This is a genomic window from Paucibacter sp. Y2R2-4 (assembly GCF_025717535.1).
Classification (GTDB): domain Bacteria; phylum Pseudomonadota; class Gammaproteobacteria; order Burkholderiales; family Burkholderiaceae_C; genus Paucibacter_A.
On the sequence record NZ_JAJIRO010000004.1, the window covers coordinates 169,487 to 284,829 of the forward strand.

Below are 115,343 nucleotides of genomic sequence, written 5' to 3' on the forward strand. Positions count from 1 at the left end.
ACACATCACCCACTGACCGGGCAAGACCCGACCCCCAAGTGCGGGGGTGGCAGTTTGATGACAACAAGTCGTCATATGGCGCAGGCATTGTGACGGGCAAGCCCAAACGAGGAGTTCCCAAGATGCAAACCAAGATCACTTTGCTGGCCGCCTTGCTGGCCGCCGGACTGAGCGCCGGCGGCAGCGCTGCCGCGGCGTCAAACAGCTACGACACGACCATCCTGGTCGCCAATGACGCCAAGTACAAGCCCACCGTCATGGTCGACCCCGACCTGATCAACCCCTGGGGCATTGCCCTGCGCCCGCCCGGCATCGGCGGCCACATCTGGACCAGCAATGCCGGCAGCGGCACCACCACCACATATATCGGCGACGTCGGCGGCAAGCCTCTGTATCAAGACGGCCTGAAGGTCATCCCCATCAGCCAGGCCAAGGGCGTGGAAGCCTATACCCCGCAAGTGACCGGCCAGGTCTATAACGCCGCCAGCGACATCGCCGGCCAGCCCACCGAGTTCTACGTCTCGGGCGCTGCCACCAACTGGAACACCGGCGCATCGGCCGGCACCATCTCAGGCTCGGCCAAGTTCGTCTTCGTCACTTTGGACGGCACCATCAACGCCTGGCGCGCTGGCACCAACCCCGGCATGAACGAAGCTGTGGTGGTGAAGGACTTCTCGGGCAACTGGGCCGGTGCCAATGGTTACCAATACACGCCCAACTTCACCGGCGTGGCCATGACGACGGCGGGCTTCAAGCTCGACGCCGGCGGCAACAAGGTGGCGGACAACCGGCTCTACGCCACCGACTTCGCCAACAACCGCATCATGACTTTCGACAACCAGTGGAACGACATCAGCGCCAGCGTCCACTTCGAGCGGCCGAATGATCTGCAAAACGACTTCATGCCCTTCAACATCCAAGACATCGGAGGTCGCCTGTACGTGGCTTACGCCGCCAGCGAGTACGACCCGCTGATGCCCAGCGAGCCGGTGCGTGCGCCCGCCCATGGCCGCGTGATCGCCTATGACCGTGATGGTCACATCGTGCAGGACTTCAAGGACCAACTCGATATGAACGCGCCTTGGGGCCTGGCCATGGCACCCACCAGCTTCGGCGCCTATGGCGGCAAACTCTTGGTCGCCAATTTTGGTGACGGCAGCATCGCCGCGCTGGACCCGGAAACCGGTGCCACCCTGGGCAAGCTGAAGGACGCCGAAGGCAAGACCATCTTCATCGATGGCATCTGGGGTCTCACTTTCGGCAACGGCGTGAGCCTCGGCGATGCCAACTCGCTCTACTTCACCGCCGGCCCAAATCTGGAAGAAGACGGCATTCTGGGCAAGCTGACCGTCAGCGCCGTGCCAGAGCCCAGCAGCTACGCCTTGCTGCTCGGCGGCCTGGGCCTGTTGGGCGCCGTGGCCCGTCGCCGCCAAGCAAACTGAGTTGATACTTATGCGATGGCTTGGCTTACACGCCTTGCCACTACAACAAAGAGCCTGCCCTGCAGGCTCTTTTTTCTGGGTGCGCGTGTGATTGGTCACGCACTGCATTGCAAAAGCTGATGCATTTGTAAGCGTTTGCACTCAAGCTGAAGGCCTGCATTGCGATCGTTACGGTTGAGCCCTGAATCAACCGGCGGTCAAGGAGTCAGGCCATGAGCGAAGACCTTGCATCGGCTGTTGCCCCGGCACCCGTCGCCACCGTTCTCTTCGTGGACGACGAGCCCTCCATCCTGAGCGCCTTGCGGCGTTTGTTTCGCCCCCAAGGCTACAAAGTTCTGATGGCCGAGGGCGGCGCAGCGGGTTTGGCTTTGCTGGAACTCGAAGCCGTCGATCTGGTGATCTCCGATATGCGCATGCCGGAGATGGATGGCGTTCAATTCCTAGAACAAGTGCGGCAGCGCTGGCCTCATATCGTGCGGGTGATGCTGACGGGCTATGCCGACATCACCTCCACCATTGGCGCGATCAATCGCGGCGAAATCCACCGCTACATTGCCAAGCCCTGGGATGACCAAGACATCCTGCTGTCCGTCAGCGACGGCTTGAAACGCCAAAGACTGGAGCGCGAGAACCGCGAGCTGGTCGCGCTGACCCAGACGCAAAACGAGCAACTACAGGATGTGAACGGGCAGTTGCAGAACGTCAACGCCCAATTGCAATTCGCCAACGATCAGCTGCAAAACAGCAATGAAGACTTGGAGGAGCGCGTCAAAGAGCGGACTCAAGCCCTGGAAGCTGCCAATGCGCAATTGGGTGAGGCCAACAACCGCCTGGCCGACGCCAACGCTCAGATGGAGAAGGCCAACCAGCAATTGAACGCCGCCAATCTGCAGCTGGAAGAGAACTTCGCGTTGTCCATCAGTGTGTTTTCCGGCCTGCTGGAGTTGCGTGATGGCAGCGTGTCCGGCCATGGCCATCGGGTGGCCAATCTGGCGCGTCGACTCGCCGAGCAAATGGACCTGAGCCCCATCGAGGTGACCGACATCTACAACGCCGGTCTGCTGCATGAGGTGGGCAAGATCGGCCTGCCCGATGCCTTATTGCAAAAAACGGTGTCGCTGATGACCGGCGATGAATTTGAAATCTACAAACGCCATCCGCAACACGCACAAGCGGCCCTGATGCCATTGGGCCGACTGCGCCAGACGGCCATCATCATCCGCGCTCAACACGAGCGCCTGGACGGCAAAGGCTTCCCCGATGGTTTGTCGGGTTATGAAGTGCCATTGGGCGCGCAAATCATCAATGTCGCCTCAACCTTCGAAGCCTTGATCGCCGGTCACTTGGCAGAGAAGTGCTTCTCCACCGAGGATGCGGCCAAAGCGGTGTTGGAAGGCCGCGGCAACCGCTATGACGAAGAGGTCGTGGTCGCTTTTGAAGCGGTGTTGAAAGCGCTGGCCGCCGAAGCGGGGGCCGACGTTGAACTCAGCTCCGCCGAGTTGCGCCCCGGCATGATCTTGACTCGCCCGGTGCTGAGCCCGCATGGCAGCGTGCTTTTGCCCAAGGACTTCAAGTTCACCTCGGCCGTGGTCAAGCAGGTCTTGGAGTTTGAGCAGCGCCTGGGCCAGCCCTTCAGCTTTTTCATCAAGCAAGTGGTGGACCCCAAGGCGGCCAAAGCGGCTGCGCCAGCCGCTCCCGCAAGCCAAGGAATAGCGGCACCGCCCCCCGCCAGCGCCAACAAGCCTCAGGCAGCGCCGGTACGCGCTTAAAGCCAAGCAAGGCAGCATCACCATGCAAACCTATGCATCCACCGAAACGCTGCCGCCCGCCCGGCAGCCTGGCCTGCCTGGACTGAGCCCAATGTCTGGCAACAACATCAAAGACGAAGCGCTGGACCCCTTGCAGGTGCAGACCCTGGAGGCCGTGAGTGCGCCGCTCCTGGTGCATGCCGGCCGCCAAATCATTTATGCCAACCCCGCCATGCAGCGACTGCTGGGCTATGACCTGGAGCAGATGCAGAGCTTGCCGCACTACGCTTGGGCCAATGATCCACATGTGGAGGCGTTGAAGGCCTACGGCGAACGCTGTTTGCAAGAAGACGAGCAATTGCCCGCCTTGGAATGTGAAGCGATGACGGCCACCGGCGCGGTGCGCTACCTGGAGCTAAGTGCGCGAGGCCTGCAGTCGCCCCAAGGCAAGCGGGTCATCATCAGCTGCCAAGACCTGAGCGATATGCGCCATGTGCAGATGAGCTTGCTCGAAGTGGGCCGGGTCATGCACCAGATTCTCGAGAACAACCCGGTGCCCACCTTTGTGATCGACAAAGACCACCGCATCACGCACTGGAACGCCGCCTGCGGCCAGCTAACCGGTGTGGATTCGATGGACGTAGTCGGCAGCACCGAGGCATGGCGACCCTTCTATGACGAGGCGCGCCCGCTGCTGGTGGATTTGATCGTCGACGGCACGGTTTCGGAGCTGCGTCAGCGCCTGTATGGCGACAATCTGCGCCCCTCCAGCTTGGTGGTGCGGGCCTACGAAACCGAGGATTACTTCCCACAGTTTGGCGAGCAGGGCCGGTGGATTTTCTGCACCGCCGCGCCGCTGTATGACATCCAGGGCAAGGTGGTGGGCGCCATCGCCACCCTGCTGGATGTGACCGAACGCCGGCAGGCCGAAGACCAATTGCGCCGCCATCAAGCCGAGTTGGAACACACCGTCGAGGAGCGCACCGCCGAGTTGTCGCGCAGCCATCAGGAGCTGGCCGCTTTCATGGAGAACGCTTCGGTCGGCATCATTTACAGCTGCGGCCACCACATCGTGCGCAGCAACAGAAAGTTCGCCGAGGTCTTCGAACTCGAAGCCGCGGACGACGCCGAGCTGAAGGCCGCCCGCTTCTTCAGCAGCCCGACTGCCTACCAGGAGTTGGTCAACACTGCCACGCCGGTCCTGAGCCAAGGCCGCCCATTGATGCACGAAATGGAGATGCTGACCGCGCGCGGCCACCGTATTTGGGTGCAGATGATTGCCTACCCCGCCAATCCGGCGGATCCACGTTCTGGCGTTTGGTGGCTGCTGCAAGACCGCAGCGAGGTGATGCGTGCGCAGCGCGAATTGGTCAACAACTACCGCGATATCAAGCAGGCCAACGAACGCTTAGAAGAAGCTCAGAGTCAGTTGCTGCAGTCGGAAAAAATGGCCTCGATCGGCCAGCTGGCGGCCGGGGTTGCCCATGAGATCAACAACCCGGTGGGCTTTGTCAGTTCCAATCTGGGCAGCTTGCGGCGCTATGTCGAGCCCTTGCTGGCCTTGGTCAGCTTGTATGGGCGACTCGACCTCTCCGGCCAGTCGCCCGAGTTTGCCAAGCAGATCCACCAGCTGCAGGAGCAGGCTGATTTGGAGTTCATTCACGAAGACTTGCCACAGCTGCTCAAGGAGAGTGACGAAGGCCTGGGGCGAGTCAAGAAGATCGTGCAGGACCTGAAGGACTTCTCGCGGGTCGATCAATCGGACTGGCAAGAAGCCGACCTCAATTTGGGCCTGGAATCAACGCTCAATGTGGTGCGGCATGAAATCAAATACAAGGCTGATGTCAGCAAAGACTTTGCCGAGTTGCCCTTGGTTCGCTGCCTGGCAGGGCAACTCAACCAGGTCTTCATGAATCTGATCGTCAACGCGGCCCATGCCATCAACCAACGCGGCGAGATCCGCCTGCGCACCATTCATGAAGGCGACTTCGTCTGCGTTGAAGTCGGCGACAACGGCTGCGGCATGAGCCCCGAGGTGCAACGGCGTATCTTTGACCCCTTCTTCACCACCAAGCCGGTTGGCCAAGGCACCGGGCTGGGCCTGTCGCTGAGCTTTTCCATCATCAAAAAACACGGCGGCCGCATCGAACTGGAATCCGCACCGGGCCAGGGCAGTTGCTTCAAAGTCTGGCTGCCGGTGAATGGTCCTGAAAGCAACTGAGCGGCCCCAAGTCGAGTGGAGGAAGGGATGAACTTGGCACTTTGCGGGCCTTTGCGGCTTGGCGGGTGCCAAGCGCCGCCGGGGGCGTGTTTCCGCTCCTGTCTGGGCCAGCGGCCCAGCCCTTCGCTAGGCTCAAGCCGTCCTCAGGACGCCTTGAGTCCGAGCTCAGTCCCCCGCCGTCACCTTTCAGGCGCCGGCTCCTCCTTTACCTCGCGGAATCACGCCCCCGACGCCACTCGGCAATTCCATCGATGTGCGTCCGCATCGAAGTCGCACAAATATGCTGGATCAGGACGCTTGGGGGCTTTGCGACGCGAGGTAAAGGAGGAGACCCGGGCGAAGTCCGGGGCGGGGGACAGGAGTGGCGTAAAGCCCCCAAGAGGCCTGATCACCGCCAAAACTAGAAGTATGCAAAGTGCCAATGCCCGCCGATGCCCCGAATCGCTTGGCTGATCGATTTCAGGTTTGAGCAGCGCGCTGAGCAATCGTTAAAGATTTCACACCCGCTGCCGACAAGCCCTATGGGCCCTGTTGTTGGAATGAGGCTCCCCCAAAACGGAAGGACGGAAGATGAGAAAACTCCACGCTGTCAGCCTCCAGGCCATGGCTGCCGCAACATCGCTGTTGGCACTCAGCATGCCAGCGCAGGCGATTGACTTCAGCTATTCGGGCTTTGCCAATATCACGGCGGGCCGAGTCTTTAGCGCCAGCGGCGTCGACATCGGCTACCCGAACTCAAGCACCTGGACCCAATGCCCGGCCTGCTATGTGGTCGATTTCTCGCATGGCTCCGTCTATGAGAACAAATGGAGCCTGGCGCCCGAGTCTCGCGCGGGTCTGCAGGGTACGGTGAACTTCACCTCCGACTTGTCCTTCACCGGTCAGGTCATGGCTCGCACCGCGGCCAAAGAGTCCAAGCTCGATCTGGAATGGGCCTTCCTGAGCTACAACCTCAGCCCAAAGTTCACGCTGCAAGCCGGCCGCAAGCGCTTGCCGCTGTTCTTCTACTCCGACTTCCAAGACGTCAGCTTCGCCTACAACTGGGTGCGCGTGCCGCCCGATGTGTACGGCTGGGCCGTGGTCAACTACAACGGTGCCAACATCACCTACCGCGACGATATTGGCGGCTGGGCCGTCAAGTCCAGCGCCTATGTGGGCCAGGAGCATTCCAAAGACAATCCCATCGGCAAGCTGGAGCGCCCGGAGCGCCAAGACATCAGCTGGGACAATATGATGGGCATTGACTTGGAGCTGAACCGCGACTGGTTCACCGCACGCTTCTCGTACAACAAATCCAAGCAGCGCTCGGTGGCTCATCTGCCCGAAGGCGAGGTGCAAACCTCCCCCGACCCCGCGGTCTACGGCAAGTCATCGCCGCAATCCTTCAGCTCGGCCTCCTTCAATATCGACCTGGACAACTGGATTGGCCGCAGCGAGTTCTCGCGCGTCACCCGCACCCCGGCGCGCGGCAGCTACCAAGGCTTTCTGATCGGCGGCGGCTACCGGCTCGGCAAGTTCTTGCCCATGGTGACCTACACCCAGCTGAAGGCTTACAGCTCGGGCGATGACTCCACGCATGTGGAAACCGACAGCAATATCAGCTTGACCCTGCGCTACCAACTCAATGACAGCAGCAGCTTGAAGCTGCAAGTGGATCGCAGCAACTGGGACTATCTGAACGGCACAAGCACCATGCGCAAGCTGGTCACGGTGTCTTACGACCTCATCTTCTGAAACGAGGTCACATCATGACAAGCATGCAGCTTTCAATCACCAAGCAACTCGTGGTCTTGGCCTTGGCAGGCGCCGGCATGGGTCTGGCTCGGGCCGACGCCGTCGTCATTGTTCACCCCAGCAATGCGGTCAGCATGGACGACGAGCAGGTCAGCAAGATCTTCCTCGGCCAAACCAAAACCTTCCCTGGCGGCGCCGAGGCCACGCCGGTGGACAACAAGGAAGGCCCCTTGCGCGAGGACTTTGGCAACAAAGTGCTGAAGAAAAGCCCGGCCCAGCTCAAAGCGCTGTGGGCGCGACAGATCTTCACCGGGGGCGCCAAGCCACCGCGCGAACTGGCCAGCGAAGACGAAGTGCTGAAGTTCGTGGCCAGCACGCCCGGCGCGATTGGCTATATCGACAGCAGCAAAGCCAATAGCAGCGTGAAAGTCTTGAAACGCTAAACCTAGGCGCTCCGATGAGCGATGGCCTGCCGAGCCCTGGGCTCGGCACTCGCCATTAGACTCACGCCCCATGCGAGCCATCATCCTCGCGGCCGGGCGCGGTGAGCGCATGCGGCCGCTCACCGACCTCACCCCCAAGCCGCTCTTGTGCGTTCGCGGCAAGCCCTTGATCGAATTTCACATCGAGGCCTTGGCTGCCGCTGGCGTGCGCGACATCGTCATCAACACCGCCTGGCTCAGCGAGCAGTTCCCTGTCGTCCTGGGCGAGGGCAGTCGCTTTGGCGTGAGGCTGCATTACAGCGACGAATCGGCCGAGCCCGTCGGCGCGCTTGAAACGGCTGGGGGCATTGCGCGCGCCCTGCCCTTGCTCTGCCCACAAGCCACCGACGAGACCTTCTGGGTGGTGGCCGGTGATGTTTTCTTGCCCGACTTCGGCTTTGCGCCGGCCGAGGCCGAGCGCTTTTCGCAAAGCGATTTGGACGCCCATCTCTGGCTGACCCACAACAGTCCCCACCACCCGCGCGGCGACTTCGGCATTTCGGCCGAGGGCCTGGCCTTGAGCGAGGTTGCCCCGGACGTGCCGCGCTACACCTGGGCCAGCGTCGGCCTGTTCCGGCGCCGTATGTTTGAAGCGATCCCGGCGGGCAGCAAAGCGGCCCTGCGGCCCTACCTGGAGGCCGCCATCCAAGAGCGCAAACTGGGCGCCAGCTTGTTGCCCGGGCGCTGGGTTGACGTCGGCACCCCGGAACGGCTGGCCAGTCTGCAAGACTAAGCCCCCCCACGATCAAAGCCAGCGCTGCGGATTAGCCCGCATAGCGGCACTGCCGGCCTGAGCCAGAATGCTTGGATCAACTGCATGGATCGGCGATGGCGGCGACCCCTTGGCAAGGCAAAACAATCGTGGCGGTAAATGTCTGGCTGGCGGCGGCCGTGGCGGCCCTTTTGATGACCGCCGCACTGACGCTTTGGGAATTGCTGCAAACCACGCCCCCCTGGGCCCAGGCCCTGCAATTATTGGGTTTGCTGTTGAGCCTGTGCGCCTTGCTGGGCCTGACCCGGCAGCAAGCACGCCAGTTGGAGTTGGCCAAGTCTGAGAAGCTGCTCCTGCATCAGCGGGTGTTGGAAGCCGTCAACGCCATGCCAGCCGGCTTTGATCTCTGGGACAGCGAAGACCGTTTGGTGCTGCACAACCAGGTGCTGGAGCAACAGTTCGCTGCCCTGGGGCCGCTGCTGCAAGACGGAGCTCGCTTTGAAGACCTGGTGCGCGAATCACTGAAGTTGGGCCTGGTGAAAGAAGCCATGGGGCGCGAGCAAGCCTGGCTGGACGAGCGACTGCGCGGCCGCAAAGCAGCCGGCGCCTCCGCCAATCAGCCCATCTTGCATCGCTATGGCGAGCGCTGGACCCATGTTTACCAAACCCGCGTGCCGAGCGGCGATTTGGTCAGCGTGCGCATGGATGTCACGGATCTGATCGAAACCCAGCAAGAACTCGCTCGGGTGCAGGCCGTGGCCCTGCAAAACCAGCGCCTGCTGGAGCAGGCCATTGACGCCATGCCCGCCGGCATTGAGATCTTTGACGCGCAAGATCGGCTGGTCAAAGCCAATCGCCGCATGCAGGCTTGGCAGCCGCACCAAGACTACGCCCAAGCCCAGGGGCAGAGCTTTGAAGCCCTGTTGCGCGCCAGCCTCGCTCACGGCGCTTTACCGGCCGAGGCCATCGGCCGTGAAGATGAATGGGTGGCCCAGCGTCTGGCCAGCCGAGGCCAAACGCATGAACCGCTGCTGAACCAGCTGCCCAACGGCTTGTGGCTGCAGACCTATGAAACACGCACGCCCGAGGGCTACCTGCTGGCGGTGCATCAAGATGTCAGCGACCTGGTGGCCAAAGAGCAGCAACTGAAGGCCAGCCAAACCGAGTTGGAGGCCATCATCCGCACGGCAGCGGTGGCCATCTTCACCATTGACGCGCAAGGCCAGATCTTGAGCTGCAACCCGGCGTCCGAGCGTTTATTCGGTTATGCGCCCAGCGAGCTGGTCGGCCAAAACATCAATTTGTTAATGGACGAGCCCGAGCGGAGCCACCACGACCACTACCTGCGCCGCTATGCCGAGCGCGGTATGGGCACGCTTCGCGGCCGCCCGACCGAGTTCCACGCCCTGCATAAGAGCGGCCGTAGCCTGACCGTGCAAGTGGCGGTTTCGGAAGTACGCAAACCGGATGGTCCGCTCTTCGTCGGCGTGATCTCAGACCTGACCGAACGCAAACAGTTCGAAACCGAGTTGCAACATGCCAATGAGCGCCTGCTGCGACTGTCCACCACCGATGCGCTGACCGAGCTGGCGAATCGCCGCCTCTTGATGCAAAAGCTGGAGGAGGAATGGCGCCGGGGTTTGCGCACGGGCACGCCGCTGAGCCTGCTCCTGGTGGACGTCGATCACTTCAAACTCTTCAACGACCACTACGGCCATCAAGCCGGCGACGAGGCCTTGATCAAAGTGGCGCAAGCGCTCAGCACCAGCGCCAATCGCCCCGCCGATCTGGTCGCCCGTTATGGCGGCGAAGAGTTTGTCTTGCTGCTGGCCCAGACCGATGTGGAAGGCGCCATGGCCGTGGCCGAGCGCTGCCGCGAAGAGCTGCGCTCGGCGGCCATCGAGCATGTCTTGTCCAGCCACAGCGAGTACCTGACCCTCAGCATCGGCATGAGCAGCGCGGTGCCGGTGCGCGGCGGCTCGGCATCGCAGTGGCTGGCTCAAGCGGACTTGGCCCTTTACCAAGCCAAGGCTCAGGGGCGCGACCGGGTGGTACTTGCACAACTCTTTGGCCCGGTTTAAGGGCCAGCCGCTGAGCCTCGGCCAGGGAGGGCCGACTTAGGCGGCGTGGGCCGAGGTGACCGCGTCGATACGGGCCAAAACCTCGGGCGTCAGCTTGGGCGTCAAGGCCAGAGCGCCAAGATTGTCCTGCAGCTGCGCCAACTTGCTGGCGCCCAAAATCACGGTCGAAACACGCGGATTTCGGTTCGCCCAAGCGATCGCGAGTTGCGCCACATTGCCGCCCAGTTCAGCGGCGATACCGGCCAACTCGGCCACCGCAGCATTTTTGGCCGGGTCGGTCAGCCCCTCGCGCATCCAGCTCATGTTTTCCAGCGCTCCACGGCTGTCGGCCGGCACACCGTTTTTGTATTTGCCGGTCAGCAGGCCCGAGGCCAGCGGGCTCCAGGTGGTCAAGCCTAGGCCCATATCTTCATACAGACGGGCGTACTCTTGCTCCACCTTGTTGCGGTGGAACAGGTTGTATTGCGGCTGCTCCATCACCGGCTTGTGCAGGTGGTGGCGCTCGGCGATTTCCCAGGCGGCGCGAATGTCGCTGGCCGACCATTCGCTGGTGCCCCAGTAAAGCGCCTTGCCTTGAGTGATCATGTCGCTCATGGCACGCACCGTCTCTTCGATCGGGGTGTGCGGGTCGGGGCGGTGGCAATAGACCAGATCGACAAAGTCCAGCTGCAAACGCTTGAGCGAGCCGTCGATGGCTTGCATCAGATACTTGCGGTTCAGCGTGTCTTTGCGGTTGACGGTATTGCCCTCACGTTCCAAGCCCCAGAAGAACTTGGTCGAGACGACGTAGTTCAGACGCGGCCATTTCAAAGCCTTGAAGGCCTCGCCCATCACCACTTCGCTCTGCCCCAGGGCATAGACCTCGGCGTTGTCGAAGAAATTAACACCGGCGTCATAAGCCGCAGCCAGCATCTCGGTGGCGGCACGGGTGTCGACCTGCTTGTGATAGGTCACCCAGGACCCCAGGGACAGCTCAGAAACCTGCAGGCCACTTCGGCCCAGACGGCGATATTGCATAGCACCAACTCCAGCTGCCACGGCAGCGCAAGAAAAACAAGAAAAGGGGTGAGAGGTCCGCAGCGTACCCGAGTCGCCAGATTCCCGCTGCCCGCCCCCAAGTCAGCGCCGCGCTTCACCCATCAGAGCGAGTCCGAATGCCTGCCAGCTCATGGAGAATGCCGCCCAAACCCAGCAGGCAGCCACGCGATGAATGAATTGCCCCCTCAATCCGACGCGCTCACAGAGCCAGACACCCAGGCCGGTCGGCGCGACTTCGTGCGCCAATCCTTGGCCCTGGTCGCCAGCACCAGCGCGGTGCTGGGTACGCTCAGCCTGAGCGCTTGTGGCGGCAGCCCTGCGCCCACGCCGCCACCACCGCCCCCAGCTCCACCGCCTCCCTCCAGCATCAGCTTCAGTCACGGCGTCGCCAGCGGCGACCCCCTGAAAGACCGCCTGATGCTCTGGACCCGCGTCATTGACACGCAAGACAGCGCGGCCAGCCTGAGCGTCCGCTGGGAAGTGGCCCTCGATGCCGACTTCAAGTCCTTGGTCAGCAGCGGCGAAGCACTGGCCAGCGCTGACAAGGATCACACCGTCAAGGTGGACGCCGGCAGCCTACAGCCCGGCCAGAAGTACTTCTATCGATTCACATGCAAAGGCCAGACTTCGCCCACGGGGCGCAGCAAAACCTTGCCCAAGCAGACCGAGCGGGTCAAGCTGGCGGTGTTCTCTTGTGCCAACTACCCCTCCGGCTTTTTCAACGCCTACGCTGAGGCTGCCAAGCGAGACGACCTGGACGCTGCCGTTCATCTGGGCGATTACCTCTACGAATATGGCCGCGGCGACTATGGCGACGCGGGTGCCAAGGCCCTGGGTCGCGAGGTCGAGCCCGCGAACGAAGCGCTCAGCCTGAATGACTATCGACGCCGCTACGCCCAGTACCGCAGCGACCCGGATCTACGAGCGCTGCACGCCGCTCTGCCCATGATCGCCGTCTGGGACGATCACGAGGTTTGCGATGACGCCTGGTCGGGCGGCGGCCTCAATCACCAGCCCGCCAGCGAAGGCGCTTTTGCCACCCGCAAGGCAGCGGCCATTCAGGCCTATCACGAGTGGCTGCCCATACGCACCGGCACCAAGCCCGACGAGATCTACCGCAGCTTTGCCTTTGGCGACTTGCTGGCCCTGCATATGTTGGACACCCGGCTGATCGGTCGCGAGCAACAACTGAGCTACAACAGCTTCCGCACGGGCAGCGCTTTCGACAGCGCCGGCTTTGAGGCCCAGCTGAAGCGTGCCGACCGGCAGCTGCTGGGCGAAACCCAGCACAACTGGTTGCGCCAGCAAATGGCCAACTCCAACGCCACCTGGCAGGTCTTAGGCCAACAAGTGCTGATGACGCGCATGAAGATCCCTGCCGCCTTGCGCTTCGAGTTTGATGCCCCAGGCAGCGGACTCAGCCCCAAAGCCTATGCCGAGCTCTTGCTGAAGGCGCAGTTGTCGCCGGCTACATTGACAGAACAAGAACGCACTTGGTTGGCCCTGCCCGCGCTACCGCTCAATCTCGACGCATGGGACGGCTATGACACGGCTCGCGAGGCCCTGCTAGCCAGCGCCCAAAATTTGAACAAGAACTTGGTGGTGTTGGCCGGCGACAGCCACAACGCCTGGGCCAGCAATCTGGCAGATCGCGCCGGTACCGCCGTCGGCGTGGAGTTCGCCACCGCTTCGGTCAGCTCGCCCGGCATCGAGAGCTATCTGGGCCCAGACGCCGCTGCATTGCTGAGCTCTCTGCTGAGCCAGTTGAATGGCTCAATCGCCTTCGCCAACGTCTCTCAACGTGGCTTCATGGTGATCACCGCGACAGCACAGGAATGCCTGGCCGAATGGGTGTTTGTCAGCAATATTGCGAGCCGCAGCTATAGCGCCGACGTCGGCCACCGCCTGAAGGTCTTGCCCGGAGCAGGCCAACGCAGCTTGAAATCCGTTTGAACAGCAAAGCGCCGAGAACCCCGTATTCAGGGGCCTGAACCTTGCCCCAAGCTCGGGCGAACCCTGAGGAGAGGCGCGCAAATCACTCCCTAGAATGCGCCCCTTTTTAAGAATAAGAGGGGCAGAGATGAGCGAGACAAGAAGTGGCCCGCGCTGGGCCGCGCTGTGTGCCAGCGGCATGGCCGCTTGGGCCTTGATCGCCTGCGGCGGAGGTGGAGGGGGCGGCACAGATTCAAACACCTCCCCTCCAACAAACACCAAGCCCGCCGAGCCAGGCCCACAGCTCAGTGGCCGGGTGATTGACGGTTATGTGCGCGGCGCTACGGTTTGGCTGGACCTGAACGGTAACCAAAAGCTGGATGCCGATGAACCCTCGACCATCTCCACTACCGATGGCCAGTACACCCTGCCGCTCACGCCAGCTCAGCAGGACTGCCTGCCGTACACCGTGACCTATGTGGACGTGCCCGTCGGCGCCATCGACCAGGAAACCGGCGAGGTCAAGCAGGCCTACCAAATGGCCATCCCGCCTCAGTTGCAAACACTGGCAAAAGATCAAAGCCTGCATGCCTCGCCGCTGACCACGGTGCTGTGGGAAGAGTTGCGCAATGGTCTGAGCAAAGATCCCGCACTCAACAGCTGCCAGGCCTTGAAGCAGGACAAAGTCTTGCGCGACCGCCTCAAGAATGAGCTCGACGACACCGTCAAGCGTTTGGTGACGCGGCACAACCTTTCCGCTGCGCGCATCTATGCCGACTTTGTGCAGAGCCAGGACAGCGCCGCTCACCAGCTCGCCGTGGACATCGTTCGCGGCTTGAAGGCGGGCTTTGCCCTGCGCCGCCAGCTTCAGCAGCAATACGCCGATGCCAGCTACGTTCGCGCCGAGGTCTACCGCGGACGCGGCACTTCGCCGCACGACCGCCAAGGCGTTTGGTACCGCAGCCACAGCGTCAAAGTGGGCGGGCTGATGCGCACCGAAAAGCATGAGCTCGCCGATGACCTGAGCACGATGGTGCGAGCCGACTACCTGCGCACCGTCGAGACCCGCCCCCTCAACAACGGCAGCGGTAACTACACGATCTACCGCATCGGCTACCGTTCCAGCGTCAACACGCCGAGCTTTCGCTGCAATCTGTATGAAGGCCTAGACACCAGCGACAAGGCCGGCGTGGGCTATGAATTGCTGACCCGCTACACCCGCCCTCAAAGCCTGGACGCGGCGGCTCCATGCCTAAGCGCCAGCAGCGGTGAGATGGACCAAGTGCAGGGCTGGGACTACTACGTGCGCTACAGCCAAGATCAGGTGGACTACACCACCATGATCAGCATTTCGCCGGGCAGCAGCGGCAGCTCGGAGTTGCAGCCCTGGCAGCGCCTGGCTGACAAATTGAACACCCTGGACCTCGCCTGGCTGGCGCCCAAACTTAGCAGCGCCGGCTACCGCTTCGACGAAGCCGTCACCCTGCCTTTTGATGACTGGGCCAAACGCGCCGAGGACTACCGCGGTCTGCAAATCATCAGTGAAAAATTCGCGCGCGACCCTTGGACCCGCACGAGCACCCAGGCCGACGGCACCAGCCGCAAGGAGTGCAGCGGCGACCAGGGCAAAACCTGGGGCAGCTGCGGCGGCTGAGCGCTCCACTCACAAGCCTTGTGCGGCCGGTATGCGGCCGGTCTGCGGCCGGCATGCGGCTCTCCAGAGCCCCGCCCCAGGCGGGGCTTTTTTCATGCTCGCTATAGTCCTGGCACTCAGCGCTCAATCCTTGCACCAAACCGTTCATGACCCTGCTCGCTTCGGCCAAGTCCTCTCCCTCGTCCACTCAACTGAGCTTGGCCATCGTCGGCGCCGGCCCGGTGGGCCTGAGCTTGGCCTTGTTGGCGGCGCGTTTGCTACCGCAGGCGCAGATCACGCTGTTCGATGCGCGTCCGCAAGACCGCGATGTTTCGGCCGACCCGCGCACCTTGGCCTTGGCTCTGGGCAGCGTGCAATTGCTACAGCGCTTGCAAGCCTGGGACGACTCGGCCGCGCAAGCGATTCTGAGCGTCTCGGTCAGCCAGGCGCCGCCGAGCTTGCAGCACCCGCTGTTCTCGGTCTTCAACCCCGGCGCCCATGAGCCCGAGGTCTGCCTGAGCGCGGCCGAGCAAGGCGTGGCTCAGCTGGGTGCGGTCATCAGCTACGGCCATCTGGTCGCGCCGCTGCAAGCCGCCTGGCTAGCCCGCGCGGCGCAGGAACCGGCTCGCTTGAGCAGCCGTTTCGGCAGCCCAGTGACCGGCCTGAAGGCGCTGGAAGGCAGCGGTGTGGAAGTGGACGCCGGCATTGCCGAGCGCTTTGATTTGGCCGTGGTGGCCGAAGGCGGCGTGTTCGCCGAGCAAGCGCGCAAAGCGCTGCAGCATGACTATCAACAAAACGCCTGGGTCGGCACCGTCACGCTGGCGGACGACAGCCCGGTTGGCGCCGCCTATGAGCGCTTCACCCGCCACGGCCCGCTGGCCTTGCTGCCACTGAAGCCAGTGCAAGGTCAGCGCCGTGCCTCGCTGGTCTGGTGCGTGCCGCAGGCCGAGGACGAGATCGCCAGCCTGAGCGCCACGCAGCGCTTGGCAGTGCTGAACAGCCTGCTGCCGGCCCAGCTCGGCGCCTTACAAGCCATCAGCCCGCTGAAGTGTTTTGCGCTGGGCCTGAATGCCGAGCGCACGCTGGTCGAGCAGAACTGCATCGTGCGCATCGGCAATGCCGCCCAGACCTTGCACCCGGTGGCCGGCCAGGGTCTGAACCTGGGCCTGCGCGATGCCTATGCCTTGGTCGATGCCCTGCGCGGTGGCCAGAGTCTGGCCCAAGCGCTGCGGCGTGTGGAATGGCAGCGCGCGCCAGACCGCTGGAGCATGATGGCCATCACCGACTTCTTGGCACGCAGCTTCGCCTGGCGCTGGCCAGGCCTGCCCTTTGCCCGCGGCCTCGGACTGGCTGCGCTGCAGGCCGCCACGCCGCTGAAGAAAGCGTTGGCGCGGCAGATGATGTTTGGGCGGCGCTGAGGCTGCTGGCGCAGGCCTTGGGGCGAACTGACTTCAATGGCAGCAGTGTGCCCGGAGCCGAAACTCGAGTTTGGCTTTGCCGCGCAAAGTTGACTCGGCCCGCCGCCGTGCTCATGGTGCACGGGTCGGCTCTTCCGAGCCGACTCCCCTCGCTGCTCACTACGCAGGTCAGCGGCAGCAAACTCACTTCGTTCGCTGTGCTCACTGCGTTCAAACAAGTGCTGCCAAGCTAGAAGTTGAAGCGCGCTGCGCGCGCCTGACCCGCTCCGCTGCGCCCTCGGCCGTGCACAAATCGCCCGTCGGCGGGCCGAGCCAACTTCGGGAGGGGCGGTTGGCAGGAGGAGATGGGGCACGCCGTTCGCGATGCAAGCGCACTGCGGCCCGAGTCGTTGCCGGGCGATTTGTGAGGGGCAGAGCAGCGCAGCAACTTGGGGTGCGCGCGCAGCGCGCTTCAACATCTGACTTGGCGCCGCATGTCTGAACGAAACGAGCGCAGCGAGTGCAGTGAGTTCGGCGCCGGCCCCAAGTTGCGAGCAGCGCAAGGCAGTCGACCCGTCAGGGGCGACCCCCGAGCCATGAGCCCGGCGACGGCTCGGGTTGCAGTGCCTCCCGCAACAGAACCAAGTTCCGCTCCGGGCGAACTGTTGCCATTCATGCTTGGCAATCGGCTGGTCGCCCACGCCTGCTCTCAGCCAGTCAACCCAAAGCCAGCGCGATCAAGTCGCGCATCATCAAATTGATATTGCTGCGCACCGCGCCTTCATTGGCGAGTCGCATGCGTTCATTCGGGTCCACCATGGCCGAACCGAACTCAGCCACATACTGGCTGCGCAAGCGCCGCTGGTAAAGCACGGTGCCGCTGCGCTTCTCGATGGCGACGTAGGCAATCGTCACCACCACTTTGATGTCCACACCAATCCAAGGTTGCTCCAACTCGACCAACTGCGCTTCGAGTTGATAGTTGCCAGCCCCCGGACTCAGCGCCAGCATGCCGGTGGAACGCAAAGAGCTGTCCAAGGCTTCTTGCAGCGCTGCATTGCTGATCTTGGAGCCCCAGAACATGCCGGTCGGTTGGCCGCCAGTGACCGGCGACAAGACCACCTGCGACTTCAAACGCTCGGGCACCCAGCCGCGCATTTGCAGACTTTCAGCGGCGGTCAGGGCCAAGCTGGGCGGATCGGTGGGCGTGCCGCAAGCGGCCAACACCATGAGCAGCCCCACGCTGGCCAACAGTCGGAAGGTACGGGTCGGCAAACCTCGCACGCTGACACTGTTTTTCATCACGACACCTCTCCCCGCTGCGCCCGGCTCATGCTTAAAGCTTGCGGTGCTGCAGCGCCGGCAATTGACGACGCACATCCAGCAAACGCTGGGCATCGACCTCGGCCAATACCAGGCCCTCGCCCTCGGGCAAACAAGCCAGCACCTCACCCCAGGGATCCACGATCATGGAATGGCCCCAGGTTCGTCTGCCATTTTGATGCCGTCCGCCTTGGGCCGGTGCGATGACATAGGCCTGATTTTCGACCGCTCGTGCGCGCAGCAGCAGTTCCCAGTGCTTTTCGCCGGTGGTGTAGGTGAAGGCCGCCGGCACGCAAAACAGCTCGCAGGCCGCCTGCCCCGGCTGAAAGCTCATGGCCCGGTACAACTCCGGAAAGCGCAGGTCATAGCAAATGCTCAGGCCCACTTTCAGCGCCCCGGCCTGCACAGTGACCGGCTCACTGCCGGCCTCCAGCACCCGGCCCTCGTCGTACTGCTCGCGGCCATTGTCAAAGCGGAACAAATGGATCTTGTCGTAGCGAGCCGCCAGTTGCCCATCAGGTGCGTAGACGCAGCAGGCATTGCGCACATGGCTGGCATCAGCCCCTCGCAGCGGCAAAGTGCCGCCCACCACCCACAGGCCCAGCTCGGCCGCGCTTTGAGAAAGCGCCGCCTGGATGGGCGCGCTGAGCGGTGAGGGCTTAGCCTCCAAGGGCTCCGCTACGGCCAGCTTGTCGGTATCCGCCGAGCCCATCAAGCAAAAGTACTCGGGCAGGGCCACCAGCTCGGCGCCTTGCGCTGCAGCCTCGTTCATCCAGTGCCGTGCGCGTGCCAGGTTATGGGCGACATCGGGGCCGGAAACCATTTGGATGGCGGCAACTTTCATGCGGTCTCCTTTCAGTTTCAAGGCGCGCTGGCCGCTTTACCGGGCTCGTCGACGCGGTGTTCAACCTGCTCCACCCGCGGGTCCACCCAGCTGCCGGTGATGTGGAATTCACGCGTGTTGGCGGCAGCCAGCGGCCGGCTCAAAATCCATTGCGCCAAAAAAGTGCCCAGGCCGATGGCCGGGTTGATGGCCGCATAGGCCAGCGAAGCGCCACCGGTATTGATCTCAGGCACCACCAGCACACGCAGGTTTTGTGTCTCGGCCGCCAGGTCGGCGCTGCCGTCCAAGAGCACTGCGGCCTGCACGCCGCGGGTGCGCAAATTGCTGCTGCTGGCCACGCCGCGCGCAATCTTCACATCGCCGCTGATGCCATCGAAAGTGAAACCCTCGGAAAACACATCTCGGAAGTCAAACAAGAAGCGGCGCGGCAAGGACTGCAAGCTCAACACCCCCAGCAAACGCCCAACGCCCGGCTCCACATTGAGGAATTGACCCGACTCCAGCGCCACGCTGAGTTGACCGTTCATGCTGGGGAAGTCAGGCGAGAGCGGCTCACCGATCCAAGCCAGCTCACCTTTGAGCTGGCCGCGACCACCGCGCAGGACCCGCCCTTGGCCCAGGCGCTCCAAGGTGTCGCCCGCGTCCAGCAGATCGAGCTTCCAATCCAAGACGGTGCGGCGCTGGGCACGGCCCGGCTCATTGAGCCATTGGCCGGTGGCGTTCAAAACCGCATCGTTTGATTTCAGCTGCAGCTTGCTGAGGCGCCAGTCGCGAGCCACGCCGCTGGCCTGTGCCTCGACCTCCAAGCGCCCCATGCGTTTGCCGCGCAATTCAAAGTCGTCGACGATGATGTCCAGATCAGGCACCTGGCCGGCTTGATGGTCGAGTACGCGCCTGACCGCCTCGGCCTCTTGCTTGGGCAAGGACAGTCGGCTGAGCCGCGCATAGATGCGGCTGCCTTGGCCCGCTTTGGCCGAGCGCACTTCAAAAAAACCGCCCATTTGCTCGGCATCAATCGTGCAACGCCAGGCATTGCCCACATGGCTGATGCCGGCCACCACACGCGTCAGCGGCCGCCCCATCACCTGCAAGCCATTGGCACGCAGCGCGATCTGGCTGGGCACATAGCCGGCTTCGGCGCTCTGGGCACCGGGCTCCTGGGCCGCAATGTCCAGCGAGCTCGAACCCAGCAAGCGCTGCAAACTCGATTGCCAGGCATCCAAATTGACCTGATCCAGATTGGCCTGCAATTGCACGCCGCTGTCCGGCAAGCCGGGCAGATTGTCTTGAATGCTCAATGCCCCTTTGATCACCCGCGCCGGCTCCGCCGAAATGTCGCGCAGGTAATGGGCTTGCAGGGTATTGCCCAGCTCAACGCGCAACTCGTCGCGCCCGCCCTGCGGCAGGATCTGAACACGCAAAGGCAGGGCTACGGCGGCGTCTTTCTTCAAAGGAGCCGGCAAGTCAAGCCCGAGTCCGACCAGATTGCTGGTCAGCGAGGTTTCGGCCTGCCCGTTGAGCAAGCCCAGTTGCAAACGGTAGGCGGTCTGCCCCGTGGCCGCCTGCGCCAGTTTGGATGCCAAGCCCAGCTCCGGCATGCGCCGCAAAGCCTCGGCGCTGGCCACGCCTTGCGCGACAAAACGCAAGCTGCCGTCGGCCAAGCTCCCGCCCTCGATACTGGCCTCGCCCCCCAAAGCACGCACCTGCAAGCCCTGCAGCTTGACGCCGCGCCGATCGAACTCAATCACGCCGCGCGCATTGCTCATCAAAGGCAGATCGGGCCGCAGGCGCAAATCGCCGCCCTGCATTTGCACCGAGCCCTTGACCACCGACTTGCTCAACTCATTCAAGGGCAGATTCAGGCTGAGCTTCAAATTGGCCGCAGCGCTGGCCGTCGCGGCAGCCAAGATATGGCCGCTGGCCTCATTCACCGGGCTTTGGCGTACAAACTTCAAAAGATCAGCCGCGGGACCGCTGCCCACGCCTTCGATCTCCAGCTGATGGGCCAGCAACAAGTCTTTGATGCCGCCCTTGATGCCGCTGAGCTCATAGCCGAACACCTTGGCGCGGGCATTGCGAATCTGCATGCCGCCGCGCTCGAAAATCAGCTCGCCATTGATGCGCTCCAACAGCGGCCAATTCAGTGGCTGGCCCTCGGCGGCTGGAACATAGGCCATGTCCACATCACGCACTTGGGTGACCACGCGGAACTGCCCGTCGCGCTGTCCCTGGAAGGGGAACTTCGCCAACTCACCGCGCAGTTTGAGCGTCACGGCACGAGCCTCGCCGGCACGCAGTGCATCGCGCAAATAGTCCAAGGTATGGTCGCCCACGGCCAAGGGCAGGTAATGCTGAACCTTGACGGCATCGATGCGCTCAAACTTGCCGTTCAACTCCAGCCATCCAGGCGTCTCGAAAATACGCGTTTGTCCGGCCGCAGCAGCGCTGCGCCAAACACCGTCAAACTCGCCCCGAACATCCTGGTTCTGAACACGCAGATCGTTGATGCGGACCTCGACCTTGGGCAGTTGCTGGGCTTTACTCTCGATGCGCCAATTCAGCTTGGCGCTCAAGCTCTGCATCGGAGGCAAGGGCCGGCGGAACACGCCGGGCAACGACAACAAGCCGTCCTTCATCTTCAGGCTGGCCTGGCCGCCGCGCTCATTGGCATCGACTTGCAGGTCCAGGCCGCGCAATGCAGGGCGGGCGGGCTTGGCGTCGGCCAGGAGAACGACACCGGCCTCCTCCGGCTCCGCCGTCTCACCCAGTTGCAGCCCCTGCAAATCACCCTTGACCTTGTAGCTGCGCGGCTCGTCCAGCGGCCCATCCCAGCGCGCATTCAGCTGACTCAAGACGCCGCGAGGCGCCATCTCGGACAACCAGGCACGCGCGCGTTCCCCCAGCGGCAAGCGTTGCGCCAACTGAGCCATCAAGGCCAAGTCGAGCCGCTCGGCGCTCACCTCGCCCCCCAAGGGCAGCAAGGTCTTGGTTTGATCCACGGCGCTGGCGCCGCCGTCCGCTGGCAGGGCCGAGGCTTTGGGCAGTTTGAGCGCAATTTGCCAGTCCGAGCGTGGCCAGACCACGCCGTCGCCGCTGACAAAACCCAGCTGCCGGGCGCGCAAGCTCCATTGCTGCGCCTCCATCAGCATCTGCAAGCGGCCTTCGATGCGCGCCAGCGCCAAAGGCTCGGCATTCGGCGCCAGGCGCATCTTGACGGTGCCTAAGCCCATGTCCACCGTGACCATTTGCAGCCCGCCGTTCTTGACGTCGATCCAGGCACGCAGGGCGCCATCGCCCTCGCTCAGCTCAAAGGGCAGATCGATGTGACGACGCAACTCGCGCAAATCGGTGCGCGGCAGGTCGGCGTAGAGCAGGCCGCTCCAGGTGTGCAATTCACTCGGCCGACTGAGCAAGGTTTGGGTGAATCGACCGCGCAGGCCGAAGCGCTGACCCCATTCGGGTGGCGGCGAAGCATCCAGGCGCAGCTCATGGCGACGCAGGCCATTTCGCAGCACCAAGTTCAATTCAGACAGATCCAGCGGCGCGCTGCCGCGGCGCTCATCAATCCAGCGCACCCGGCCGTTCAGGATCACAAACTCATGTTGCTGGAGCAGCCAGTCGGCCCATTCTTCGGCCAGGTCGGCGGTTTCGGCATGCGGGCTGTCGTCCACGCTGAAGCCCGCCACATAGAACTTGCCGCGCAGATCGCGGCGGATTTCCATCTGCGGCGCATCGATCAGCAATTGCTCGAAGCGCAAATGCATGGACAGCAGCGAGCGCGCCGACAGCGCCGCCGCCACCCGCGGCAGGCGCAGGGCTTCGCGGCCTTGGGGGTCGAGCAAGCGCACATCGCGCATCTCCAGCGCCGGAATCCAGCCGCCCGAGGTCACCGTGATCTTGCCGATGCGCAGCTCAATGCCCAGGGTTTGCGAAGCCTTTCGCTCTAGCGAACCACGCCATTCATCGATGTGCGGCAGAATCGCCCAGTGCAAAACCAGCCAGGCAAGCAGGACCAAGCTCCAGGCCAGCAAGAGCAGTGCGAGCGCCCAGCGCGCCACACGCCAGCAGATGCGGGCGGGGCGTTTGAGCCAGATCAGGCCCGCAGTGCTAACGGAGGCAAGCACAGACATTTAGAAGAAAGAAGCACTTGCCATGAAGCCAATGAGCAAAAAACCAGGAATGCCCCGGCGGCCAAATGACCGTCGCCCTGAGCTTTGGCAATCTAGCACAGCGACCACTCACTTTTGCCGATGAGTTCTCCCGAGATGACGACGCCTTCGCAAGTTTCTGGCCCCGCTGCCTTGGCCGAACACAGCCGCTTTGTTCAGCGCGTGCGGCGCCGCTATGCCGAGGCCTTGCATTTGCTGCCGCCCGGCCTGCCAGATCGGGCGCAAATCGAAGCCTTGGTGGGCCAGCTTCAGGCCCTGAGTCGCCCCTTGGCCAGCGCCCTGCGGGTGGCACGGCATTTGGTGCTGGAACGCTTGGCGGTGCTCGACATCGAGGCCGGCGCGGCCATGCACGACATCACCGCCGCCATGACCCATCTGGCCGAGGTCAGCCTGTGTCTGGCGCTGAAAGAAGCCCGCGCCGAGCAAGACGCGCTGTCCGGCCAGGCCCGCAATGCGGCCGGCGGGGTGATCGAGTTCTGGGTGCTGGGCATGGGCAAGCTGGGTGCCCGCGAACTGAATGTGTCCTCCGACATCGACTTGATCTATGTCTATGACGATGAGGGCATGACCGACGGCCCGGTGCCCATCTCTGCACATGAGTACTTCGCGCGCGTCGCCAAACGCTTGTATGCGCTGATCGGCGAGGTCACCGATGACGGCCAAGTGTTCCGGGTCGACCTGGCTTTGCGGCCGAATGGCAATTCCGGCCCAGCTGCCGTCAGCTTGGCCATGTTGGAAGAGTATTTCCTGGTGCAGGGCCGCGAATGGGAGCGTTTCGCCTGGCTGAAGAGCCGGGTCGTAGCGCCGATTGAAAGCGTTCAAAACGGCACGGCCTTGGGCCTGCGCTCGCTGGTCACGCCTTTTGTATACCGCAAATACCTGGACTACGGGGTGTTTGAGGGCCTGCGCCAACTGCACCGCAAGATTCGCGACGAAGCGCGGGCGCGCGCCATCGGCCGGCCCGAGCGGGCCAATGACGTCAAGCTCTCGCGCGGCGGCATTCGAGAAATCGAGTTCACCGTGCAGCTGCTGCAAGTGGTGCGCGGCGGCCAATTCCCCGAGATCCGCACCCGCTCCACCGTCAAGGCGCTGGCACGCCTGGCCGAGCGCGGCTTGATGAAGCCCGAAACCGCCGAGAAGCTGGCCGCTGGTTATGAATTCCTGCGCCGGGTGGAGCACCGCATTCAATTCCTTGACGATCAGCAAACCCATTGCCTGCCTAGCAATGATGAAGACCTGCGCTGGATTGCCCGCAGCATGGGCCTGGTCTGCCAGAAAGAAACCTGCGAATTGCTGGACCGGCTGTGCGAGGTGCGCGAGATCGTCGCCAATGAGTTCGACGCCTTGCTGCACGACGGCCAGGCCCCGGCCAAGGGCGGCAACAGCTGCCGCGGCTGCAATGGCCCAGCCCTACCGGTGGACGCCGAAGAATTCCTGGCCAAGTTGCAGCCCGAGTTGGCGATGGCGGTACGGCGCTGGGCCGAGCAGCCCCGGGTGCAAAACCTGCGCGAAGAATCGCGACTTCGCCTGGCCAAACTGGTGGGCCGCGCAGCGCTGGCGGTGCGCGACGAAGGTTGCAGCATCGAAGCCGCCGTACGCTTTGTCGACTGGATCGAACCGCTGCTGCGGCGCGAGAGTTATCTGGCCCTGTTGGTGGAGCGCCCGGCGGTGCAGGCGCGTTTGCTGCGTTTGCTGGGTCTGGCGCGCTGGCCCATGCGCTACCTGATGCTGCACCCGGGCGTGATCGACGAGCTCGCCGACAACCGCCTGCAGCACGAACGTTTCGATGGCGCCAGCTTCATCGCCGACCTGCAAGCCCGTCATGAGGCCTGGGAGCGCTCCGGCGAGGCCCATGAAGAAGCCCTGCTCGACACCTTGCGGCGCGCTCACCATGCCGAGGTCTTCCGCACCCTGGTGCGCGATATCGAGGGTCAAATCACGGTGGAGCAAGCGGCCGATGAGTTGTCGGCCCTGGCCGATGCCATCCTGCAGTGCACGATTGACTGGACCTGGGCGCGGCTCAAGCAAGCGCATCGGCCCAGCCCGCGCTTTGCCGTCATCGCCTACGGCAAGCTCGGCGGCAAGGAACTGGGCTATGGCGGCGACCTGGATGTGGTCTTTCTCTTCGACGACTCGGACGAAGCCGACAAAGACCTAGCGCCTGAAATCTACGGTGCTTTTGTGCGCAAGCTGATCACCTGGCTGACGGTGCGCACCGCCGCCGGCGAGCTGTTTGACATCGACACCGCGCTGCGCCCGAACGGCAATTCCGGCATGTTGGTGACCTCGCTGGCCTCGTTTGAAAACTACCAAACCGGCCGCGGCAGCAATACCGCCTGGACCTGGGAGCACCAGGCCATCACCCGAGCGCGCTTTTGTGCCGGTGACGCCAGCTTGGCCGAGCGTTTTGAGGCGGTGCGCCGCCATGTGCTGACCGCGCCACGCGACCAAGCGGCCTTGCGCCAGGAGGTGCGGGCCATGCGCGACAAAGTACGGGCCGCCCATCCCATCCGGGCCGGGCGCTTTGACGTCAAGCACAGCCCGGGCGGCATGATGGATGTGGAGTTCGCGCTGCAATGGCTGATCTTGGCGCATGCCGGCCAACATCCTGAACTGATCCCGAATACCGGCGCCATCGCCCTGCTGCAGCGCGCAGAAGAGGCCGGCCTGCTGCCCGAGCAAGTCGGCGTGAAGGCCGCCAATGCCTATCGCGAACTGCGCCGCGCCCAACACCGCGCCCGCTTGGACGAACAACCCACCGCCGTTGACGAAGCCGACTTGGAGACCCTGGGCCTGGCCGCGCACCGTGCAGCCGTGCTGGCGCTGTGGCAGGCCGTATTCAGCTGAGCATGCGGCCGAGCAAGCGCGGGCCGCAAGCGCGGGTCTGGTCGGCGCTCGGCGCGCTGATGTTTCTGGCTGCAGTCTTGGTCTGGGCGCTGCATCTGCCCACCCAGACCTGGGACTGGCAGCCGCAGCTGGTGACCAGCGAACCCTGGCGCGCTTGGACCGGCGCCCTGGTGCATTGGAGCCAGCAACACCTGCTGGCCAATCTGGCCGCATGCGCGGTGGTCACCTTGTTTGGCTGGGGCGCTCGGGTGCCGCCACGTTGCGCCCTGGCATGGCTGCTGGCTTGGCCCTTGACCCAGCTGGCCTTGCTGAGTCAGCACGACTTGCCGCACTTCGGCGGTCTTTCGGGCATCTTGCATGCAGGTGTGACGGTCGTGCTGGTGGAGTTGCTGTGGCGCGGCGGCCGCGACCGCCTGATCGGCGCCTGCGTGACCTTGGGGCTCTTGATCAAGCTCTGGCAAGAGCAGCCCTTGGGCACGGCTCTGCGCCACCTGGCCGAGTGGGACATACCTGTCGTGCCTTTCTCGCACCTGAGCGGCGCGGTGGCGGGTGCGATCTGCGCCCTCATCCTGCTAGGGATCGCGCGTAGCCTAGAGGGGCACAAGGCCTTGTATAAAGCGAAGGGAGTTTGAACCATTGCTGGCCCAGGCTCTCCCCTTCTGCCTTACCTGCGGTTTCCCATCTCGTGTCTCGTTCCGCCTCTTTCAGTCCCGACTCTCCACCAGGCACCGCGCTCGCCTCCTCGCGGCGCGAGTGGCTGCGTGAATGGCTGATCGCCCCTTCACTGGCCACAGCAGCACGGGCGACCTCCTTGGCGGCTTGGGGTGGCCTGCTGGGCGCAGGTGCCGAGGTCCAAGCGGCGGCCAACCCAGGGCCAGGGAAATCAGTCGCGGCGCCCCGCGTGCTGGCCGCTGGCCCGGCCGATGTGATGGCGGACTACCAACGTTTTTTAGGTCGGCGAGACCCGCTGCAAATCCAAGATTTTGGTGGCTCACATGCCCGCCGCGATGTGGCCGAAGTGGTCTTGCTGCATCAGGCCTTGAACCTGGGAGGCTGGCAACAAGCGCTCGATTTCCGCGACATGCCCTCGGGCGAACGCCTGCTGCGCGAGATTGGCAGCGGCAGTGTGATCTGCAGCGCCACCAGCTACTGGAAGGACGATATCGCCGGCGCCGAGGACCGGGTCAGCCTGAGCCTGCCCTTGGTCGCCAATGGCGAATTCGAGGCAGGGCTCTACACCGTGGCGAGCAATCAGCGCGCCCTGGCGGCCAAGACCTTGGCCGATGTGCAGCAGCTGAGCGTGCTGTCCAACCGCAACTGGGTGGTGGACTGGCGCACGCTGGACCGCCTGGGCGTCGCCGATCGCCAGCATGTCACCAACTGGGAGTTGATGCCCAAGATGGTGGCCGCCGGGCGGGCTGACTTCTTGTTGGCGCCCTTTCAAGCCACGGCTGATTTGTCCTTGGAAGTAGCCGGCGTGCGCTTGATTCCGATTCCTGGACTGAAGATCGGCATGCAAGGCACCCGACATTTTTTGATCTCTGCCAAGCATTCGCAGGGGCCAGAGTTGAAGTCGCGGCTGGACGCCGGCTTGCAGGCATTGAGCCAGCACGGCCAAATCCGCCGGGCCTATGTGCAGTCGGGTTTTTTCAACGTCAAAGTGCAGCAATGGCGACGGCTCTGATGGCTTCGCGCAAAAGAGGGCCAGGCCGGCTGTTTGGAGCCCTGTTCGGATTATTTCTGTTCGCCAATGCCGCGTGCGCCGCGACCATCACCTTCCCTCAACCGGCAGATGGCGATCGCAGGCGCTATGCCTTTGAGTTTGATCTGCTGCGCGCCACCTTGGCCGCCAGCCAAGACAGCAGGGCGACGCCCGAGGACTTGCGCTGGTCGGCGCAAACCATGACCCAGGGGAGCGCCCGCCTGGAGCTCGCGGCCGGCAAGCTCTCGGTGGTGCACAGCGTGGCCTCATCAGAGCTGGACCGTCAATTGACCCCGATCCCCTTCTCACTCGACACCGAGGATCGCCTAGCCGAAAGGCGCAGCTGAGTTCAAAGTTGAGCGCAAATAGTTCCAAACTCAGCGCAAACCGACGGTAAGCGCTTTTACCGCTTCATCCCCCGATTTCTGCAGACTGTCGGCCGGAGATTGGGAGACCCCGGTCGCTTTGTTATGGTGTGCTACATCAGCAACACACAGGCCACAGGCCCAGGTTGATATGCACAACTGGAACGACACCGCACCGATCTATCAGCAACTGGCCGACCGCCTGGCCGTGCAGTTGCTCGATGGATCCCCACCCGAAGGCGAAGCGCTGCCCTCGGTTCGCAATCTGGCCAGCCAGTACCTGATCAACCCTTTGACGGTGACGCGTGCACTGCAAAGCCTGGTGGACATGGGCCTGGTGGAAAGCCGCCGCGGCCTGGGCATGTATGTGCTGCAGGGCGCCAAGACTCGCTTGCGCACCAGCGAACGCGAGGCCTTTTTGCAAAAAGAATGGCCGCTGCTGCGGGAAAAGCTGCGACGCCTCGGACTGAGCGCCAATGACTTGAACTGGGAGACGACATGAGCCATTTGATCGAAGCACGCGATTTCAGCCTGCACTACGGCCTCACCAAGGCCGGCCGCAAAACCGCCGTGGACAACATCAGCTTCAACATCCCCAAGGGGCGGGTGATCGGCTTGCTGGGTCACAACGGCGCGGGCAAGACCTCGCTGATGAAGGCCATGGTCGGCTTGATCGGCGGCACCGGTGAGTTGAAGGTGCTGGGCCTGGATCCACGCCAGCAGCGCAATGAGTTGCTGCAGTCGCTCAGCTACATCCCTGACGTCGCAGTGCTGCCACGCTGGGCAAGGGTCGATGAGTTGATCACGCTGATGAGCGGCCTGCAGCCGCGCTTCTCAGCCGATCGCGCCCGCACCCTGCTGCAACGCACCAGCGTCGGCCCGCGCGACAAGGTCAAAAGCCTGTCCAAAGGCATGGTGACGCAGCTGCATTTGGCGCTGATCGCCGCCATCGACACCAAGCTGATGATCCTGGACGAGCCCACCCTGGGCTTGGACGTAATGTCGCGCAAGAGCTTTTACGAGATGCTGATCGACGAATGGTGCGATGGCGAGCGCACGGTGGTGATCTCGACTCACCAGGTCGAAGAAATCGAAACCCTGCTCAGCGACGTGATGATGCTGGACGAAGGCCGCCTGGTGCTGAACATCAGCTTGGAGGAGATGGACTCGCGCTTCATGGCCCTTTCGCATGACGCTGCAGCCGCCGATGCGGTCGCCGACGCCCATCCGCTCTTGCGCTACCGCCAGCAGGGCCGGCCGGCCGCGCTCTTTGACGGAGCGCCCCCCGAGCATGTGCAAGAACTGGGGCAGCGTTTCCGCCCCAGCCTGGTGGACCTGTTCATGGCCCTGACCCGCAAGCCCGAGCTGCAAAGCCGTCAAGCCTGAAGCCAAGGAGATACGAAATGACTTCGACAAGATTCATGACTTTGCTGCAGCGCGAGTGGATGCAGCACCACAAGGGCTGGCTGATCGTGATGCTGGCAGCCCCCGTCCTGCTCTTGCTGGCCATGCCCTTCGGCAAGGTCGATCTGGACGGCGTCCAGTTGCCTTCCACCCTGCTGGCCGCAGCCGTGGTCGGCATGACCACCATCGGTGTTTGGGCCATCACTTGGCTGGTGACCTCGTTCCAGCTACCCGGCCTGGCGCGGAGAGACAACCAAGACCGATCGATTGAGTTTTGGCTCTCGCTGCCTGGCTCCCACACCGAGAGCATTGCCGCCACCTTGCTGATGCACACGGTTTTTGTCTCGGTGCTCGCCTTGGCCTTGGGCGCTGTGATGGGTGTGCTGATGGCCATGGCTGTCGTCGTCAAGCTTTCCGGCTTTGGGGCCTTGGCCGACGTGTCCTGGTGGCAGCTGGGCGTGGCCACCTTCTCCGGCCTGCTGCGCGTCAGCCTGGGTGCGGTGTTGTTCTCGCTTTGGTTGGCACCGGTCTACCTGATCATGATGGCTGCCGCAGCTTGGCTGAAGCGCGCGGGTGTTCCCGTTGTCATCGCGGTGGTGGTGATTGCCGGCAATGTGCTGCAGAAGATCTACGAAAACCCGGTTGTGTGGACGCTGCTCGAGCGCCAGTTCGACGGCGCCTCTCGCGCCCTCTTCGACGCCAACCACACGCTGCGTGAGGGCGAGCCGGTCAAGGCTGAAGTGATGGAAATGTTCAACGGTTTCGCCGGCTGGGCTGCCCAAGACGCCTGGTCTGCGTTGATGACCCTGGCTTCGCCCCATTTCATCGGGGGTTTGGTGGTGGCAGCCGCCTGCTTCGGCCTGCTGATTCTGCACCGCCGCAGCGCTCACTGAGACTCGCGACATAGCTCAACATCAAGCCCGCCGCTGGCGGGCTTGTTTCATGAGAAGAATCAAAACCGGGTCAATATCGACTCAGCGCTTCTTCGCTTGAGCCCGCCAGCGCGCCACGGCAGCCGGCAAGTCGCGGAGGTCGCTCATACAGAACAGGCCCGGCTGCGGCCCGGGCCGGCGCTGTAACAAAGCACTACCGCCAGCCCACAGCTCGATGGCAGGAGGCAGCAGCGCACGTAACTCTGCGAGCCCACGGCGCACTGCTGTAGCCGACATCAAGCCACTGAAACTCAAGACCAGCACATCGCTGGCATGCGCCGCTGCGGCGCGCGGCAAAGACTCCAGGGGCGTCTGCACCCCCAGCGACAAGCACTGGCAGCCCTCCACCGCCAGCATCGCCTCCACCATCAACAAGCCCAGACCATGCGGTTCGCCGGGCAAAGTGCTGAGCAAGACGCGGGGGCGCTCATCGCCATCTTGAGCCGATTGCTGAAGCAGGCTCTGCACCGCCTGACGCAGGCATTGCTGAATGATCTCGGTGTAAATGTGTTCCTCGAACACCTCCAAGTCCCCGCGCATCCAAGCTTCACCGACGCGAGTGGTCAAAGGAGCCACCACTTGCAAGACGAAGCGACCCAGGCCTTGTCGCAGCAAGGCTTGGGCCAGCAAACGGCGCAGCTCATCCAGCTGATGCTCGCTCAACATCTGCAGGCAGGAGTCGACGGTCTCGGTCAGTGGCGAATCAGCGTCAGCCTCCACGCTGACTGAGGCACTGCGAGCCGGCTCTTGCAGCAACTGGCGCAAATCCTCTGCACTGGCAGGCACCACCCGACCGGGCCGATAGCCGGCATCGATCAGGCGCTTCAACAATCGCAAGCGCTGCACTTGCTCGGCTGGATACACCCGGTCACCCACGGCATCGCGCTGCGGCGTGGGGAAGCCATAACGGCGCTCCCAGACGCGCAAGGTGTCCTTGCTCAAGCCAGTGTCGCGCTCGACGGCCGCAATGCCAGCCAAACCGCCAGCGGGCTCCGACTCGGGAGGCGGTTCAAGGGGTTTCGCGGCAGACATGCGGGCATTCCATCAGGAGTTTGTCCTAGACAAATTTGAGACAAATCTCAAAAACTGGACTAATATAGTTGCATGTCGACAATTTGACCAGGACAAACAGTGGACAAGAGCCAATATTTTGCCGCCCCGCTTCGCCGCCATCTGGCCACCGCACTGTTGCTGGCCAGCGCCGCAACAGCCGCCCAGGCAGCGCCTGCAGCCTGCCCGGCTGTGTTGCAACGCGAGATGCCGCGGCTGCAAGATGAAAAACCGCAGTCCTTGTGCCAATACGCGGGCAAGGTGGTGTTGGTGGTCAACACGGCCAGCTTCTGCGGCTTCACCTCGCAGTACAAGGCGCTGGAGACCTTGTCGTCCCGCTATGCCGAGCGTGGCCTGGTGGTGCTGGGCTTCCCGTCCAATGACTTTGGCAGCCAAGAGCCCGGCAGCAACAAAGAAATCGCCGAGTTCTGCGAGAACACCTTCAATGTGAAGTTCCCAATGTTCTCGAAATCGGTGGTCAAGCCCGGCAAACCGGACACCAACCCGCTGTTTGCCGACTTGGCCAAAAGCACCGGCTCCAGCCCCAAGTGGAACTTCCACAAATACCTGATTTCGCGCGACGGCAAACAGGTGGAGAGCTTTGGTTCGATGACCGACCCGCTCAGCCGCAGCATCACCGACGAGGTGGAGCGACTGCTGGCCAAGCCCTGAACACTGCGCCCCTAGCTCTGCGCCAATACGACCATGACTGCAGCAAACTTCACCGCACCGGCTGAGCTGTCGGGCTACCTGACGGCTGATACCGACGGCATCCCCAAATTAGGGGATCAAACGAATTTGTCATTGACAAACTCCGTGCGTAAAGTTTGTAAACTTTTGCAAACGCAAGCTGATCGCTTTGAAATTTTCGAAAAGTCGATAGCATTGGTTCACTTACAGCCGCAAAGTCTCCCCAGTGTTGGGGCTGAAATCCAGAAGCCGTTTTCCTCCTCCTCCCTCCCTCCCTCGTTGGCTTCGGGGCACTTTGCGGCTACTTTTATTCCCAAGGCCTCCGCCGCTGGCGGGGGCCTTTTCAATTCCACCGCCAAACAATTTGGCGCCGCCCCCCAGACAAAAACAGCTTTGCTGCGCGAAGCGCGCCAAGATACGGCGGCCGGCCATGCCGAAGCGCTCTTGCCCTTGCTTCAACAACTGGCGCAAGCCCGCCAGCCTGTGACGGGGGCGAAACGGCGGGTCGCCGTGGTGGGCTCGGGCATTGCGGGCTTGTCCGCCGCTTGGGCGCTGAGTTCGCAAGCCCATGTCACCTTGTTCGAGGCCGGCGACTACTTCGGCGGACACACCCACACGGTGGACGTCGAATTGGAAGGTCGCCGCCACGGCGTGGACACCGGCTTTCTGGTCTTCAACGAACGCACCTACCCGCTGCTGATCCAGTTGTTCAAACAGCTCGATGTGCAGGTTGCGGCCAGCGATATGTCCTTCTCGGTGCAATTGCCCGATCAAGGCCTGGAATGGAGCGGCAGCAATCTGAACAGCGTGTTCGCCCAACGCAGCAATCTGCTGAGGCCGGCGTTCTGGGGCATGTTGAGCGATTTGCAGCGTTTCAACGCCTTGTGCACCGGCTTGGCTGAACGCGGAGCCGAGGCTGCTTTGGCCCAGCCCATTGGTGAGTTTCTCGACCAGCATCGCTTTGGCAAAGCCTTCCGCGATTGGTATTTGCTGCCGATGGTGGCGTGCATCTGGTCTTGCCCGACCCGACAGATGTTGGCCTTCCCGATCAGCACCTTGATCCGCTTTTGCCACAACCATGGTCTCTTGCAAGTGACGCAGAGACCGCAGTGGTTCACCGTGAGCGGCGGCGCCCGGCACTATGTGGACAAGCTCATCGCCGGCATCAGCGAAGTGCGCTTGAATACCCCGGTGCTGCGCGTCAGCCGTAGCAGCGAAGACTCGGTGCTGGTTTACTCAGAGCGCGGCGCTGAACGCTTTGATGAGGTCGTGATGGCCTGCCACAGCGACCAAAGCTTGGCCTTGCTGGACCAGCCTAGCCTCAACGAACGACAGATCCTGGGCGCGATTCCCTACCACCGCAATCGCGCGGTGCTGCACACCGACACCGCGCTGCTGCCGCGCCGCCAGCGCGCCTGGGCCGCCTGGAACTACGAGCATGGCGGCCAGCAAAGCGGCAGCGAACAAAAGGCCGTCTGCCTGCACTATTTGCTGAACCGTTTGCAGCCGCTGCCCTGGCAGCAGCAGGTGATTGTTTCCCTGAACCCGGTACGCGCGCCGGCGGACAGCCAGACACTGGCCGAGTTCGACTACGCCCACCCGGTGTTTGACAGCGGCGCGGTCGCCGCACAGGCGAGATTACCGCTGATTCAAGGCCAAAGCCATGTCTGGTACTGCGGCGCATGGACCCGATATGGTTTCCATGAAGACGGCTTGCTGTCTGGGCTGAACGTGGCCAAGCGCTTGCTGGAGCAATGGACCGATGCTGACGCCCAAACCCCTAAGCCGAGCGGAGCCGCGGGCGCAGCATGAGTACGGTAAAGACTTGGCCCGCCCAAGCGCTGATCGGTCGCGGTCAGGTGCGCCATCGCCGCTTGGCGCCAACGGCCCATGCCTTCGCCTACCGCAGCTACTTCTTGATGCTGCCCCTGCGCGCCTTGCGGCAAACGCCTTACGCCGCTCTGCATCGGCAAGGCTCAGGTCAGCAGAGCAAGGGCTGGCACTGGCTCAGCTTTCATGATGCCGACCATGGCGACGGTGGCCCTGATTGCCTGGCTTGGTTGGACGCCTTGCTGCTGCGCGAGGGCGTGGATGACGCGAAGGGCGAAGTTTGGCTGCATTGCTACCCCCGCGTCTTAGGCCACGCCTTCAAGCCGGTGAGCTTTTGGCACTGCGAGCGCGAAGACGGCTCGCTGGCAGCCATCGTGGTCGAGGTCAACAACACCTTTGGTGAGCGCCATTGCTATTTGCTGCAAGGCCCGGACTTAGCTTACGGCCGTGAATTGCAAGCTCGCAAGGTCTTTCATGTCTCGCCCTTTTGCCGGGTGGCGGGCCGCTACCGCTTTCGCTTCATGAACAGCAGCGGCCTGCATGGACAGCATGGCCCGCGCTGTGTGGCGCGGGTCGATCATGAGGACGAGCAGGGGCAGATGCTGCTGCAAACCAGCATCAGCGGCGATTTGCAGCCGCTCACCGAGGCCTCGGCCCGGCAAGCTTTTATGGCCATCCCCGCGCAAAGCCTGATGGTGGTGGCGCGCATCCACTGGCAGGCTTTACAGCTGTTCCTTAAACGCATTCCCTTCTTTGGCAAACCTGCCGCCCCCGAAACTCTTGTGACCCGCTGAGGGCCTTGCACGCTATGAACACCCGCACGCTCACATCGCGCATCAATCTGCCCGACAACGCGCCATCCGCCGCCCGCACCGTCTTCAAGTTGCTCAGCCATTTGCGCCACGGCGGCCTGGATGTGCAACTGCCCGACGGCAGTTCCATGCAGTTCGGCGCCGAAACCGGCCAAGCCCCGTCGCAGCGAGCAGCCTTTCGAATCCGTGACTGGGCGGTCTGTGCTGCCACTTTGCGATCCGGCGACATCGGCTTTGCCGAGAGCTATATGGCCGGGCATTGGAGCAGCCCCGATTTGCGCGCCTTGCTGGAGCTGTTCATCCGCAACCGCGAGACGCTGGACGAGGCGATTTTTGGCTCCTGGTGGGGCTCGGCCTTGCATCGTTTGCGCCATCTGTTCAACCGCAACAGCCGCTCCGGCAGCCGCAAGAACATCCACGCGCATTACGACATCGGCAACGACTTCTACAAGCTCTGGCTGGACCCGAGCATGAACTACTCCAGCGCCTGGTTCGACGGCCAAAGCGGCACCCCCTTGACCGAAGCGCAAAACGCCAAAATGCACCGCGCGCTGCGGGAATGCGGCGTGAGCTCGGGCAGCCGCGTGCTGGAGCTGGGCTGTGGCTGGGGCGCGGTGGCCGAGAGCGCCACCCGCGATTTCGGCGCGCACCTCACCGGCGTCACCCTCTCGCAAGAGCAACTGAGCTGGGCGCAAGATCGGCTGCAAAGCGCCGGCTTGGCCGAGTGCGCCGACCTGCGCCTGCAGGACTACCGCGACATCCAGGACCCGGCCTTCGACGCCATCGTCTCGATCGAGATGTTCGAAGCGGTGGGCCGCGAGTACTGGGACGGCTACTTCAAGACGGTGCACGACAAGCTCAAGCCCGGAGGCCGAGCCTGCATCCAAACCATCACCATCCGCGACGATTTGTTCGATCGTTACAGCCGCTCCAGCGACTTCATTCAGCAATACATCTTCCCCGGCGGCATGCTGCCCAGCCCGAGCCAGTTCCGCGCCTATGCGAGCAAAGCCGGCCTGCGCATCTGCAATGAGCTGGCCTTTGGCCAAGACTATGCGCAGACGCTGCACCTCTGGCGCGAGGCCTTTTTGCGCCACGAGGCGCAGGTGCGCGAGCAGGGCTTTGACACCCGCTTTGTGCGGCTCTGGGAGTTCTATCTCGCCTATTGCGAGGCCGCTTTCGCGACCGGCAATACCGATGTGATGCAGTTCACCCTGCAAAGAGACTGAGCACCATGGCCAGCCGCCGCCAGGCGCTGCAATGGACTTGCGGCCTGCTGCCTGCCCTCCCTTGGCTCGCCCAGGCCGCGCCTGAGCTGGCTGAGTTGCGCCAGCAGTCCAAGGCGCAGATGCGTTTCTTTGGCCTGCTGATCTATGACATCCGGCTGTGGTCGCGCGAAGCGATCGATGCGCAGAACTGGGCTCGCAAAGAGTTGGCGCTTGAGTTGGAATATGCGCGCAGCTTGAGCGGCCGTGAAATCGCCAAACGTTCGCTGGTCGAGATGAAACGGCAAGGCGAGATCGCCCCGGAACAGGCGCAGCGCTGGCTGACGGAGATGGAAGCCGCCTTCCCCGATGTGCAGGCCGGTGACCGCATCAGCGGCCTGCATGAGCCCGGCGAAGGCATACGCTTCTTCGTCAACGGACGCCTGCAAAGACGCATCAGCGACCCGCTGTTCGCGCGGCTGTTTCTCGGCATCTGGCTGGCCCCGCAGAGCTCAGAACCCGGTTTGCGCAAGCAGTTGTTGGGCTCGCAATGAAGGGCCCTGAATCCTGGGCCATGCCGGGCAATGCAGCCTCGGCTCGCTACGGCGCCCTGGGTTTTGCACTCGCCTTTGTGGCCCTGCCGCTCTACATCAGCCTGCCCGCCCATTACGCCCAAGAGTTCGGCATGCCGCTGGCGCAGCTCGGCGCCCTGCTCTTGGGTGCGCGGCTCTTTGACGCCTTGCTCGACCCCTGGATTGGCCGGCTCTGCGACCGCTGGCTGAACCAGCACCCTGCGCGGGTCTTGCCGCTGATGCGTGCGGCCGCGCTGCTGCTGGCGGGCGGCTTCGCTGCCGTGTTCTTTCCGCCTTGGCGCACGCCCAACAGCCTGCTGCTCTGGTGTGTGGCGGCTTTGCTGCTGACTTACTTTGGCTACAGCCTGCTCAGCGTCATGCACCAGACTTGGGGCGCACGCTTTGGCGGCAGCGCCGTGCAGCAAAGCCGCGTGGTGGCCTGGCGCGAAGGCTTCGCCTTGGTGGGGGTGATCACCGCCAGCCTGTTGCCCGGCTGGATTGGTTTGGCAGGGACCGCACTCACACTCGCCTTGGCCCTTGGCTTGGGTTTGCTCTTGCTGGGCCTTGCCCCTCGCGCGCCAGCTGTGGCCATGCCTATTGCAAGCAAGGCACCGGCTGTTTCGGTCTGGCGGCGTCAAGATTTTCGGCGCCTGATGGCGGTCTTTTTGTGCAATGGCATTGCCACGGCGATCCCCGCCAGTCTCTTGCTGTTTTTTGTGCGGGATCGCCTGCAGACCCCGCAATGGGAAGGCGCTTATTTAGCGTCTTACTTCTGCGCAGCCGCCCTGTCTTTGCCCCTGTGGCTGCGCATGGTGAAGCGCTGGGGCCATGCGCGCAGCTGGCTGGCGGCCATGGTACTGGCGGTAGCTAGCTTTGTCTGGGCCGCCATGTTGGGCGAGGGGGACAGCCTGGCCTTCACCGCCGTCTGTATCGCCAGCGGCCTGGCCATGGGCGCCGACCTGGCCATACCCAGCGCCTTGCTGGCTCGCTTGGTGCATGGCGCCGGGCTGGGCGGTCAGGCCGAAGGCGCCTTCTTCGGTTGGTGGAATGCCGCCAACAAACTCAATTTGGCCCTGGCCGCGGGGCTCAGCCTGCCCATGCTGCAAGCCTTGGGGTATGCGCCTGGGCTGCGCGACGTCAATGCCCTGCAGGCCCTGACCGTGGCCTACTGTTTATTGCCCTGCCTGCTCAAACTGCTGGCCGCAGGCCTGCTCTACCAATTCTGGATACGCACCGCACTCAACAAGGAGTTGCCATGAGATTGCCTTCCCTCACCCGCCCTGGGTTCCTCCGCCCTTGGCTGAGCCTCAGCTTGGCAGCACTCTTGCTGAGCGGCTGTGCCATGGCCCCAACGCCGGCGCAGTACGCACAAGAGAGCCCCAAGCTCGAGCTGCGCCAGTACCTGAACGGGCCCTTGCTGGCGCATGGCATCTTCACCGATCGCAACGGCCATGTGAAACGCCGCTTTGTGGTCAAGCTGATGGGGCGCTGGACGGGCGACACCGGCATCCTCGAAGAAGACTTCGAGTACAGCGACGGCAGCCGCGAGCGCCGCGTCTGGACCATCCAGGAACTCGGCGGTGGGCGCTACAGCGGTCGCGCCGATGATGTGGTCGGGCTGGCCCGCGGCGAAGCGGCCGGCAATGCGCTGCGCTGGAGTTATACCCTGAAGCTGCCGGTGGACGGCAAGGTCTATGAGGTGGATTTTGATGACTGGATGTACCTGATCGACGACAAGGTGATGCTGAACAAAGCGGTGATGAGCAAGTTCGGTTTCGAGTTGGGCCAGGTCACTTTGTCCTTCCAAAAACTCTGACCCTCATGGCTTTGAACCCCAAACTTCGGGACTGGCAGGGACGCACCGTCTGGTTGGTAGGCGCGTCCAGCGGCATTGGTCAGGCTCTGGCCCATCAACTGCACTGGGCGGGCGCGCGCGTCATCGTGTCGGCCCGGCAGGCGGATCTGCTGCAAACCTTTGTTGATGAACATGCGGGCAGCACGGCCAAGCCCCTCGATGTGATGGACGCCATCGCCTTGCAGCAGGCCTGCAAAGCGATTGTGCGCAGCCATGGGTCCATTTCTCTGGTGCTTTATTGCGTGGGCTATTACAAGGCCATGAGCGCGCAGCAGTTCTCGCTCGCCGAAGCGCGCCGGCATATGGACGTCAACTATGTGGGCGCCCTGAACCTCTTGGACGCGGTGCTGCCGCAACTGCTGCTGCAAGCGCACCAAGGCTTGGAGACGCACCTCAGCTTGGTGTCCAGCGTGGCCGGCTATCGCGGCTTGCCCAAGTCTTTGGGCTATGGCCCCTCCAAAGCGGCGCTGAGCCATTTGGCCGAGGCCTTGTACCTGGATCTGTCGGACGCCGGCATTGGCGTGTCGCTGATTCACCCCGGCTTTGTGGCCACGCCCTTGACTGCCCAAAACGATTTCAAGATGCCCGCCTTGATCAGCCCCGAACAGGCCGCGCAAGCCATTCTCAAAGGTTGGCGAGCGGGCGACTTTGAAATTCACTTTCCGAAGCGATTCACGCTGATCATGAAGGCCTTGCGCCTGCTCAGCGATCGCGCCTATTTCAGTTTGATCAAACGAGTCACCCGCGCATCATGAGTAACTCGACCGACCCGCGTGTCATGGCGGTGATTGCCTTCTTTGAGCAGCTCAAGCCCGCAGACTTGAGCCGCATGGAGGCGCATTACACCGAACAGGCTTTTTTCAAAGATCCCTTCAACGAGGTCAAAGGCGTGGCCGGGGTGAAGGCCATCTTTGCCCATATGTTCGAGTCGCTGGATAGTCCTCGCTTCACCGTGCTGGATGCCCTGGTTCAACAGAACCAGTGTTTCTTGAGCTGGGACTTCCATTTCAAGCTGAAGGGCCAAAGCCTGCCGCGCCGCATCCATGGCAGCAGCCATCTGCGCTTTGCACCAGATGGCCGAGTCGCCTACCACCGCGACTACTGGGACGCCGCCGAGGAGTTCTACGAGAAGCTGCCTCTGCTCGGGCCCTTGCTTCGCTTGATCAAGCGGCGCTTGAAGGTCTGAGTCCTAGCGCCTCAGCTCAGCTTACTCAGCGCAACCAGCCCTTGCGGCGGAAGTAGATGAAAGGCGCCGCCACCGAGGCCAGCATCAGACCGAGCGCAAAGGGATAGCCCCAGGCGTATTCCAGCTCGGGCATGTACTTGAAGTTCATGCCGTAGATGCTGGCAATCAGCGTCGGTGGCAGCAAGGCCACGCTGGCCACCGAGAAGATCTTGATGATTTTGTTCTGATTGATGTTGATGAAACCGACCGTGGCATCCATCAAGAAGTTGATCTTGTCGAACAAGAAGGCGGTGTGCGAGTCGAGCGAATCGATGTCGCGCAGAATCTGCCGCGACTCCTCGAATTGCTCGGCGTTGAGCATGCGGCTGCGCATCATGAAACTGAGCGCACGGCGGGTGTCCATCACATTGCGGCGAATGCGGCCGTTCAAGTCTTCCTCGCGCGCGATGGCCGACAGCACCTCGCCGGCCTCGGCGTCATTGACGTCCTTCTTCAAGACTCGGGCACTGACCTTCTCGAGCTTGTCGTAAATGCCTTCCAGGATGTCGGCCGAATACTCGGCATCGGCGTCGTACAGCTTGAGCAGCACATCTTTGGCGTCTTCAATCAGGGCCGGAATTCGGCGGGCGCGCAGGCGCAGCAGGCGAAACACCGGCAAATCGCCGTTGTGGATGGAGAACAGCACATTGTTGTAAAGGATGAAGGCCACTCGCACATTGCGGGTGATCTCATTGCCGTCGATCAAGAAGTCCGAACGGATGTGCAGTTCGCCGTTGTCCTCTTCGTAGAAGCGCGCCGACTCTTCCAAGTCTTCGTCCACGATGTCTTCGGGAATGGTCAGGCCAAAGCGGTCCTGAATCCAGCCTTTTTCTTCGGCGCTGGGCTGGTCCAGATCCACCCAAATCGGACGTGATTGCGCCAAGTCTTCGGCGGTTTCAATTTCTTCCTGAAACAGGCCGCCCTTCAAGCGCCCGTTGTCCAAGGTAAACACATTCAGCATGCAGATCTCCAGCGCCGCAGCGCCGACTAGAGTCTGGACGGTACTTTGCCGTCCGGAAGGTGGGTGTGTTGGGGACCCGTCTCACTCCGGACAATCGGCAAGGCAGCGGCTCAAAGCTGGCTGCAAAGACCATTGGCATGGGAATGGACGGTCACCGCGGGTGATCGCTGTCCAAGAAGGACTCCAGAGCTGGGAAGCTTTCATTATCACCTCGCTGCAAGCCACTTCCGAGAATGCAGTTCGCGCGCCTTGCGCACAGACAAATCGACAAACGGACTATTGCCACACTTGAAGCTGTAAAGCACTTGTCACAAACAAACTTCGGGGGCAAACTGGAACGACCGATTCACTACTCAAGCCCCATTCCGAGACCCAGAAATCAGCCTACTTCGTTCTTTGACCCAGAGTTTTCCGTTTTCTCGATTCCTCTTGTGAAAGGAGGCTTTATGAACCTGACAATCAGTGGCCACCATTTGGAAGTAACGCCGTCTCTGCGTGAGTATGTGCTCACAAAGCTGGACCGGGTGACCCGCCATTTTGATCAAGTCGTTGACATCAACGTCTTGCTTACCGTGGAAAAGCAAAAGGAAAAGGAACGTCGCCAGAAAGCCGAAGTCACGCTGCACGTGAAGGGACGCGACATCTTCGTTGAACAGTCGAGCGAAGATCTCTACGCCGCCATTGATCAGTTGATGGACAAATTGGACCGCCAAGTCTGCCGCCACAAAGATCGTCTGCAAGATCATCACCACACCGCTGCCAAGCGCCTGGAGATCCCTGCACCCTGAGGCCCAGACCGAGCGATGGTATTGAATCGACCATCGCAAAACCAAGCAAGGCGACCTCAGGTCGCCTTTTTGTTGCCCATGCTTTCGAGCAGGCTGCCTCGCCCAGGCCTCAGCAGAGCAAATCTTCCGGGCGAATTGCAACAAAATGTGTTGCTGCATCGCAGCAAACCCGGCACTTGTACACTGGCCGCTCAAGGCCCAGACACGCACAATGGCCGCAAGTTTCTATAATTCTTCACCCCGACATCGAGCAAGCGTTCCGCCGAGGGCTACAGCCCAACACTGCGCTTCGACACCATGAACCGTCTCGCCGCCATCCTTCCTGCCAGCAATGTGCTGGTCCATGTGGACGCATCCAGCAAAAAGCGTGTTTTCGAACAGGCGGGTTTGCTGTTCGAGAACAATCATGCGATTGCTCGCGCCTTGGTTGCCGACAATCTGTTTGCTCGAGAACGTCTGGGCTCGACCGGCTTGGGGCATGGGGTGGCGATTCCGCATGGCCGCATCAAGGGCTTGAAGAACCCCTTGGCCGCGGTGCTGCGGGTTCAGCAGTCGATCGGTTTCGACGCGCCCGACGACGAGCCCGTCAGCCTCTTGATCTTCTTGCTGGTGCCCGAAGCGGCCACCCAGCGGCATCTGGAGATCCTCTCCGAAATCGCCGAAATGCTGTCGGACCGCGAATTGCGCGAGCGCCTGAAGACCGAGACCGAAGCCAGCGCCGTGCACCGCCTGATCTCCGACTGGGAACCGCTCAAGTCGGTCGCCTGAACCTTCCCCTGAATCGAACGCCCACACAGTGAAGCCCACCTCCATCAGCGCCGACCGACTCTTTGAAGAGCACAGGGAGGCGCTGCGATGGGAGTGGATCGCCGGCCATGCGCACCCCGAGCGCCGCTTTGATGAAGCGGCGGTGCGCGACGCCCAGTCTGCCGCCGACTTGGTAGGCTACCTGAACTACATCCACCCCTACCGGGTTCAAATCGTCGGCCGCCGCGAAGTGGCCTATTTAAGCCAGGCCTCGGGCGAGGTGCTGGATCGGCGCATTGCGCGCATCGTCACGCTGGAGCCGCCGGTCATCATCGTGGCCGACAACCAGCCGCCACCCGACCGCTTGGTGGCCATGTGCGACCGTGCCGAGATTCCGCTGTTCGAAACCGCCGACTCCGCCGGCCATGTGATCGACGTGGTGCGCGCCTATCTGGCCCACCTTTTCGCCAACCGCACCACCCGCCACGGTGTCTTCATGGACATCCTGGGGCTGGGCGTGCTGCTGACAGGCGAATCCGGTCTAGGAAAAAGCGAACTCGGGCTGGAGCTGATTTCTCGCGGTCACGGCTTGGTAGCCGACGATGCGGTCGACCTGTTCCGCATCTCGCAGACTGCCATCGAGGGCCGCTGCCCCGAACTCTTGCTGAATCTGCTGGAAGTGCGCGGCATCGGCTTGCTCGACATCAAGGCCATCTTTGGCGAGACGGCCGTACGCCGCAAGATGCGCTTGAAGCTGATCGTTCACCTGGTGCGCAAAGAAACGCTGGAGCGCGATTTCGAACGCCTGCCCTACGAGCCTTTGTATGAAGACGTGCTGGGCATGCCGGTGCGCAAAGTCATCATCGCGGTGGATGCCGGTCGCAACTTGGCCGTCTTGGTTGAGGCCGCCGTGCGTAACACGGTGCTGCAACTGCGCGGCATCGACACCTACCGCGAGTTCGTGGAACGCCATCAACGCGCCATCGAAATGGGCCAGCACGATCAGGACTGAGCTTGCCCCAGTCTTCTTAGGCTTAGGCGCTCAGCTGCCCCGATGCGGGCAGTCTTTCTTGATGCAGGCGGCGTACAGGGCCAAAGAATGCTCCTGCAACTCAAAGCCCCGTTCAGCAGCAATGCGGTGCTGGCGCTCTTCAATCTCGGGATCAAAGAACTCTTCCACCCGGCCGCAGGTCAAACAGACCAGGTGATCGTGATGGTGCCCCTGGTTCAGCTCGAACACCGACTTGCCGGATTCGAAATGATTGCGTGACAGCAAGCCCGCTTGCTCGAACTGGGTCAGCACCCGGTAGACCGTGGCCAAGCCAATGTCGGCATCCTCGACCAGCAGGGCTTTGTAGACGTCTTCGGCGGTCATGTGGCGCTGATTCGTCTTCTGGAACACCTCCAGAATCTTGATGCGCGGCAGGGTCGCTTTGAGCCCGCTGTTTTTGATCTCTTCGGTCCGGTTCATGGCTTGATAGGGCCGGCGCGGCCCCCCATGGGCCTGCCGCTAGAATGGGGCGATCATAGCCAGCAACGGCTCGCTCAGCAGCCCAAGCCCCTAAAGAAGCATTCATGCGTCCGAATATGTGTACCGCCTCCCCCGCTCGCTTGAGCCTGCTTGCGCTGACTGCCGCCACCCTGGCCTTGCTGAGCGCCTGCGCCGGCTCGGTTTCGGGCGACAAAGTGCTGGGCCTCGTCCGGCCCTACCGCGTCGACATCGTGCAAGGCAATGTCCTGACCAAGGAGCTGACGGCACGCGTCAAGCCCGGCATGAGCCGAGCCCAGGTGCGCGATCTGCTCGGCTCGCCGCTGCTGACCGACATCTTTCACGACAACCGTTGGGACTATGTCTTCACCATCCGCCGCCAAGGCGCCGCGCCGCAGCAGCGCCAGGTGGTGGCTTGGTTCGACGGTGACGTGCTCAAGTCGCTGGATCTGCCGGCCGATCTGCCGTCTGAAAACGAATTCGTCAGCGCCATCAACACCCGCGAGTTGCGCGGCGATGCACCCAAGTTGGCCTTGAGCGAAGACGAACGCAAAGCCCTGCCGGTGCCAGCCAAGCCTGCGGTGCCAGCCGCCGAAGCCATGGGCGCGCAGCGGAGCTACCCGCCGCTGGAGCCCAAGCAATGAGCGGCGCCGCGGCCACCACCCGCATCGTCATCGCCGGCAGTTCCGGCCGCATGGGCCGCATGCTGATCGAAGCGGTCGTCAACTCGACAGACTGCGTGCTGCATGGCGCCTTAGATCGCGACGGCAGCCCCACACTCGGTCAAGACGCCAGCGCCTTTTTGGGCCACAACAGCGGCGTGTTGATCAGCGCCGATTTGCAGCAGACGCTGCGCGGCGCTGATGTGCTGATCGACTTCACCCGCCCCGAAGGCACGCTGACGCATTTGGCGGTGTGCCGTGAACTGGGCGTCAAGGTCGTCATCGGCACCACGGGATTCAGCCCCGAGCAAAAGGCCGAGATCGGCGAACACGCCCGGCATATCGGCATCATGATGGCGCCGAATATGAGCGTCGGCGTCAACGTCGTTTTGCGCCTGCTGGACATGGCCGCCCGTTCGCTGAACGAAGGCTTTGACATCGAAATCATCGAAGCCCACCACCGCCACAAGGTCGATGCCCCGAGCGGCACCGCCCTGGCGCTGGGTGAAGCGGTGGCCAATGCCCTGGGCCGTGATTTGAAGACTTGCGCGGTCTACGGCCGCGAAGGTGTCACCGGCGAGCGTGACCCATCCACCATTGGCTTTGCAACGGTGCGCGGCGGCGACATCATCGGCGACCACACGGTGCTCTTCGCAGGCACCGGCGAGCGCATCGAAATCAGCCACAAGGCCAGCAGCCGCAGCACTTTTGCGCTGGGCAGCTTGCGCGCCGCGCGCTTCTTGGCAGCCCAGTCCGCCGGCCTGTATGACATGAACGATGTCTTGGGCTTGAATGCATGACGGGATTTGCCGACTTCTGGAACCAAGGCGATGCGGTCATCCGGGCCGTAGCCGCCTTGCTGCTGCTGATGTCGTTGGGTGCCTGGGTCGTCATCTTCTGGAAGAGCTGGATGCTGCAGCGCGCCCGCCGCAGCTTGGCACGCGCATTGCCGGCCTTTTGGGTCGCCAGCGATTTGGCTGCGGGCCGCATCGCCCTCGACAGCTTTGACACTGAGGCCGTGCTTCAACCGCTGCTGGACGCGACCACTGCTCAGACCCAAACGGCCAGCCTCGACGGCTCCGTCAAACGCGAGTCGCGCCTGACCCGACGCCTGCGCGACGCGCTGCACATGGTGGTGCGGCGTTTGCAATATGGCCAAGTCTTTTTGGCCTCGATCGGCAGCACCGCGCCCTTCATCGGCCTGTTCGGCACCGTCTGGGGCATTTACCACGCGCTGGTCAGCATCTCGGCCGGTGGCAATCTGACGATCGAAAAAATCTCCGGCCCCGTGGGCGAAGCGCTGATCATGACGGCCGCCGGCCTGGCCGTGGCCATCCCGGCCGTGCTGGCCTACAACATCTTCGGCAAACTGGTCGGCGACTGCGAGGCCGAGCTGGAAGGCTTCGCGCATGACTTGCGCGAAATGCTGGATCAAGAAGACCGGGGCTGATCATGGCCTTCGGTCGCCTGGAACGCAGCGAACGCCCCAAACCAATGGGCGAGATCAATATGACGCCGCTGATCGACGTCATGCTGGTGTTGCTGGTGATCTTCATGATTGCCGCACCGCTGATGAGTTCCTCGCTGCGCCTGGATCTGCCCAAGAGCGAGGCTGCCACGCCCTCGGATGCGCCCAAGTTCATCCAAGTCTCGCTGGCCGCCGATGGCACGCTGATGCTCGGAGAAGAAAATCTAGGCACGGCGCAGTTCCAGCAGCGCATCTCGGCGCTCGGCCGCGCCAACCCCGATCTGGAGTTGCAACTGCGCGCCGACAAGTCCGTGCCCTATGGGCAGGTGGCCGAGCTGATCGGCTGGATGCAGGCTGCGGGCCTGAACCGCATCGCCTTTGTCGCGGACGCCCCCACAAAGGGCGAGTGACGCTTTACAGCGCTGCATCGATCATGGCTTTACAAGCCATTCCACGCCTAAAGCATGATTCTTGCCTCACCCTCTCCAACCCTCACACCCCCACCACGGCGCGCCGCGCCATTCGCAAGACTGGCTCTGCTCTTCTTGCTTGTCTGGCTCAGCGGCTGCAGCAGTTTCATCCTGGGTGAGGCCGAAGGCACCGGCGCCCACCGACTAAGCGCACAGCTGCAGCGCTTGCAATCCGACCCCAGCCCGCTGTCCGAAACCCGCTACATCTTCATCGGCGCAGCGCTCAATGACCGGCAAAACGTCTTTGATGCGGACATCCGCTTGCTGGACCAACAGTTCGCCGCCGCCTACGGCAAAGCCTACCGCTCCGTTTTGCTGTCCAACCGACGGATCACCGAAGGGCCGCGCGACTTGCCTTTAGCCAGCATCGATCAAATGGACGAAGTGTTCGAGTTTTGGGCCGAGCACAAGCGCGCCAATGATCGCTTCATCGTCTTGCTGAGCAGTCATGGTGCGCCAGGCATTCTGGAGGTGTCGCAGCAGCCGCTTTATCGCAATGCACGCTGGCTGAGCTCGAAAAAGCTCGAAAGCTGGATGGGTGCCCTGGAGCCCAATCGCAGCTGGTTGATGATTTCCGCCTGCTTCTCAGGCTCGCACCTGGACCGACTGCATCAAGACCACCTCCTGGTCATGACCGCCTCCAGCGCAAAAACCCCGTCCTTCGGCTGCGCGAACAGCCAGACCAACACTTGGTTTGTGAGTGAGCTGTCCCAGGCCTTAAAAGCCCCGCAGAGTTTTGGTGCGCTCTGGGACAGCACCTATGCCAACATCGCCAAGCGCGAGAAGCAAATGAAGCTGCCCGGCTCCATGCCCCAGCTGCGAATCGGTTCCGAACACAAAGAAGGCCTGAATGAAGACTGGTCTCGTTTCTAAATTCGGCGCTCGGGCCGGCGGAGGTCCTCGGTTGCTACTCGCCCTCCTTGCGCTCCGAGCGCCACTCCTCGGCCTAAGCCTGCCTTTGCTGATGGCGCCGGCCTGGGCGGCCACGCCAGAGGCGCCCAGCTCGGTGAGCCTGGTTTATTGGAGTGCGGGCGACTGCGGCCCCTGTCGAGCCTGGTCTCAAAGCGAGCGAAAGCAAGAGTTCCTGAGCGAAGCCAAAGCCTCGGGAGTCACGCTCGTCGAAGTGCAAAGGCCTCGCTTGGCCGACCCCTTGAGTCGCTACACATGGCCCAAAGAGCAAGAGGGCCTAATGCAAAGCTATCTGGCGCATCAATACGCGCCAGCGCAACTGACCCCGGCCTTCGACTTTGTCTGCCGCGGCGAACTGCTGCTGCGCATCGACGGCCTGCACGAATGGGACTCGTTTTGGAAGAGCAGCTTGCGCCGCAGCGTCAAGCAATGCAAGGCGCAGTCGCCCGGCTGATTCCGTTCACGCAAGCAGGTACGGCCAGGGGCGACCAAGCGCAGCGCCTACAATTTGACGCATGAACGACAAGTACGCCCCCAACGAGATCGAAGCCGCTGCGCGCCAGTATTGGAATTCCCGCGACGCCTACCGCGTCACCGAGGACCAAGCCCGCCCCAAGTTCTACGCCTGCTCCATGCTGCCCTACCCCAGCGGCAAGCTGCACATGGGCCATGTGCGCAACTACACGATCAACGACATGCTGACGCGTCAGCTGCGCATGAAGGGCTACAACGTCTTGATGCCCATGGGCTGGGACGCTTTCGGCCTGCCGGCCGAGAACGCCGCGATGAAGAACAAGGTGCCGCCGGCCAAGTGGACCTACGACAACATCGCCTATATGAAGTCGCAGATGCAGGCCATGGGCCTGGCGATCGACTGGTCGCGCGAGATCGCCACTTGCACGCCTGAATACTACAAATGGAACCAATGGCTGTTCCTGAAGATGCTGGAAGCCGGCATCGCCGAGCGCCGCACCCAAGTCGTCAACTGGGACCCGGTCGACCAGACGGTGCTGGCCAATGAACAGGTCGTCGATGGCAAGGGCTGGCGCTCCGGCGCCGTGGTGGAAAAGCGCGAGATCCCCGGTTACTACCTGAACATCACCAAGTACGCCGATGAGCTGCTGGCCGCCGTGGCCGACCCCAGCAATCCGCAATACCTGAGCGGCTGGCCCGAGCGCGTACGCCTGATGCAGGAAAACTGGATCGGCAAGAGCGAAGGTGTGCGTTTTGCCTTCCCGCATGAGATCAAGGGCGCTGACGGCGCGCTGATCCAAGACGGCAAGCTCTACGTCTTCACCACCCGCGCCGACACCATCATGGGCGTGACCTTCTGCGCCGTGGCGCCGGAGCACCCGCTGGCGACCCATGCCGCAGCAAGCTCACCCGAACTGGCCGCATTCATCGAAGAATGCAAGCGCGGCGGCACCACCGAAGCCGAGTTGGCCACGCAAGAGAAGAAGGGCCAGCGCACCGGCCTCTTCGTCACCCATCCGCTGACCGGCGCGCAGGTCGAGGTCTGGGTCGGCAACTATGTGCTGATGAGCTATGGCGACGGCGCCGTGATGGGCGTGCCCGCGCACGATGAGCGTGACTTCGCCTTTGCCAAGAAGTACGGCATCGCAATCCAACAAGTCGTCGCGGTGGAAGGCGAGAGCTTCAGCCTGGAGGCCTGGGCCGAGTGGTACGGCGACAAACAAAAAGCCGTCTGCGTCAACTCCGGTGAACTCGATGGCTTGAGCCACAAGGCCGCCGCCTCCAAGGTGGCCGACTTGGTCGGCGCCAAGGGTCTGGGCGAAAAGAAAACCACCTGGCGCCTGCGCGACTGGGGCATCAGCCGCCAGCGTTACTGGGGCACGCCCATCCCCATCATCAACTGCGATGACTGCGGCTCGGTGCCGGTGCCCGAGAAAGACCTGCCGGTGGTATTGCCCGAAGAGTGCATCCCCGACGGCAGCGGCAACCCGCTGAAAAAGCACGCCGGTTTCTTGAACGTGGCCTGCCCCAAGTGCGGTAAGCCGGCGCAGCGCGAAACCGACACCATGGACACCTTTGTCGATTCGTCCTGGTATTTCATGCGTTACTGCGATGCGCAGAACAAAGACGCCATGGTCGGCGATGGCACCGCCTACTGGATGCGCCAAGGCGCGGCCATGGACCAGTACATCGGCGGCATCGAGCACGCCATCCTGCACCTGCTTTACGCCCGCTTCTGGACCAAGGTGATGCGCGACCTGGGTCTGGTCAAGGTGGACGAACCCTTCACCAAGCTGCTGACCCAGGGCATGGTGCTGAACCACATCTACTCGCGCCGTGGCGAGAAGGGCGGCATCGAATACTTCTGGCCGCATGAGGTGGAAGACGTGGCCGACGCCAACGGCAAGGTCACGCACGCCACGCTGAAGAGCGATGGCTCACGCGTCGAGTACGAGGGCGTGGGCACCATGTCCAAGTCCAAGAACAATGGCGTGGACCCGCAAGAGCTGATCAACCAGTACGGCGCCGACACCGCCCGTCTGTTCGTCATGTTCGCCTCGCCACCGGAACAAACGCTGGAATGGAACGACTCCGGCGTCGAAGGCGCGCACCGCTTCTTGAAACGCGTCTGGGCCTTTGGCGTCAAGCATGAAGCCGCGATCAAGAGCGCCGGCCAAGACTTCGCCGCCCTCAGCGGCGAAGGCAAGGCGCTGCGCCGCGAGGTGCATCTGGTGCTCAAGCAAGTCAGCTACGACTACGAGCGCATGCAGTACAACACCGTGGTGTCGGGCGGCATGAAGCTGCTCAATGCGCTGGAAGGCTTCAAGGCTGCCGGCCAGGACGCCGCCATTCGCGAAGGCTTCTCGGTGCTGCTGCGCGTGCTTTACCCAGCCTGCCCGCACATCGCTCACCAGCTCTGGCAAGACCTCGGCTTTGCCGCCGAGCTGGGCGATCTGCTCGACAGCGCCTGGCCCAGCGTGGACGAAGCGGCCCTGGTGCAAGACGAGATTGAACTGATGCTGCAGGTCAACGGCAAGCTGCGTGGTTCGCTCAAGGTGCCGGCCGCTGCCGACAAGGCCGCCATCGAAGCCGCCGCACTGGCCAACGAAGACTTCCTCAAGTTTGCCGAAGGCAAGCCGGCCAAGAAGGTCATCGTGGTGCCGGGTCGTCTGGTCAACGTGGTGGTCTAAGGTCGGATGAGCATGCTGCGGCGTCGCCTGCTTGTATCGGCAGCACTGGTTGGCTTGTCCAGCCTGGGCGGCTGTGGCTTTGAGCTGCGCAAAGAGCCCGAGTTCTTGTTCCAGCGCATCGCCCTGAGCGGCTTTGCGCCGGGCTCGCCTTTTGCGACCGAGCTGCGCCGCCAACTGGCGCGCTCGCCGGTCAAGGTCGTGGAAGACGCCAACAAGGCCGATGTGGTCTTGGTCGCACTGCAAGATGTGCGCGACAAAGTCGTGGTCAGCTCCACCGTGGCGGGTCAGGTGCGTGAATGGCAGTTGCGCCTCAGCGTGGACTACCTGCTGCGCACGCCCAATGACGAATTGCTGCTGCCGCGCACCGAGCTGCGCCTGGTGCGCGAAATGAACTACACCGAAGAACGCGCGCTGGGCAAAGAGCAGGAAGAGCAGCAACTGCACCGCGCCATGCAGTCCGACGGTGTGGCCCAGGTGATGCGCCGCCTCGCCGCGGTTCGACTGCCGAGCTGAGCCTCATGCAGCTCCGCGCCGACGCCCTCCCCCAGCAGCTTGCCAAAGCGCTGCGGCCGATCTACACCATTTACGGTGACGAGCCGCTGCTGGCGCAAGAAGCGGCCGACGCGATTCGCGCCGCCGCTCGAGCGCAAGGTTATGGCGAGCGCAAGGTCTTCACCGTGGCCGGGGCTTACTTCGACTGGGGGCCGGTGCTGGGCGCTGCACAGGCCTTGAGCCTGTTCGCCGAGCGGCAGTTCATTGAGATTCGCATTCCCAGCGGCAAGCCCGGCAAGGAAGGCTCCGAGGCCTTGCAGCGTTACTGCGCCGCCCTGCCCGAGGACGTGGTGACCCTGGTCACCCTGCCCAAGCTGGACAAAACCCAGACCAATAGCGCCTGGTTCAGCGCGCTGGACGGCGCTGGTGTGACCGTGCGCGTCGACCCGGTGGACCGCCGGGCGCTGCCGCAATGGATCGCCCAGCGCCTGGTCGCACAAGGTCAAAGGGTGCCCGAAGGCGAGGTCGGTCAGCGCACCTTGGCTTTCTTTGCCGACCGGGTCGAGGGCAATCTGCTGGCCGCGCACCAAGAGCTGCAAAAGCTGGCGTTGTTGCACCCCAAAGGCGAGCTGAGTTTTGAGCAGATCGAATCTGCGGTCTTGAACGTCGCCCGCTACGACGTCTTCAAGCTCAGCGAGGCGGTGCTGGCTGGCCATGTTCCGCGTCTGCTACGCATGCTGGAAGGCTTGGAAGCCGAGGGCGAGGCGGCCGTGCTGGTGCACTGGAGTCTGGCCGAGGACATTCGCGCGCTGAAGCGGGTGCGTGATGCAGTCGACGCCGGCAAGCCCTTGCCGATGGCGCTGCGCGAATCGCGGGTTTGGGGCGCCAAGGAACGTTTGTTCGAACGCATCGTCCCTGGCCTGCGCGCCGCTGATCTGACCCGTTTGGTCGAGGCCGCGCAGGTTTGCGATGGACTGGTCAAAGGCTTGCGCCACCCCGATTGGCCTTTGGACGCCTGGGCCGCCCTGCGGCGCCTGGCCTTGATGCTGGCGGAAACTGTGGTCGCGCGCGGTCCACGATTGGTCCTGCAAGCCTAAGCGATAGCTCGCGGCCTTGAATGCAAATTCAAGGCCCTGTCATGGCGCCTTCAGCGGCAGCTCCATCACAAAACGACTGCCCTCGCCCTCCCGGCTCTTCACGCTCAAGCTGCCGCCGAGCAAGCTGCCGCTGATGCTGTGGGCAATGCTCAATCCCAAACCGCTGCCACCTTGGCCGAACTTGGTGGTGAAGAAGGGGTCGAAGATGCGCTCTTGCACCGAAGCGGGAATGCCCTGCCCGTTGTCTTCCACCCAGAGGCTCAGCCTTGCGCCCTCAAGCGCTTGCGCGCCCAAGGTGATCAAACCATCTGTGCGCCCTTCAAAGGCATGGATCAAGGCGTTGTTGATCAAGATGATCACGACCTGACCCAGGGGCCCCGGGAAGCTGTCCATCTGCAGGCCCGGCGGCACAGCCAAGTCAAGCTTCAGACCGGCGCGACGTAGCTGCAAGCCCATGGTCTGGGCGCATTGCTCGCACAACTCTTTCAGATCAAAGCTGCGACGCTGCTCGGCGCTGCGGTCCACCGCCACTTGTTTGAAGCTGCGCACCAGGGCAGCGGCAGTTTCCATGCTGCGGTTGATGACCTCCAGGCCATCCCGGGTACGGCCCGCGTACTGCTGCCAGTCGGAGCGCTTCAAGGCCTGCTGTTCGACCCGCTGCACAAACTCCTGCGTGCTGCCCAGCAAGGTGCTGGCGATCAAGAGGCTGTTGCCAATCGGCGTGTTCAGCTCATGCGCCACGCCGGCCACCATCGACCCCAAGGCGGCCAGCTTCTCCTGCGCCATCAGCTGTCGCTGCATTTCGCTCAAACGCAGATAGGCGCCAGCATTGTCCAAGGCGATGGCGATGTAGGAGCGCAGGGTGCGAAAGATCAGCTGTTGGCGTTCACCATAAGCGCCCGCCCGCGGCGACTGAATCGTCATCGCGCCGATCACCCGCTCGCCGGCCAACAAGGGGGCGAAGATCAGGCTGCGTTGTACCGTGGTGCCCGGCACCTGCTCACCCAAACTGTCATGTTCGGCGGCATCGCTGAGCAGAAACTCTCGGCGCTCTTGCACGCAGCGCACACACAGCGAGCGCTCGGACTTCATCTCGATGGGCGGGTCGGTAAAGGGCTCGCCGTTCTCCACGCCATAGGCGCAGTAGAGCTGCCGGCCCGCCGCGTCGAGCAGATAAATCGCCAAGCAGGGCGCGTCCAAGAGCGCATTGACGTGGCGCGTCATCACCTCAAAAATGCGCTCCGCCACCAGCTCATTGGTGATCTCTTGGCCCACTTGCCCCAAGTGCTGCAAGACCTCATGCGAGTCGCGCAGCAGCTGAAAGCGCGCCGCTTCAGACTCGGCCAAGCGCCGCAGATGTTCGCTCTCGGCGCGCGCGCTTTCGATTTGGTGGTGCACTCGCAGCGCGCTGGAGCGCCGCATCGCCTCCTCGTTGAAGCTGCGCTGGCGCGCTTCGCTGGCACGCTGCGACCAGTGATAAGCCCGCTCGAAATTGCCACCCGCGGCGAAGGCCCTGGCCGTGGCCTCCATCAATTTCAATGAGGGCTGATAGGACTGCAAGGTGTCGGCCAATTGCAGGGCCGCCAGATAAAAGGACAGCGCTCGCCCGTCGGCACCGGCGCGCCCCAGGGCTTGGTCTTCGGCTTGCTGCACATCGCCCAGCACCCACAACATCGACACCTCCGAAGAGGGCTCTTGCTGCTCACGCGCCAAGCGCAGGCCTTCCTCGGCATGGGCACGGGCGGGCTCAAAGTGATGCAGCATTAGCTCAGCACGCGCCAAGCCCAAACGTGCATCGGTACGCAGATCGAGCGAACGCGAAGCCACCGCCCGCTCCATCAATTCAGCAAAGGCGGTTTGGGCGGCCACACCCTGGCCCGAGTCCAACTCGGTGTGCCCCAGATAGCCTAGCGCCAGCGCATGGGTGCGGTTCTCGGGCTGGCCGGCACCGAGTTGCAAACACTCCTGCAAGAGATCGCGCGCATCCCCTAACTGACCCAGCCGACGCAAGGCCTCGCCGGTATGAGCCAGGCACAAGCTGATCATGCTGGGCCAGCGCGAGGCGCGTGCCAGGTCCAAGCCCCGCTTGAGCCATTCCATCGCGGTCTGGAAGTCGCTCATCCGGGTGTAGGTGTGGCCCAGATTGGTGGCCAGGGTGATGGCGCGCCGAATCTGCCCGGTCAACATGGCCAACTCAAAGGCACGCGAATGGGCCTGGATGGCATTCAGGTAATGGCCTTGCATAGCGGCCAACAGGCCGCGAAAGTCCTCGACCGCCGAGCCCTCCATCGGCGCCAATTGCGCGCTGTCTGGCGGCAAGCGTGCGCCCCATTCGCGCTCGGCCAGCACCTGATCGACAAAGACTTGGGCGCGACCCAGATTGGCTTGGAACACCAGGGCCCGCGAGGCATCTCGGGCGGATTCAGCACGCCCCAGGGCCAGCGCCAATTCGCCACGCAAACGCCCGACATCGCCGCGATCCGCCGCCAAGTAATGAGCTTGCCAATGCACATCGGCCAAGCCAGCCTCATCACCGGCAGTCTCAAACAAACTCCGCGCGGTTTCCAGCTGGCGTTCGGCCTCGTTCAATTCGCCATGCAGCAGATGGGCTTCTGACCTCACCAGATGCAAGCGGGCTCGTGCCAAGGCCACACGGCGAGCCGGCCACGGGGTAGAGCCCAAGAGCCCTTCCACATCGGTCACCATGGCCAGCGCCCGATGCGTGTCTCGCTGGCGTAGGCCCCATGCCAATTGCAGGCGTTCCTGCACGGTCTCCAGCGCAGCGCCCTGGGCCAGTTGCAGCTCCCATGCGGCAATGCTTGCGTCTGCGGGGAAAAACTCCATCGGCGGCAACCTCGTCAACTCAGCAAAGTGACCCTTACAAGCGCCACACTTCGGCTGGCGATAGACAGGCTCTGAGAATACCCCGGCCGCCTCCCGCCTGCTTGGCAGCAAAGCAAAGCCGCGCGACAAAATCAAGCAAAGCTGCGCGAAACGCCACGCTCGGGGGGCTCAATAGCCTTGCTGCCGCTGCACCAAATGGGCCAAAGGCTGGCCCGCGCGCAGCGCCAGCACATTGGCGCGCACCACCGCTGCGGCGCTACGCGCGTCGGTTTGCGCGGCGCAATGCGGCAAGACCGTCACTCGCGGGTGGCGCCAAAACGGATTCGAGCTTGGCAGCGGCTCTTGGCGAAACACATCCAGCACCGCCCGGCTGAGTTGGCCGCTGTCCAGCGCCGCCAGCAAATCCTCTTCGACCACGTGGGCGCCGCGCGCCAGATTGACCAGGCTAGCGCCTCGCTTCATCGCGGCAAAGCGCGCAGCATTGAAGAAGTCGCGCGTTTGCTCGGTCAGGGGCAGCAGATTGATGACGCTGTCGGCCGCATCCAGGCCTTGCACCAAACCCGCCTCGCCATGCAGGGTTTGCACATCAATCAGGTCTGCCGGCCGGCGGCTCCAGCCGCTGACCGCATAACCTTGCGTCGCCAAGCCCTGCGCCACCCGGCCACCCAATTCACCAAGGCCCAACACCAAGACGCGCCATTCGCCAGCGCGCAGTTGCTGCGGCTGGCGCCAAAGCCCTTGATGTTGCTGCGTCTGCACCTCAAAAAAGCCGCGATGCAAGGCCAAGACCGCCCACAGTGCCGTGTGCACCATGGCCTCGTTCATGGCGGGGTCCACCATGCGGGCCAGCGGCACCTCAGGCGGCAGGGTCGGGTCTTGCATGAGCCGATCGACACCGGCCCAAAGCGACTGGATCAAGCGCAGATTCGGCAGCCCCTGCAGAACGCCGGCCTCGGGATTGGCGACGATGGCCAGTTCCACCTGCGCCGCCTCAGAGGCGTCTGAGGGCGGCGCCAGCCACCATTGTTCGCCCGGCAGGGCTTCTTGCAGCAGGCGCAGCCACTGCTGCTGCTCGGCCGCCGGCCAGCAGCCGCTCAGCAAAATACTCATCGCGCTTTACTCATCGCGCTTTACAAGTCCTTGTCTTCCAAGGCGTCGCACAAGGCCATCAGGCCGGCACGCAAGGTGGCGATGCGCACCGCATGCCGGTCGCCGCTGAAGTGCTCTTGCCAGACCTTGGTGACCTTGCTGCCATGCACCAAAGTCAGCCAGACCGTGCCGACCGGCTTGTCTTCCGAGCCGCCTGTCGGGCCGGCAATGCCCGTCACGGCCAAGGCCCAATCGATGGGCGCATGGGCCAACAAACCGCGCGCCATATGCAGGGCCACCTCGCCGCTGACCGAACCGTGCAAGCCGATCAAGGCAGCCGGCACGCCCAGCAACTCGGTCTTGGATTCATTGCTGTAGCTGACCACGCCGCGCTCAAACCATTGGCTGGAGCCCGACAAGCTGGTGCAGGCCGCCGCAATCAAGCCGCCGGTGCAGGACTCGGCCGTGCCGACCTTTTCGCGCCGCTGCATCAGGGCCACGCCAATGCGGTCGATCAACTCTTGCTCTTCAGGAAACAACATGCTCATCACCCCCACAAGAAGCGCCACAGCGCGATCACCACAAGCGTACATCCTGCCGCGACGAAATCATCGAACAAAATGCCCCAGCCCTGCGCCCAGCCGACCGGCTTGCCTCGCTCGCCCTTGAAGAGCTGATCGGCCCAGCCCACCGGCCCCGGCTTGGCGGCATCAAAGTAGCGGAACAGGGCAAACGCGATCAACTGGCCCCAAAAACCAGTGGGCGTCACCAGCCAGAGGATCAACCAAAAGGCCAAGACCTCATCCCAAACCACCGCGCCGGGGTCAGGTGTTGCCAGGTGACGGGCCGTCATCGTGCACGCCCACCAACCGATAAGCGTGCCGCCGGCCAAGAGCCAGGCCCAGCTGCGATCACTCATCCAGGGATTGATCACCAGAAAAGCCAGCCAAGCCCACAAGGTGCCCACTGTGCCCGGCGCCTTGGGCGACAGACCGCTGCCAAAGCCCAGCGCAATCCAATGCGCCGGGTGCGGAAACATAAAGCGCGCCGTAGCGCGGCGTGGCACTAGGGGCCCGGCGGCGGACGAGGTGTCGCTCATGAGTTCGCAATCATTTGAAATGGTCAAAGCTGCTGAACTGAGTCAGCAGCGGCTGGTCGGCGCCATCCACCAATCGCAGCCCCGGCTTGGCCTCGATGCGCCCAATGCGTTGCACCGGCGTGCCACTGGCCGCAGCTGCCGCCGCTACCGCGGCGCGGCCGGCTTCATCACTGGGCGCGCTGAACACCAACTCATAATCATCGCCCCCGGCCAAGCCGCATTCGTGTTGCAGGGCCAGGTCTTGCGCCGCCAGCACCGCGCTGCGCGGCAAGGCATCCGCATTGAGGCAAGCGCCCACGCCCGAGGCCTTCAAGATATGGCCCAGATCGCCCAACAAGCCGTCCGACACATCGATGGCGCTGCGGGCTAGGCCACGCAATGCCAGGCCCAACTCCACGCGCGGCTGCGGGCATTCCATGGCCCGGCGCACGGTTTCGAAATCAGCGCCTGCCAATTGGGCGGTGCCGCGGAACACCTCCAGCGCCAGCCGCGCATCGCCCAAGGTGGTTCCCGATACATAGATGTCGTCGCCCACCTTGGCGCCGCTGCGCAGCAAAGCCTGACCCCGTGGCACCTCGCCCATCACGGTGATGCAAATGTTCAAGGGGCCTTGGGTGGTGTCACCGCCGACCAGAGCGATGCCATGGCGCTGCGCCAAATCAAACAAGCCCTGCGCGAAGCCGGCCAGAAAAACCTCATCGGCACGAGGCAAGCTCAGCGCCAAAGTGAAGGCTCGCGGCGTCGCTCCGCAAGCCGCCAAATCACTCAGGTTGACGGCCAAGGCCTTGTGGCCCAAGCGCTGCGGCGCCACCGTGGAGAGGAAGTGCCGCCCCTCCACCAGCATGTCGCTGGACACCAGCCATTGCATACCCGGCGTGGGGTTGATGACGGCGCAGTCATCGCCGATGCCAACCGGCACCACGTCTGCCGACGGTCGGCTTTGGCTCTTGAAAAATCGTTGGATCAGATCGAATTCACCCATGGGGCGATTGTGTCAGGCAGGCCGGGCCGAAGATGCCATGCCCACGCTTTCTCTCAAGCCTCGGTCGGCAGTTGTGCCAAGGCCCATTTGCAAAACTCACGCACCGCCGGCAAGTCGGCCGTGTCTTCGCGAGACACCAGCCACGCAGACTTGTCAGACAACTGCTCGCTTTGCGCCAAGACTTGCAGGCGTCCCTCCGCCACCAGGCCGTTCACCAGTGAAGACCTGACCCAGGCCACACCACAGCCCAGAATCGCGGCATGAACCAAGAGCATCGCATCATTGAACTCGAAGCCATCGGCCAAGGCCAACTTGCCCGCTGAGCCACTCGAACCCTTGCTCACAGGGGCTAGTCGTTGCGGCCAGGGCTCATGGGTATGGCGCAGCAGCTGCGTCGTCGGCCAATCTACGGGCTGATCTCCATACCGCGCCACCCAATCGGGCGCGGCCACCGCCACCATACGGTCAAACCAAAGACGTTGGCAATGCAGGCCCAGGCGCGAAAAGTGGCCAAAGCGAATCGCCACCATGGGCTGCAGTGGCGGCAGGCTCACCATCTCATAGCCGGTTTCCAGCGACAAAGTGATCTGAGGGCAGTCGCGAGCAAACGCCGGCAATCTCGGCATCAGCCAGGTGCTAGCGATGGAGGACAGCAACAAGACCTTGAGCCGGAGCTGCTCGACGGGCAAGGCCTCCAATTCGAGGGCCAGATGCATGGCCTGCAAGGGCTCAGTCAAGCGCTGACGCAAACGATGCCCCGCCTCTGACAAAACAACCTTGGGGCCGACTCGCTCGAACAAGGTTTGCGCGCACCAGTGCTCGACCGCTTGGACATTACGGCTGATGGCGCTGTGGGTGAGATGGCGCTCAGCGGCGGCTTTGGTGAAGCTGCCCAAGCGCGCTGCGGCCTCAAAGCACTGAAGCGCGGCCAAAGAAGGCAAGTTTGTTTTTGCCATAGGAAGGGCCTGGTCATGCGGCGAATATTGCCGACAACTCATTGTGCAGGAGTCGCACAATCATCGTGCACGATGAGCGCTTTTCTCTTCTTTTTGCACAGTAAAAAATCTGACCTGAAAGCCGCTCCTCCCAGCCACACGCACATCCACTCTGCCGCCATGAAGACCCTAGACTTTGTCCTCGCTATCGCTGTTGCTGCCTTGTGGGGCCTCAATTTCTCCTTCATCAAACTCGGTGTTGCGCATGTCGACCCGCTGGTGCTGGCGGGCCTTCGATTCACTCTCACCGCCTTGCCTCTGGTCTTGCTCTTGCGCCGGCCAGCCATCGCCTGGCGCTGGCTGGCCGGGTATGGCCTGGCTTTTGGCGTCGGTACTTGGGGACTGGTCACCCTGAGTTTGCGCAGCGGCCTAGCGCCGGGCCTGGCCGCTTGGTTGCTGCAGTCCAGCGCCTTCATCACGCCGCTGCTGGGCATGCTGTACCTGGGGGATACCTGGTCACGTCCCCAGCGCATGGGCGCAGGGGTGGCATTTCTGGGTTTTACCCTGGTGATCTTGGCGACCGGCGGCAAGGCCAGCGCGGCGGGTATTGCCTTGGTGCTGGGCGCCGCTGTCGCGCTGAGCGTGGCCAACTTGCTCATCAAGCGTTCGGGGGTGAAGCCCACCGAAGTCTTGGCCTTCTTGGCATGGTCCAGCTTGTTTGCGCCGCTGCCTTTGTTTGGCTTGGCGTATGCCAGCTCGGGCGCCGCCGTCTTTGCATCGCTGCCCGAGCAAATGGGCGGCATCGCGCTCGGCTCCTTGGCCTTCCAGGTCTACCCCACCACCTTGTTTGGCTACTGGGTATGGAACTCTCTATTGGCTCGCTACAGCGCCGCCGAAGTCGCGCCGGTGGCCTTGCTAGTCCCCATTTTTGCCCTGCTGTTTGCCTGGCTCATCTTCGGCGCCAGCACGACGAATGAGCAAGCAGCCGGCATAGGGCTGATTCTGATCGGGCTGCTGATCAGCAACTTTGCCGCAAGGTTTAGAACTGCCCTTCAGCGCTGAATTCAGGAGGAAGTAGTCGGTGCTGCAGGATCAAGCTGCAGCACATATTCCTCATCATCCATCGCCTCACCCCGGATCACATCATTGGCCGGCAGGATGCGGCTGAGCTTGAAGCCCACTTTTTGCAGCACCCGGCCAGAGGCCAAATTGCCGACAGTGACCGTGGCGACAAAGCGCTGCACACCCCGCGCGCTCAATTCCGCGACGGCCGCCGCGGCGCCTTCGCTGGCATAACCTTGGCCCCAATGCGGGCTGAAGAAATAAAAGCCCAGATTGACAGCCTCCAAGCTGGCACTGATCTCGGCGTCAACGCGGCCGAGGTATTGCCCATCAGACTTGCGGCGCACCGCCCAGATCGGCCAGGCAAAGGCACCGTCGGGCGACATACGGCTCGCTTCAATGCGGCGCCACCGTTCACGCAGCGCATCCAGACTGTCGGGTTTCGGCATGGAAATCCATTGGTACAGGGCCTCGTCTTGCTGCAGCGGAGCAATGAAAAACTCGGCATGGCCGGCGCACAAAGACTCCAACAAGAGTCGCGGGCTCTCGATGGGGGCCGACAGTTGGTGGGCAAGGTCTGATCGCATGCTCGGACTGTAGAGGCAAGCCGCGCGCTCACCGCAGAACCGAGTTTGGGCGACACTCGGCATTTCTTGCGCCTTTGGGCCGCCTACTTGCCGTCTTCGCTATTTCTTTGTCACCCTCTTGAATCCATTGATCGCCGCCCATCCCACCCGCCTGGTGACCCTGCCCAACGGCCTGCGCACCGTCACCATTCCCATGCCCTGGCGCCAAACGGTGAGCCTGAGCGTGTTCATCCGCACCGGCAGCCTGCATGAGAGCGCGCGGCTGAGTGGCATCAGCCACGTGGTCGAACACATGGCCTTCAAGGGCACGGCCACACGCGATTGCCAGCGCATCAACCTCGATGCCGAGGCCTTGGGCGCCGAGGTCAACGCCCATACCGACAAGGACCACACGGCATTTCATATCGAGGGCTTGCCAGGCGACTTGCCGGCATTTGTGGAATGGCTGGCCGATATCGTCTTGAACAGCAGCTTCCCGGCCGAGGAGCTGGAACGCGAGCGGCGCGTGATCGAGCAAGAGTTCAGCGAGTTTGAGGACGACCCGACCAGCGTGGCCTTTCAGTTGCTGGATCGCGCCAGCTACGGCCAACACCATGCGGCCGGCCGCCCCATCATCGGCAGCCGCGCCAACATCCTGCGCTTCAGCCGCGAGGACCTGCTGGCCTATGCGAAAGCCCAGTACACGGCTTGCAATGTGGTGGTGACGGCAGCAGGCCCGGTCGATGCCGAAGCCTTCTCGCGCCTGGTGGACCGCGCCTTTGGCGCCATGCCCAGCGGCAGGCCCAACACCTTGAGCGCGCCGGTCTGGCAGGGCGGCCTGAAGACGCGGCGCCTGGCCGGCACGGGCCAATGCCAGGTCTTGCTTGGCTTCGAAGCTCCCAGCCTGGGCAAATCCAATAGCACCCGACATCTGCCCCATGTGCTGGCCGCCTCCCTGCTGGGCGAAGGCATGAGCTCGCCGCTCTTGGACGAAATTCGCGAGCGCCGCGGTCTGGCCTATCACGTGGCCGCCTCGGCCGACATCCAGCCGCTGTATGGTCAATTTCTGATTGAAGGGGCCACGGCACCCGCCCAGGCCGAGGAATTTTTGCAGGCAGTGCATCAACTCTTGCAGCGCCACGCCGAAGGGCCACTGAACCAGGTGGCGCTGGCGCGAGCGCGCAAGCAATTGCAGATGCGCGGACTGCGCGCCCTTGAGCAGCCCGCGCGACGTATGGAAGCGGCGGCACAAGAGCTGTTTACCTTCGGTCACTTGCGCGACCCCATGGAAGCAATGGCGCAGCTGCAGGCGGTGAAACCCAAGCAAGTGCAGGCGGTGTTTGAACAGTTGCAAGAGCACCAGCGGCTCCGCCCGGCTATTGCATTAGCGGGCACGGTGCCGCAGCGTGCGCGTGCCTGCGCACAAGCACTGTTCTCTTGAACTAAGCGCGCCTCAGTCCTCGCGCAAGAGGTTGCTCAACTCCACCGCCGACTTGACGTTCATTTTTTCGAAGACGCGGGCCCGGTGCACCTCGACGGTCCGAACGCTGATGTTCAGCTGATCGGCGATCAGCTTGTTGGGCAGCGCTTGCACCACCAGGGTCATGACCTCGCGTTCGCGCTCGGTCAGTTCGGCCAAACGCTTGCTCATTTGTCTATGCTGCTCGCGCTCCGTGATGGCGCGTTCGCTGATGGCCAGCGCTTGTTCAATCCGGTCGACCAAGGTGTTGTCGGAAAAAGGCTTCTCGACAAAATCAAAGGCGCCGCGCTTGACGGCAGCCACAGCTGTGGGCACATCGCCATGGCCGGTCAGAAAGATCACCGGCAGAGCCGCCTGCTCCCCGCACAAGCCGCGCTCAATCAGCCGCTCAAACAGGGCCAGACCGCTCATGCCTGGCATGCGCACATCCAGCAAGAGGCAAGACGGCGCATTGGGCCAGTCTTTGCCGCCCTCGGGGCGTGCATCCAGCATGGCCTCGAAGGCTTCGGCACTGGCAAAGCCTTCCGACAACAAACGGCGCGAACGCAAGAGCCAGCCCAGGGCATCGCGCACCACGTCTTCGTCGTCGACCAAATAGACCATCGGCAGTTTTCGGCTCATTCGGGCTTGTCTCCGTCGGAATCAATCATTGCGTTGGCGGCGGGCAGGGTGAAGCGGAACTCGGTGCCAGTGACTTTGCCCCCCGGCCCCTCTAGATTTTGAAAGTCCAAGGCACCGCCATGTTGCTCCACCACGGTGCGGCACAAGCTCAGGCCCAAGCCCATGCCCTCAGACCGGGTGGTGAAGAAGGGTGTGTAGAGCTGCTTGGCCACTTCGGGCGGGATGCCGGGGCCGCGGTCAATGACGGCCAGGCAGATCCAGCGTTGATCCAGGCTGGGGCGGGCTTGCAAGCGCAGCACCCGCTCAGCTTGAGGGGCATGCCCCTCCATCGCCTGGATGCCATTGCGCGTCAGGTTCAGCAGCACTTGCTCGACCATGGTGCGATCACAGCGAACCCGCGGCGCGGGGTCAGGCATTTCAAGCTCGATTCGCGCGCCACTCTTGCGGGCCTGCAAGCGGACCAAGGGCAGCACCGCGTCAAAGAGATCATCCACCCCAATGGCCTCGCGCGCCTGGTCTCGGCGGCGCACAAAGTCGTGCACGCTCTTGATGACGCGGCCAGCGCGCTCGGCTTGCTCGGCGATGCGGGTGACGGCCTGACGGACCATATCGGGTGTGAGCGGGTCATCGGCTTCCAGCTTGAGCAGGTTCAAGGAAGCCGTGGCGTAGCTGGCGATGGCCGCCAGCGGTTGATTCAATTCATGGCTGAGCAAGGAGGCCATTTCACCCACGGTGGCCAAACGGGCCGTTGCCTGTAAGCGGTCTTGCTGCTGGCGAGCCAATTCTTCCATGCGACGCTGGTCGCTGACGTCGAGCACTGCACTCATCCAGCCAGTTTGCCCGCCTTGCGCATTCAGCAGGGGCGCTTCAAAAATCATCACCGGGAAGCGCTCACCGCTTTTGCGCATGAACACCGTCTCAAAGCCCTGGCGCGGGTCTTGCCCGGCCTCCCAGCGGGCGCTGCGGTCGGCGTGGCGGCGCCGGTACTCATCGACGAACTCGGCCGGCCAATAGGGCGGCGTGACCTGCCCCAGCAACTCAGCGGGCTGGAAGCCGACCATATGACAAAAGGCCGGATTCACATAGGTGACGATGCCGTTCAGGTCACGCGCGCGAAGGCCGGTGATCAGCGAGTTTTCCATCGCATGTCGAAAGGCCAAGGACTCGGCCAAGGCGCGCTCGGCATAAGCACGCCGGCGACCGTCTCGGGCCAACAGCAAGACCACGGCAAACAACAGCAATGACAGACCCAGCACCAGAGCCGTGGCTACATTGGGAATCAAGCGCGGTCGGCCGGCGGCACTGTCCACCTTCATTTGCAACGTCAGGCCGGGCAGGTCCACCAAGCGCTCGGCCAGATAGTGACCAGCGCCGCGATTCAGGCCGGTGCGCGCCAAACGAGTGCCGTCGCCCTCCACAAAACTCAGCTCATGGCCTCGGGCCTGATCTTGCGTGACCGCGTCTTCCAGCAAGTAGCGGAGGCTGACGGTGGCCACGATATAGGCAGAGGCCAGACCGGCGCGCAGTTGCGGCAGGCACAAATCGACCACTTCCAGGCCCTCACCGCCGGCCAAGGGAATGAAATAGCTGCGCGAATAGAGTTGCGTGCCTTGGCGCAAAGCGGCTTCGCAAGCCAGCTCGGTTTCGATTTCCATATGTTCACGCGCGATCTGCGCAAACAGCGGCGTGACATAGGGCGAGTCCACCGACTGAATCACCTCGCGGTGGGCGTCTCGGTACTCGATGCGCAGCAGGGCGCGGGTGCGGCGCAGCAACTCGCTGGCATCCGCTGCCCAGCGCGGGGCTTGCGGGCTTTCCCACAGCAAACCTTGCAAGCCTTGCAGGTCGCGCCCGGCGATCTGCTTGACGCGAGCGGCCACCTCGGCCGCCACGTCATCGACCTTTTCTTGCGCCCGCGCGGTCTCATAGCTCAGCGTCAGCGCCACCAGCAGCGACTGCGCCACCAGCAGCAAGGCCACCAAGGCCCCCCATAGCAAGGCCCGTCGCCAACTCCAGGCGCGCGGCAAAGCAGTGGAATTGTGTTCAGGCATCAAGGTGGGCAGGCAGGTGGTCGCTACAGGAATCACGGGGTTTTACAGCTCGCAGTATCCTTTGACTGAGCGAGAAGCAAGATGCGCAATTCCGCGTATCGCCAATTGGCCAAGACACCCGACACTTGCGCTCTGCGCAGCCGGGCCCAAGCCCCAAGCTGCGGCTTTTACAATCGCTGGCCGCATTGGGCTTGCACCGTCGCCCAATGGCTCCACTGGCTTGCCGAGAGAAACAGCACCATGCCCACCTCAGAACAAAAGAACGACCAGTTTCGCCAAGCGGCACTTGAGTATCACGAGTTCCCGACGCCCGGCAAGATTGCCATCGCCGCCACCAAGCAGTTGGTCAATCAACGGGACTTGGCACTGGCCTATTCCCCTGGCGTGGCTGCGGCCTGTGAAGAAATCGTGGCCGATCCGGCCAATGCCTTTCGCTACACCTCGCGCGGCAATTTGGTCGCCGTGGTGACCAACGGCACTGCGGTGCTGGGCCTCGGTGACATCGGCCCGCTGGCTTCCAAGCCGGTGATGGAAGGCAAGGGCGTGCTGTTCAAGAAGTTCGCCGGTATCGACGTGTTCGACCTTGAAATCGCCGAGCGCGATCTGGACAAGCTGGTCGACATCATTGCCGCGCTGGAGCCCACCTTCGGCGGCATCAACCTGGAGGATATCAAGGCGCCGGACTGCTTCTACGTCGAGCGCAAGCTGCGCGAGCGGATGAAGATCCCTGTCTTCCACGATGACCAACATGGCACGGCCATCGTCGTCGGTGCGGCCTTCTTGAATGGTTTGAAGGTGCTGGGCAAGGACATCAAACAGGTCAAGCTGGTGACCTCGGGCGCGGGCGCTGCGGCGCTGGCCTGCTTGGGCCTCTTGGTCAAGCTCGGCTTGCCCAGGGAAAACATCTGGGTGACCGACTTGGCCGGCGTGGTTTACGAGGGACGGGTCGAACTGATGGACCCGGACAAGGCCGGCTTTGCGCAAAAGACCGAGCAGCGCAGCCTCAGCCAGGTGATCGAAGGGGCCGATGTGTTCCTGGGCCTGTCGGCCGGCGGCGTGATGAAACCGGAGATGGTGGCCAAGATGGCGTCGCGCCCGATGATTTTTGCGCTGGCCAACCCGACGCCGGAAATCCTGCCCGAGCAGGTCAAGGCGGTACGCGATGACGCGGTGATGGCCACCGGTCGCACCGATTACCCGAACCAGGTCAACAACGTCCTGTGCTTCCCTTACATCTTCCGTGGCGCCCTGGATTGCGGCGCGACGACCATCAATGACGAGATGGAAATCGCCGCCGTGCGCGCGATTGCCGAGTTGGCCCAGGCAGAGCAAAGCGAGGTGGTGGCGGCGGCCTATGCGGGTGCCAACCTGAGCTTCGGCCCCGAGTACCTGATTCCCAAGCCCTTTGACCCGCGCCTGATGATGAAGATCGCGCCGGCCGTGGCCGAGGCGGCGATGGCCTCCGGTGTGGCCAGCCGCCCGATCAAAGACATGGAGGCCTATCGCGAAAAGCTGCAGAGCTTCGTCTACGCCTCGGGCACAACGATGAAGCCCATCTTCAACGTCGCCAAGCGCGCCACGGCCAAGCGTGTGGCCTATGCCGAGGGTGAAGAAGAGCGGGTGCTGCGCGCCGTGCAGGTGGTGGTGGACGAAGGCCTGGCTCGACCGACGTTGATCGGACGTCCCAGCGTCATCGCTGAACGTTGCGAGCGCTTTGGCCTGCGCTTGAAAGAAGGCAAGGACTACGACATCGTCAATGTCGAGAACGACCACCGCTACCGCAACTATTGGCAGAGCTATCACCAGATGACCGAGCGCAAGGGTGTCACCCAGCAGCTCGCCAAGATCGAGATGCGCCGGCGCCTGACTTTGATCGGCTGCATGATGCTGCACAAGGGCGAGGTCGACGGCATGCTCTGCGGCACTTGGAGCAATACTGCGATGCATCTGCAGTACGTGGACCAAGTGATCGGCAAGCGTCCCGGCGTCAAGAACTACGCCTGTATGAACGGTCTGATCCTGCCGGGACGCCAGGTCTTCTTGGTGGACACCCATGTCAACTACGACCCGACCGCCGAGCAACTGGCCGAAATCACAGTGATGGCCGCAGAAGAGTTGATGCGCTTCGGCATTCGCCCCAAGGCCGCCCTGCTCTCGCACAGCAATTTCGGCTCCAGCAATCAGCCTTCGGCCATCAAGATGCGCGAAGCGCTGGGCTTGATCCAAGCAGCCGCCCCCTGGCTGGAAGTGGATGGGGAAATGCACGGCGACACCGCTCTGGATGCCGCCTACCGCAAGGAATTGATGCCCAACAGCACGCTCAGCGGCGAGGCCAATCTGCTGGTGCTGCCGAATATCGACGCCGCCAACATCTCCTACAACCTGCTGAAGACCTCAGCGGGTGGCGGCATCGCCATCGGGCCAGTCTTGCTGGGTGCAGCCAAGCCAGTGCACGTACTGACCCCATCGGCAACCGTGCGGCGCATCGTCAATATGACCGCTTTGACGGTCGCCGACGCCAACGCTGCACGCTGAATCTCAGAGAATTTTCTGCACTGAAGCCCGAGCCATTGCGCACCAATGCGGTGCGCAGTGGCGGACGCTGAGAGAGTTTTTACAAAAGTTTGTAAGGGCTTACCGGACTCAATTCCGTCACAAAAACTACACAGTCTCAACACCTATTGGGAATGTGTGCACACACAAACAATTACCAGAAACCCGTTCCAGCTGGGGCTAAGCGCTTGAGGTTTTCAAGCGTTTTCGTTACCATTGCGCTTTCAGGAACAGGGTAATCCCGTGTCTTTGCTCTTCCGACCACCGCTGTGGTCCACTTGGTGCAAGTCAGTTATCACCAGCGTTTTGGTGGTGGCAGCAAGCGCTCAGGTGCAGGCCAAAGAATCGGTAGCCGCACCGGATCAGTTGTCAGCGACAACCGAAACGGTTGCCTTGTCGAAGCTGCCCCGCGAAGCCCAAACAACGCATCGCCTGATCCTTGCCGGAGGTCCATTTCCGTACGACAAGGACGGCATCGTTTTTGGCAATCGCGAGCGTTTGCTCCCCGCCAAGAAACGTGGCTACTACCGCGAGTACACCGTCCCCACGCCAGGCGCCCGCAATCGCGGTGCTAGACGATGGGTGTGCGGCGGCAAACCCCCTACAAATCCTGATGTTTGCTATTACACCAGCGATCATTATTCAAGCTTCAAACGTCTTGAGCAGTGAATCGACGGTGATGAAAAGTTCTGTGACTATATAGGAGGATCGCGACCATGCTTTTGCAGACCGTCCGTCCCAATATCGTGCAGGCCATACGGGCCTACCGCGTAGAGGACTTGATGCATGCCGCACAGGATGCCGGCCAGCATTTCTTGTATGCCAATTTGACCGAGGCACAGTCCAAGCAGGACGTGCTGGAAGCGATTGCACAGGCATTTCTCTTCCCGGCCCACTTTGGCAAGAATCTGGACGCTCTCCATGATTGCATGACCGATCTGGTCCACAAGTCTGGCGCACAGCCTGGTTTCGTCGTCGTGCTTGAGCAGTTGCCTGACAACGTCAAGTTTGACCGTGAGGCGCGCGAGCAACTGCTTGACGTCTTCCGTGAAGCGGCCGATTACTGGGCCGACCGGAAGGTTCAGTTCAGGTGCTTCTATTCTTTTCAGTAGCCCGCTCTCAAGACAATGCGTCCTGGGAGCGGGCTACCGAAGAAGCCGCCGCCGTTGCAGCCAAGCCTGCAGCCAAGAACTCCAAAGCTGCCGCCAACGCCAACTTCGGCATGAATATGCCGATGATGAGCAGCGCATTCGATACCGCCATGTGGCTCAGCGCCGCCTAAGCATCTATCGCTTGCAAGCATGCAAAAAGGAGCCCTCGGGCTCCTTTTTTTCGTCTGTACCGAGAGAAGTTCGCGCGAACTCCTCTCCAAACTAGACAGTACTTAGCCCTGCAAGGCCTGAGCCAAAGCGACAAACTCCGCCACCGGCACTTCCTCGGCGCGGCGCTGCAGATCGAACTGTCCGCTGAAGCCTCGCGCCGAGAGCCACACACCCAGACTGTGGCGCAGCAATTTGCGGCGCTGCGAAAAAGCCGCCGCCACCATCTCGCCAAACAACTTGGCGTCCAGTTGCGGCGGTTGGGCATAGGGCTGCATACGAACAATGGCCGAGTCCACCCGCGGCGGCGGGTCGAAAGCGCTGGGCGGCACATCCAAGACCGACTCAATGGCATAGCGCCATTGCAGCATCACAGTCAGTCGGCCGTAGTCCTTGCAAGCGGGTGAAGCGGCCATCCGGTCCACCACTTCTTTTTGCAACATGAAGTGCTGATCGACCACATGATCTACAAAGCCCAGCAAATGGAAAAGAATCGGCGTAGAGATGTTGTAGGGCAGATTGCCGACGACGCGCAGCTTTTGGCCCTTGGCCGCAGCCAACGCCGCAAAGTCAACCTTCAAGACATCGGACTCGACCACTTCCAGCCCACTTTGGTGACGCAGCTTGGCCGCCAAGTCGCGGTCCAACTCAATGACGGTGAAGGGCTGAATGCGCTTGAGCATGGGCAGCGTCATCGCGCCCAAGCCGGGTCCAATCTCCACCACAGCCTCACCGGCACGGGGGTCGATCGCGTCAACAATCGACTCGATGATGTGGACGTCGGTCAGGAAATGCTGGCCGAAACGCTTGCGTGCAATATGTTGTGCCACGCAGCCGCCCTCAGTCCAACCACTCGCGCACTTCGACATAGGCCCGCGCGCGCAGGTCCTTGACCCACTCTTGATAGGCCTCGTCGTACTTGCCTTCACGCAAAGCGGCACGCGCTTGTTCACGCAACTGCTTCATCTCAATCTCGACCGAGCGGCGCTCCTGCACCTGAATCAGATGCAAACCAAAGCGCGAGGGCACCGGGTCTGAAATACCCCCAACGGGCAGCGCATTCATGGCTTGCTCAAACTCAGGCACGAAGGCGCCGGGCGACATCCAGCCCAAATCGCCGCCTTCGGGGGCGCTACCGTCTTCGGAGTTCTCGCGTGCGACCGCCTCAAAGCTGGTGCGGCCCGACTCAATCGCCCGCTTGAACTCAGCCAAGCGCCGGGTGGCCACTTCCGGCGTCAGTTGCGCCGAGGGGCGCAGCAACACATGGCGGGCATGGGTTTGCATCACCGTGGTCATGGAACCCGAACCTTCGCGGTCCACCACCTTGAGCACATGGAAGCCCGCGCCTGAGCGCAGGAGTTTGGCACTCACCTGGCCCTTGCTCAGCCCCTTAACGGCCTCCACAAACAGATCGGGCAGACGATCGGCCGGCCGCATGCCGAATTCACCGCCGCGCTCCTTGCTGGCGTCCTCAGACATTTCTTTGGCCAACTTGGCGAAGTCTTCGCCCGCCAAGGCACGCTGCAGCGCCTGCTCGGCCTTGGCCTGACGCTCGGCCAAGACGGTCTCGCTGGCCCCCTCAGAAACCTTGATCAGAATCTGCGCCAGATTCATTTGCCCTGAGCCCTGCAGCTTTTCGCGGCGCTGCTCCAGATACTTGTCGATTTCGCCATCGGTGATGCGGATGCGGCCCTGCACTTCGCGCTCGCGCACACGTTCAGACATCATCTGATCGCGCAGGCTTTCGCGGAAGGTCCGGTAGTCGGTGCCGTCTTGCTTGAGGCGCTCCAGCAACTGAGCCATGGTCAGCTTGTTTTGTGCCGCCACATTGGCCACCACCCGGTCCAGCTCGGGCTCGTCCACCTTGCCGCCCGCTTCGCGCGCATAAGTGACCTGCACCCGATCCTCAATCAGCGCCTCCAGCGCCTGCTTGTGCAGCGCGGCAGAGTCGGGCATGGTCTCACCGCGCCGGCGCGCCTCTTCCAGCAAGCGGGCCGTGCGTTGCACCACCTCGCTGGCCGCCACCACATCTTGGTTGACCACCGCGGCGATGTAATCGCCCGGCTTCAGGTCGAAGGCTCGCTGCTGAGCCCAAGCCGGCTGGCTGGCCTGCAGGCCAAGCAGGATGAAAGAGCCAAGCAGAGTCAGAGATCGAATCGACATATCAGTCATAGGGAGCTTCAAGGCTTGCCGAGCGATCAGAGCTCAGGCGTCGGTAACCGGGGATATTGTCCCTCAAGACATTGAGCGCGTTGGTACCCAGTTGGGACAGGCCCACCAGCTCCATTTGCAGCATCAATCGCGTGCTCGTTTCGGCACGGCCGGCCGACAGCCGCTCCACCCCGAAACGCAAGACCCAGCAGCCCGAGTCATATTCAAACCCAAGCACCGAATCAGTCAATTTTCTGTCCACCAAGCTGTACTGCAAGCGCCCGGCGCTATACCAAGCGCCGCTGCAGCTACCGCCATCGCGCTTGACCGAACTTTGCCCATACAAAGGCCATTGCCAGGCCAATTCCAGCTGCTCGCTCTGCCCTTCCAAGCCACTGACACCCGATTGCACCGCCTGCCCGCGAGCCAGGCGATAGGCCGTGCTGATGGTACGGAAGGGGCCTGGCGAGTAGCGAGCGCGCATGATGGTTCGAACCGAACGATTCTCGTCGGGGTTGAACTGGACGGTCCCATCCAGCCACCACTTCGAATCCAAATGCACGGCACCCAGCAGCAAGAGGTCCGAGAAGCGCTGCGTCAGCGGCTTCTCGCCACCGGTGATGATTTGATCGCGGAACAAATAGCGCTGCACCAGGCCGAGACGCAAGACCTCATCCCCTTGCGCAGGGTTGACCCAACGGCTGACAGCGCCGGCGGTCAACTGATGACCGTCCGAGACCCGGTCAATGCCCGAGAACTGATTGGCCGTGTAGATGGAGTCGAAGTTGAAGTCCTTGGGCGCCGAGTCAAACTTGGGGAAGTTCTCCTGCGCGCGATAAGGGGTGTTCACATAGAGTACCCGCGGCTCCAGCGTCTGCAACAGCGAGCGCCCCAACCAAGAGGTGTTGCGCTCGAAGATCCAGCCATGGTCCAAGCTGAAGGTCGGCACGGTGCGCCCCATGGTCGTGCGGCCATCTGCTTGAACTTGATCCAGTTTGTAATACGCGGCGTTGATTGCGACCCGCGGAATCAACCACCAAGCGGCACCGCCCAAGGGCGCACTGACATGCGCCAACATATGGGCACGCTGGCCGGTCGGTGACTGCGTCGTCAGCAGGCTTTGCAAACGCGCGTTGCTGGGCAGGTCAAAGCGGTTGTATTCAAGTTCAACCGAGCCTTCCAGGCGAGCCTTGCGGCCCCAAGGTCGGAAGCCTTCAAACACGGCGTCATCGGCAGCCGTGGTCAAGCGCAAGCCGATTTGCGGCGATCGTTGATAAGGCGACTGAATCGGCGAATCCAGCTCCTGCAAGACTTGCCAACGCTGCACCCGCGCATAGGTCAGCGCATCACCCCAGGTCGATTGACGCAAGCGGCTGAACTGCAAATCGGTCGCCAGCAAGCGCTCGGTCTGGCTTTGCATGCGGTCGGGCAGGTCTTTCCAATAGTCGTCATCCGAGACTCGCTCGGCGCGCAATTTGTAAAACCAGTTTTGCCCAAGCGAGCCCTTTTGATCAAGGTTGAGCGCCCAACGGGCATCGCCGGTGATGCGGTCATGCGGCAACCAGGCCAGGTTCAACTTGCCGGCATGCTCGGGCTCCAGATAGCGGAATTCGCTGTCAAGTCCGGCACCGCGGCGCGACAAGAGGTAAGGCGTCAGCGTGGCATCGCGCTGTGGCGCGATATTCCAGTAATAGGGCATGCCAAATTCGACGCCGCTGCGATTACCGAAGCCCATATTCGGCGCCAGCCAGCCCGATTTACGCTCACCCCCAAGTGGGAAGGACAAGACCGGCACGGGCAAAATCGGCACGCCATAGAAGTGCAGCATGGCCCCGGTTGCCACACCCTCATTCGCCTCAAAGTTCATGTCCAGGTGGCGGGCCGTCACTTCCCAAGCCAGCGGTGTACCGTCCTCGTTGGCGGGACAGCTGCTGTAGGTGCCGTCTTGCGCTTGAATGCTGGAGGGTCCGTCAAAGCTGACCTTGGCCGCATGCCCGCCCCCACCAGTGAGCGAGAAAAAATAGCTCGGGTTGAGGAATTCGCCTTCAAAGCGTTTGAGATAGAGCTGCAACTCCGGCCCGCGGAATAAATTACCCGCCCGGCTGACCTCAACATCGCCACGCGCCGTGGCCAAGTCTTCCACCTGCTCATAACGCAAGCTCTTGGCGCGCACCAGCAAGTCTCCGTAGCGCAACTCGGCCTCGCCCTCGGCCTGCATCGCTTCATCCAATTGCGAATTCAGGCGTTTGGCGCTCAAAACCAAGGCCGGCTTGGCCTCACCCTGGCCGGAACCACCGAGAGTCTTGGCCGGCTTCAGGCGCAGTGAGCTCGAAGCGGCCAAGACCGGTGACTCCGCTGGCTGGGCCAGGCTCAGACTCGGCGCGCAAAGACACAGCGCACTCAACCAGGGCCAAGCCCGCTGGCGCTTGCTTGGGGCGCAGGCAGCAGGAGCCGATCGAAACAATCCAGCAATGGCGTTGAGGGCAAACTTTGACAAAGGGCGCGGCACTGCGTCTGCGAGCAGCTAAAAATGGGCGGATTGCGGAAGGCGCAGCCGGGCTGCGCATCCGCGCATCGAGCGGATCGCCGCCCATGGGCTTGCGGTTTGTAAAATCCATTATCCATGAGGCCGCTTGTCCAAGCAGCGGGCTCGACACCGACCCGAGAAGCGCCCTGCATGAATTCCATCCCCTGGCCCGACGAGCAACGCAAGCAAGGCTTTGATTCCTGGCTGCAAAGCCTGCAAAGCAGCCATGCGCTGCGCCTTGAAACGCTGGCCATTGCCAGCGCCGATGCCAGCGCCCGGCGCTACCTGCGCATCCAAGCCGATGCAGGCCACAGCTTCATCATCATGGATGCGCCGCCCGCAGCCGGCAGCTGCGCGCCCTTCATCGAGATCGCCGCGCAGATGCTTGAAGCCGGCCTTCATGCGCCGCGAGTCCATGCCGCCGACGAAGCGCAAGGCTTTTTGCTTCTGGAAGACCTGGGCGATCTGACCTATCTGAAAGCCCTGAAAGCCGCCTCCCCAGCCGAGGCCGACCGGTTGATGCGCGCCGCCACCCAGTCCTTGCTGCAATGGCAGCTGAAGATGGACGCAGGCCGCCTGCCGGCCTATGACGAAGCCTTCATCCGGCGCGAGTTGCAGATTTTTGTTGATTGGTGTGTGCAGCGTGAGTACGGCCGCAGCTGGAGCGAAACGCAAGAGAAATGGTGGGCGCACGCTTGCGATGTGCTGGTCAAAAACATGCTCGAGCAGCCCCGTATCGCCATGCACCGCGACTACATGCCGCGCAATCTGATGGTTTGCGACCCGGCCAGCGGCAGCCCCGGCATTTTGGACTTCCAAGACGCGGTTGCCGGACCGATCAGCTACGACTTGGTCTCGCTGATGCGCGACACCTTCATTTCCTGGGAAGAAGAACAGGAGCTGGACTGGGCGATTCGCTACTGGGAGCAGGCCCGCAAAGCCGGCCTGCCCATCAACGAAGACTTCGGCCAGTTTTGGCAGCAGTTGGAGTGGACCGGCCTGCAGCGCCACTTGAAGATCTTGGGCATCTTCTGCCGCCTCAAGCACCGCGACGGCAAACCCGCCTATGCGGAAGACCTGCCGCGCTTTTTCGCCTATGCCATCAAGGTCAGCACCCGCTATGTGCAGCTCTCTCCGCTGACCCATTTGCTGCAAGACCTGCAGGGCTCGATGGTGGAGACCTCTTTCACCCTGCGCTAGGCAAAAAAAGGGCGGCACTTGGCCGCCCCTTATTGAGCTAGAAAGTGCTCAGGGGTGCGCTGCCATCACCTGCGCCACGGCGGCGGTCAGGCGTTTGCCATAGGGCACATGCAGGAACTCGTTCGGGCCATGGGCATTGCTCTTGGGGCCCAAGACGCCGCAGACCATCATCTGCGCGGCCGGGAAGCCTTTTTGCAGCATGCTCATCAGCGGGATCGTGCCGCCCTGGCCGATATAGCCCACCGGTGCGCCGAAATGGGTTTCGCTGGCTTGATTCAAGGCCTGGCTCAACCAGGGCGACAAGTCGGGCGTGTTCCAGCCGGTGGCGCCATAAGCCCCGGCGCGGCCATCGGGCACAAAAGTGACCTTGGCGTTGTAGGGCGCGTTGTCTTCCAACAAGGCCTTCAGACGCAGCGCGGCTTCATTACCATCCACCAAGGGCGGCAGGCGCAAAGACAGCTTGAAGGCCGTGAAGGGGCGCAAAACATTGCCGGCATTGTTCATGGCCGGGAAGCCGTCCACACCGGTGACCGACAAGGTCGGCCGCCAAGTGCGATTCAAGAGCACCTCCACGGGCTCGGCCGTCATCGGCAAGACCGGGCCGCCGTCGGCGCCGCAGGCCCAGGGCAGGCGCTTGTAGACCTCGTCCTTCAGAATGACCGCCGTCGCTTGGGCTTGCTCAATACGATTGCCAGGAATCTCGCAGTGGAAGCTCTCGGGCAAGAGCCGGCCGGTCTTGGAGTCTTCCAAACGGTCCAGCACCTGGCGCAGGATGCGGAAGCTCGAAGGCACCACGCCCGAGCCATCGCCAGAGTGGATGCCCTCGGTCAACACCTCCACCTTGAGAACACCGCTGACCATGCCGCGCAGTGATGTCGTTAGCCACAGCTGGTTGTAGTCGCCCGCACCCGAGTCCAGGCAAACCACCAGAGACACTTGGCCCAGGCGCTCCTTCAGCACGTCCAGATAAGCGGGCAGGTCGTAAGAACCCGACTCTTCACAGGTCTCGATGATGCCGACGCAGCGTGGCCGTGCGATGCCTTGTTTGTCCAGCGCCATGATGGCGGTCAGCGAGGCATAAACCGCATAGCCGTCGTCGGCGCCACCGCGGCCATAAAGCTTGCCGTCCTCAAACTTGGGCGTCCATGGGCCCAGATCATTGCGCCAGCCGCTGAACTCGGGCTGTTTGTCCAAATGACCATAGAGCACGATGGTGTCCGTGCTGTCGGTCTTGGTGGCAGGCACTTCAAAGAAGATCACCGGGGTGCGGCCCGGCAAACGAATCACTTCCAGCTTCAGGCCAGCGACCTTTTTGCTCTCGACCCAGGCCGCCGCGTCGCGCAAAACCTTTTCAATATGACCGTTGGCGGCCCAGTCGGCATCGAACATCGGGCTCTTGGCCGGAATGGTGATGTACTGGGTCAGGGCTGGGACGATCTCATCGTCCCAAACTTGGGAGGCAAAGTCGGCGATGGCCGTGGCTTGAGCGGGCTGCAGTGGCAGCGAAGGGTCGCGAGCGTTCATGGTGGGCTTCCAGCTTGTGGCGGGGGAAGCCTTTAGTTTAGGCCAGCCTGCCGGCTTCAACCAAAGCGCGCGACCATCCAATGCTGCAGCCGGGCAAAGACCTGTTCCTTTTCGGGTTCATTGAAGATTTCATGGAACAGCCCCTCGAAGCAATGGCTTTGCACCAAGCTCGCCGGGGCCTGGGCGGCAAACTCGGCGCTGCCGGCGGGGGCCACGCAGCGGTCAGCGCCGGCCCAGATCAAGAGAGTTGGCACCACCCAATCCGCCGCATGCTGACGCACCAACTCACCACCATCCACAATGGCCTTGGCCAGGGTCGGCGTGATGCGGTCATGCACCAGCGGGTCGGCCATATAGGCGCGCACCACCGCAGAGTCGCGGGAAATCCAGTTGGGCTTGAGCCCATTGCCCACCGCCAGATGCGGCAGCAGCGCCACGCCCAGCGCCAATTGCAGGCGTTTGAAGCCCGACATGCCAGGATCCAGCGCCGGCGAAGACAGCACCAAGGCATCCACGGGCCGGAACCAACAAGGCAACTGGCCGCCGCTGCTGGCCGCCAAGCCACCCGCAACAAAGCGTGCCGCGACCAAGCCGCCCATGCTGTGACCCAAGAGCAGCAAAGGGCCTTTACCCAAGACCGCATCGGCGCGCAACTCATCGATGACCAGGGCCAGGTCTTTCAGCAGACGCTCATCGTCCTTGACATCACCCCGCGCACCGCCGGAAGCGCCATGGCCGCGCTGATCATGGCCCACCACATGCCAGCCCCAGCTATTCAGACGAGCGGCCACGGCCTCATAACGCCCCATATGCTCGCCCAGGCCATGGACGATCAGCACCGTGCCGCGCGCCGGGTCCAGACCGGGCTTGCTCCATTGGCGCCAGTGCAAAGGCACGCCATCATCACATCTCAAGGTACGCATCAGCCCAGTGTAGGCAAGCCCAGCCTCTCGCCGGCCCAGGGCTTGCCCGGTCGGTAGAAGTACGCAAGCCCGCTGTCGCGCAGCGGATAGTCCCGCAGTTCGAGAAACGCTAGGCTGCTCGGCTCTGGCCAATTTTTTTGAGAAACACCCCGATGAACGACTTTTTCAGCTTGAACACCGACGCCCAAGGCCTCGCCCACCTGGTCTTGAATCGCCCGGAGCGCATGAACACCATGGCGCCGGCTTTTTTCCCGGCCCTGCGGGACGCAGTACTCGGTCTGCATCAAAGCGGCGAAGCCCGGGTGCTGGTGATTTCTTCCACCGGCAAGCACTTCAGCGCCGGCATGGCTTTGGAGACTTTTGCCGGCCAGGGCGCTTTGCTGGACACCAGTAGCGCCCGCGCTCGCCTGAGTTTTCAAGAGTCGCTGCGCCAGCTGATGGCTTGCTTCAGCGTCATCGATGAGGCGCGCTTCCCGGTGATCTGCGCGGTGCAAGGCGGCTGCATCGGCGGCGCCCTGGACCTGGCTGCCGCCTGCGATATCCGTTATGCCTCGGCCGAGGCTTTCTTCAGCGTGCAAGAAATCAATATCGGCATGACGGCAGATCTGGGCGTGCTGCAGCGTCTGCAGCAAATCATGCCGGCCGGCCTGGCGCGCGAGCTGGCCTACACCGGCGAGCGGCTGCCGGCCGAGCGCGCCCTCAGCTGCGGCTTGGTTAATGCGGTGCTGCCGGATGCTGAGGCACTTTTAGCTCATGCCCTGGGCGTGGCGCGGCAGATTGCAGCCAAGTCACCCGTGGCCATCGCCGGCAGCAAGCTGGCCCTGAACCATGCGCGCGACCATGGCGTAGCAGCTTCATTGCAGCAAATGAGTCTTTTGCAAAGCGCCATTTTTGACACCGCCGAAATGGGGCGCGCCATCATGGCCTGGCAAAGCAAGACCGCAGCGGACTACGCCCCGCTTGCGGAAATTGCACGGCTTTAAGACTTGGTTTAAGCGGCTTGGTCCGCTTTCGCAACAGCCTCGCTACAGCGTCAGCTCAGCGCCATACAGCCGCCCTACACTGCTGACTTTTGGCACTCCATCGCGCTGATGAAATCGCTGCTTTCCCTGTTGCTGTGTCTGCTGCTGGCGGCTTGTGCGGCGCCGAAGTACACCGTCGATGATGGGCGCAAGGTCGACGAAACCTTGTTGGCCAATATCCGCCACTATGGCGCGGGTGAGCAGAGTCTGCGCCCTGCCATCGTGCGCAGCGCCGGCCTGAAAGACCCTGAATGCGACCGGCAGTGGGAGTTGCCCTTCGCCGTGGCCACCAGCTATGGCTGGGCCGAGAACGACCGCGTCGCCTGGGTGCGCGGTCTGCAGGTGGACGAGCGCTTGACCGTGGTCGCTGCCGCCCCGAATTCGCCCTTGAACTTAGGTGAAAAATTACAAGCTGTCGCGGGCCAAAAAGAAGAAGACAGCGAAAAGATGCTCGCCAAGCTGGCCGAGCGGCGCGACGAAGGCAAGCCTTTTTTCGTCACCCTCAGCAATGGTGCGCAACGCGCGGTCACCCCTTTTGAAGTCTGCCGCGGCTACACCCGCCTGGCGCCCCCCAACACGCCCGAGATGCAGGACTACCACTGGCTGCTGAGTCTGCACTCGCTGGAGTACAGCCAGATCCAGCCGAGCGAGGACGAGGCGCTGTGGGCGGTGCTCTGGAGCCAAGGCTTGTCCGAAGAAGGCGGCGCCCGCATGAAGACCTACCACTACGGCAGCAAGATCGTCGGCACGCTCTACAACCTGGTTACCCTGGCCACCGGTCTGCGCGGCGCCGCGCTGGCGGCCGAGGCCGCGATCACCGCGGCCAAACAGGCCGCACAAACCGTCGCCTCTGAAATCATCAAGCAGCAGCTGATTGAGCAAGGCAAGGCGCTGGCGGCGCAAAAGATGCGCGAGGGTTTGATCGATGCCGCGCGCGAGCTGACCAAGCAGCAGGTGATGAACGGCCTGCAGGCCGCTGCCGTGAACCGCAGTTCTTTGTCCGGCGTGGCCCGCATTGGCGCCACCGTGTTTGACCGCGCCGACCAATGGGCGTTTGAGCGCATTGAAAAACTCGGCGGCAACCCGCTGGCGGGCTTCAGCCTGCACCAAAAGATGTTGGAGCGCAGCCTCTCGGGCAATGCTTTTGCCTTGGACATGGAGCGGCTGGAGTCGCTCAGCAAACTGGCTCAAACCCGCGGCATCGACGAGCAAGTACAAGCCATTTTGCGCGGCTTCAAGGCCAGCGATCTGGCCCTGGAAATTGGCGCCATGCCGCTTGCCTCGGCCCCCGACGCCTTCTCTTTTGAGAGCCCGACCGACCCCGGCAGCGGCCGCTTTGCACGCGGCCTGATCGACGCCATGCTCGACATCCCCACCGAATCCGGCAGCAAAAAATAATGCAAACTAGGCTCCGTACTTTGACCATGCCCCGGAAGTTATGGATCGCCCTACTGGCCTGCAGCCCCTTGCTCGGCCTGACCCAAACACTCCCGCCCCAGCCGCCCGCTCAGCCCCCCACTCAGCCAGCCGCCGCAGCGCCCCCGGCCACACCCGCCGAAACGCCTCTGGCCGACATGCCGATGGCCGGCACCGCGGCGGCCTCTTCCGCGTCAGCACCCGAGGGCGGCGAAGCGGCAGCCCCACCCCCCAGCTGCACCACGCTGACGCAGCGCGCCATGTCCACCGACCTGCGCGCCACCACGGCATTAGCGCAGAACAAGCCCATCGACGAGCTGGCCAAGTTGTTCGACCGAGCCATTGCCCAGTGGACCTTGGCCTTGGACGCTTGCGAAGGCCGCGCCCGCGACCGGGCGCAGAAAAACCTCACCGATGTTGAGAAGCAGCGCAGCTTGATCGCCGAGCGTCAAGCAGCAGGCTCTCAATGCGAGGTCTCACACCGTGACGCTGCAGCCCTGCAAGACTTGGCCAAGCAAGCCTTTGGTGAGCGTCGCTGGCCGGACGCAGCCTCGCTCTACGGCAAGGCCGAAACCATGTGGGATCTGGCCGCCGAACACTGCACCGGCAGCCAGCAGCAGATTGCTGCCAAGCGCCGCGAGCAGGCCGAAATCGATGCTTACAACGCCGAGTTCTGCGCGCCGATGTTCGACCGCTCGCGTGAGTTCACCCAAAAGTTTCGCAGCGCCTCCTCCGGCCTGAGCGTGACCGAGCGCCAACAGCAATCGCAGATTGCCGAAACCCTGTGGCGCAAGACCAGCACCCTGTGCAAGGGCGCCGCTTTGGAATTGGCCGGAAACAATGCCCAGGCGCTGGCGCGAGAGCGCGGCACGCCCTGGGTGGCCACGGCCGCGCCGGAGACATCCGCTGCCAGCCCCGCAAACACTTCAGCATCCGCGAGGCCAGGCAGTGGCCCAGCAGCGGTTTCTGCCGCGGCCGTGGGTGCGACGGCTCTAGCCATGGTCAGTGGCCGCAGCGCGGCTGCAGGCACGACCGCAAGTTCGGCGGCAGCCAATGTCGCAGCAACTGCGGGCGCGGCCAGCACGGCGGCTTCGGCCAAGCCTGCGGCCAACCCGACGGCGGCACCCGTTTCCGCCCCCAATTTAGCCCCCGCCCCGGCACCCCTGGCTGCGAGCGGCACGCCCAACCCGAGTGCCACCGAAAGCCGAGCCCAGGGTGCCGTTCAAGAGCTCGACGTTCGCACGGGAGACACCCGCTACAAAGGGCAATTTGTACGTGAAGAAGGCCAAGTGGTCACGGGCACGGGCCGGGTCGAATGGGCCAATGGAGACGTCTACATCGGCGCCTTGGTGCGCAGCGCGCGTCAGGGCAAAGGCGAGTTCATCTGGGCCAATGGCCAGCGTTACGAAGGCGACTGGGTGCAGAACAAAGCCACTGGCATGGGCAAGCTGCAGTTCACCAATGGCAATCGCTACGAGGGCAGCCTGGTCGACGGCACGCCGGAAGGCGAAGGCCAGCTGCACTTCGCCAGCGGTGATGTCTACAAAGGCCAGATCCGCCAAGGCATTCCCCACGGCAAGGGCAGCTATCGCTGGCAGAACGGCCAGCACTTCGAAGGCGACTGGGTGCAGGACAAACCGCATGGCAAGGGCATATTGCGTTACGCCAACGGCAACCGCTACGAGGGTTTGGTCGCGGCCGGCCAACCCCATGGCGAGGGCAAGATGCAGATGAGCTCGGGCGACCGCTATGAAGGCAGCTTCCACCAAGGCAAGCCCCATGGTCAGGGCAGCTATCAATGGAAGTCGGGCGAACGCTATGTGGGCGCCTGGGTCGACGGCCTGAAGCACGGCCAAGGCGTCTTCCACTGGCCCAGCGGTGACCGCTGGGAAGGCGTCTTCAAAGCCGATGAACGCACCGATGACGGCGTCATCATCCGCAAAGATTGAAATCCGGAACCGCCCTATGACCAAGCTACAAAGCACGCTCGAGCTGAGCCCCCCGGACATCAGCCCCTACCGCCACAGCCATACTGGCGTCGACTATGTGCACCAGTTCGACTCCGGTCTTCCCGGCCCGACCGTGATGGTGCAGGCCTTGACGCATGGCAATGAGCTTTGCGGCGCGATTGCGCTGGACTGGCTGTTTCAGCAAGGCATGGGCCGCACGCTGCAGCCGGCTTGTGGCCAGCTGATCCTGAGCTTTGCCAATGTCGAAGCCTTTTCGCGCTTCGACCCGGCCGACCCGAATGCCTCGCGTTGCGTGGACGAAGATCTGAATCGCGTCTGGGCCGATGAACAATTGTTCGGCTCCGGCGACTCCTTGGAATTGCGCCGCGCCCGCCAGTTGCAGCCCTTTGTGGACCGCACTGACCTGCTCTTCGACATTCACTCGATGCAAGACGTCTGCCGGCCGCTGATGGTCTGCGGCATGCTGGACAAAGGCGCGGCCTTTGCCCGCGAGCTGGGTATGCCGGGTGATCTGCTGATCGACACCGGCCACCCCTCCGGTCTGCGCATGCGCGATCGCGGCGGCTTTGGTGACCCCAACAGCCCCAAGAATGCTTTGTTGATCGAATGCGGCCAGCACTGGGCGCGCAGCTCGGTCGATGTGGCCATCGACGGGCTGGTTCGTTTTCTCAAGCTCACCGGCATGGTGGACGCCGATTGGGCGCAGGCTCGGCTCCAGCTGCCCTTGCCTGCGCAGCAACACACCATTCGGGTAGACCGCGCCATCACCGCCCTCAGCGCCGACTTTCATTTCCTGCAGCCGGTGCGCGGCCTGGATGTGATCCCAGAAGCAGGCACTGCTTTCGCCCAGGACGGCGACACGGTGTTCAGCACCTCTTATGACAACACCGTCTTGGTGATGCCCAGCATGAAGCATGGCAAACCAGGCAACACCATGGTGCGGTTGGGGCGCTTCGAATCGATCTGAGTCGATTCGAAGCAGTGCCGGCTCAGTTCAAAACCGCGTCGTGCAGCAGCACCTCGGGCGGGTAATAGAGTTGCAGGCTGCGCTGCAGGCTGCCGTCGCGCGCGGATCTGGAGAGCGCCTCGCGCAAGACCGCTTGATCGGCTTCGCTGAGCGAGCGGCGCGAGATATAGGCGCCCACCTCTGAGCGCGGCAGGCCCGGCAAGTCGGTGAAGCGGAAGTCGCCCCCGGTGTCGGGCTCGCTGCGCCCCTCCTGCAAGGCGGAATAAAGCAGAGTCGGCGGCAAGATGGTGAAGTCCACCCGGCCGCCGCGCAACATGGCGCCCACGGTACGCAGATCGGACACATAGTCCACCCGCTTCTCGCCCTCCAGCTGGCGTATCAGGGCTTCGTACTCATCGCCCCAGCTGTAGCTGCGCACCATGGCCGCGCGCCAAGTGCTGCGGCTGAGCAAGGCACGCAGGTCTTGCGGTACGTCGGTTTTGGACGTCAGCGTGATCAGCGTGGGAGTCAGCTTGAGCATGGGCACAAACTGCGCTTTTTGATCACGTTCTGAGGTGCGCGAGGCCGGCAAAAAGAGGTCGGCCTCCAGGCTGTCGAAAAACATCATCGTCAATCGGGCGCGCGGAACCACCGGAAAGACAAACTGGCAGCCCTGCACCCGGCCCAGCTGGCGCAGCAAGTCGGGATAGACCCCCTCGACCCGCTCGCCCTGCACACGCACATTGAAGCCGGTGGGTGCCACCGGCACGCGCACCGTGCGCGAACAAGGCTGAGCCCAGGCCACCAGCTGCGTGCTCAGCCAGAGCAGCAGCACTTGCAGACCCACGCGCTCCAGCTTGTTGACAGCCATTCGCACCCCTGCTGTTCTTGCAAGACCCGGCAGGAGTCTTGCGCCGGGCTCCTCAGAACCCTGAGGGGCAGAATAGCAGCTTCAGCCGACGCAAAAAGCGTTCAGTTTGTTGCCAACCAAATCGCGGAAGTAAGCGGCATAAAAGCCCTCGCCGCGCAGCCCAGGCGCGCCCTCGTCCTGGCCACCCAAGGCCAGGGCTTTGGCATGCAAGGCGTCGACCTTGGCGCGGCTGTCCACGGTCAAAGCGACCATGACCCCATTGCCCACCGTGGCCGGCTCTTGGTTGTAGGGCAGCATCACGCCGAAGCCCGGCTTGTCCATGCCCAAGCCCCAGGCGTAACCCCGGCCGAAATCCATCATGCGCTTGATGCCTATGACCTCGAACAGCGCGTCATAAAAGGCCGCGGCGCGCGGCAAGTCGTTCGTGCCCAGTGTGGTGTAGCCAATCATCAATGCCTCCTTGAAGCAGTCTGAACTTCAACCCCGATCAAATTTGAACACCGCCATGCTGGCCAGCAGATTTGGGAAAGTCCGTACCGCTTGGCCCTCTTGGATGCCAAAAGCGTCCAAGATGCGCAGGCGGTTTTTGCGCGCCAGCACCTCAAAGTCAGCAAAAGTACCGACCCGTATGTTCGGCGTGTTGTACCACTCGTAGGGCAACACGCGGGTGACCGGCATGCGCCCCAGCGCCACCTGCAAGCGGTTCGGCCAATGGGCGAAATTGGGGAAGCTGACGATGCCGGTGCGGCCGACGCGAGCGGTCTCGCGCAGCATGGCCTCGGTATTGCGCAAATGCTGCAGGGTCTCGAGTTGCAGCACCACGTCGAAGCTCTGGTCTTCGAAGATGCTCAAGCCGTCTTCCAGATTGAGCTGAATGACATTCACCCCGCGTTGCGCACAGGCCAGCAGATTGGCGTCATCCAGTTCCACCCCATAGCCGGTGCAGCCCCGGTGTTTCTGCAGATAAGCCAGCAACTCGCCGGTACCGCAACCCAGGTCCAGCACTCGTGAGCCCTGCGGGACCAGGGCGGCAATTTGTTCCATCACACCGCTGCTCATGCTGCTGCTCCTGCGAACTCGCCCGCAATGCGGGAGAAATAGGCGCGCAAGACGCCGTGGTAACGGGGGTCTTCCAACAAGAAGGCGTCATGCCCATGCGGCGCGTCAATCTCGGCATACGAGACATCGAGCTTGTTGTCCAGCAAGGCCTTGACGATCTCGCGCGAACGGGCCGGCGAGAAGCGCCAGTCGGTGGTGAAGCTGGCCAGCAAGAACTTGCAGCGGGCACTGGCAAAGGCGCGGCTCAAATTGCCACCATGCTCGCGCGCCGGGTCAAAGTAGTCGAGCGCGCGCGTGATCAGCAAATAGGTGTTGGCGTCAAAGTAGTCGCTGAATTTGTCGCCCTGGTAGCGCAAATAGCTCTCGATCTGGAACTCGATGTCTTGGGTGGAATAGCCCAGCTCGGCCGAGCGCAACTCGCGACCGAACTTTTGCTCCATCGCGTCGTCCGACAAATAGGTGATGTGGCCAATCATGCGCGCCACCCGCAGGCCGCGTTTGGGCACCACGCCATGGGCGTAAAAGTGGCCACCGTGGAAGTCGGGGTCGGTGATGATGGCGCGGCGCGCCACCTCATTGAAGGCGATGTTCTGCGCCGACAAACAAGGCGCGGTGGCGATTGCAATGCAGTGGCGCATGCGCTCGGGGTAGCGCAGCGCCCAGTCCAAAGCCTGCATGCCACCGAGCGAGCCGCCCAGCACCGCAGCCAACTGAGTGATGCCCAGCTGATCGAGCACACGCGCTTGCGCGTCCACCCAATCCTGCACCGTCACCACCGGGAAGTCGGCACCGTAGATCTGGCCGGTGGCCGGATTGCGATGCATGGGGCCGGTCGAGCCAAAGCAAGAGCCCAGGTTGTTGATGCCGATGACAAAGAACTTGTCAGTGTCCAGCGGTTTGCCGGGGCCGATCAGGTTGTCCCACCAGCCTTCGCTATTGGCCTGACCGGTATGGGTGCCGGCCACATGGTGGCTGGCGTTGAGGGCATGGCAGACCAGCACCGCATTGCTGCGCGTGGCATTGAGCTGGCCATAGGTCTCATAGACCATTTCATAGTCACGCAACTCGGCGCCACTGCGCAAAGGCAAGGGCTGCGCAAACGCCATGCGCTGGGGACTGACGTCACCCAATTGACCGCTGTGTGGCATGAACAAGGCCTCCTGAAAAACAAAACCGGCACCGCTGGAAAGAAGCGGACGCCGGCTGTTCGGAGTCCCTCTTTAGCGGCATTTATTGAGCGCCCGCAATTCGGAACAAATCGGCGCTATGAGTTGCATTATAGAAGGGCGCTGAAGACCTCTCAGTGTCCTGGCTTGCGCCTCAAGGAGCTCGGCACAAGCAATGCACCACCGCCCCAAAAGGCTTGCCGCTGTTGCTGATCTCGCTCACAAAAGCCAACTCCGCCTGCGCCTCTTGCAAAGCTTTGGGCAAAGTCAGGCCCAACTCTGCGCGAATGGCAGCGGCGATCGAAGGTGCCATCACCTCATCCAAGCTGGACAGCAAACGCTCCAAGCGGCCCATCTCGCCTTCGACATAACTGACCCGCGCATCGGCACCCAGCTTGGCCTTGGCGGCCGCTGATTTGATGGCGTCGTCAAAACTTCCCAAACGATCCACCAAGCCACGTTCCAGCGCCTGAGCACCGGTCCAGACACGACCTTGGGCGACCGCGTCGATATCAGCCACCGACTTCTTGCGCGCTTTGGCAGCCTTGCCGGTGAACTCGGCGTAGATGTGATTGATGCCGGATTGCACAGCCGAAGCCATGCGCGGGTCGAGCGGACGACGCGGGTCGTAGCCGCCGGCCAACCAGGTGGTGGTGTAGCCACCGGTGTGGATGGACAGCTTTTCAAGCAACTTGTCGCCGGTCGGCAGCATGCCGAAAACGCCAATCGAACCGGTGATGGTGCCGGCCTCGGCGATCACTTCATCGGAGGACATCGAAATCCAATAGCCGCCCGAGGCGGCCACATCGCCCATGGACACCACCACCGGCTTGCCGGCTTTCTGGGTCAATTCCAACTCGCGACGAATCACCTCGGAAGCAAAAGCGCTGCCGCCGGGCGAGTTGACACGCAAGACCACTGCCTTGATGTTCTCGTCTTCGCGCGCCTGACGAATCAGCTTGGCGGTGGAGTCGCCCCCGACCTTGCCCGGCGTGGCGCTGCCGTCCACGATGTCCCCTTCGGCCACCACCACGCCCACCGCGGGGCCATGCGGCATGACCGGCTTGATATGGGCTTGGTACTCGGCCAATGACACACGCCGGAAGCTTTTGCCCTTGTCGTCCTTGGCGCCTTGAGCCATCAGCAACTCGCGCACTTCGTCGCGGGTCTTGATGCCGTCGATCAGTTTGCTGTCCAGCGCCAGCTTGGCCGCGTCGCCACCGACGGCGGCCAAGGCCTCGGGCAGCTTTTCAATACCGGCGACGATGCTGCCCTTGGGCAACTTGCGAGCTGTCTCCACCGCATCGGTGTAGCGGCTCCACAGCTCGCCGTACAAATAACTTTCTGCTTCCAGGGAGGCTTTGGAAGGCGCATTGGCGAAGTAAGGCTCGGCAAAGCTCTTGTAGGTGCCGACGCGCAAAACATTGGCGGACACGCCCAGACGATCCAGCGCGTCCTTGTAATAGTTGCGATATCGGCCGAAACCTTCGATCACCACCATGCCCAAGGGGTTCAGATAGATCTCGCTGGCCTGCGCCGCCAAGAAGTAGCCGCGCTGGTCAAAGCTGTCGCCGTAGACCACGATCTTCTTGCCGCTGGTTTTGAAGCGCGCCAAGGCGGCCGAGACTTCATGCAGGCCCGCCATGCCGGCGCCGCCGAATTCATCCAGATCCAGCAAGACCGCGCTGATCTTGGGATCTTTGGCGGCCGCGTCCAGTGTGGCCAGCACATCGCGCAAGCGGGTTTGCTTTTGCGCGTGGCCGCGCAGCTGCGCCATGGCTTGATCTCGCGCCGAGCCGGAGAACTGCTCGACCAGGCCGCCATGAAAGTCCAGGACCAAGGTCGTCTTGTCCTTCAAAGGCGCCGGCCCTCGCGAGACCAGGCCCGACACCAAGGCCACCAAAATGGCCAGCATCAGCAGATTCAAGACGAACCGGCGGCTGCCGTCCAAGAAGGCCCAGAACTTACCCAAGAGCCACCACAAACCGGTAAACACGCGCTTCACGCCCATCTTGGCGCTCCCTTTGTTTTCAATGAATGAAGAAATGCGAATTGATTGTGCAGCATGCGCGTCAGAGTTTCGGGCCGGGCTGCCAGACCTCTTGCTTGTGCATGATGGACTCGAACAAGGCGCTGCCTTCAAGCTCGGCCAGCCAGGCGCGCAAGGCGGCATAGGGCGCCGCTTCAAACCAGGCCAGGTCCACCCTGGCGAATTGGCGAATGAAGGGCATCAAGGCCATATCGGCCCAGGAGGGTGAGGCGCCGAGCAAAAAACGCTGTTGCTGCAAGGCCTGCTCCATCGGAGCCAGCATCAAGACCTCGGCCTCTTGTCGCCAATGTGCCTGACTGCGTTCGGTGTATCGCTCTGGATACTTGTAACGATCCAACAAAAGCTTGAAGGGGCCGTCGTTGCGGGCGATCCAGGCTTGAGCTTGGTTATCGAACTGCGGCTCCCGCCAGCCCTCGGGGTCCTGCTGTGCCAAGGCCCAGGCCATGATGTCCAGGCTTTGCTCCAAGACCTGACCGTTCGGCAAGACCAGGACAGGCACCGTGCCCTTGGGCGAGGCCAGCAGCATGGCCGCCGGCTTGGCGCGCAACTGAATCTCACGGATCTCAACCGCCAGCCCGGCGTAGCGCAGGGCCAGGCGCGCCCGCATGGCATAGGGGCAGCGACGGTAGGAGTAAAGAATGGGCTGTTTGGTAGCAGACATAGCGCTGCGATTGTGACGGCTCGGCCACCCCGGTTCGCGGGATTGCCGGTGCAAGGCACTGCGGACCAGAATCCGCCCGTTTCCTGTTTCCGATCTGCATGCCCTCCGTCTTCTTGCTGCGCCGCAGCGCTCAGTCCATCGCCAAGTCTTGTGCCGCCCTGTTGGGAACGGCGGGCTGGGCCTTGGCAGGCACAAGCGACCGAGCCACCGAGTGCTTGCCGGCCCTGCACCAAGCGCGACCCACCGTGTTGGCCTGCGATCTGCGCATGACCGACGGCCATGTGGACCGCTTGCTGCATCACCTGCGACAGCAGGGGCAAACACCCAAGGTGCTGCTCTTCACGCCGAGCGTCGATGACCCTTTGTTGTTTCCCACCCTGGCCCGGGGTGCCCATGGCTATTTGGTGGAAGCGGACAAGTCAGCCGCCGCTTTGCCGGCGGCGCTGGCCGCGGCCGAAGCCGGGCGGGCCCGCATGTCACCGCAGATCGCCCGCGAAACCCTGGCCGCCTTTGACCTGAGCCGCGGCAGCCTGAGCAGCTTGCACAAGCCCGCCTTGGCACATGATCTGAGCCCCGTTTCGGCGCAGGGCGAAATTCAAAGGGCCGAGCAGACGCTGCTGTCTTTGCTGGCGCATGGCATGCTGGCCGGCGAGATTGCCCATGCCTGGCAGCTCAGCATGGACGAGGTCGAGGAGCGCATTGCCGCGATTTATCGCAAGCTGCACCAAGTCAAGGCCGCATCGGCCATCGACCTTCAGCTGGCCTGAACGGGTTCGAAAAACAGGCCTGACTCAGGCCGCAGGCGGCGCGGTGTCAACAAAGCTCTGGCGAGCGCTGAGCTTCTCGAAGTGACGGGCTAGGTTCGGATTCGATTCGCGCCACTGAATGGCCGGGAAGCGGAAGTCCACATAGCCCAGCGCGCAGCCGACCGCGATATCGGCCAGCGAGAAGTGATTGCCCGAGCACCAGGCTTTCTCACCCAGGCCTTGGTTCATGGCCGCCAGGGCGCCCACCACCTTGTCCAACTGGCGCTGCACCCAAGCCTCGCAGCGCTGCTCAGGCGTGCGGCCGGCAAAACGGTTTTCCATCAGGGCGGCGACGGCGGCGTCCAACACGCCATCGGCCAGCGCCTCCCAGGTGCGCACCTCGGTACGCTCACGGCCGCGTTCGGGGATCAGCTTGCCCACCGGCGACAGCGTGTCCACATATTCAACGATCACGCGGGAGTCAAACACCGCGCCGGTGATCGAGTCCTGCCCTTCCATCACCAGGCAAGGGACCTTGCCGAGTGGATTCATTTTGAGAATGGCGTCGCTGTTCCAGACGTCCTCGAGAATCAACTGATAGTCGAGCTTTTTCTCGGCCATCACGATGCGCACCTTGCGAACGTAGGGGCTGGTGAGTGATCCGATTAATTTCATGGTTGCTGCTGTGAGTTCGCCTCTGTTGAAACCATTCTAGCCACGGCAATGTTGCAGCTCGTCCTGTACAAATGGCCCGATCTCGGGCATATAGCGGTGAGTTTTCGAGGCATCAAGCCCTGCCCTGGCGGGCAAGTTCGGCATGAAATGCCCGGCGGATAAAATGCCGGCTTGCTCCACCTCCCATACCAAGCGGCCTCTTGCCGCCTCATGCCATGAACACTGCCGCCCTCTCCTCGATCAGCGCCCTTTCGCCCTTGGACGGCCGCTACGCCTCCCGCGTTGCGCCTCTGCGGCCGCTGCTGTCCGAGTTCGGCCTGATGCACCGCCGGGTGCAGGTCGAGGTCGAATGGTTCATCGCCCTGTCGGATGCCGGCTTCGCCGAGTTCAAGCCCCTGAGCGAAGCCGCCCGTGGCCTGCTGCGCGGCTTGGTGACGCGCTTCTCGGAAGCCGATGCCCAGGCCATCAAAGACATCGAAAAAACCACCAACCACGACGTCAAGGCGGTTGAGTACTGGCTGAAGTCGCGCTTTGAAGCCCAGCCCGAGCTGAAGGCTGCCGGCGAGTTTGTGCACTTCGCTTGCACCAGCGAAGACATCAACAACACCAGCCACGGCCTGATGCTGCGCCACGCCCGCGCCGAGGTGCTGCTGCCCACCGTGGACCGCATCATCACCAAGCTGACGAGCATGGCCCACGCCATGGCCGCCACGCCCATGCTGAGCCGCACCCACGGCCAAACCGCCAGCCCCACCACGGTAGGCAAAGAAATCGCCAATGTGGTGGCGCGCCTGCGCAATGCCCGCGCCCGTATTGCCGACGTCAAGCTGCTGGCCAAGATGAATGGCGCCGTGGGCAATTACAACGCCCACCTGAGCGCCTGGCCCGAGTTCGACTGGGAAGCCTTCAGTCAGCGCGTGATCGAGCAGCAACTCGGCCTGACTTTCAACCCCTACACCATCCAGATCGAGCCGCACGATTACATGGCCGAGCTGTTCGACGCCATCACCCGCGCCAACACCATTCTGATCGACTGGTCCCGCGATGTGTGGGGTTATGTCTCGCTGGGTTATTTCAAGCAGCGCACCATCGCCGGCGAAATCGGTTCTTCGACCATGCCGCACAAGGTCAACCCGATCGACTTCGAGAACGCCGAAGGCAACTTCGGCCTGGCCAACGCCCTGCTGACCCACCTGAGCCAGAAGCTGCCGATCAGCCGTTGGCAGCGCGATTTGACCGACTCCACCGTGCTGCGCAATATGGGCGTGGCCATCGGTTACGCGGTGCTGGGCTACGAGTCGCTGCTGAAGGGCCTGGACAAGCTGGAAATCAACGAAGCCGCCCTGGCCGCCGACCTCGACGCCGCCTGGGAAGTCTTGGCCGAGCCCATCCAAACCGTGATGCGCCGCTTCGGTCTGCCCAACCCCTATGAGCGCCTGAAGGAGTTGACCCGTGGCAAGGCCATCACCGCCGAAGGCGTGCGCGCCTTCATCAGCGGCTTGGAAATCCCCGAGGCCGAAAAAGCCCATCTGCTGGCGATGACGCCGGGCAGCTACACCGGCAAGGCCGCCGAGCTGGCCCGCAAGATCTGAGTCTTCTGACTCCTGCTCGAGAAGGCGCCCACCGGGGCGCCTTTTTTTTCGCCTGCCCATCACAAACGGTCACAAAGCCGGCACGCATCAGACACAGACAGACGGCAGCATGCTGCCCAGAATGAAGTCAGAAGCATTACGCCAAGAGCTGCTGTTTTCTTGCCCCGCCTTCCTGTCTCTGGAGCCCTGCCATGCCTTCATCGCGCCCACTTCTTGCCGCCGGACTCTTGAGCTTGTCATCAGCCTTCAGCTGGGCAGGCCCGGTGGCGCCCACCCCCATTACGCTGAATTTCAACGGGGTGGATACTTGGTCGGGCAGCTTCACCGCGCTCAGCAGCGGCAGCAACAGCTTCGTCTTGGACCTGAGCCCCTTCGCCGGCATGCAGCTCGGTGGATTGACGGTCTTGCTGTCCTCGAACTTCTTGAGCAGTAGCGGCTATGACATCAGCAGCGCCAGCTTCGGTGGCCAGGCCTTCAAGCCCCTGCTTGATCAGACCTATCCGGGTCTTGGCGGCGCTGATCTGTGGCTGTTCAGCACCTCCTCATGGAGCCCCACACCGCAACTGATCCAGGTCACGGGGCAGTTGCTGGGCGGCACGGTCGGCTTCACCGGCTCGGTCAGCCTGATCGCCCAGCCCGTGCCCGAACCCGCCAGTTATGCCTTGCTGATGCTGGGCTTGGCCGGCATCGCCTGGGTGCGTCGCGGGCGCCAAGCCGACAAGCTCGCACGGCTGGTGCATCTGCCCAGGCCTTGATTCAAGCGCAAGTTCAATCCGCTGAGAGCATCGACTTCGCTTTCCTAAACACGATCCGTTTGACTCGCGCAAGTGACACCCGACTTGCCGTTAGCCCTCTCCTTCGGCGCACGGAGTTCAGCCCATAATTGGTTCAAACACTATCAGGGAGAACGGCTGTGGGCGTCAGCATTTTTTTTACATTGGTCAAGCAGTCTGCCAGTGCGGCGCTGTTGACAGGGGGCTTGCTGCTACACGGCATGAGCTGGGCGGCAACTGCTAGCTCACCCACTCTTGAAACTTCCACCAAGCCTGCTTTTGCAAGCAAAGCCTCCGCCGGAAAAAATGCGCAAGACAAGGTGGACTTCAGCATTGGCGCAGCCCCAAAATGGGTAAGCCCTCTCAAGCCACCGTCACCAGATGCTGTGCAAGGGCTGCCCGCTGCGCCGCTCCAAGTCATGTTGATCGACCGCCAAACGAGGGTCGAGCGCGGCAATGTTCAGCGCTATCAACATGTCTTGCGGCAAATCAATGACGCCGCAGGACTTCAAAAAGGCGCACAAATCGAACTCGAGTTCGACCCCAGCTTTCAGACTTTGGTTTTTCATCAACTGACGATTTGGCGTCAGGGCAAGCGCATTGAAAAATTGGACCGGAAGTTGGTGCGCTTGTTGCACAGAGAGCGGCAACTGGAACGTCAATTGATTGATGGGCGAGTCACGGCATCCATCGTGCTGGATGACCTTCGGGCTGGGGATCAACTGGAGTGGGCCGCAACTCTCGTCGGAGAGAATCCGGTCTTTGGCGGGCGGTTTGTGGATCAAGAGTGGACCAGCTCCAGCAGCGGGCCAGTTGGCCTTTTCCAATACCGAGTGCAACTCCCTGCGGATAGAGATATCAAGCATCGCTTTGCTGAAGCCGGGCTGGACATCAGTACAAGGCAACAGGCGGGCTGGCGAGAGTACGTCTTCAAACGCCGATTGACTCCCCAGTTTCACTACGACGCCTTGCTGCCCAGTCATGAGGCCTATAACGATCAAATTGAACTGAGTGAGTTCAGCAACTGGGCTGAAGTGGCCGACTGGGCAGACGCGCTTTTTTCCAAGGCCATGCAGCCATCCAAGGCCTTGGATGCTCTTGCTGCGGACATAGCCTCGCGTGCGAGCTCGCCCAATGAACGCTTGCGTCTGGCGCTGAACTTTGCCCAACAGGAATTGCGTTACTTTGGTACCGAAATAGGCATCAACTCACACCAACCCGCTGCCGTAGATACCGTATTGCAGCAGCGCTTTGGCGACTGCAAGGACAAAGCTGCGCTGCTTGTCAGTCTGCTGCAAAAACTAGGTCTGCAAGCAAGCCCTGCACTGGTCAGCACATCACATCGTGAGCACGTTAAGCAACGCTTACCGAGCCCACTGGCCTTTGACCATGTCATTGTTGCGGTAGATGTCGAAAATCAACGCCTGTGGCTGGATGCCACCCGTGGCATGCAAAGTGGCCCTCCGCAAGCGCGTCAGTCACGCGGACTGGGTTTTGCACTGCTCGCCAAAAAAAAGGACGACGCTGAGCTGAGTCCGTTGCCCGACAGCAAAGATCAGCTTATTGCTGAAAGCTCAGATTTATTCAGCTTTTTGAAGCTCTCGGAAGAAGGGCAATTGACTTCAACCCAGATCTTCCACGGTGACTGGGCAGAGATGCTGCGCGATGCGCGCGCCAATATGCCTGCAGAAGAGTTTCGCAAGATGTTGAGCCTCGAGACGCTGCGGTTTTACCCGGGGCTCATTGCCGAAGGTGAACCTGTGATTGAAGATCTTGCGGATCACAATGCGCTCAAAGTGGTGCTGAACTACCGCAGTGGTGAATTCTGGCAATTGACTGATAAACGCCTACTCACCGGCAACTTCGCTTTGCCGAACGTCATCGCGCAGCTCCGTCTTCCCGATCAAACACCGCGAACGCAAGCCATGCGCCTCGCGATGTTGGGTCGCTATACCCACACATTCAAGCTGCAACTGGGGGAACCGCTTTACCCGAACTCAAACGAGAGCAAGTTTGACGAAAGCAACGAACATTTTGATCTGCGTATTCGCTACGAAAACACGCCCAATCAGCAATCGATCGAGGGGCAATTGCGCATCTTGAAGGAGTCGATCGCCGCGGGGCAATGGTTGAAGTACCGAGAACAATTGAACAAGGTCGCGCCACGTTTGGCCAATCAATTCAATGTCCCTGCACTCTCTCCTGCCCAAATCACAGAGATGCGCAAGGAGTTGACTGATCTATCAGACCAGGTCCGCAAAGGAAAGATCAAAGTTGTGACCAATGAGCAGGCCTCAGCACGCAGTCGTTTGATCTTGATGGACAAGGTCTTGGCCGGCGGAAGACTGCCGCCCAAATTGCGCGCCGCAGCCCTCGTGGAGAAAGCTGTACAACTGGATCATTTGATGCGGCCTGCTGAGGCCGAAAAAGCCTTGCTCGAAGCACTTCCCCTGGATGAGAAGGCCGCCGAAACTCACGCCGCACTGGCCGTCAACGCCCTATTGCAGCGCCGCGATGCAGACGCTGTTGGCCATGCCGACCGAGCTTTGAAACTCACGCCAAACGAAATGTCGATTCGCTACACGCGAGTCTTCGCCAACTATTTCGCTGGCCAGATGGGCCAAGCTCGAGATGAGTTGCTGGACATCTTGAAGTCCCGCAGCGAAGTCGAGCGAAGCTACGGCAGCATCTGGCTGTACCTGAGCAGCCGTCAGCTCGGGCTGGACGGAGTAGAGGCCGTCCGAACGTTCACTCCGAGCACAGACAAGAACGCCGCATGGCCATACCCGGTGTTGCAATATCTCCAAGGGCAGTTGGACTGGTCATCTGCCCTGGCCGCTACCCGAGAAAAGGATACGTCAGACCGCGGTCGCGAATGCGAGCTGTACTTCTATGCCTCGCAAAAAGCCTTGCTGGACCAAGACATCAGCAAGGCTCGAACCTTCTTGCAAAAGAGCCTGGCCACCGGGGTTGCCGAATTCAACGAATACAGCATGGCCCAAAGAGAGCTCGATCGAATCGGCCCACGCTAAGCGCAGCTTACAGGGGCCATCGCAGCAGCAGACGCGCCCCACCCAAGCCAGGTGCAGCCTGCATCACGGCCATGCTCTTTGTCGCGATCTAAGCGCTTGGACGGGGTAGAGACCGCTTCACGCTGGGCTTCTGGCACGCCCTCGCCATCATCGTCGACGGCCAGGTAGAGCAAGACAGCCTCGACTCAGACACTCAGCTTGAAAGCGCAAGAATCGGGCTGACGAACGGGGCCAGGCTCGCAACACTGGGGCATATATCGCCAAACCCATGGAGCCCCGAACATGCACAAAACCATAGAGCCCGCCATCCACTACTGGGGCACGCCCGTCGTGCTGATCAGCAGCTTGAACCCGGACGGTTCGGCCAATCTGGCGCCCATGTCATCGGCCTGGTGGCTGGGCTGGAGTTGCATGCTGGGTTTGGACGCCAGTTCGCAAACCTTGCATAACCTGCAGCGCCAGCGGGAATGCGTACTCAATCTGGCCAGCGTGGCCGAGGCCGAAGCGGTGAATCGGCTGGCGCTGACCTCGGCTTCCACGCCATTGCCACCTCACAAGCAATGGCTGGGCTATCGCCATGTCGCCGACAAATTTGCTCATGCCGGGCTCAGCGCCCAGGCTTCGATTGAAGTGGCGCCGCCACGAGTTCGCGAATGTCTGGTGCAGTTGGAGGCCGTGGTGCAAGACATCCGCCCCTTCGGCGAGCAAGACCCGCGCCTGCCGATTCCCAGCGCCATGGTCGAGTTGCGCATCGTCAAAGCGCATGTGCATGAAACGATTCTGCAGACCCCCGACTCCGAGCGAATCGATCCGCAACGCTGGCAACCGCTGCTGATGAAGTTCCGTCAACTGTTCGGCGATGGTGCTCAAGCCTTGACGGACTCACGCTTGGCTCGGGGCCCGGAAGATATGTATGCGCCCTGGAAAGCTGCGAAAAGTGCGAAAGCGTCACCGCAGTCAGACCGCTGAATCATCAAGAGTGCCGCCGACACAGTGCCTGCAGTTTTCCACTGGCCAAGGCCATCGGGTGTGCGCTTCCGTTCGAGTCCTCCGGCCTGCGGCCTCCCCCCTTACCTCACTTCACCGCATACCCGACGCCCTTGGCGTTCACTCTTTCCGCAAGAGCAAAACTGTCAAGCTGTCGCAGAGGGTCGGCTGGGTGTTCTGCGAAGTGAAGTCAAGGGGGAGGCCCGAGCTCTGCTCGGGACGGAGGACATGAACGGAGCAGAGCACCCAGTCGGCCCGACCGCCCAAAAACTCCCCAAAGCCACTCCCTCAATTCAGCGGCCACATCAACAACAAACGCGCCCCGCCCAAGCCGGGGGCGGCCTGCATCAGAGCCACACCGCCATGGGCCTCAGCCACCCGACGCACGATGGCCAGGCCCAGGCCGAAGCCGCGGCTGCCACGTTCTTTGGCGCGGTCCAAACGCTTGAAGGGCGTGAACACCGCTTCGCGCTGGGCTTCCGGCACGCCTTCGCCATCATCATCGACGGCCAGGTAGAGCTGCCCAGCTTCGACCCAGGCACTCAGGGCAATCCGGCTGCGCGCATGGCGGGCAGCGTTGCGCAAGGCGTTCCGCAGGCCATAGGGCAGCAGCCGGCCATCAAAGCGAACCCAATCGGGCAGACCGGCCAGCTCGGTTTGCAGCGCTCGCCCTTCCAGCAAGGGCGCCAGGCTTTGAGCCTCGCTCAAGAGCAGCGCACGCAGATCCCCCGGTTCGCACTGGGCTTGCAAGGCGCCCATATCGAGCCGGGCCAGCATCAAGCTGGTGTCAATCAAGGCGTCCAACTCGTCGATATCGCGGTCGCAGGCTTGCACCGCCAACTCACGCCGGGCTGGGTCGTCTTCTTCAACCAGCGCATCGATGGCAAAACGCAAGCGCGCCAAAGGGGTGCGCAACTCATGCGAGACCGCACCGGTCAATTCACGCTGCGTGGCCAAGGCCGCGGCGAGGCGAGCGAGTGTGGCGCGAGCACCGGCCGCAATCGGCGCGAACAATCGGCTCTCGGGCTCGGGCACGGCACTGTCAAAACGGCCGGCCGTCATCTCGTCGGCCGCCTGCTGCAAGGCGCGCATATCGCGCCAAATCGGGCGCAGCAGCCAAGCGGCCAGGCCAAAGACCAGCAGCGCCAGACTCAGCGCGGCGGCCAGCTGCATCCACAGCTCGCGGGGCAGATGCAACTCATTGCCGGGATGATCGTCGGCATTCAATGGCCCCAAGCGCAAGACCTGCTGGACGGGCAAAACCTGACCCTGCCCCTGACCCTCGGCCAAAGGCGCCGGCGGCAAGGCCGCGTAAACCTTGCGATTGAAGCCATGCACCAGCAGCTCGCCCGCCTGCAGCTGGCGCCGCTCTGACTCTTTCAGTTCGTTGGCCGAAACAATCACCACCGGATAGGCGAACAACTCGTCCAGCACCTTGACGCGCTGCTGGCGCGCCGCGGCGTCCAGCGGTGCCAACTCTTTGACCAGCATATCGACAGTGCCGCGCATGAAGCGGCGCACATAGTCGTCGGTGACGCCGTCCACCGCCAGCATCAACAAGGCCTGCACCAGCAGCACCAGGGCCATCACCACCAGGCCTATGCCCAGCGCCACCCGGGTCATCGGGGAAGCCATGGCCTGACCCAAAGGGCGTTGCGACAAGGCCATACGCTGCCTCACTCAGTCCTTGGCGAAAAGATAACCCTGACCTCGCACGGTCTTGATGCGCGCGGCCGCCTGGGCGTCGTCGCCAATTTTCTTGCGCAGGCGCGAGACCCGGGCGTCGATGGCGCGGTCCAGGCCGTCAAACTCGATGCCGCGCAGGCCTTGCATGATGTCCTCCCGCGTCACCACGGTGCCGGCGCGCTCGGCCAAGAAGAGCAGCAGATCGTACTCGGCAGTGGTCAGCTCGATGGGCACACCCTCCAAGCGAGCTTCGCGCGCGCTCGGCTTGATCAGCAGCTCGCCAAAGCGCAACTCATCCGGCGAGTCCTCAGCAGCGCCGGCCGGCTCGCGGCGCAACAAGGCCTTCAGCCGCGCCATCAGCACACGCGGCGCCACCGGCTTGGTGATGTAGTCGTCGGCGCCGCCCTCCAGGCCCAGCACCTGGTCGATGTCGTCATCGCGCGCGGTCAGCATGACGATGCGGCCCTTGAAGTCGCGCCGTACATCGCGCAGCACGTCAAAGCCGTCTTTGCCGGGCAGATGGCCGTCCAGCAGCACCACGTCGAAGGCTTCGGCGCGCATGCGGGCCTCGCCCTCCAGGCCGTTGGCGCAATGGCTGACCTCATAGCCGGCGCGCGTCAGGGCCTCCAGAACCAATTCGGCCAGGCGCTCATCGTCTTCGATCAAGAGAATTCGGGCGGCGCTGGCCGTGCTTTCAATGCTCATGGCTTTGTCTTTGACAGTTCAGGCGTGCGGGGCCTAGGCCCCGGATCCGCGCGAGTGTAGTTTCAGCAGAGATCTTCCCATGCCACGGCGGCAATCTGCCAACGCCTGCCGGTCTTCACCAGCTGCACCGTTTTCTGCCCAAAGGCTTCGAAGGCCTGGCCGTCCAGCACGCCGGCTTTGCGATAGCGCAGCCAAGCTTGAGCGACACGCCCCTGGCGATCAAGGCGCTGCTCGGTGATGGATTCATCGAATTGCTGCAAACGCCCACCCATCAACAATTCGTAGCGCGGCTCGACAAACTGTTGCAGCGTCATTTGCTGCAGCCCGCCGTCATCGGCTCGACAGATCAGCGCTTGCGGCAGCAGCATGTAGGGCAAGGCGGCCAAGGCCGGCAGCCGGCCGTCTTGATTGTTGAAAACGCGAAAGAAACGCTGCAGCAAGTCTGAGATTTGCTGCTCTTCACTGCGTGGTTCTAGAGCTGGCCCTGTTGCATACACCTTGCTCAAGCCCTCGACGCCCTCGAACTGCCTCGTGTCCACATGCTGCATGCCGATGGCTTCCAGCACCCGACCCGAGGCCTCGTTGAAGGTGGCCGTGGTGGCCATCAGCCGGGGCTCACCCAAGACCTCGCGGCCATAGTCCCGACAGGCCTGCGCCGCTTCGCGCGCATAGCCCTGGCCCCAAAAACTGGGCAAAAAGGCGTAACCGATATCGGGCACCGGCAAATAGTCGCGCTGCAGCAGACCGCACATGCCGACGGCCACGCCGTCGCTGCTGCGCGCCACCAACCAAAGGCCCAAGCCGGCGCCCCAGTAAGGCTTCAAGAGCTTTTCCTGCATCCAAAAGCGCGCCGCCTCCAGCTCGCGAACGCCAGGGTCATTGATATTGAGCTTCCAGGAGTCTTCTTGCAGCTGCGCCAGCACATGGGCCTCATCGCCGGGCGCAAACCAGCGCAGGAGCAATCTTTCGGTCTTCAAGACAAGCATCAAAGGCTCCCGGCGGCAAAAACTTGGACAATACGACACCTTAAACGAGACCAAAGACCACCATGAATTTCATCCAGCAACTCCACGCCGCTGAACGCCTCAATGACTCGCTGCTGTGTGTGGGGCTGGACCCGGAACCGGCCAAGTTTCCGGGCGCCTGGAAGGGCGACGCCGGCCGCATCTATGAGTTCTGCGCCGCCATCGTCGATGCAACCAAAGACCTGGTCATCGCCTTCAAGCCGCAAATTGCCTACTTCGCCGCCCACCGTGCCGAAGCACAGCTGGAGCAGCTGATGGCCCACATCAAGCGCGTCGCTCCCCAGGTGCCGGTGATTCTGGACGCCAAGCGCGGCGACATCGGCTCCACCGCCGAGCAATACGCCAAAGAAGCCTTCGAGCGCTACCAGGCCGACGCGGTCACGCTCTCGCCCTTCATGGGTTTTGACACGATTGAGCCTTATCTGCGCTACTCAGACAAGGGCGCCATCCTGCTCTGCCGCACCTCCAACCCCGGCGGCAGCGACTGGCAGAACCAGCGCCTTGCCGATGTGCCCGGCACGCCCAAGCTCTACGAACACCTGGCCCGTTTGGCTCAGACCGACTGGAACAAGAACGGCCAGCTCGGCCTGGTGGTGGGCGCCACCTTCCCCGGCGAAATCGCCCGGGTACGTGAACTCGCGCCGACCCTGCCGCTGCTGATCCCCGGTGTGGGCGCCCAGGGCGGCGACGCCGAGTCCACCGTCAAGGCCGGCTGGAAAGTGGGCGCACCCATCATCGTCAGCAGCTCACGCGCGGTGCTCTACGCCAGCTCGGGCGAAGACTTTGCCGCCGCTGCCCGCCGGGTGGCACAGCAAACCCGCGAACAACTGAACCAGGCACGCAAGGTCTGATTTCATGAAAATGCAAGTCACCGGCTGCGCACAATTGCTCACAAAGCAGTCCCGGCGCAGATAAGCACCGCTTTTCCGGGCCTGCCCTCATGGTCAAGGCCAGTTTTGTCGGGGAGACTGCTGGCTTTCGCCGAGGACTGGCCTCGGCATGCGCTGAAGTAGCGGAGCGGTCGGCATTGTGAGCAAGGATTCCCTCGATGATTTGAGCAGTCTGGTCGGGCATGACCTGACCCCGGACGATCAAAAAAACTTGCTTGAGCGCAATGTGCGCTGGCACGCCATCCGCCTGGTCTTCGGCGCCGCCGCCTTCATCCTGATGGTGGCCAGCGTACTCTTGCTGCTAAGCCGACAGGAGAACGAACCCTTCTTGGGCCTGCTGCCTCCTGCGCTGGCGGCCGGCACCGCGCTGCTGAGCCTGCTCTGCTTGTGGAAGTTGCCACGTCGGCTCGGCCAAACCGCAATTGTTTCGTTGCTGAGCTTGTTGATGGGCCTGGCGGTCTTGATCGCGGTCTCGCGTGCCACCGGCTTGTATTCGATCAGCCTGCCGGTGATGGGCCTGCTGGTGGCCTTTGCCACCGCCATGCTGGGTCAGCGCACCGGCCTGGCCTTGACGGGCGCCGGTCTGCTCGCCTTGCTGGGCTTGGCGCTGGCCGAGCAATCGGGCTGGGGCAATGGCCCGGTCGCGCTGAATTCGCTGGCCTTGCGCGGCCTCAGCCAAGCGGTGCTCTTGATGGCCGGCCTGGTCATCGGCTCCGCCATGCTGCGCATGGTGCAGCGCTCCACCAAAGAAGCGGCCGAGCGCAACGCCCGCTTTCGCGGCCTGCTCAGCATGGCAGCCGATTGGTATTGGGAGATGAATCGCGACTACCGCTTTACCCATCTGGCCGAAGACAAGCCCGGCAAGTCGGGCCTGGACCTGCAGGCGCGGCTCGGCAAGACGCCCTGGGAGGTGGAGCAGATCGGTTTGTCCGACGAGGACATGGATGCGCACCGCGCGGACCTCGAATCGCACCGCCCCTTCCACGGCCTGGTGGCGCGCCGCCGCGGCGCCGATGGCCGCATCCTGTATGTCTCGGTCAGCGGCGAGCCCCGCTTTGACTCGCAGGGCAACTTCCGCGGTTACTGGGGCGTGGGTCGCGATGTGACCGAAGAGGTGCAGGCTGAGAAAGCCATCCACGCCACCGAAACCCGTTACCGCGAACTGTTCCGCCGCTCCCCCAGCCCGCTGGTGCTGCACCGCTGGGGCCGGGTGCTGGACGCCAACCCGGCGGCCATGGCCATGTTTGGCTACACCCAGCGCAGCAGCATGGTGGGCCAGGACTTGTTTGCCCATTACGAACCCGGCGACGACGAGCGCGCGCGCCAACGTGCCAGCAAAATTGAATCTATGCCTATCGGCGCCATGTTGCCGATGGCCGAATTCCGCCTGCGCACGCTTTCGCGACGCCGCCGCTTGGTGTCGGCCACCAGCGTGCGCGTCGATGCCGCCAGCGGTCCTGCCACACTGAGCTTCTTCATCGACCAAACCGAACAATCGCGCGCGCAAGATGCTTTGCGCCGCTCAGAAGGCCTGCTCTCGCATCTGGTGGCCACCAGCCCCGATGTGATCACCTTGACCGAACTCAGCTCCGGCCGCTACGCCATGGTCAACAAGACCTTCGAGCGCCTCAGCGGCTACAGCAGCGAAGAGGTGCTGGGCCGTTCGGCCGACGAGTTAGGCGTCTGGAAAGACCCGCGCGACCGCGAGCGTGTGGTCGAAGGTGTACGCCAGCATGGCCGCATCACCGAGATGCCGGTCACCTTTGTGACCAAGTCGGGCGAACCGATTTCAATGTTGATGTCGGCCGCGCCCTTTGCCATGGACGGCCAGCAATACCTGGTCATCAATGCCCGCGATGTGACCGAGGCCGAACGCACCCGCCTGGTCCATCAAGCCATTCTGGAAAACGCCTCGATTGGCATCACCCTGACGCGCGACCAGCATTTCGTGCAGGTCAACCGCTTGGTCGAAGAGATGTTTGGCTGGCCCCCTGGTGCTCTGGTAGGCCAGCATGGCTCGCTGGTCTGGCCCAGCAAGGAAGAGTATTTGGCCATCGGCGACGAGTTGGGTCCGCGCCTGGCCGCCGGCGAGCAGGTGGAAATCGAACGCCTGATGCGTCGCCGTGACGGCAGCAGCTTCTTGTGCCGATTGCTGGCCAAAGCCGTGGACCCGAATCACCCCAGCCGCGGTGGCACGATCTGGATTCTGGAAGACATCACCGAGCGCCGCCGTGTCGAAGCCGCCCTGGCTCAGGCCAAGGACGAAGCGCAAGCCGCCAGCCGCGCCAAGAGCGCCTTCTTGGCCAATACCAGCCACGAGATCCGCACGCCCTTGAACGGCTTGCTGGGCTTGGCGCGCATGCTGCAGCAACCGGATCTGAACGAACAAACCCGGCGCGAATACCTGGACCAAATGCTGGACAGCGCCGAAAGCCTGTCGGGACTGATCTCGGACATTCTGGACCTCTCCAAGATCGAAGCCGGCCGCCTGACGCTGGAAGCGGCACCGTTCGGTTTACGCGATATGTTGGCCACCATGCGCATGGCCTATCTGACGCTGGCGCATGCCCACAAGCTGGCCTTCAAGATCGAGGTCGACGCGGCTGTGCCGGCCTGGGTGGTGGGCGACCAGGTGCGGATCCGCCAGATCCTCAGCAACTATTTAAGCAATGCGCTGAAGTTCACTTCCAGCGGTTCGGTGGCGGTGCATGTGCGCAGCATGGGCGAGGAGCGCATTCGCATCGAGGTCTGCGATACCGGCCCCGGCATTGCGCCCGAGATGCACCAGCGCCTGTTCCAGGCTTTCACCCAAGCCGACGAGTCCACCACGCGCCGCTTTGGCGGCACCGGCTTGGGCCTGTCGATCTGCCGCGAACTGGCCACGTTGATGGGCGGCGAAGTTGGGGTGGAAAGTCAGTTGGGCCAGGGTTCGACCTTCTGGGCCGAGTTGCCGCTGCCGGCCGCGCCCACGCCCATCAGCAGCCAGCCGCGCGAGGCCCGCAACAACGAGGACCTGCAAGGCCTGCGGGTGCTGATGGTGGAAGACCACCCGGTCAATATGATGATTGCCGTGGCCCAGCTGCAGCAATGGGGCTTGGAGGTCTCACAAGCCAATGACGGCAGCCAGGCGGTGGAGGCGATCTTTGCCGCCGCCAGCATGGGCAAGCCTTTTGACGCGGTCTTGATGGATGTGCAGATGCCGGTGATGAGCGGCCATGAAGCCACCCGCGAGGTGCGCAAGCGCTTCGACGCTGAAGAGCTGCCCATCGTGGCGCTGACCGCAGCGGCGCTGGTGTCCGAGCGCGACGAGGCCTTGGCGGCGGGCATGAATGACTTCTTGACCAAGCCCATTGATGCGCCGAAGCTGCGCGCCACCTTGGTTCGTCTGATCGGCCACCGCGACAACGACCAAACCCGCAGCTGATAGCCGGCCCGGCGCTTGACAGCCGGGCAAGAGACAATCGGGGCATGAGTACGCCCCAACGCTCCCAAGCCCTCGCCCTCTTGCCTGACAAGGGCCTGCCCGATCTGCTCTTTTTGCTGCTGCACGGCGCTGGCGCCGATGCTTCGCAAATGCGCCCGCTGGCCCAAGCCTTGCGTGCCCAGTATCCGCAGGCGGCGGTGGTGTCCATCAACGGGCCAGAGACTTTTGAGCCGCCTTCGGCCGAGCTGCAAGCCGCCGTCGGCCAGCAGTGGTATTCGCTGCATGGGGCCAATGACGACAACCATGCGCAGCGCGTTGCCGCCGCCCTGCCCGGTTTTATCGCCACGGTGCGTGCTTGGGCGGAGCAGTTCGACATGGCCTGGGAGCGTGTGGCCTTGGCAGGCTTCTCGCAAGGCGCTGTCTTGGCCCTGGAAGCGGTGCAGGCCGAGGCGCAGCTGGCCGGACGGGTGCTGGCCTTCTCGGGCGCCTACGCCACGCCGCCGGCGCATGCGCCGCATGAGGTCAGCGTGCACATCCTGCATGGCCAGCGCGACCCGGTGCTGCCCTATCAAGATCAGGTCCATGCGGCACGCCGATTGGTGCAGTTAGGCGCCGACATCACCGCCGATGTGCTGCCCGATCTGGGCCATGAATTACACCCCGAATTGATCGAGCGGGCCATGCAGCAGCTGCGCACCTTTGTGCCAGCGCGGATGTGGCGGGAGGCCCAGCTGGCCGCCGCGGAGCAAGACCAGCAGCCTCGACATTGAACACGCCGCACTGCACACCAGTTATGGCACACTGAGCCTCACAGCGCCTGCCGGGGCGCTGCTGGATCCGCAGGCAGGGCTGAGCCCACCCGGACGGACGCGCGCTCAAGGCCGCGTTCGCGCACTCACTCCCAACTGTTTTGCCTTTGTGCGGCCTGATCGCGCGGATCGCAGGCTTTACACGCATGGAGGTTTCTCGTGAAAACAAGCCATCACGGAGTTGCGACGCAGCCCGCTCTGCCCGAGCTTCCGGACCCAGCCGACCTACAGCAACTCAAACGCCAGGCGCGTGAGCTGCTGCGAGGCTGGCGCAATGCCGATGCCTCAAGCCTGGCGCGCGCCGCCCCCTACCGACGCGACGCGGCGGACGCGCCGCCCAGCCTCAGCTTGGCCCAGCTGGTGATCGCGCGCGAACTGGGCTTTCCCAGCTGGCCCGCGCTGCACCGCGCCGTCATGGCACAACAGGAGGCCCGTCAGCTCGACCAGGCAGCCCTGGTCAAACGCATCTTGACGCTGGCGCTGGGCCGAGGCTGGGACAGCCCGCAAGCGGAGCGCGCCCTGGCATTGATGCAGCGCTTGCGCGGTCCATGCCCCGCAGAGTTACGTGCGGCCCTGGCCTTGGTGAGGGGTGAGTTGGGGTCGCTTGAAACCACACCCGCTGCGGGTCAGCGACTGCCTCCTTTCGATGCCCCAGCCTTGGCCTATGTATGCTTCTCCAGCCTGCATCGACTCGGAGAACCTTGGGCGAGTGGCTTGATGCACAGCGCCCAAGCCTTGCTCGCGCAGGGCAGTATTGATCTGCAGACCTTGCGCATGCCCGACCCCAACTTGGAGCCCGAGCCCGGCGCCTCAGAGCCGCCCAGCCTGCCGCTGCTCTATGGCGCCATTGCACGGGCACAAAGCCCAGCGCTTGCTGCCGCGCTGCTGACGGCTGGCGCCGAGCCCAACGACAAGGAATCGCTGTATCACGCCTGCGAAGACGCCGACCGAGGCCGGGCTGCGGTGCAAATCCGACAGCTGCTCGCCCACGGAGCGCGCTGGCAGGGCACGAACGCGCTCTTGCGCCTGCTCGACTTTGAGGATCCCTCCACTCTGGCCCTGGCGCTCAGCCTGGGTGCCGATGTCAATGAAGCAGGTCCCGCCGGCGCCACAGCGCTGCACCATGCGCTGCGCCGAGGTCGCTCCACCGCCTGCTTGAAGCTGCTGATCGCGCAGGGCGCCGATCTGTCGGCGCGCGACGCCGAGGGCCGCACACCGGCCACCTTGGCGGCGCTGCTCGGTGAGCTTGAAGCGCTCAAGCTGTTCGCGGCACAGGGTGCCCTGCCCGACTTGCCCTCCACGCGAGAACGCTTGCTGGCCGCCTGCGCGGCCGCCGATGCCGACACGGCGCGGTTCTTGCTGGCTGAGCAGCCCGAACTGCTGCAAGCGCTGTCTGCGCACGAGCTGCGCCTGCTGCCCGACCAAGCCCAACGCCGCGCGCGAGCTTCGGTGGCCTTGATGCTGTCGCTCGGCTGGCCGGTCGCGGTACCCGGCGACTGGCAAGCCAGCGCTCTCAACCAGGCCGCCTTCAATGGCGACGCTGCCATGGTGCAATTGCTGCTGGACCACGGCGCCAGCTGGCAAGAGGTCAACGGCTTTGGCGGCGATGTGATGGGCAGTTTGCAACATGCGGCCGTCCATCTGCCGCAAGCCGGCGGTGACTACCTGGGCACGCTGCAAGCCTTGTTGGCCGCCGGTGCGCCTTGGCCCAAGGAGGAAGAGCGGGAGGATTTGCCGGAGACCATGCAAGTCTGGCTCGAAGAGCAGGCGCTCAGCGATCCACCCACCGCAAGCCTGCTTAGGCCCAAATAGCAGAGTTGCCCCCTAGGCTTAGGGGATTGAGGCCTCCGAGGCTCAAAACAAGCGTTCGCGGCGATACGTTTGAGAGGGTGGCATGGCAGGATGACTCAGTTCTTTCTGCTGCCACCTCCCGTCAACTCCGAGGACGCCCATGTCACAGCTCAGCCTTCACTCCCAATTGCAGGCTCTGGCCCTGGCCGCTGCACTAGCCGCCGGCGCCCACGCCCAGGCCACGACACAGACCTACAGCAACGAAGCGCTCTTCCTGGCCGCGGTGCCTGGGCTGACGATGGAAAGCTTTGAAGCGTTGGACGGCACTTTGCTAGGCTCGGCCCCGGTGATCACGCCGCTGCTGAGCCTGTCCGTTAGCATCCCCGGCATTGCGGTGCAGACCGGTGCGAACATGCCGCAGTCCGGCTACGACGCCTCGGCCTCCGACGGCAGCCACTATGTACTGGTCTACGGCGGGGCCGTGGCGCCGGGCACGCTGACCATCACCTTTGCCCAGCCGGTCACCGCCTTCGGCTTCACCAGCTCTGACATCGGAGACTCCTCCCCTCCTGCGGGCGCCTTGCGCCTGCGCACCAACACGGGCACTTATGCCTCGGGCGTCGAAGTGCTGAGCCTGACAACCAGCCAGCCCAGCGGCGCCACACAGTTCATCGGGCTGGCTCAAGAGCAAGCCTTCACCCAGGTGCAACTGTCCTTCGGTGGCTTTGACGATGCCTACGGGGTTGATGAGGTTTACTTCGCCACCGCAGCGGTGCCTGAGCCAGCAAGCTGGGCCCTGATGGCCTTCGGTCTGCTCAGCCTGTGCTTGCGCGCACGCAAGCCGCTCCGCCAAACCGCCACGCAAACCGCCTGACCCCCAGCTTCTTCACCCACCGCTCTCAAGGAGAACTCATATGAAGCGCAACACGCTCACCACCCGACTGTTGGCAGCTGCCCTTGCCGCCAACGCTCTGCCAAGCCTGGCGGCCTCAGCCGCCACTCCTAACTTCGTGAATCCGACCACGGCCTACCTTTCCAGCGCCGACATTCCAGTCGGCTTCTATGGCGACGGCGCTCCGGTGCTGCTGGAGACTTTGGAGGACGGCGTGCTGGACCCGACTCTCACCACCACGCATGGCGCCCTGCTGAACAGCGGCTTTGCCGGTGCCCGGGACTCCGTCGACGCCGATGACGGCGTCATCGACGGCACCTGCGGCCCGCAAACCAGCGGCCGTTGCGCGAGCTGGTTCAACGGCAGCGGTTTCGAGGGCGTGACCTTCACCTTCGTTGGCAGTGAAGCGCTTCCTACCGCTTTCGGCCTGGTCTGGACCGATGGCTTCGGCATCATCACCTTCAGCGCGGTGGGCGCCAGTGGCCAAAGCCTGGGCAGCATCACCGCGAGCGGATTTGCGGATGGCAGTTCTAGCGCCACGACGGGTGAGGATCGCTTCTTCGGCGTGCAGTTCGAGGGCGGCATCCGCTCGATCACCATCAGCAACAGCTCGGGCGGCATCGAGGTGGACCATATCCAGTACGGGCAGATGGCCGCCGTACCCGAGCCGCAGCAATGGGCGCTGCTGCTGTGCGGGCTGGGCCTGCTGGCTTGGCGGCGGCGCCCGACGCGCTGAACCCTGACGCCGGCCGCCAGCCAACCGGCCGGCGGACGGCGTCAATCGAGCACGACTTCCGTGCGCACCGTGCCGGCCCGCTCGGCGCTGGCGGTCAACGCCAACCTTGTGCCCTTGGGTGCACGCACCACCCATTCGCCAATGGCCCGGTCGGCGGTCAGTTCGCGGGTGGGCAAGAAGGCTTGCTGCGAGCTCTTGGGCGCATGGCCTTCGAGTTGCGGACCTTCCATGCGCTCTTTGCCGCTGACCAGGCTCACGGTCGGATCCAGCGCAGGCAGATGGATCTCGAACATCACGCCGCGCACCACCTTGCGCTCTAGCGCCCGCTTGGTCACATAGGCCGGCAAGTAGCCGCTATTGGCCACTGCCATACGAATGCGCCAGGTGTCGGGGCCGAGCGCGCGCACCTCGGTGCGCAGCAACTCCAGCTTGGGCAGGCTCAGAGCGATTTGATTCATCCAGGCCGGGAAGCGCGCCGCCTCGCGTTCGCGCAGGGCGGGTGGCGGATTGCGCCAGTAGTTCATCTTGTCCCAACCGCCAATCTCGACGTCACCGAGTTGCGGGTGATGAAAGGGCTTCCAGTCCACATAGGCTTGGCCGCCGCATTGCTCATCGCTCCATTTCAAGAGCTTCAAATCATCTTCCACCGGGTGGTCGCGGTACCAGTCGATCCACTTATAGCCCTCAATGCCGGCTTCCTTGTTAGGCGACCAAATCTCTACCACCCAGAACAGCGCCCCCAGGTGCTCATAGACCCAATCCTGGGTGCCAGTGATGACTTCCTTGGGGTGGTATTTGAAGTCGTGCCAGATGCTGATGGCAGGGTAGCCGCTGTGCTTTTCGCCCAGGGCCGAGAAGCGCTTATAGCTCCACAAGTCCTCGGGGATCATGTCATCGTCGCTCTGCGAACCCATGGGACGCAGGATCACGCCGCTGTGGGTGTGATAGCTGATGGCCGCGCCGATATTCGGGTGCGTGGTGATGAAGTCCACCATGGCCCGCACCTCGGGCTCGCTGGTCGGATACGGCCCGGCGCCCACCTGCTTGTGCTCTTGCCGCCATTCGCTGGGGAAGTTGCGATTCAGGTCCAGGCCTTCGCGGTCTTTGTTGACGGTGACCGTCAAGCCGTCATGGTTCTTGATGAAGCCTTCCGGGTAGAGGCGGTAGTACTCGCCGCCAAACTCGCCGGGCTCGCGCGCCACCAAGAGGCGCGGCTCGGTCGGGTGTTTCTTGAAGGGGCCATGCGGGTCGGGCACACGCATGCTGAGCATGCGGCCATCGCCGTCCACGTCTTCGGGCGTGAGGCCATCGACCGGCTCTTCGTCAAAAGGGTAAGGCCGGGTCGAAGACCGGATGTGCCGCGGCCGGTCGGCCAGCGCCAGCTCGGCGCCATCGGGGTTCAGACGCGGCACCATATAGACCACCCGGGTGTCGAGCAGCTGCGTGACCTGGGGGTCACCGCCATAGCTGCTGAGCAGATGGTGCAAGTAGTACAAGCAAGTGGTCGAGGCGGTCAGCTCGGCGGCGTGGATATTGCCATCCAGCCAGAAGGCGGGCTTGTCCACATCGGCGCCGGTGGCGGTATTGGTCAAGACCAGCACCCAGATGTCGCGCCCCTCATGGCTGCGACCGATGGAGCGCACGGAGACCAGATTGGGGCAGGCCTCGGCATAGGCGAACAGCAGCTCGGTCAGCGGCTCGTAGCGATAGAACTCGTCGAAGCGGGGAGTAGGAAACGCAGCCATCGGTTCTTCTTTGCATCGGGTGAAAGCGATGCTGGCATTGTGCCCAAGAGCCTGGCCTTGTGCGGTGGGGACTCCCCTCCCCACCTTGCACTCAAAAATTACGCTTTACTTGGCCGCGATGGTGATGGGCATGGTGGCTGTGGCCGTTTGGCCAGCGTTGTCCAGCACCACGATCTTCAGCGCATAGCTGCCCGTCGCCGGCTTGGCCCAGTTGAGCGTGACCGTGGACCCGCTGGCCGAGAACATCATGCCCAAAGGGGCGCCCGAGATAGAAATCGACAAGGACGTGGCGCCCGGCGCGGACACAGTGATGCTGCCGGTCAGCGCCTTGCCAGCCACGCCGCTCAAGGCTGCCGCGCTGATCTGGGGGGCGCCGGCAGCGATCTTCAGGCTGATCACCGCCTGGCCGCTCAAGCCGGTCTTGCCGTCTTTGACCGTCACGGTCACGCTGTAATTGCCCAGCACCGGCTTAGCCCAGCTCAACACACCATTGGCGCTCACGCTCATGCCGCTGAGGGCGCCGCTCAGGCTGTAACTGAGCGGATTGACGGACTGGGTAAGCAGGCTGTAGCTCAAAGGCACGCCGGCCTTACCCGCCAGCGTGGCCGCGGCCACGCTGGGCGCTGCGGCCATGGGTGCTGCCGCAATGCTGAGGTTGTAAACGGCTTGCCCGCTCAGGCCAGTTTTCGTATCGGTGGCGATCACAGTCACGGCGTAGTTGCCCGCAACAGGCGTCGCCCAGCTCACCACGCCCGTGCTGGCGCCAATCACCATGCCGGCGGGGGCGGCGCTCAGGCTGAAGCTCAGCGCATTCGGGCCGCTGGCGGACGCGGTAAAGCTCAGCGCGCTGCCGACCTTGCCGCTGATGCTGGCCGGCGTCACCACCGGTGCTGTGGCCACAGGGCTAGCGCTGTTGCCGCCCAGCAAGCTCAGCAGGCTGGCGCTATTGGGCGTGCCCAAGCCGGTGGCGGTGTCGTAGCCGATCTTGGCGGCGCATGTGCTGCAGCTGCCATTGGCGCCGCGATTGATGTCGGCAAAGGCGGCGGCGTAATTGCCGGGCACGCTGGCGATGCCGCTGTACAGGGCCGTATGGGCTGCGCCCAGGACCGGCTTCGCGGCAAGCGCACGCACCGCATTGGCCACGGCCAGCAAGCCCGCCCATTGCGGCGTGGACAAGCTGGTGCCGCCCGCGCTGATCCAACTCAAGGCACCGCTGGTCGATTGAACCGCGACATATTGGCCGGTATTCGGGTCCGCATTGAAGGCCACATCGGCCACGCTGCGACGCAGCGGCGTGCCCATGCCGGGCACGGCCGCGCTCTGGTAGGCGGGCTTGGCGGTATAGGCACTGACGCCGCCGCCAGTGCCCGTCCAAGTGACTTCGCTGCGCAGACCGCTGCCGCTGTAGCTGAGGCTGGTGCCGCTGACGGCCACGACATTGGGCGACACCGCCGGCCAGGACACCGCCGCGCCAGAGTCGCCAGTTGCCGCCAGATAGCTCATGCCAGCGCCAGTAAAGGCCGCATCCACCGAGGCGGTGTACGTGCCTTCATTGGCGCCAAAACTCATGGACACCACGCCCGCGCCCATGGCATTGGCCAGCTTAACGCCGCCCAAAAGGCTGTTGAGCGTGGCATCGGGGGCTTCGATCAAGACGATGCGGGCCAGCGGCGCCGTGGCATGGGCCCATTGCACATCCAGCGCAATTTCTGTCGCCCAGCCGGAGTCATAGCCCGGCGCTTTCGACGTCATGCCGCCCGCTGCGTTGCTGTAGACCTGACTGAACTCACAAGCGCTCGTTGAGGCCTTGGCCAAGGGTAGCGGCGCATTGCTGGCAATCGCCTTGCTGGTACAGGCCGGCAGGCCGAAGCGTTGATTGAAGGCGGCCAACTCAGCGAGCACATAAGGGTTGTGCATGGCATTGACGATGTAGATCGTCTGACCAGCGCCGAGTTGGGCAGCTTGCGCCGGTGTCAACGCGGCGCCGGCTGCGGGCAAGGCCGGCAGACCATAAGCGGCACGAATCTGGGCTGGCGTGTAGGTGGAGACCACGCCAGTGCCAGCCATGGGGCTTAGCAGCGCATCGCTGGCCTTGGCGCTCAAGGCCTGGCGGCGCATCGAGGCCTCCAGGGTCTGCACCGTCAGGCCTCGTGTGGACAAGCCGCTGAGTTCAGCAGGGATGGCTTGTTGACGCGGCCCCAGCGGCGCCGAGGCATTGGGGTTGGCCATATCGCGTTCGCTGGGCTCATCCAAGAGCACAGGCGCCACGTGAAAGCTGGGCCGCGCTTCCAGTTGCGCGGCGGCGCTGGGCAATTCATCCGGCTGCAATTCCAAGGTGCTGCTGGCACTGGCCAAAGGCGCCATGCTGGGCTCGGCGCTGCTTTGCGGTTGACCGCCACCGCAGGCGCTCAGCAGCAGACACATGAGTCCGGCCGATGCGGCAAGTGGTGTTTGCAAGCGCGAACCCGCTTGGGGGGGCGTAGGGCGGGAAGACTGCTGCATGACCGAGGCGCTCCAAAAAATTCCGAGCGAGGGCCACGCCGTTTCAAGATCCCTTTTCAATAGGCTCTTGGCAACCCCGCTGCCATGGCGCTGATGCGCGGTAGGCCGGTGGCTTTGCGTCCCCGTCTTTCAACGGGTTTGCCCTCTGCTAAGCGTCGCCACCAAGCAAGATGGCTTAGCGGTCAACGTTGTCAACTTTATCAATTCAAAAAAATAATGATACGAGCAGGATGGAATCCAAGCAAATCTCGTGATGAATTAACGAAATTCAGCAACCACCCCATCTGAAATGACCGATACGATCAAATTTATCAACTACATCCAGGCGAGCGATCAGCCCCCTCAATGGCCCTCACGATTCGAACCGGCTTCATTGCCCCTTGAAGAGCCCCTGAAACTGCCGTGACACCGGCAGTTTTTCGTCCCGGCCTTTCAGCGTAATGTGCATGCTGTTCTCGTCCACCCGCACCGCGCTGGCGATGCAGCGGCTGTTGACCAGCACCGAGCGGTGCAGTTGCCAGAACTGATCGGCATCCAAAGTGCTCAGCAGCTCCTTGAGTGGCGTGCGGATCAGCGCCTCGCCGCCTTGAAAGACGACGCGGGTGTAGCGGTTGTCGCTCTCGAAATAAATCACCTCCTCGGGAGCAATCAGCTTGATCTCGCGGCCTAAAGAGGCCTGAATCGGGCGCGAACTGGGCTTGGCCGCGGGCAGCAACTCTTTCAGCAGCTTTTGCAAATCGGAGGCCGGTGCAGCGGGGGGCGTGGCGTTGGCCAGGCGTGCGCGAATGCGCTGCAGCGATTGCGCCAGCCGGGCGTCATCCACCGGTTTGACGCAGTAGTCCACCGCACCGGTCTCAAAAGCCGACAAGGCATGGTCGCCATAGGCCGTCACAAACACCACCTGGGGCGGACTGGCCAGCTCGCTCAGGCGCTTGGCCACTTCCAAGCCGCTCAGACCCGGCATGCGGATGTCCAGAAAACACAGATCCGGTTCATGGGCCAGATAGTCGTCCCAAGCATCCACACCGTTCTCGCTGGCGGCCACGATCTCCAACTCGGGCCAGAGACGCTTGAGAGCGGCACGCAACTGTTCGCGCGGTCCTTCTTCGTCGTCTGCAATCAGGGCTTTGACTGGATTCATCATGCTTGAGTTCCCTCGGTTTCGATGTGGAGTTGTGACAGGCAGCCGGGTGTCAAGGCCGTCAGGCTCAGACGAGCCCGCTCGCCATACAGCTGCTGCAGGCGGGCACGCGAGTTCGCCAGCCCGGTGCCATCTTGGGCCTGCGCGCTCAGGCCAATACCGTCGTCGCTCACCTCGATCAAGACCTGACCCTGTGCCGGACGGCTTGCCCGCACACCAATGCTGCCGCCGCGCAAGGCGGGCTCGATGCCGTGACCAATGGCGTTCTCCACCAAGGTCAGCAAAAGGCCGGGCGGCAGTGGCAAGGAGGCGTCCACCTCGGGGGCTAGCTCGATCTGCCATTGCAGCCGAGCGCCCATGCGCGCCTGCATCACCTCCAGATAGCTGCGTACGATTTGCAGCTCTTCTTGCAGCGACAAGCTCTCGCGCTCAAACATCGGCAAGGTAGCACGCAAATATTGGGTAAAGGAGCGCAAGGTGCTGCCGGCGCGGGGGTCTTGGGTGTCCACCCAATGCTGCACCGAGGCCAGGGTGTTGAACAAGAAATGCGGCTGGATCTGCGCGGTGGCCAGACGCCGAGCCAGCTTCAAGTGTTGATCCCGCTCGTCCAACTCGCGCAAACGGGACTCGATCTGCTGCACCCGAATCAAGACCAGGAAAAACCAAGAAGTCATGGCCAGCACCACCGCAGCCACAAAGGCCAGCATCACGCCCTTCATCTCCGATTGATCCAGCTTAGGCCCGAGACCAAAAGGCTGAAACTTCAGCAGCAGCAAGGTGCCCAGCATCAACACCACGCAGCCGATTGTGTAGAGGTTCAGACGGGTGCGCGTCGGCTGACGCCACAAAGCCTTGGCCACCCACAGAGCGCCATAGCTCATGCCCAGTGCGGCAAACAAAACCCAGATGATCAAACCACGCGACAGCATGTTGTAGTTGATCGCCAGCAGCACCACCACATTGCTGTAAACGTAATGGTCGATCGAGTCGGGCCAGGGCTGATCACCGGCGCGCGCCATCTCGTCGGCGCTGAAGATCCGACGCGGACCGGGCCAGACCCATTGGCTCCAATCGAGCTTGAGCTTCTGAGGGTCTTTTTCAGCAGGAGGTGTGGATGAGCATCGCATGGCCGGCAGTCTAGGCCAGCCGCAGCGCCACAAGGCCGGGCATGCGGCGAATGGCGGAATGCGGCGGCGAATGGACCGCTCAGCCCTTCAGCCTGCCGAAGCGGCCATGGTCATCAATTCACCACCCACAAAGACTTTGAGCTCGCCGGGCTGGAAGGCCACCCAAGGCTCATCCCGGGTCAGCGGCTCGGTGGCAATGATGGCCACGCGGTCTTGCGAGGTGGTGTGCGCCGCGAAGTCCACGCTCATGTCTTCGTCTTGCAAATGCACCCGGCCAAAGGGGTGGGCGCGCAGCAGGTAATGCAGATGGGTCGAACCATGCGCCCACAAGGCCTGCCCGTTGGAGAGCAGCATATTGAAGGTGCCAAAGGCATTCAGCTGCGGCATCAGCTCCGCCAGCGTGCGGGTCAGCTCGGCAATGCTGGGCACATCGCAATGCGCCTTGGCCAACTCCTGCATCAGCCAGCAAAAGGCGCGCTCGCTGTCGGTCTGGCCGACGGGTTTGAAGGCCGCGTGCAGGCGTGGCTCAAAGTCCTTCAGATTGCCGTTGTGAGCAAACACCCAGTAGCGGCCCCACAGCTCACGCTGAAAGGGATGGGTGTTCTCCAACGAGACCTGGCCTTGCGTGGCTTTGCGGATATGGGCGATGACGTTGTCGCTCTTGATCGGATAACGCTGCACCAACTCGGCCAAGGGCGAAACGCGCGCGCTGTGGTGGTCCACAAAATGGCGCAGGCCGCGACCCTCGAAGAAGGCGATGCCGAAGCCGTCCTTGTGTTCATCGGCGCGATTGGCCAAACCGGTGAAGCTGAACATCACATCGGTGGGCACATTGGCATTCATGCCGAGCAGTTGGCACATGGCAACTCAACCTTCAAAAAACAGACGTTTGATGCCCTTCAGGCTGATCAAGTTGCCAGGATTGCTGGTCTCGTTCAAGACCCCGCTCATGCGGCGACGCAGGCGCTCGCTCTTGTTGCCGCGCCAGATCAAGAGGTCGATCAACCAGGGGTGAGCATTGACCTTGTTGGCGCGCTCGTACAGATCGAACTTGGGCTTCAATGCGCGCAAGCTCTCTTCATAGGCCGCCCGTACCTGGGCCTCGTCCCAAGCCTTGCTGCGGCCGGCCAGTACCGCGTCCGCGGCCAGAATGCCGGTCTCCATGGCCTTGCCAATGCCTTCGCCGGTGAAGGAGTAAGTGCTGCCAGCCGCTTCGCCCGTGGCCAAGAGGCCGGGCCGACTCCATTTGGCGCCGCTGAGCGTGCAACGCAGCGGTGCGCCTTTCAGGTCACCGAGCAACTCGCCTTCTCGCATCAGCTCCGCAGCCGGCGGGTAATGCTCGACAAAGGCGTCGAAGATCTTGCGCAGGTTCAACTCTTTCTTGGCGCCCTTGCCGCCGACCGCTTTGTGGCTGTCGGTCACGCCCACGCCAATATTGAAACAGCCATCCGGCGCCGGGAAGATCCAGCCATAGCCCGGTTGCACC

General features: G+C 62.9%; 97 protein-coding genes and 1 riboswitch (1 of these 98 cut by a window edge). Of the genes, 60 read left to right on the top strand and 37 right to left on the bottom strand.

Features of this window, described 5'->3' with window-relative positions; all coding sequences use genetic code 11:
* Positions 1-122: 122 nt before the first annotated feature.
* The 7 genes from LNV06_RS16010 (at position 123) to LNV06_RS16040 (ending at position 10,420) form a co-directional block, all read left to right on the top strand.
* Positions 123-1,442 (top strand): TIGR03118 family protein, encoded by a 1,320-nt coding sequence (locus LNV06_RS16010; RefSeq protein ID WP_263539296.1) that lies wholly within the window; start codon positions 123-125, stop codon positions 1,440-1,442.
* Positions 1,443-1,654: 212 nt separating this feature from the next.
* Entirely contained in the window at positions 1,655-3,211 is a 1,557-nt protein-coding gene (locus LNV06_RS16015; RefSeq protein ID WP_263539297.1) for an HD domain-containing phosphohydrolase, read from the top strand.
* Between the two features lie 91 nt (positions 3,212-3,302).
* The gene (locus LNV06_RS16020) at positions 3,303-5,411 is read left to right on the top strand and encodes an ATP-binding protein (RefSeq protein WP_263539298.1); all 2,109 of its coding nucleotides are present in this window, start codon (positions 3,303-3,305) and stop codon (positions 5,409-5,411) included.
* 570 nt (positions 5,412-5,981) lie between these two features.
* Positions 5,982-7,145 carry a porin gene (locus LNV06_RS16025; protein ID WP_263539299.1) on the top strand — a complete coding sequence of 388 codons (1,164 nt, stop codon included), beginning with the start codon at positions 5,982-5,984 and terminating at the stop codon, positions 7,143-7,145.
* A gap of 14 nt (positions 7,146-7,159) precedes the next feature.
* A complete protein-coding gene (locus LNV06_RS16030) occupies positions 7,160-7,588 on the top strand; it encodes a type 2 periplasmic-binding domain-containing protein (RefSeq protein ID WP_263539300.1) in 429 nt (142 codons plus the stop codon).
* Positions 7,589-7,658: 70 nt separating this feature from the next.
* On the top strand, positions 7,659-8,360 hold the full coding sequence (murU, locus tag LNV06_RS16035; RefSeq protein ID WP_263539301.1) for an N-acetylmuramate alpha-1-phosphate uridylyltransferase MurU: 702 nt from the start codon (positions 7,659-7,661) through the stop codon (positions 8,358-8,360).
* A 128-nt stretch (positions 8,361-8,488) separates the two neighbouring features.
* Positions 8,489-10,420 (top strand): diguanylate cyclase domain-containing protein, encoded by a 1,932-nt coding sequence (locus tag LNV06_RS16040; protein ID WP_263539302.1) that lies wholly within the window; start codon positions 8,489-8,491, stop codon positions 10,418-10,420.
* Between the two features lie 36 nt (positions 10,421-10,456).
* Here the strand turns inward: LNV06_RS16040 and LNV06_RS16045 are convergent, their stop codons facing one another.
* Positions 10,457-11,437 carry a potassium channel beta subunit family protein gene (locus LNV06_RS16045; protein ID WP_263539303.1) on the bottom strand — a complete coding sequence of 327 codons (981 nt, stop codon included), beginning with the start codon at positions 11,435-11,437 and terminating at the stop codon, positions 10,457-10,459.
* Between the two features lie 189 nt (positions 11,438-11,626).
* On the opposite strand from LNV06_RS16045, the gene LNV06_RS16050 reads away from it, so the two are divergent.
* The 3 genes from LNV06_RS16050 to LNV06_RS16060 all read left to right on the top strand — a co-directional run bounded on the left by LNV06_RS16050 (position 11,627) and on the right by LNV06_RS16060 (position 16,441).
* The gene (locus tag LNV06_RS16050; RefSeq protein WP_263539304.1) at positions 11,627-13,411 is read left to right on the top strand and encodes an alkaline phosphatase D family protein; all 1,785 of its coding nucleotides are present in this window, start codon (positions 11,627-11,629) and stop codon (positions 13,409-13,411) included.
* A 127-nt stretch (positions 13,412-13,538) separates the two neighbouring features.
* Positions 13,539-15,044: a hypothetical protein gene (locus LNV06_RS16055; protein WP_263539305.1), complete on the top strand. Its 1,506-nt coding sequence runs from the start codon at positions 13,539-13,541 to the stop codon at positions 15,042-15,044.
* A gap of 146 nt (positions 15,045-15,190) precedes the next feature.
* Positions 15,191-16,441: a Rossmann-fold NAD(P)-binding domain-containing protein gene (locus tag LNV06_RS16060; RefSeq protein ID WP_263539306.1), complete on the top strand. Its 1,251-nt coding sequence runs from the start codon at positions 15,191-15,193 to the stop codon at positions 16,439-16,441.
* 696 nt (positions 16,442-17,137) lie between these two features.
* Here the strand turns inward: LNV06_RS16060 and LNV06_RS16065 are convergent.
* From LNV06_RS16065 to LNV06_RS16075, 3 genes are read right to left on the bottom strand one after another with little or no spacing between them, the layout of a single operon-like run.
* Positions 17,138-17,722, bottom strand: a complete 585-nt coding sequence (locus LNV06_RS16065; protein ID WP_263539307.1) for a hypothetical protein — start codon at positions 17,720-17,722, stop codon at positions 17,138-17,140.
* A 34-nt stretch (positions 17,723-17,756) separates the two neighbouring features.
* Positions 17,757-18,587: a carbon-nitrogen hydrolase family protein gene (locus LNV06_RS16070; protein WP_263539308.1), complete on the bottom strand. Its 831-nt coding sequence runs from the start codon at positions 18,585-18,587 to the stop codon at positions 17,757-17,759.
* A 17-nt stretch (positions 18,588-18,604) separates the two neighbouring features.
* Positions 18,605-22,717, bottom strand: coding sequence for a YhdP family protein (locus LNV06_RS16075; RefSeq protein WP_263539309.1), 4,113 nt, complete (start codon positions 22,715-22,717; stop codon positions 18,605-18,607).
* A 120-nt stretch (positions 22,718-22,837) separates the two neighbouring features.
* Between LNV06_RS16075 and glnE the strand changes: the two genes are divergently transcribed.
* From glnE to LNV06_RS16110, 7 genes are all read left to right on the top strand, one after another.
* Positions 22,838-25,603, top strand: a complete 2,766-nt coding sequence (glnE, locus tag LNV06_RS16080) for a bifunctional [glutamate--ammonia ligase]-adenylyl-L-tyrosine phosphorylase/[glutamate--ammonia-ligase] adenylyltransferase (protein ID WP_263539310.1) — start codon at positions 22,838-22,840, stop codon at positions 25,601-25,603.
* Positions 25,604-25,605: 2 nt separating this feature from the next.
* Positions 25,606-26,235 (top strand): rhombosortase, encoded by a 630-nt coding sequence (rrtA, locus tag LNV06_RS16085; RefSeq protein ID WP_263539311.1) that lies wholly within the window; start codon positions 25,606-25,608, stop codon positions 26,233-26,235.
* A 53-nt stretch (positions 26,236-26,288) separates the two neighbouring features.
* Positions 26,289-27,287 (top strand): transporter substrate-binding domain-containing protein, encoded by a 999-nt coding sequence (locus tag LNV06_RS16090; protein WP_263539312.1) that lies wholly within the window; start codon positions 26,289-26,291, stop codon positions 27,285-27,287.
* On the top strand, positions 27,287-27,652 hold the full coding sequence (locus LNV06_RS16095; RefSeq protein ID WP_263539313.1) for a hypothetical protein: 366 nt from the start codon (positions 27,287-27,289) through the stop codon (positions 27,650-27,652). The genes LNV06_RS16090 and LNV06_RS16095 overlap by 1 nt, the downstream gene beginning before the upstream one ends.
* Before the next feature lie 169 nt (positions 27,653-27,821).
* Positions 27,822-28,172 (top strand): GntR family transcriptional regulator, encoded by a 351-nt coding sequence (locus LNV06_RS16100; protein WP_263539314.1) that lies wholly within the window; start codon positions 27,822-27,824, stop codon positions 28,170-28,172.
* Entirely contained in the window at positions 28,169-29,056 is an 888-nt protein-coding gene (locus LNV06_RS16105; RefSeq protein ID WP_263539315.1) for an ABC transporter ATP-binding protein, read from the top strand. Before LNV06_RS16100 ends, LNV06_RS16105 begins: the two co-directional genes overlap by 4 nt.
* A 17-nt stretch (positions 29,057-29,073) precedes the next feature.
* Entirely contained in the window at positions 29,074-29,967 is an 894-nt protein-coding gene (locus LNV06_RS16110) for a hypothetical protein (protein WP_263539316.1), read from the top strand.
* Positions 29,968-30,048: 81 nt separating this feature from the next.
* Here LNV06_RS16110 and LNV06_RS16115 read toward each other — a convergent pair whose 3' ends face one another.
* Positions 30,049-31,038: a MerR family transcriptional regulator gene (locus LNV06_RS16115; RefSeq protein WP_263539317.1), complete on the bottom strand. Its 990-nt coding sequence runs from the start codon at positions 31,036-31,038 to the stop codon at positions 30,049-30,051.
* 99 nt (positions 31,039-31,137) lie between these two features.
* Here LNV06_RS16115 and LNV06_RS16120 point away from each other — a divergent pair, with 99 nt between their 5' ends.
* The 9 genes from LNV06_RS16120 to LNV06_RS16160 all read left to right on the top strand — a co-directional run bounded on the left by LNV06_RS16120 (position 31,138) and on the right by LNV06_RS16160 (position 39,206).
* Positions 31,138-31,728, top strand: a complete 591-nt coding sequence (locus LNV06_RS16120; protein WP_411970126.1) for a glutathione peroxidase — start codon at positions 31,138-31,140, stop codon at positions 31,726-31,728.
* Between the two features lie 501 nt (positions 31,729-32,229).
* Positions 32,230-33,558: an NAD(P)/FAD-dependent oxidoreductase gene (locus tag LNV06_RS16125; protein ID WP_263539757.1), complete on the top strand. Its 1,329-nt coding sequence runs from the start codon at positions 32,230-32,232 to the stop codon at positions 33,556-33,558.
* Positions 33,555-34,370 carry a DUF1365 domain-containing protein gene (locus LNV06_RS16130; RefSeq protein WP_263539318.1) on the top strand — a complete coding sequence of 272 codons (816 nt, stop codon included), beginning with the start codon at positions 33,555-33,557 and terminating at the stop codon, positions 34,368-34,370. The genes LNV06_RS16125 and LNV06_RS16130 overlap by 4 nt, the downstream gene beginning before the upstream one ends.
* A 14-nt stretch (positions 34,371-34,384) precedes the next feature.
* Positions 34,385-35,617, top strand: a complete 1,233-nt coding sequence (locus LNV06_RS16135) for an SAM-dependent methyltransferase (protein WP_263539319.1) — start codon at positions 34,385-34,387, stop codon at positions 35,615-35,617.
* Between the two features lie 5 nt (positions 35,618-35,622).
* The gene (locus tag LNV06_RS16140; RefSeq protein WP_263539320.1) at positions 35,623-36,147 is read left to right on the top strand and encodes a chalcone isomerase family protein; all 525 of its coding nucleotides are present in this window, start codon (positions 35,623-35,625) and stop codon (positions 36,145-36,147) included.
* Positions 36,144-37,424, top strand: a complete 1,281-nt coding sequence (locus tag LNV06_RS16145) for an MFS transporter (RefSeq protein WP_263539321.1) — start codon at positions 36,144-36,146, stop codon at positions 37,422-37,424. Before LNV06_RS16140 ends, LNV06_RS16145 begins: the two co-directional genes overlap by 4 nt.
* Positions 37,421-37,981 carry a DUF3833 domain-containing protein gene (locus tag LNV06_RS16150; protein WP_263539322.1) on the top strand — a complete coding sequence of 187 codons (561 nt, stop codon included), beginning with the start codon at positions 37,421-37,423 and terminating at the stop codon, positions 37,979-37,981. The genes LNV06_RS16145 and LNV06_RS16150 overlap by 4 nt, the downstream gene beginning before the upstream one ends.
* A gap of 5 nt (positions 37,982-37,986) precedes the next feature.
* The gene (locus LNV06_RS16155) at positions 37,987-38,775 is read left to right on the top strand and encodes an SDR family NAD(P)-dependent oxidoreductase (RefSeq protein ID WP_263539323.1); all 789 of its coding nucleotides are present in this window, start codon (positions 37,987-37,989) and stop codon (positions 38,773-38,775) included.
* Positions 38,772-39,206 carry a nuclear transport factor 2 family protein gene (locus tag LNV06_RS16160; protein ID WP_263539324.1) on the top strand — a complete coding sequence of 145 codons (435 nt, stop codon included), beginning with the start codon at positions 38,772-38,774 and terminating at the stop codon, positions 39,204-39,206. The genes LNV06_RS16155 and LNV06_RS16160 overlap by 4 nt, the downstream gene beginning before the upstream one ends.
* A 25-nt stretch (positions 39,207-39,231) precedes the next feature.
* Here LNV06_RS16160 and corA read toward each other — a convergent pair whose 3' ends face one another.
* Complete coding sequence (gene corA, locus LNV06_RS16165) at positions 39,232-40,206, bottom strand: magnesium/cobalt transporter CorA (protein WP_263539325.1); 975 nt, start codon at positions 40,204-40,206, stop codon at positions 39,232-39,234.
* 446 nt (positions 40,207-40,652) lie between these two features.
* On the opposite strand from corA, the gene hpf reads away from it, so the two are divergent.
* From hpf to hprK, 3 genes are all read left to right on the top strand, one after another.
* Positions 40,653-40,994 carry a ribosome hibernation-promoting factor, HPF/YfiA family gene (hpf, locus tag LNV06_RS16170; RefSeq protein ID WP_263539326.1) on the top strand — a complete coding sequence of 114 codons (342 nt, stop codon included), beginning with the start codon at positions 40,653-40,655 and terminating at the stop codon, positions 40,992-40,994.
* A 297-nt stretch (positions 40,995-41,291) separates the two neighbouring features.
* Positions 41,292-41,762, top strand: a complete 471-nt coding sequence (locus LNV06_RS16175; protein WP_263539327.1) for a PTS sugar transporter subunit IIA — start codon at positions 41,292-41,294, stop codon at positions 41,760-41,762.
* A 28-nt stretch (positions 41,763-41,790) separates the two neighbouring features.
* A complete protein-coding gene (hprK, locus tag LNV06_RS16180) occupies positions 41,791-42,753 on the top strand; it encodes an HPr(Ser) kinase/phosphatase (RefSeq protein ID WP_263539328.1) in 963 nt (320 codons plus the stop codon).
* Between the two features lie 30 nt (positions 42,754-42,783).
* Here the strand turns inward: hprK and fur are convergent, their stop codons facing one another.
* Positions 42,784-43,212, bottom strand: coding sequence for a ferric iron uptake transcriptional regulator (fur, locus tag LNV06_RS16185; RefSeq protein ID WP_263539329.1), 429 nt, complete (start codon positions 43,210-43,212; stop codon positions 42,784-42,786).
* A 104-nt stretch (positions 43,213-43,316) separates the two neighbouring features.
* Here fur and LNV06_RS16190 point away from each other — a divergent pair, with 104 nt between their 5' ends.
* From LNV06_RS16190 to holA, 9 genes are all read left to right on the top strand, one after another.
* Positions 43,317-43,874, top strand: coding sequence for an outer membrane protein assembly factor BamE (locus tag LNV06_RS16190; protein WP_263539330.1), 558 nt, complete (start codon positions 43,317-43,319; stop codon positions 43,872-43,874).
* A complete protein-coding gene (gene dapB, locus LNV06_RS16195) occupies positions 43,871-44,692 on the top strand; it encodes a 4-hydroxy-tetrahydrodipicolinate reductase (RefSeq protein WP_263539331.1) in 822 nt (273 codons plus the stop codon). The genes LNV06_RS16190 and dapB overlap by 4 nt, the downstream gene beginning before the upstream one ends.
* Positions 44,689-45,342, top strand: coding sequence for a MotA/TolQ/ExbB proton channel family protein (locus LNV06_RS16200; protein ID WP_263539332.1), 654 nt, complete (start codon positions 44,689-44,691; stop codon positions 45,340-45,342). Before dapB ends, LNV06_RS16200 begins: the two co-directional genes overlap by 4 nt.
* Positions 45,343-45,344: 2 nt before the next feature.
* Positions 45,345-45,770, top strand: a complete 426-nt coding sequence (locus LNV06_RS16205) for an ExbD/TolR family protein (protein ID WP_263539333.1) — start codon at positions 45,345-45,347, stop codon at positions 45,768-45,770.
* 135 nt (positions 45,771-45,905) lie between these two features.
* Positions 45,906-46,703 carry a C13 family peptidase gene (locus LNV06_RS16210; RefSeq protein WP_263539334.1) on the top strand — a complete coding sequence of 266 codons (798 nt, stop codon included), beginning with the start codon at positions 45,906-45,908 and terminating at the stop codon, positions 46,701-46,703.
* Positions 46,704-46,794: 91 nt separating this feature from the next.
* Positions 46,795-47,193: a hypothetical protein gene (locus LNV06_RS16215; protein ID WP_263539335.1), complete on the top strand. Its 399-nt coding sequence runs from the start codon at positions 46,795-46,797 to the stop codon at positions 47,191-47,193.
* Between the two features lie 61 nt (positions 47,194-47,254).
* Positions 47,255-49,903: a leucine--tRNA ligase gene (gene leuS / locus LNV06_RS16220; RefSeq protein WP_263539336.1), complete on the top strand. Its 2,649-nt coding sequence runs from the start codon at positions 47,255-47,257 to the stop codon at positions 49,901-49,903.
* 12 nt (positions 49,904-49,915) lie between these two features.
* Positions 49,916-50,416, top strand: coding sequence for an LPS-assembly lipoprotein LptE (locus tag LNV06_RS16225; protein WP_263539337.1), 501 nt, complete (start codon positions 49,916-49,918; stop codon positions 50,414-50,416).
* Positions 50,417-50,421: 5 nt separating this feature from the next.
* Positions 50,422-51,492: a DNA polymerase III subunit delta gene (gene holA / locus LNV06_RS16230; RefSeq protein WP_263539338.1), complete on the top strand. Its 1,071-nt coding sequence runs from the start codon at positions 50,422-50,424 to the stop codon at positions 51,490-51,492.
* A gap of 39 nt (positions 51,493-51,531) precedes the next feature.
* On the opposite strand, the gene LNV06_RS16235 is transcribed toward holA, so the two are convergent.
* From LNV06_RS16235 to LNV06_RS16260, 6 genes are all read right to left on the bottom strand, one after another.
* Positions 51,532-54,336: an ATP-binding protein gene (locus LNV06_RS16235; RefSeq protein ID WP_263539339.1), complete on the bottom strand. Its 2,805-nt coding sequence runs from the start codon at positions 54,334-54,336 to the stop codon at positions 51,532-51,534.
* Between the two features lie 168 nt (positions 54,337-54,504).
* On the bottom strand, positions 54,505-55,446 hold the full coding sequence (locus LNV06_RS16240) for a 2-hydroxyacid dehydrogenase (RefSeq protein WP_263539340.1): 942 nt from the start codon (positions 55,444-55,446) through the stop codon (positions 54,505-54,507).
* A gap of 20 nt (positions 55,447-55,466) precedes the next feature.
* Positions 55,467-55,967: a CinA family protein gene (locus tag LNV06_RS16245; RefSeq protein WP_263539341.1), complete on the bottom strand. Its 501-nt coding sequence runs from the start codon at positions 55,965-55,967 to the stop codon at positions 55,467-55,469.
* Positions 55,968-55,972: 5 nt separating this feature from the next.
* Complete coding sequence (locus LNV06_RS16250; protein WP_263539342.1) at positions 55,973-56,524, bottom strand: phosphatidylglycerophosphatase A family protein; 552 nt, start codon at positions 56,522-56,524, stop codon at positions 55,973-55,975.
* A gap of 10 nt (positions 56,525-56,534) precedes the next feature.
* Positions 56,535-57,506: a thiamine-phosphate kinase gene (gene thiL, locus LNV06_RS16255; RefSeq protein WP_263539343.1), complete on the bottom strand. Its 972-nt coding sequence runs from the start codon at positions 57,504-57,506 to the stop codon at positions 56,535-56,537.
* 53 nt (positions 57,507-57,559) lie between these two features.
* Positions 57,560-58,462 carry a LysR substrate-binding domain-containing protein gene (locus tag LNV06_RS16260; protein ID WP_263539344.1) on the bottom strand — a complete coding sequence of 301 codons (903 nt, stop codon included), beginning with the start codon at positions 58,460-58,462 and terminating at the stop codon, positions 57,560-57,562.
* A 159-nt stretch (positions 58,463-58,621) separates the two neighbouring features.
* On the opposite strand from LNV06_RS16260, the gene LNV06_RS16265 reads away from it, so the two are divergent.
* A complete protein-coding gene (locus LNV06_RS16265; protein WP_263539345.1) occupies positions 58,622-59,503 on the top strand; it encodes an EamA family transporter in 882 nt (293 codons plus the stop codon).
* Positions 59,504-59,505: 2 nt separating this feature from the next.
* On the opposite strand, the gene LNV06_RS16270 is transcribed toward LNV06_RS16265, so the two are convergent.
* Entirely contained in the window at positions 59,506-60,090 is a 585-nt protein-coding gene (locus LNV06_RS16270; RefSeq protein ID WP_263539346.1) for a GNAT family N-acetyltransferase, read from the bottom strand.
* Positions 60,091-60,208: 118 nt separating this feature from the next.
* On the opposite strand from LNV06_RS16270, the gene LNV06_RS16275 reads away from it, so the two are divergent.
* Entirely contained in the window at positions 60,209-61,510 is a 1,302-nt protein-coding gene (locus tag LNV06_RS16275) for a M16 family metallopeptidase (protein WP_263539347.1), read from the top strand.
* Positions 61,511-61,522: 12 nt separating this feature from the next.
* On the opposite strand, the gene LNV06_RS16280 is transcribed toward LNV06_RS16275, so the two are convergent.
* The gene (locus tag LNV06_RS16280; RefSeq protein ID WP_263539348.1) at positions 61,523-62,170 is read right to left on the bottom strand and encodes a response regulator transcription factor; all 648 of its coding nucleotides are present in this window, start codon (positions 62,168-62,170) and stop codon (positions 61,523-61,525) included.
* Positions 62,167-64,221 carry a sensor histidine kinase gene (locus LNV06_RS16285; RefSeq protein WP_263539349.1) on the bottom strand — a complete coding sequence of 685 codons (2,055 nt, stop codon included), beginning with the start codon at positions 64,219-64,221 and terminating at the stop codon, positions 62,167-62,169. Before LNV06_RS16285 ends, LNV06_RS16280 begins: the two co-directional genes overlap by 4 nt.
* Before the next feature lie 240 nt (positions 64,222-64,461).
* On the opposite strand from LNV06_RS16285, the gene LNV06_RS16290 reads away from it, so the two are divergent.
* From LNV06_RS16290 to LNV06_RS16305, 4 genes are all read left to right on the top strand, one after another.
* Positions 64,462-66,756 carry an NADP-dependent malic enzyme gene (locus LNV06_RS16290; protein ID WP_263539350.1) on the top strand — a complete coding sequence of 765 codons (2,295 nt, stop codon included), beginning with the start codon at positions 64,462-64,464 and terminating at the stop codon, positions 66,754-66,756.
* A gap of 348 nt (positions 66,757-67,104) precedes the next feature.
* Positions 67,105-67,443: a guanyl-specific ribonuclease gene (locus LNV06_RS16295; protein WP_263539758.1), complete on the top strand. Its 339-nt coding sequence runs from the start codon at positions 67,105-67,107 to the stop codon at positions 67,441-67,443.
* A 47-nt stretch (positions 67,444-67,490) separates the two neighbouring features.
* On the top strand, positions 67,491-67,886 hold the full coding sequence (locus LNV06_RS16300) for a barstar family protein (RefSeq protein ID WP_263539351.1): 396 nt from the start codon (positions 67,491-67,493) through the stop codon (positions 67,884-67,886).
* A complete protein-coding gene (locus LNV06_RS16305) occupies positions 67,865-68,056 on the top strand; it encodes a hypothetical protein (RefSeq protein ID WP_263539352.1) in 192 nt (63 codons plus the stop codon). Before LNV06_RS16300 ends, LNV06_RS16305 begins: the two co-directional genes overlap by 22 nt.
* 102 nt (positions 68,057-68,158) lie before the next feature.
* Here the strand turns inward: LNV06_RS16305 and rsmA are convergent, their stop codons facing one another.
* Genes rsmA through LNV06_RS16320 form a run of 3 tightly spaced genes read right to left on the bottom strand, consistent with a single transcriptional unit; the run spans position 68,159 to position 72,585 of the window.
* Complete coding sequence (gene rsmA, locus LNV06_RS16310; protein WP_411970127.1) at positions 68,159-68,962, bottom strand: 16S rRNA (adenine(1518)-N(6)/adenine(1519)-N(6))-dimethyltransferase RsmA; 804 nt, start codon at positions 68,960-68,962, stop codon at positions 68,159-68,161.
* Positions 68,934-70,256 carry a peptidylprolyl isomerase gene (locus LNV06_RS16315; protein ID WP_263539354.1) on the bottom strand — a complete coding sequence of 441 codons (1,323 nt, stop codon included), beginning with the start codon at positions 70,254-70,256 and terminating at the stop codon, positions 68,934-68,936. The genes rsmA and LNV06_RS16315 overlap by 29 nt, the downstream gene beginning before the upstream one ends.
* A gap of 1 nt (position 70,257) precedes the next feature.
* The gene (locus LNV06_RS16320; protein ID WP_263539355.1) at positions 70,258-72,585 is read right to left on the bottom strand and encodes an LPS-assembly protein LptD; all 2,328 of its coding nucleotides are present in this window, start codon (positions 72,583-72,585) and stop codon (positions 70,258-70,260) included.
* Positions 72,586-72,921: 336 nt separating this feature from the next.
* On the opposite strand from LNV06_RS16320, the gene LNV06_RS16325 reads away from it, so the two are divergent.
* Entirely contained in the window at positions 72,922-73,971 is a 1,050-nt protein-coding gene (locus LNV06_RS16325) for an aminoglycoside phosphotransferase family protein (RefSeq protein ID WP_263539356.1), read from the top strand.
* A 48-nt stretch (positions 73,972-74,019) separates the two neighbouring features.
* Here LNV06_RS16325 and LNV06_RS16330 read toward each other — a convergent pair whose 3' ends face one another.
* Positions 74,020-75,495, bottom strand: a complete 1,476-nt coding sequence (locus tag LNV06_RS16330) for a M20 family metallopeptidase (protein WP_263539357.1) — start codon at positions 75,493-75,495, stop codon at positions 74,020-74,022.
* 56 nt (positions 75,496-75,551) lie between these two features.
* On the bottom strand, positions 75,552-76,418 hold the full coding sequence (locus LNV06_RS16335; protein ID WP_263539358.1) for an alpha/beta hydrolase: 867 nt from the start codon (positions 76,416-76,418) through the stop codon (positions 75,552-75,554).
* A 152-nt stretch (positions 76,419-76,570) separates the two neighbouring features.
* On the opposite strand from LNV06_RS16335, the gene LNV06_RS16340 reads away from it, so the two are divergent.
* The 4 genes from LNV06_RS16340 to LNV06_RS16355 all read left to right on the top strand — a co-directional run bounded on the left by LNV06_RS16340 (position 76,571) and on the right by LNV06_RS16355 (position 81,793).
* Positions 76,571-77,401 (top strand): enoyl-CoA hydratase-related protein, encoded by an 831-nt coding sequence (locus LNV06_RS16340; protein ID WP_263539359.1) that lies wholly within the window; start codon positions 76,571-76,573, stop codon positions 77,399-77,401.
* Between the two features lie 108 nt (positions 77,402-77,509).
* Positions 77,510-78,838: a hypothetical protein gene (locus tag LNV06_RS16345; protein WP_263539360.1), complete on the top strand. Its 1,329-nt coding sequence runs from the start codon at positions 77,510-77,512 to the stop codon at positions 78,836-78,838.
* Positions 78,839-78,864: 26 nt separating this feature from the next.
* On the top strand, positions 78,865-80,805 hold the full coding sequence (locus tag LNV06_RS16350) for an MORN repeat-containing protein (protein WP_263539361.1): 1,941 nt from the start codon (positions 78,865-78,867) through the stop codon (positions 80,803-80,805).
* A gap of 16 nt (positions 80,806-80,821) precedes the next feature.
* Positions 80,822-81,793, top strand: a complete 972-nt coding sequence (locus tag LNV06_RS16355) for a M14 family metallopeptidase (protein ID WP_263539362.1) — start codon at positions 80,822-80,824, stop codon at positions 81,791-81,793.
* 22 nt (positions 81,794-81,815) lie between these two features.
* Here LNV06_RS16355 and LNV06_RS16360 read toward each other — a convergent pair whose 3' ends face one another.
* The 6 genes from LNV06_RS16360 to LNV06_RS16385 form a co-directional block, all read right to left on the bottom strand.
* Complete coding sequence (locus LNV06_RS16360) at positions 81,816-82,643, bottom strand: substrate-binding periplasmic protein (protein ID WP_263539363.1); 828 nt, start codon at positions 82,641-82,643, stop codon at positions 81,816-81,818.
* 81 nt (positions 82,644-82,724) lie between these two features.
* Positions 82,725-83,093, bottom strand: coding sequence for a VOC family protein (locus LNV06_RS16365; protein WP_263539364.1), 369 nt, complete (start codon positions 83,091-83,093; stop codon positions 82,725-82,727).
* Between the two features lie 27 nt (positions 83,094-83,120).
* Positions 83,121-83,702 carry a methionine biosynthesis protein MetW gene (gene metW / locus LNV06_RS16370; RefSeq protein ID WP_263539365.1) on the bottom strand — a complete coding sequence of 194 codons (582 nt, stop codon included), beginning with the start codon at positions 83,700-83,702 and terminating at the stop codon, positions 83,121-83,123.
* Positions 83,699-84,850: a homoserine O-succinyltransferase MetX gene (gene metX, locus LNV06_RS16375; RefSeq protein WP_263539366.1), complete on the bottom strand. Its 1,152-nt coding sequence runs from the start codon at positions 84,848-84,850 to the stop codon at positions 83,699-83,701. Before metX ends, metW begins: the two co-directional genes overlap by 4 nt.
* A gap of 172 nt (positions 84,851-85,022) precedes the next feature.
* Positions 85,023-86,879 carry a signal peptide peptidase SppA gene (gene sppA, locus LNV06_RS16380; protein WP_263539367.1) on the bottom strand — a complete coding sequence of 619 codons (1,857 nt, stop codon included), beginning with the start codon at positions 86,877-86,879 and terminating at the stop codon, positions 85,023-85,025.
* A 61-nt stretch (positions 86,880-86,940) separates the two neighbouring features.
* Positions 86,941-87,579, bottom strand: a complete 639-nt coding sequence (locus LNV06_RS16385) for a glutathione S-transferase (protein WP_263539368.1) — start codon at positions 87,577-87,579, stop codon at positions 86,941-86,943.
* Positions 87,580-87,677: 98 nt separating this feature from the next.
* Here LNV06_RS16385 and LNV06_RS16390 point away from each other — a divergent pair, with 98 nt between their 5' ends.
* The gene (locus tag LNV06_RS16390) at positions 87,678-88,346 is read left to right on the top strand and encodes a response regulator (protein WP_263539369.1); all 669 of its coding nucleotides are present in this window, start codon (positions 87,678-87,680) and stop codon (positions 88,344-88,346) included.
* A gap of 24 nt (positions 88,347-88,370) precedes the next feature.
* Here LNV06_RS16390 and LNV06_RS16395 read toward each other — a convergent pair whose 3' ends face one another.
* A complete protein-coding gene (locus tag LNV06_RS16395; protein ID WP_263539370.1) occupies positions 88,371-89,000 on the bottom strand; it encodes a glutathione S-transferase family protein in 630 nt (209 codons plus the stop codon).
* Positions 89,001-89,215: 215 nt separating this feature from the next.
* Between LNV06_RS16395 and purB the strand changes: the two genes are divergently transcribed.
* The 4 genes from purB to LNV06_RS16415 all read left to right on the top strand — a co-directional run bounded on the left by purB (position 89,216) and on the right by LNV06_RS16415 (position 95,366).
* Positions 89,216-90,592, top strand: a complete 1,377-nt coding sequence (gene purB, locus LNV06_RS16400; RefSeq protein ID WP_263539371.1) for an adenylosuccinate lyase — start codon at positions 89,216-89,218, stop codon at positions 90,590-90,592.
* Between the two features lie 191 nt (positions 90,593-90,783).
* On the top strand, positions 90,784-91,347 hold the full coding sequence (locus tag LNV06_RS16405; RefSeq protein ID WP_263539372.1) for an FxDxF family PEP-CTERM protein: 564 nt from the start codon (positions 90,784-90,786) through the stop codon (positions 91,345-91,347).
* Between the two features lie 158 nt (positions 91,348-91,505).
* The gene (locus tag LNV06_RS16410) at positions 91,506-94,397 is read left to right on the top strand and encodes a DUF3857 domain-containing protein (protein ID WP_263539373.1); all 2,892 of its coding nucleotides are present in this window, start codon (positions 91,506-91,508) and stop codon (positions 94,395-94,397) included.
* Between the two features lie 282 nt (positions 94,398-94,679).
* On the top strand, positions 94,680-95,366 hold the full coding sequence (locus tag LNV06_RS16415) for a flavin reductase family protein (protein WP_263539374.1): 687 nt from the start codon (positions 94,680-94,682) through the stop codon (positions 95,364-95,366).
* 306 nt (positions 95,367-95,672) lie between these two features.
* On the opposite strand, the gene LNV06_RS16420 is transcribed toward LNV06_RS16415, so the two are convergent.
* From LNV06_RS16420 to LNV06_RS16430, 3 genes are all read right to left on the bottom strand, one after another.
* On the bottom strand, positions 95,673-97,052 hold the full coding sequence (locus LNV06_RS16420; RefSeq protein ID WP_263539375.1) for an ATP-binding protein: 1,380 nt from the start codon (positions 97,050-97,052) through the stop codon (positions 95,673-95,675).
* Positions 97,053-97,064: 12 nt separating this feature from the next.
* On the bottom strand, positions 97,065-97,775 hold the full coding sequence (locus LNV06_RS16425; protein WP_263539376.1) for a response regulator: 711 nt from the start codon (positions 97,773-97,775) through the stop codon (positions 97,065-97,067).
* Between the two features lie 62 nt (positions 97,776-97,837).
* A complete protein-coding gene (locus LNV06_RS16430; protein ID WP_263539377.1) occupies positions 97,838-98,752 on the bottom strand; it encodes a GNAT family N-acetyltransferase in 915 nt (304 codons plus the stop codon).
* A gap of 71 nt (positions 98,753-98,823) precedes the next feature.
* On the opposite strand from LNV06_RS16430, the gene pyrF reads away from it, so the two are divergent.
* From pyrF to LNV06_RS16460, 6 genes are all read left to right on the top strand, one after another.
* A complete protein-coding gene (gene pyrF / locus LNV06_RS16435; RefSeq protein ID WP_263539378.1) occupies positions 98,824-99,651 on the top strand; it encodes an orotidine-5'-phosphate decarboxylase in 828 nt (275 codons plus the stop codon).
* A gap of 178 nt (positions 99,652-99,829) precedes the next feature.
* Positions 99,830-103,114 (top strand): PAS domain-containing hybrid sensor histidine kinase/response regulator, encoded by a 3,285-nt coding sequence (locus LNV06_RS16440; RefSeq protein WP_263539379.1) that lies wholly within the window; start codon positions 99,830-99,832, stop codon positions 103,112-103,114.
* Between the two features lie 44 nt (positions 103,115-103,158).
* Positions 103,159-103,884 (top strand): esterase, encoded by a 726-nt coding sequence (gene ypfH, locus LNV06_RS16445; RefSeq protein ID WP_263539380.1) that lies wholly within the window; start codon positions 103,159-103,161, stop codon positions 103,882-103,884.
* A 198-nt stretch (positions 103,885-104,082) separates the two neighbouring features.
* Positions 104,083-105,735 (top strand): ankyrin repeat domain-containing protein, encoded by a 1,653-nt coding sequence (locus LNV06_RS16450; RefSeq protein WP_263539381.1) that lies wholly within the window; start codon positions 104,083-104,085, stop codon positions 105,733-105,735.
* Between the two features lie 139 nt (positions 105,736-105,874).
* On the top strand, positions 105,875-106,588 hold the full coding sequence (locus LNV06_RS16455) for a PEP-CTERM sorting domain-containing protein (protein WP_263539382.1): 714 nt from the start codon (positions 105,875-105,877) through the stop codon (positions 106,586-106,588).
* 40 nt (positions 106,589-106,628) lie between these two features.
* Positions 106,629-107,342: a PEP-CTERM sorting domain-containing protein gene (locus LNV06_RS16460; RefSeq protein WP_263539383.1), complete on the top strand. Its 714-nt coding sequence runs from the start codon at positions 106,629-106,631 to the stop codon at positions 107,340-107,342.
* A 41-nt stretch (positions 107,343-107,383) separates the two neighbouring features.
* On the opposite strand, the gene LNV06_RS16465 is transcribed toward LNV06_RS16460, so the two are convergent.
* The 6 genes from LNV06_RS16465 to LNV06_RS16490 all read right to left on the bottom strand — a co-directional run.
* The gene (locus LNV06_RS16465) at positions 107,384-109,087 is read right to left on the bottom strand and encodes a M14 family metallopeptidase (protein WP_263539384.1); all 1,704 of its coding nucleotides are present in this window, start codon (positions 109,085-109,087) and stop codon (positions 107,384-107,386) included.
* A gap of 105 nt (positions 109,088-109,192) precedes the next feature.
* A complete protein-coding gene (locus tag LNV06_RS16470; protein ID WP_263539385.1) occupies positions 109,193-111,589 on the bottom strand; it encodes a putative Ig domain-containing protein in 2,397 nt (798 codons plus the stop codon).
* Between the two features lie 66 nt (positions 111,590-111,655).
* Positions 111,656-111,742, bottom strand: a riboswitch (cyclic di-GMP riboswitch).
* Positions 111,743-111,959: 217 nt separating this feature from the next.
* Entirely contained in the window at positions 111,960-112,733 is a 774-nt protein-coding gene (locus LNV06_RS16475) for a LytR/AlgR family response regulator transcription factor (protein ID WP_263539386.1), read from the bottom strand.
* Positions 112,730-113,857 carry a sensor histidine kinase gene (locus tag LNV06_RS16480; RefSeq protein WP_263539387.1) on the bottom strand — a complete coding sequence of 376 codons (1,128 nt, stop codon included), beginning with the start codon at positions 113,855-113,857 and terminating at the stop codon, positions 112,730-112,732. Before LNV06_RS16480 ends, LNV06_RS16475 begins: the two co-directional genes overlap by 4 nt.
* A gap of 87 nt (positions 113,858-113,944) precedes the next feature.
* On the bottom strand, positions 113,945-114,718 hold the full coding sequence (locus tag LNV06_RS16485) for a class II glutamine amidotransferase (protein WP_263539388.1): 774 nt from the start codon (positions 114,716-114,718) through the stop codon (positions 113,945-113,947).
* A 6-nt stretch (positions 114,719-114,724) separates the two neighbouring features.
* A protein-coding gene (locus LNV06_RS16490; RefSeq protein ID WP_263539389.1) for an NAD(P)/FAD-dependent oxidoreductase crosses the window boundary here: on the bottom strand, positions 114,725-115,343 show its end. It continues 644 nt past the right edge of the window; only the last 619 of its 1,263 coding nucleotides appear in the window; its start codon lies off the right edge, out of view; it ends in the stop codon at positions 114,725-114,727.

Bases quoted from the DNA above. Each gene is read 5' to 3' on its own strand.
- LNV06_RS16010 (WP_263539296.1), top strand. From the start codon at position 123: ATGCAAACCAAGATCACTTTGCTGGCCGCCTTGCTGGCCGCCGGACTG.
- LNV06_RS16015 (WP_263539297.1), top strand. From the start codon at position 1,655: ATGAGCGAAGACCTTGCATCGGCTGTTGCCCCGGCACCCGTCGCCACC.
- LNV06_RS16020 (WP_263539298.1), top strand. From the start codon at position 3,303: ATGTCTGGCAACAACATCAAAGACGAAGCGCTGGACCCCTTGCAGGTG.
- LNV06_RS16025 (WP_263539299.1), top strand. From the start codon at position 5,982: ATGAGAAAACTCCACGCTGTCAGCCTCCAGGCCATGGCTGCCGCAACA.
- LNV06_RS16030 (WP_263539300.1), top strand. From the start codon at position 7,160: ATGACAAGCATGCAGCTTTCAATCACCAAGCAACTCGTGGTCTTGGCC.
- murU (WP_263539301.1), top strand. From the start codon at position 7,659: ATGCGAGCCATCATCCTCGCGGCCGGGCGCGGTGAGCGCATGCGGCCG.
- LNV06_RS16045 (WP_263539303.1), bottom strand. From the start codon at position 11,437: ATGCAATATCGCCGTCTGGGCCGAAGTGGCCTGCAGGTTTCTGAGCTG.
- LNV06_RS16050 (WP_263539304.1), top strand. From the start codon at position 11,627: ATGAATGAATTGCCCCCTCAATCCGACGCGCTCACAGAGCCAGACACC.
- LNV06_RS16055 (WP_263539305.1), top strand. From the start codon at position 13,539: ATGAGCGAGACAAGAAGTGGCCCGCGCTGGGCCGCGCTGTGTGCCAGC.
- LNV06_RS16060 (WP_263539306.1), top strand. From the start codon at position 15,191: ATGACCCTGCTCGCTTCGGCCAAGTCCTCTCCCTCGTCCACTCAACTG.
- LNV06_RS16065 (WP_263539307.1), bottom strand. From the start codon at position 17,722: ATGAAAAACAGTGTCAGCGTGCGAGGTTTGCCGACCCGTACCTTCCGA.
- LNV06_RS16070 (WP_263539308.1), bottom strand. From the start codon at position 18,587: ATGAAAGTTGCCGCCATCCAAATGGTTTCCGGCCCCGATGTCGCCCAT.
- LNV06_RS16075 (WP_263539309.1), bottom strand. From the start codon at position 22,717: ATGTCTGTGCTTGCCTCCGTTAGCACTGCGGGCCTGATCTGGCTCAAA.
- glnE (WP_263539310.1), top strand. From the start codon at position 22,838: ATGAGTTCTCCCGAGATGACGACGCCTTCGCAAGTTTCTGGCCCCGCT.
- rrtA (WP_263539311.1), top strand. From the start codon at position 25,606: ATGCGGCCGAGCAAGCGCGGGCCGCAAGCGCGGGTCTGGTCGGCGCTC.
- LNV06_RS16095 (WP_263539313.1), top strand. From the start codon at position 27,287: ATGGCTTCGCGCAAAAGAGGGCCAGGCCGGCTGTTTGGAGCCCTGTTC.
- LNV06_RS16100 (WP_263539314.1), top strand. From the start codon at position 27,822: ATGCACAACTGGAACGACACCGCACCGATCTATCAGCAACTGGCCGAC.
- LNV06_RS16105 (WP_263539315.1), top strand. From the start codon at position 28,169: ATGAGCCATTTGATCGAAGCACGCGATTTCAGCCTGCACTACGGCCTC.
- LNV06_RS16110 (WP_263539316.1), top strand. From the start codon at position 29,074: ATGACTTCGACAAGATTCATGACTTTGCTGCAGCGCGAGTGGATGCAG.
- LNV06_RS16115 (WP_263539317.1), bottom strand. From the start codon at position 31,038: ATGTCTGCCGCGAAACCCCTTGAACCGCCTCCCGAGTCGGAGCCCGCT.
- LNV06_RS16130 (WP_263539318.1), top strand. From the start codon at position 33,555: ATGAGTACGGTAAAGACTTGGCCCGCCCAAGCGCTGATCGGTCGCGGT.
- LNV06_RS16135 (WP_263539319.1), top strand. From the start codon at position 34,385: ATGAACACCCGCACGCTCACATCGCGCATCAATCTGCCCGACAACGCG.
- LNV06_RS16140 (WP_263539320.1), top strand. From the start codon at position 35,623: ATGGCCAGCCGCCGCCAGGCGCTGCAATGGACTTGCGGCCTGCTGCCT.
- LNV06_RS16145 (WP_263539321.1), top strand. From the start codon at position 36,144: ATGAAGGGCCCTGAATCCTGGGCCATGCCGGGCAATGCAGCCTCGGCT.
- LNV06_RS16150 (WP_263539322.1), top strand. From the start codon at position 37,421: ATGAGATTGCCTTCCCTCACCCGCCCTGGGTTCCTCCGCCCTTGGCTG.
- LNV06_RS16155 (WP_263539323.1), top strand. From the start codon at position 37,987: ATGGCTTTGAACCCCAAACTTCGGGACTGGCAGGGACGCACCGTCTGG.
- LNV06_RS16160 (WP_263539324.1), top strand. From the start codon at position 38,772: ATGAGTAACTCGACCGACCCGCGTGTCATGGCGGTGATTGCCTTCTTT.
- corA (WP_263539325.1), bottom strand. From the start codon at position 40,206: ATGCTGAATGTGTTTACCTTGGACAACGGGCGCTTGAAGGGCGGCCTG.
- hpf (WP_263539326.1), top strand. From the start codon at position 40,653: ATGAACCTGACAATCAGTGGCCACCATTTGGAAGTAACGCCGTCTCTG.
- LNV06_RS16175 (WP_263539327.1), top strand. From the start codon at position 41,292: ATGAACCGTCTCGCCGCCATCCTTCCTGCCAGCAATGTGCTGGTCCAT.
- fur (WP_263539329.1), bottom strand. From the start codon at position 43,212: ATGAACCGGACCGAAGAGATCAAAAACAGCGGGCTCAAAGCGACCCTG.
- LNV06_RS16190 (WP_263539330.1), top strand. From the start codon at position 43,317: ATGCGTCCGAATATGTGTACCGCCTCCCCCGCTCGCTTGAGCCTGCTT.
- dapB (WP_263539331.1), top strand. From the start codon at position 43,871: ATGAGCGGCGCCGCGGCCACCACCCGCATCGTCATCGCCGGCAGTTCC.
- LNV06_RS16200 (WP_263539332.1), top strand. From the start codon at position 44,689: ATGACGGGATTTGCCGACTTCTGGAACCAAGGCGATGCGGTCATCCGG.
- LNV06_RS16205 (WP_263539333.1), top strand. From the start codon at position 45,345: ATGGCCTTCGGTCGCCTGGAACGCAGCGAACGCCCCAAACCAATGGGC.
- LNV06_RS16215 (WP_263539335.1), top strand. From the start codon at position 46,795: ATGGCGCCGGCCTGGGCGGCCACGCCAGAGGCGCCCAGCTCGGTGAGC.
- leuS (WP_263539336.1), top strand. From the start codon at position 47,255: ATGAACGACAAGTACGCCCCCAACGAGATCGAAGCCGCTGCGCGCCAG.
- LNV06_RS16225 (WP_263539337.1), top strand. From the start codon at position 49,916: ATGCTGCGGCGTCGCCTGCTTGTATCGGCAGCACTGGTTGGCTTGTCC.
- holA (WP_263539338.1), top strand. From the start codon at position 50,422: ATGCAGCTCCGCGCCGACGCCCTCCCCCAGCAGCTTGCCAAAGCGCTG.
- LNV06_RS16235 (WP_263539339.1), bottom strand. From the start codon at position 54,336: ATGGAGTTTTTCCCCGCAGACGCAAGCATTGCCGCATGGGAGCTGCAA.
- LNV06_RS16240 (WP_263539340.1), bottom strand. From the start codon at position 55,446: ATGAGTATTTTGCTGAGCGGCTGCTGGCCGGCGGCCGAGCAGCAGCAG.
- LNV06_RS16245 (WP_263539341.1), bottom strand. From the start codon at position 55,967: ATGTTGTTTCCTGAAGAGCAAGAGTTGATCGACCGCATTGGCGTGGCC.
- LNV06_RS16250 (WP_263539342.1), bottom strand. From the start codon at position 56,524: ATGAGCGACACCTCGTCCGCCGCCGGGCCCCTAGTGCCACGCCGCGCT.
- thiL (WP_263539343.1), bottom strand. From the start codon at position 57,506: ATGGGTGAATTCGATCTGATCCAACGATTTTTCAAGAGCCAAAGCCGA.
- LNV06_RS16260 (WP_263539344.1), bottom strand. From the start codon at position 58,462: ATGGCAAAAACAAACTTGCCTTCTTTGGCCGCGCTTCAGTGCTTTGAG.
- LNV06_RS16265 (WP_263539345.1), top strand. From the start codon at position 58,622: ATGAAGACCCTAGACTTTGTCCTCGCTATCGCTGTTGCTGCCTTGTGG.
- LNV06_RS16270 (WP_263539346.1), bottom strand. From the start codon at position 60,090: ATGCGATCAGACCTTGCCCACCAACTGTCGGCCCCCATCGAGAGCCCG.
- LNV06_RS16280 (WP_263539348.1), bottom strand. From the start codon at position 62,170: ATGAGCCGAAAACTGCCGATGGTCTATTTGGTCGACGACGAAGACGTG.
- LNV06_RS16285 (WP_263539349.1), bottom strand. From the start codon at position 64,221: ATGCCTGAACACAATTCCACTGCTTTGCCGCGCGCCTGGAGTTGGCGA.
- LNV06_RS16290 (WP_263539350.1), top strand. From the start codon at position 64,462: ATGCCCACCTCAGAACAAAAGAACGACCAGTTTCGCCAAGCGGCACTT.
- LNV06_RS16300 (WP_263539351.1), top strand. From the start codon at position 67,491: ATGCTTTTGCAGACCGTCCGTCCCAATATCGTGCAGGCCATACGGGCC.
- rsmA (WP_411970127.1), bottom strand. From the start codon at position 68,962: ATGTCGAAGTGCGCGAGTGGTTGGACTGAGGGCGGCTGCGTGGCACAA.
- LNV06_RS16315 (WP_263539354.1), bottom strand. From the start codon at position 70,256: ATGTCGATTCGATCTCTGACTCTGCTTGGCTCTTTCATCCTGCTTGGC.
- LNV06_RS16325 (WP_263539356.1), top strand. From the start codon at position 72,922: ATGAATTCCATCCCCTGGCCCGACGAGCAACGCAAGCAAGGCTTTGAT.
- LNV06_RS16330 (WP_263539357.1), bottom strand. From the start codon at position 75,495: ATGAACGCTCGCGACCCTTCGCTGCCACTGCAGCCCGCTCAAGCCACG.
- LNV06_RS16335 (WP_263539358.1), bottom strand. From the start codon at position 76,418: ATGCGTACCTTGAGATGTGATGATGGCGTGCCTTTGCACTGGCGCCAA.
- LNV06_RS16340 (WP_263539359.1), top strand. From the start codon at position 76,571: ATGAACGACTTTTTCAGCTTGAACACCGACGCCCAAGGCCTCGCCCAC.
- LNV06_RS16345 (WP_263539360.1), top strand. From the start codon at position 77,510: ATGAAATCGCTGCTTTCCCTGTTGCTGTGTCTGCTGCTGGCGGCTTGT.
- LNV06_RS16350 (WP_263539361.1), top strand. From the start codon at position 78,865: ATGCCCCGGAAGTTATGGATCGCCCTACTGGCCTGCAGCCCCTTGCTC.
- LNV06_RS16355 (WP_263539362.1), top strand. From the start codon at position 80,822: ATGACCAAGCTACAAAGCACGCTCGAGCTGAGCCCCCCGGACATCAGC.
- LNV06_RS16360 (WP_263539363.1), bottom strand. From the start codon at position 82,643: ATGGCTGTCAACAAGCTGGAGCGCGTGGGTCTGCAAGTGCTGCTGCTC.
- LNV06_RS16365 (WP_263539364.1), bottom strand. From the start codon at position 83,093: ATGATTGGCTACACCACACTGGGCACGAACGACTTGCCGCGCGCCGCG.
- metW (WP_263539365.1), bottom strand. From the start codon at position 83,702: ATGAGCAGCGGTGTGATGGAACAAATTGCCGCCCTGGTCCCGCAGGGC.
- metX (WP_263539366.1), bottom strand. From the start codon at position 84,850: ATGCCACACAGCGGTCAATTGGGTGACGTCAGTCCCCAGCGCATGGCG.
- sppA (WP_263539367.1), bottom strand. From the start codon at position 86,879: ATGGGCGTGAAGCGCGTGTTTACCGGTTTGTGGTGGCTCTTGGGTAAG.
- LNV06_RS16385 (WP_263539368.1), bottom strand. From the start codon at position 87,579: ATGTCTGCTACCAAACAGCCCATTCTTTACTCCTACCGTCGCTGCCCC.
- LNV06_RS16390 (WP_263539369.1), top strand. From the start codon at position 87,678: ATGCCCTCCGTCTTCTTGCTGCGCCGCAGCGCTCAGTCCATCGCCAAG.
- LNV06_RS16395 (WP_263539370.1), bottom strand. From the start codon at position 89,000: ATGAAATTAATCGGATCACTCACCAGCCCCTACGTTCGCAAGGTGCGC.
- purB (WP_263539371.1), top strand. From the start codon at position 89,216: ATGAACACTGCCGCCCTCTCCTCGATCAGCGCCCTTTCGCCCTTGGAC.
- LNV06_RS16405 (WP_263539372.1), top strand. From the start codon at position 90,784: ATGCCTTCATCGCGCCCACTTCTTGCCGCCGGACTCTTGAGCTTGTCA.
- LNV06_RS16415 (WP_263539374.1), top strand. From the start codon at position 94,680: ATGCACAAAACCATAGAGCCCGCCATCCACTACTGGGGCACGCCCGTC.
- LNV06_RS16420 (WP_263539375.1), bottom strand. From the start codon at position 97,052: ATGGCCTTGTCGCAACGCCCTTTGGGTCAGGCCATGGCTTCCCCGATG.
- LNV06_RS16425 (WP_263539376.1), bottom strand. From the start codon at position 97,775: ATGAGCATTGAAAGCACGGCCAGCGCCGCCCGAATTCTCTTGATCGAA.
- pyrF (WP_263539378.1), top strand. From the start codon at position 98,824: ATGAATTTCATCCAGCAACTCCACGCCGCTGAACGCCTCAATGACTCG.
- ypfH (WP_263539380.1), top strand. From the start codon at position 103,159: ATGAGTACGCCCCAACGCTCCCAAGCCCTCGCCCTCTTGCCTGACAAG.
- LNV06_RS16455 (WP_263539382.1), top strand. From the start codon at position 105,875: ATGTCACAGCTCAGCCTTCACTCCCAATTGCAGGCTCTGGCCCTGGCC.
- LNV06_RS16460 (WP_263539383.1), top strand. From the start codon at position 106,629: ATGAAGCGCAACACGCTCACCACCCGACTGTTGGCAGCTGCCCTTGCC.
- LNV06_RS16465 (WP_263539384.1), bottom strand. From the start codon at position 109,087: ATGGCTGCGTTTCCTACTCCCCGCTTCGACGAGTTCTATCGCTACGAG.
- LNV06_RS16470 (WP_263539385.1), bottom strand. From the start codon at position 111,589: ATGCAGCAGTCTTCCCGCCCTACGCCCCCCCAAGCGGGTTCGCGCTTG.
- LNV06_RS16475 (WP_263539386.1), bottom strand. From the start codon at position 112,733: ATGATGAATCCAGTCAAAGCCCTGATTGCAGACGACGAAGAAGGACCG.
- LNV06_RS16480 (WP_263539387.1), bottom strand. From the start codon at position 113,857: ATGCGATGCTCATCCACACCTCCTGCTGAAAAAGACCCTCAGAAGCTC.
- LNV06_RS16485 (WP_263539388.1), bottom strand. From the start codon at position 114,718: ATGTGCCAACTGCTCGGCATGAATGCCAATGTGCCCACCGATGTGATG.